At 33.8% G+C, this 115,343-nt stretch carries 103 protein-coding genes (2 of these 103 cut by a window edge); 67 read left to right on the top strand and 36 right to left on the bottom strand.

What is annotated here, in order from left to right; genetic code table 11:
- The 3 genes from htpG to HGK31_RS07945 form a co-directional block, all read right to left on the bottom strand.
- On the bottom strand, window positions 1-779 hold the start of the coding sequence (htpG, locus tag HGK31_RS07955) for a molecular chaperone HtpG (protein ID WP_191859265.1). It extends 1,132 nt beyond the left edge of the window; only the first 779 of its 1,911 coding nucleotides appear in the window; it begins with the start codon at window positions 777-779; its stop codon lies off the left edge, out of view.
- A gap of 195 nt (window positions 780-974) precedes the next feature.
- Entirely contained in the window at window positions 975-1,463 is a 489-nt protein-coding gene (locus tag HGK31_RS07950) for a hypothetical protein (RefSeq protein ID WP_191859264.1), read from the bottom strand.
- Window positions 1,464-1,480: 17 nt separating this feature from the next.
- A complete protein-coding gene (locus tag HGK31_RS07945) occupies window positions 1,481-3,922 on the bottom strand; it encodes an alpha/beta hydrolase family protein (protein ID WP_191859263.1) in 2,442 nt (813 codons plus the stop codon).
- 168 nt (window positions 3,923-4,090) lie between these two features.
- Here HGK31_RS07945 and HGK31_RS07940 point away from each other — a divergent pair, with 168 nt between their 5' ends.
- Entirely contained in the window at window positions 4,091-5,101 is a 1,011-nt protein-coding gene (locus HGK31_RS07940) for a 3-oxoacyl-ACP synthase III family protein (RefSeq protein WP_191859262.1), read from the top strand.
- A 302-nt stretch (window positions 5,102-5,403) separates the two neighbouring features.
- Here HGK31_RS07940 and HGK31_RS07935 read toward each other — a convergent pair whose 3' ends face one another.
- A complete protein-coding gene (locus HGK31_RS07935) occupies window positions 5,404-7,902 on the bottom strand; it encodes a TonB-dependent receptor domain-containing protein (RefSeq protein ID WP_191859261.1) in 2,499 nt (832 codons plus the stop codon).
- A 109-nt stretch (window positions 7,903-8,011) separates the two neighbouring features.
- Here HGK31_RS07935 and HGK31_RS07930 point away from each other — a divergent pair, with 109 nt between their 5' ends.
- Window positions 8,012-8,374 (top strand): CoA-binding protein, encoded by a 363-nt coding sequence (locus tag HGK31_RS07930; RefSeq protein ID WP_191859260.1) that lies wholly within the window; start codon window positions 8,012-8,014, stop codon window positions 8,372-8,374.
- On the opposite strand, the gene HGK31_RS07925 is transcribed toward HGK31_RS07930, so the two are convergent.
- Complete coding sequence (locus tag HGK31_RS07925; protein WP_191859259.1) at window positions 8,345-9,787, bottom strand: sodium:solute symporter; 1,443 nt, start codon at window positions 9,785-9,787, stop codon at window positions 8,345-8,347. The two genes, HGK31_RS07930 and HGK31_RS07925, sit on opposite strands and share 30 nt — an antisense overlap.
- A 78-nt stretch (window positions 9,788-9,865) precedes the next feature.
- Here HGK31_RS07925 and recR point away from each other — a divergent pair, with 78 nt between their 5' ends.
- The 3 genes from recR to HGK31_RS07910 all read left to right on the top strand — a co-directional run bounded on the left by recR (window position 9,866) and on the right by HGK31_RS07910 (window position 13,003).
- Window positions 9,866-10,483 (top strand): recombination mediator RecR, encoded by a 618-nt coding sequence (gene recR, locus HGK31_RS07920; RefSeq protein WP_191859258.1) that lies wholly within the window; start codon window positions 9,866-9,868, stop codon window positions 10,481-10,483.
- Between the two features lie 10 nt (window positions 10,484-10,493).
- Window positions 10,494-11,600: a glycosyltransferase family 2 protein gene (locus HGK31_RS07915; protein ID WP_191859257.1), complete on the top strand. Its 1,107-nt coding sequence runs from the start codon at window positions 10,494-10,496 to the stop codon at window positions 11,598-11,600.
- Between the two features lie 80 nt (window positions 11,601-11,680).
- On the top strand, window positions 11,681-13,003 hold the full coding sequence (locus HGK31_RS07910) for a dihydrolipoamide acetyltransferase family protein (protein WP_191859256.1): 1,323 nt from the start codon (window positions 11,681-11,683) through the stop codon (window positions 13,001-13,003).
- Window positions 13,004-13,069: 66 nt separating this feature from the next.
- Here HGK31_RS07910 and HGK31_RS07905 read toward each other — a convergent pair whose 3' ends face one another.
- Together HGK31_RS07905 and HGK31_RS07900 are read right to left on the bottom strand one after the other, a co-directional pair.
- Window positions 13,070-15,661, bottom strand: a complete 2,592-nt coding sequence (locus HGK31_RS07905) for a DUF7619 domain-containing protein (protein ID WP_191859255.1) — start codon at window positions 15,659-15,661, stop codon at window positions 13,070-13,072.
- Window positions 15,662-15,968: 307 nt separating this feature from the next.
- On the bottom strand, window positions 15,969-17,057 hold the full coding sequence (locus HGK31_RS07900) for an NADH:flavin oxidoreductase (protein ID WP_191859254.1): 1,089 nt from the start codon (window positions 17,055-17,057) through the stop codon (window positions 15,969-15,971).
- Between the two features lie 115 nt (window positions 17,058-17,172).
- Between HGK31_RS07900 and HGK31_RS07895 the strand changes: the two genes are divergently transcribed.
- The 9 genes from HGK31_RS07895 (at window position 17,173) to rimO (ending at window position 23,443) form a co-directional block, all read left to right on the top strand.
- Window positions 17,173-17,949, top strand: coding sequence for a 3'-5' exonuclease (locus tag HGK31_RS07895; RefSeq protein ID WP_191859253.1), 777 nt, complete (start codon window positions 17,173-17,175; stop codon window positions 17,947-17,949).
- A gap of 90 nt (window positions 17,950-18,039) precedes the next feature.
- Window positions 18,040-18,651, top strand: a complete 612-nt coding sequence (locus tag HGK31_RS07890) for a fumarylacetoacetate hydrolase family protein (RefSeq protein WP_191859252.1) — start codon at window positions 18,040-18,042, stop codon at window positions 18,649-18,651.
- The gene (locus HGK31_RS07885) at window positions 18,652-18,993 is read left to right on the top strand and encodes an Hpt domain-containing protein (RefSeq protein ID WP_191859251.1); all 342 of its coding nucleotides are present in this window, start codon (window positions 18,652-18,654) and stop codon (window positions 18,991-18,993) included.
- On the top strand, window positions 18,993-20,240 hold the full coding sequence (locus tag HGK31_RS07880) for a competence/damage-inducible protein A (protein ID WP_191859250.1): 1,248 nt from the start codon (window positions 18,993-18,995) through the stop codon (window positions 20,238-20,240). The genes HGK31_RS07885 and HGK31_RS07880 overlap by 1 nt, the downstream gene beginning before the upstream one ends.
- 99 nt (window positions 20,241-20,339) lie before the next feature.
- Window positions 20,340-20,576, top strand: coding sequence for a 50S ribosomal protein L28 (gene rpmB / locus HGK31_RS07875; RefSeq protein WP_104734400.1), 237 nt, complete (start codon window positions 20,340-20,342; stop codon window positions 20,574-20,576).
- 23 nt (window positions 20,577-20,599) lie between these two features.
- Window positions 20,600-20,782, top strand: coding sequence for a 50S ribosomal protein L33 (gene rpmG / locus HGK31_RS07870; protein WP_007648529.1), 183 nt, complete (start codon window positions 20,600-20,602; stop codon window positions 20,780-20,782).
- A gap of 46 nt (window positions 20,783-20,828) precedes the next feature.
- The gene (locus HGK31_RS07865; RefSeq protein WP_104734399.1) at window positions 20,829-20,981 is read left to right on the top strand and encodes a DUF4295 domain-containing protein; all 153 of its coding nucleotides are present in this window, start codon (window positions 20,829-20,831) and stop codon (window positions 20,979-20,981) included.
- A 144-nt stretch (window positions 20,982-21,125) separates the two neighbouring features.
- Window positions 21,126-22,079 carry a signal recognition particle-docking protein FtsY gene (gene ftsY / locus HGK31_RS07860; RefSeq protein ID WP_191859249.1) on the top strand — a complete coding sequence of 318 codons (954 nt, stop codon included), beginning with the start codon at window positions 21,126-21,128 and terminating at the stop codon, window positions 22,077-22,079.
- A 59-nt stretch (window positions 22,080-22,138) separates the two neighbouring features.
- Window positions 22,139-23,443 carry a 30S ribosomal protein S12 methylthiotransferase RimO gene (gene rimO, locus HGK31_RS07855; protein ID WP_191859248.1) on the top strand — a complete coding sequence of 435 codons (1,305 nt, stop codon included), beginning with the start codon at window positions 22,139-22,141 and terminating at the stop codon, window positions 23,441-23,443.
- A 30-nt stretch (window positions 23,444-23,473) separates the two neighbouring features.
- On the opposite strand, the gene HGK31_RS07850 is transcribed toward rimO, so the two are convergent.
- From HGK31_RS07850 to HGK31_RS07830, 5 genes are all read right to left on the bottom strand, one after another.
- Window positions 23,474-24,619 (bottom strand): alpha/beta hydrolase-fold protein, encoded by a 1,146-nt coding sequence (locus HGK31_RS07850; RefSeq protein ID WP_191859247.1) that lies wholly within the window; start codon window positions 24,617-24,619, stop codon window positions 23,474-23,476.
- Between the two features lie 154 nt (window positions 24,620-24,773).
- Entirely contained in the window at window positions 24,774-24,938 is a 165-nt protein-coding gene (locus tag HGK31_RS07845; protein WP_191859246.1) for a hypothetical protein, read from the bottom strand.
- Window positions 24,939-25,109: 171 nt separating this feature from the next.
- Window positions 25,110-25,967 carry an O-methyltransferase gene (locus HGK31_RS07840; protein WP_191859245.1) on the bottom strand — a complete coding sequence of 286 codons (858 nt, stop codon included), beginning with the start codon at window positions 25,965-25,967 and terminating at the stop codon, window positions 25,110-25,112.
- A gap of 11 nt (window positions 25,968-25,978) precedes the next feature.
- The gene (locus tag HGK31_RS07835) at window positions 25,979-27,250 is read right to left on the bottom strand and encodes a carboxypeptidase-like regulatory domain-containing protein (protein WP_233451035.1); all 1,272 of its coding nucleotides are present in this window, start codon (window positions 27,248-27,250) and stop codon (window positions 25,979-25,981) included.
- Between the two features lie 25 nt (window positions 27,251-27,275).
- Window positions 27,276-28,073, bottom strand: coding sequence for a dienelactone hydrolase family protein (locus HGK31_RS07830; RefSeq protein ID WP_191859244.1), 798 nt, complete (start codon window positions 28,071-28,073; stop codon window positions 27,276-27,278).
- Window positions 28,074-28,323: 250 nt separating this feature from the next.
- Here HGK31_RS07830 and bshC point away from each other — a divergent pair, with 250 nt between their 5' ends.
- The 6 genes from bshC to HGK31_RS07800 are packed head-to-tail and all read left to right on the top strand — an operon-like array spanning window position 28,324 to window position 35,694.
- Window positions 28,324-29,928, top strand: a complete 1,605-nt coding sequence (gene bshC, locus HGK31_RS07825; protein WP_191859243.1) for a bacillithiol biosynthesis cysteine-adding enzyme BshC — start codon at window positions 28,324-28,326, stop codon at window positions 29,926-29,928.
- Window positions 29,929-29,931: 3 nt separating this feature from the next.
- Window positions 29,932-31,302, top strand: coding sequence for a pyridoxal phosphate-dependent decarboxylase family protein (locus HGK31_RS07820; RefSeq protein WP_104734392.1), 1,371 nt, complete (start codon window positions 29,932-29,934; stop codon window positions 31,300-31,302).
- A gap of 49 nt (window positions 31,303-31,351) precedes the next feature.
- Complete coding sequence (guaA, locus tag HGK31_RS07815; RefSeq protein WP_191859242.1) at window positions 31,352-32,887, top strand: glutamine-hydrolyzing GMP synthase; 1,536 nt, start codon at window positions 31,352-31,354, stop codon at window positions 32,885-32,887.
- Between the two features lie 42 nt (window positions 32,888-32,929).
- Window positions 32,930-34,873, top strand: coding sequence for a LysM peptidoglycan-binding domain-containing protein (locus HGK31_RS07810; protein ID WP_191859241.1), 1,944 nt, complete (start codon window positions 32,930-32,932; stop codon window positions 34,871-34,873).
- A 44-nt stretch (window positions 34,874-34,917) separates the two neighbouring features.
- The gene (locus HGK31_RS07805; RefSeq protein ID WP_191859240.1) at window positions 34,918-35,457 is read left to right on the top strand and encodes a DUF922 domain-containing protein; all 540 of its coding nucleotides are present in this window, start codon (window positions 34,918-34,920) and stop codon (window positions 35,455-35,457) included.
- Complete coding sequence (locus tag HGK31_RS07800; RefSeq protein WP_191859239.1) at window positions 35,458-35,694, top strand: DUF3820 family protein; 237 nt, start codon at window positions 35,458-35,460, stop codon at window positions 35,692-35,694.
- Window positions 35,695-35,879: 185 nt separating this feature from the next.
- Here HGK31_RS07800 and HGK31_RS14620 read toward each other — a convergent pair whose 3' ends face one another.
- The 10 genes from HGK31_RS14620 to HGK31_RS07750 all read right to left on the bottom strand — a co-directional run bounded on the left by HGK31_RS14620 (window position 35,880) and on the right by HGK31_RS07750 (window position 45,260).
- On the bottom strand, window positions 35,880-36,605 hold the full coding sequence (locus tag HGK31_RS14620; RefSeq protein WP_223115320.1) for a DUF6090 family protein: 726 nt from the start codon (window positions 36,603-36,605) through the stop codon (window positions 35,880-35,882).
- A gap of 57 nt (window positions 36,606-36,662) precedes the next feature.
- On the bottom strand, window positions 36,663-37,466 hold the full coding sequence (locus tag HGK31_RS07790) for a hypothetical protein (RefSeq protein WP_191859238.1): 804 nt from the start codon (window positions 37,464-37,466) through the stop codon (window positions 36,663-36,665).
- Between the two features lie 60 nt (window positions 37,467-37,526).
- The gene (locus tag HGK31_RS07785; RefSeq protein WP_191859237.1) at window positions 37,527-37,961 is read right to left on the bottom strand and encodes a hypothetical protein; all 435 of its coding nucleotides are present in this window, start codon (window positions 37,959-37,961) and stop codon (window positions 37,527-37,529) included.
- A 135-nt stretch (window positions 37,962-38,096) separates the two neighbouring features.
- The gene (locus tag HGK31_RS07780) at window positions 38,097-38,663 is read right to left on the bottom strand and encodes a hypothetical protein (protein WP_191859236.1); all 567 of its coding nucleotides are present in this window, start codon (window positions 38,661-38,663) and stop codon (window positions 38,097-38,099) included.
- A 267-nt stretch (window positions 38,664-38,930) separates the two neighbouring features.
- The gene (locus tag HGK31_RS07775; protein ID WP_191859235.1) at window positions 38,931-39,506 is read right to left on the bottom strand and encodes a helix-turn-helix domain-containing protein; all 576 of its coding nucleotides are present in this window, start codon (window positions 39,504-39,506) and stop codon (window positions 38,931-38,933) included.
- Window positions 39,499-39,984, bottom strand: a complete 486-nt coding sequence (locus tag HGK31_RS07770; RefSeq protein ID WP_191859234.1) for a hypothetical protein — start codon at window positions 39,982-39,984, stop codon at window positions 39,499-39,501. The genes HGK31_RS07775 and HGK31_RS07770 overlap by 8 nt, the downstream gene beginning before the upstream one ends.
- 248 nt (window positions 39,985-40,232) lie before the next feature.
- Window positions 40,233-41,177 carry a CPBP family intramembrane glutamic endopeptidase gene (locus HGK31_RS07765; protein WP_191859233.1) on the bottom strand — a complete coding sequence of 315 codons (945 nt, stop codon included), beginning with the start codon at window positions 41,175-41,177 and terminating at the stop codon, window positions 40,233-40,235.
- Between the two features lie 200 nt (window positions 41,178-41,377).
- Entirely contained in the window at window positions 41,378-42,322 is a 945-nt protein-coding gene (locus HGK31_RS07760) for an alpha/beta fold hydrolase (RefSeq protein WP_191859232.1), read from the bottom strand.
- Between the two features lie 172 nt (window positions 42,323-42,494).
- Window positions 42,495-43,805 (bottom strand): serine hydrolase domain-containing protein, encoded by a 1,311-nt coding sequence (locus HGK31_RS07755; protein ID WP_191859231.1) that lies wholly within the window; start codon window positions 43,803-43,805, stop codon window positions 42,495-42,497.
- Between the two features lie 141 nt (window positions 43,806-43,946).
- Window positions 43,947-45,260, bottom strand: coding sequence for an APC family permease (locus HGK31_RS07750; protein WP_191859230.1), 1,314 nt, complete (start codon window positions 45,258-45,260; stop codon window positions 43,947-43,949).
- A gap of 510 nt (window positions 45,261-45,770) precedes the next feature.
- Between HGK31_RS07750 and HGK31_RS07745 the strand changes: the two genes are divergently transcribed.
- The 5 genes from HGK31_RS07745 (at window position 45,771) to HGK31_RS07725 (ending at window position 52,779) form a co-directional block, all read left to right on the top strand.
- Complete coding sequence (locus HGK31_RS07745) at window positions 45,771-47,411, top strand: CTP synthase (protein ID WP_191859229.1); 1,641 nt, start codon at window positions 45,771-45,773, stop codon at window positions 47,409-47,411.
- A 61-nt stretch (window positions 47,412-47,472) separates the two neighbouring features.
- Window positions 47,473-49,371, top strand: a complete 1,899-nt coding sequence (gene yidC, locus HGK31_RS07740) for a membrane protein insertase YidC (protein ID WP_191859228.1) — start codon at window positions 47,473-47,475, stop codon at window positions 49,369-49,371.
- Between the two features lie 72 nt (window positions 49,372-49,443).
- Window positions 49,444-50,163 (top strand): toxin-antitoxin system YwqK family antitoxin, encoded by a 720-nt coding sequence (locus tag HGK31_RS07735; protein WP_233451034.1) that lies wholly within the window; start codon window positions 49,444-49,446, stop codon window positions 50,161-50,163.
- Window positions 50,164-50,516: 353 nt separating this feature from the next.
- Complete coding sequence (mnmA, locus tag HGK31_RS07730; protein ID WP_191859227.1) at window positions 50,517-51,713, top strand: tRNA 2-thiouridine(34) synthase MnmA; 1,197 nt, start codon at window positions 50,517-50,519, stop codon at window positions 51,711-51,713.
- Window positions 51,714-51,837: 124 nt separating this feature from the next.
- The gene (locus tag HGK31_RS07725; protein WP_191859226.1) at window positions 51,838-52,779 is read left to right on the top strand and encodes an NAD(P)H-dependent flavin oxidoreductase; all 942 of its coding nucleotides are present in this window, start codon (window positions 51,838-51,840) and stop codon (window positions 52,777-52,779) included.
- 15 nt (window positions 52,780-52,794) lie between these two features.
- On the opposite strand, the gene HGK31_RS07720 is transcribed toward HGK31_RS07725, so the two are convergent.
- Both HGK31_RS07720 and HGK31_RS07715 read right to left on the bottom strand, forming a co-directional pair.
- Window positions 52,795-55,170 (bottom strand): outer membrane beta-barrel family protein, encoded by a 2,376-nt coding sequence (locus HGK31_RS07720; RefSeq protein ID WP_191859225.1) that lies wholly within the window; start codon window positions 55,168-55,170, stop codon window positions 52,795-52,797.
- A 67-nt stretch (window positions 55,171-55,237) separates the two neighbouring features.
- Window positions 55,238-56,164, bottom strand: coding sequence for a TolB family protein (locus tag HGK31_RS07715; protein WP_191859224.1), 927 nt, complete (start codon window positions 56,162-56,164; stop codon window positions 55,238-55,240).
- 111 nt (window positions 56,165-56,275) lie between these two features.
- On the opposite strand from HGK31_RS07715, the gene HGK31_RS07710 reads away from it, so the two are divergent.
- From HGK31_RS07710 to HGK31_RS07700, 3 genes are read left to right on the top strand one after another with little or no spacing between them, the layout of a single operon-like run.
- A complete protein-coding gene (locus HGK31_RS07710; protein ID WP_191859407.1) occupies window positions 56,276-57,661 on the top strand; it encodes an MATE family efflux transporter in 1,386 nt (461 codons plus the stop codon).
- Entirely contained in the window at window positions 57,648-57,875 is a 228-nt protein-coding gene (locus HGK31_RS07705) for a hypothetical protein (protein ID WP_191859223.1), read from the top strand. Before HGK31_RS07710 ends, HGK31_RS07705 begins: the two co-directional genes overlap by 14 nt.
- A 2-nt stretch (window positions 57,876-57,877) precedes the next feature.
- The gene (locus HGK31_RS07700; RefSeq protein ID WP_191859222.1) at window positions 57,878-58,453 is read left to right on the top strand and encodes a phosphatase PAP2 family protein; all 576 of its coding nucleotides are present in this window, start codon (window positions 57,878-57,880) and stop codon (window positions 58,451-58,453) included.
- Here HGK31_RS07700 and HGK31_RS07695 read toward each other — a convergent pair.
- The 3 genes from HGK31_RS07695 to HGK31_RS07685 are packed head-to-tail and all read right to left on the bottom strand — an operon-like array spanning window position 58,450 to window position 61,407.
- On the bottom strand, window positions 58,450-60,081 hold the full coding sequence (locus HGK31_RS07695) for an ArnT family glycosyltransferase (protein ID WP_191859221.1): 1,632 nt from the start codon (window positions 60,079-60,081) through the stop codon (window positions 58,450-58,452). The two genes, HGK31_RS07700 and HGK31_RS07695, sit on opposite strands and share 4 nt — an antisense overlap.
- Window positions 60,062-60,694, bottom strand: coding sequence for a lipid-A-disaccharide synthase N-terminal domain-containing protein (locus HGK31_RS07690; protein WP_191859220.1), 633 nt, complete (start codon window positions 60,692-60,694; stop codon window positions 60,062-60,064). The genes HGK31_RS07695 and HGK31_RS07690 overlap by 20 nt, the downstream gene beginning before the upstream one ends.
- Window positions 60,691-61,407, bottom strand: coding sequence for a glycosyltransferase family 2 protein (locus HGK31_RS07685; protein ID WP_191859219.1), 717 nt, complete (start codon window positions 61,405-61,407; stop codon window positions 60,691-60,693). The genes HGK31_RS07690 and HGK31_RS07685 overlap by 4 nt, the downstream gene beginning before the upstream one ends.
- Before the next feature lie 91 nt (window positions 61,408-61,498).
- Between HGK31_RS07685 and HGK31_RS07680 the strand changes: the two genes are divergently transcribed.
- Complete coding sequence (locus tag HGK31_RS07680; protein WP_191859218.1) at window positions 61,499-62,440, top strand: NAD-dependent epimerase/dehydratase family protein; 942 nt, start codon at window positions 61,499-61,501, stop codon at window positions 62,438-62,440.
- On the opposite strand, the gene meaB is transcribed toward HGK31_RS07680, so the two are convergent.
- Window positions 62,435-63,523: a methylmalonyl Co-A mutase-associated GTPase MeaB gene (gene meaB, locus HGK31_RS07675; RefSeq protein ID WP_191859217.1), complete on the bottom strand. Its 1,089-nt coding sequence runs from the start codon at window positions 63,521-63,523 to the stop codon at window positions 62,435-62,437. The two genes, HGK31_RS07680 and meaB, sit on opposite strands and share 6 nt — an antisense overlap.
- Window positions 63,516-64,082 (bottom strand): DUF2911 domain-containing protein, encoded by a 567-nt coding sequence (locus tag HGK31_RS07670; protein WP_191859216.1) that lies wholly within the window; start codon window positions 64,080-64,082, stop codon window positions 63,516-63,518. The genes meaB and HGK31_RS07670 overlap by 8 nt, the downstream gene beginning before the upstream one ends.
- A 160-nt stretch (window positions 64,083-64,242) precedes the next feature.
- On the opposite strand from HGK31_RS07670, the gene HGK31_RS07665 reads away from it, so the two are divergent.
- The 4 genes from HGK31_RS07665 to HGK31_RS07650 are packed head-to-tail and all read left to right on the top strand — an operon-like array spanning window position 64,243 to window position 67,650.
- Entirely contained in the window at window positions 64,243-64,794 is a 552-nt protein-coding gene (locus HGK31_RS07665; RefSeq protein ID WP_191859215.1) for an RNA polymerase sigma factor, read from the top strand.
- Window positions 64,778-65,362, top strand: coding sequence for a hypothetical protein (locus HGK31_RS07660; RefSeq protein ID WP_191859214.1), 585 nt, complete (start codon window positions 64,778-64,780; stop codon window positions 65,360-65,362). Before HGK31_RS07665 ends, HGK31_RS07660 begins: the two co-directional genes overlap by 17 nt.
- 12 nt (window positions 65,363-65,374) lie before the next feature.
- Window positions 65,375-66,928 carry a YggN family protein gene (locus HGK31_RS07655; protein WP_191859213.1) on the top strand — a complete coding sequence of 518 codons (1,554 nt, stop codon included), beginning with the start codon at window positions 65,375-65,377 and terminating at the stop codon, window positions 66,926-66,928.
- Between the two features lie 29 nt (window positions 66,929-66,957).
- Window positions 66,958-67,650, top strand: coding sequence for a peptidoglycan DD-metalloendopeptidase family protein (locus HGK31_RS07650; RefSeq protein ID WP_191859212.1), 693 nt, complete (start codon window positions 66,958-66,960; stop codon window positions 67,648-67,650).
- Here the strand turns inward: HGK31_RS07650 and HGK31_RS07645 are convergent.
- From HGK31_RS07645 to HGK31_RS07615, 7 genes are all read right to left on the bottom strand, one after another.
- Entirely contained in the window at window positions 67,647-68,402 is a 756-nt protein-coding gene (locus tag HGK31_RS07645) for a T9SS type A sorting domain-containing protein (RefSeq protein ID WP_191859211.1), read from the bottom strand. The two genes, HGK31_RS07650 and HGK31_RS07645, sit on opposite strands and share 4 nt — an antisense overlap.
- A 10-nt stretch (window positions 68,403-68,412) precedes the next feature.
- On the bottom strand, window positions 68,413-72,990 hold the full coding sequence (locus tag HGK31_RS07640; protein ID WP_191859210.1) for a malectin domain-containing carbohydrate-binding protein: 4,578 nt from the start codon (window positions 72,988-72,990) through the stop codon (window positions 68,413-68,415).
- A gap of 202 nt (window positions 72,991-73,192) precedes the next feature.
- The gene (gene secA, locus HGK31_RS07635; RefSeq protein WP_191859209.1) at window positions 73,193-76,546 is read right to left on the bottom strand and encodes a preprotein translocase subunit SecA; all 3,354 of its coding nucleotides are present in this window, start codon (window positions 76,544-76,546) and stop codon (window positions 73,193-73,195) included.
- 161 nt (window positions 76,547-76,707) lie between these two features.
- A complete protein-coding gene (locus HGK31_RS07630; protein ID WP_008637498.1) occupies window positions 76,708-76,929 on the bottom strand; it encodes a DUF2795 domain-containing protein in 222 nt (73 codons plus the stop codon).
- 167 nt (window positions 76,930-77,096) lie between these two features.
- Window positions 77,097-77,669, bottom strand: coding sequence for a cob(I)yrinic acid a,c-diamide adenosyltransferase (locus tag HGK31_RS07625; protein WP_191859208.1), 573 nt, complete (start codon window positions 77,667-77,669; stop codon window positions 77,097-77,099).
- A gap of 40 nt (window positions 77,670-77,709) precedes the next feature.
- A complete protein-coding gene (locus HGK31_RS07620) occupies window positions 77,710-78,477 on the bottom strand; it encodes an O-methyltransferase (RefSeq protein WP_191859207.1) in 768 nt (255 codons plus the stop codon).
- 2 nt (window positions 78,478-78,479) lie between these two features.
- A complete protein-coding gene (locus tag HGK31_RS07615) occupies window positions 78,480-80,339 on the bottom strand; it encodes an ABC-F family ATP-binding cassette domain-containing protein (protein ID WP_191859206.1) in 1,860 nt (619 codons plus the stop codon).
- 102 nt (window positions 80,340-80,441) lie between these two features.
- Between HGK31_RS07615 and HGK31_RS07610 the strand changes: the two genes are divergently transcribed.
- The 34 genes from HGK31_RS07610 to HGK31_RS07445 all read left to right on the top strand — a co-directional run.
- Entirely contained in the window at window positions 80,442-81,236 is a 795-nt protein-coding gene (locus HGK31_RS07610) for a polysaccharide biosynthesis/export family protein (protein WP_191859205.1), read from the top strand.
- 6 nt (window positions 81,237-81,242) lie between these two features.
- On the top strand, window positions 81,243-83,723 hold the full coding sequence (locus HGK31_RS07605; protein ID WP_191859204.1) for an exopolysaccharide transport family protein: 2,481 nt from the start codon (window positions 81,243-81,245) through the stop codon (window positions 83,721-83,723).
- 38 nt (window positions 83,724-83,761) lie between these two features.
- Window positions 83,762-85,048 (top strand): nucleotide sugar dehydrogenase, encoded by a 1,287-nt coding sequence (locus tag HGK31_RS07600; RefSeq protein ID WP_191859203.1) that lies wholly within the window; start codon window positions 83,762-83,764, stop codon window positions 85,046-85,048.
- Between the two features lie 188 nt (window positions 85,049-85,236).
- Window positions 85,237-85,548, top strand: a complete 312-nt coding sequence (locus HGK31_RS07595) for a GIY-YIG nuclease family protein (RefSeq protein WP_191859202.1) — start codon at window positions 85,237-85,239, stop codon at window positions 85,546-85,548.
- 248 nt (window positions 85,549-85,796) lie between these two features.
- Entirely contained in the window at window positions 85,797-86,765 is a 969-nt protein-coding gene (locus tag HGK31_RS07590) for an SDR family oxidoreductase (RefSeq protein WP_191859201.1), read from the top strand.
- Between the two features lie 291 nt (window positions 86,766-87,056).
- Window positions 87,057-87,923 carry an ABC transporter permease gene (locus HGK31_RS07585; protein WP_191859200.1) on the top strand — a complete coding sequence of 289 codons (867 nt, stop codon included), beginning with the start codon at window positions 87,057-87,059 and terminating at the stop codon, window positions 87,921-87,923.
- 60 nt (window positions 87,924-87,983) lie between these two features.
- Window positions 87,984-89,237 (top strand): ABC transporter ATP-binding protein, encoded by a 1,254-nt coding sequence (locus HGK31_RS07580; RefSeq protein ID WP_191859199.1) that lies wholly within the window; start codon window positions 87,984-87,986, stop codon window positions 89,235-89,237.
- A 4-nt stretch (window positions 89,238-89,241) separates the two neighbouring features.
- Window positions 89,242-90,210 (top strand): sulfotransferase family protein, encoded by a 969-nt coding sequence (locus tag HGK31_RS07575; protein WP_191859198.1) that lies wholly within the window; start codon window positions 89,242-89,244, stop codon window positions 90,208-90,210.
- Between the two features lie 118 nt (window positions 90,211-90,328).
- A complete protein-coding gene (locus HGK31_RS07570) occupies window positions 90,329-90,640 on the top strand; it encodes a cupin domain-containing protein (RefSeq protein ID WP_223115319.1) in 312 nt (103 codons plus the stop codon).
- Window positions 90,637-91,749: a DegT/DnrJ/EryC1/StrS family aminotransferase gene (locus HGK31_RS07565; RefSeq protein ID WP_191859196.1), complete on the top strand. Its 1,113-nt coding sequence runs from the start codon at window positions 90,637-90,639 to the stop codon at window positions 91,747-91,749. Before HGK31_RS07570 ends, HGK31_RS07565 begins: the two co-directional genes overlap by 4 nt.
- Window positions 91,742-92,500, top strand: coding sequence for a class I SAM-dependent DNA methyltransferase (locus HGK31_RS07560; RefSeq protein ID WP_191859195.1), 759 nt, complete (start codon window positions 91,742-91,744; stop codon window positions 92,498-92,500). Before HGK31_RS07565 ends, HGK31_RS07560 begins: the two co-directional genes overlap by 8 nt.
- Window positions 92,501-93,751 carry a glycosyltransferase family 4 protein gene (locus HGK31_RS07555; RefSeq protein ID WP_191859194.1) on the top strand — a complete coding sequence of 417 codons (1,251 nt, stop codon included), beginning with the start codon at window positions 92,501-92,503 and terminating at the stop codon, window positions 93,749-93,751.
- Window positions 93,752-93,762: 11 nt separating this feature from the next.
- Entirely contained in the window at window positions 93,763-94,503 is a 741-nt protein-coding gene (locus HGK31_RS07550) for an FkbM family methyltransferase (protein WP_191859193.1), read from the top strand.
- 3 nt (window positions 94,504-94,506) lie between these two features.
- Window positions 94,507-95,415 carry a glycosyltransferase family 2 protein gene (locus HGK31_RS07545; protein ID WP_191859192.1) on the top strand — a complete coding sequence of 303 codons (909 nt, stop codon included), beginning with the start codon at window positions 94,507-94,509 and terminating at the stop codon, window positions 95,413-95,415.
- Window positions 95,412-96,539 (top strand): GDP-mannose 4,6-dehydratase, encoded by a 1,128-nt coding sequence (gene gmd, locus HGK31_RS07540; RefSeq protein WP_191859191.1) that lies wholly within the window; start codon window positions 95,412-95,414, stop codon window positions 96,537-96,539. The genes HGK31_RS07545 and gmd overlap by 4 nt, the downstream gene beginning before the upstream one ends.
- Window positions 96,532-97,458 (top strand): GDP-L-fucose synthase, encoded by a 927-nt coding sequence (gene fcl / locus HGK31_RS07535; protein ID WP_191859190.1) that lies wholly within the window; start codon window positions 96,532-96,534, stop codon window positions 97,456-97,458. Before gmd ends, fcl begins: the two co-directional genes overlap by 8 nt.
- Window positions 97,459-97,524: 66 nt before the next feature.
- On the top strand, window positions 97,525-98,331 hold the full coding sequence (locus HGK31_RS07530; protein ID WP_191859189.1) for a glycosyltransferase family 2 protein: 807 nt from the start codon (window positions 97,525-97,527) through the stop codon (window positions 98,329-98,331).
- Window positions 98,332-98,369: 38 nt separating this feature from the next.
- Window positions 98,370-99,266: a sulfotransferase gene (locus tag HGK31_RS07525; protein WP_191859188.1), complete on the top strand. Its 897-nt coding sequence runs from the start codon at window positions 98,370-98,372 to the stop codon at window positions 99,264-99,266.
- Between the two features lie 55 nt (window positions 99,267-99,321).
- On the top strand, window positions 99,322-100,296 hold the full coding sequence (locus HGK31_RS07520; RefSeq protein ID WP_223115318.1) for a glycosyltransferase family 2 protein: 975 nt from the start codon (window positions 99,322-99,324) through the stop codon (window positions 100,294-100,296).
- Between the two features lie 95 nt (window positions 100,297-100,391).
- Window positions 100,392-101,120, top strand: a complete 729-nt coding sequence (locus HGK31_RS07515) for a class I SAM-dependent methyltransferase (RefSeq protein ID WP_191859187.1) — start codon at window positions 100,392-100,394, stop codon at window positions 101,118-101,120.
- A gap of 20 nt (window positions 101,121-101,140) precedes the next feature.
- Entirely contained in the window at window positions 101,141-102,151 is a 1,011-nt protein-coding gene (locus tag HGK31_RS07510; protein ID WP_191859186.1) for an acyltransferase family protein, read from the top strand.
- The gene (locus HGK31_RS07505) at window positions 102,148-102,933 is read left to right on the top strand and encodes a sulfotransferase family 2 domain-containing protein (RefSeq protein ID WP_191859185.1); all 786 of its coding nucleotides are present in this window, start codon (window positions 102,148-102,150) and stop codon (window positions 102,931-102,933) included. The genes HGK31_RS07510 and HGK31_RS07505 overlap by 4 nt, the downstream gene beginning before the upstream one ends.
- Window positions 102,927-104,066 carry a glycosyltransferase family 4 protein gene (locus HGK31_RS07500; RefSeq protein ID WP_191859184.1) on the top strand — a complete coding sequence of 380 codons (1,140 nt, stop codon included), beginning with the start codon at window positions 102,927-102,929 and terminating at the stop codon, window positions 104,064-104,066. Before HGK31_RS07505 ends, HGK31_RS07500 begins: the two co-directional genes overlap by 7 nt.
- A gap of 17 nt (window positions 104,067-104,083) precedes the next feature.
- Window positions 104,084-105,121, top strand: coding sequence for a glycosyltransferase family 4 protein (locus HGK31_RS07495; RefSeq protein WP_191859183.1), 1,038 nt, complete (start codon window positions 104,084-104,086; stop codon window positions 105,119-105,121).
- A gap of 105 nt (window positions 105,122-105,226) precedes the next feature.
- Window positions 105,227-106,621 carry an asparagine synthase-related protein gene (locus HGK31_RS07490; protein ID WP_191859182.1) on the top strand — a complete coding sequence of 465 codons (1,395 nt, stop codon included), beginning with the start codon at window positions 105,227-105,229 and terminating at the stop codon, window positions 106,619-106,621.
- A complete protein-coding gene (locus HGK31_RS07485; RefSeq protein WP_191859181.1) occupies window positions 106,618-107,640 on the top strand; it encodes a glycosyltransferase family 2 protein in 1,023 nt (340 codons plus the stop codon). The genes HGK31_RS07490 and HGK31_RS07485 overlap by 4 nt, the downstream gene beginning before the upstream one ends.
- A complete protein-coding gene (locus HGK31_RS07480) occupies window positions 107,624-108,196 on the top strand; it encodes a serine acetyltransferase (protein WP_223115317.1) in 573 nt (190 codons plus the stop codon). The genes HGK31_RS07485 and HGK31_RS07480 overlap by 17 nt, the downstream gene beginning before the upstream one ends.
- The gene (locus tag HGK31_RS07475; RefSeq protein ID WP_191859180.1) at window positions 108,193-109,302 is read left to right on the top strand and encodes a glycosyltransferase; all 1,110 of its coding nucleotides are present in this window, start codon (window positions 108,193-108,195) and stop codon (window positions 109,300-109,302) included. The genes HGK31_RS07480 and HGK31_RS07475 overlap by 4 nt, the downstream gene beginning before the upstream one ends.
- 128 nt (window positions 109,303-109,430) lie before the next feature.
- Window positions 109,431-110,753, top strand: a complete 1,323-nt coding sequence (locus HGK31_RS07470) for an MBOAT family O-acyltransferase (RefSeq protein ID WP_317169722.1) — start codon at window positions 109,431-109,433, stop codon at window positions 110,751-110,753.
- 2 nt (window positions 110,754-110,755) lie between these two features.
- Complete coding sequence (locus HGK31_RS07465; RefSeq protein ID WP_191859178.1) at window positions 110,756-111,658, top strand: hypothetical protein; 903 nt, start codon at window positions 110,756-110,758, stop codon at window positions 111,656-111,658.
- A gap of 5 nt (window positions 111,659-111,663) precedes the next feature.
- The gene (locus HGK31_RS07460; protein ID WP_191859177.1) at window positions 111,664-112,833 is read left to right on the top strand and encodes a glycosyltransferase family 4 protein; all 1,170 of its coding nucleotides are present in this window, start codon (window positions 111,664-111,666) and stop codon (window positions 112,831-112,833) included.
- Between the two features lie 8 nt (window positions 112,834-112,841).
- Complete coding sequence (locus HGK31_RS07455; protein WP_191859176.1) at window positions 112,842-114,062, top strand: glycosyltransferase family 4 protein; 1,221 nt, start codon at window positions 112,842-112,844, stop codon at window positions 114,060-114,062.
- 109 nt (window positions 114,063-114,171) lie between these two features.
- The gene (locus HGK31_RS07450; protein ID WP_191859175.1) at window positions 114,172-115,005 is read left to right on the top strand and encodes an FkbM family methyltransferase; all 834 of its coding nucleotides are present in this window, start codon (window positions 114,172-114,174) and stop codon (window positions 115,003-115,005) included.
- A gap of 47 nt (window positions 115,006-115,052) precedes the next feature.
- Window positions 115,053-115,343: the start of a glycosyltransferase family 2 protein gene (locus HGK31_RS07445; RefSeq protein ID WP_233451033.1), read on the top strand. Its footprint extends 990 nt past the window's final position; only the first 291 of its 1,281 coding nucleotides appear in the window; it begins with the start codon at window positions 115,053-115,055; the stop codon falls past the right edge of the window.

Genomic DNA, 115,343 nt, shown 5'->3' with positions numbered 1-115,343 from the left:
TCATTATAATCTTGATCCTTTAAATCTGCTGGTTGTTTTGTCCAGGCAGGATTCGGGTTGTTGATGATATTGTCAACCGTAATCTGTTTGTGAGGTTCGGTTGTTTCTTTGCCGTCTTTGTCTTTTGTGGTTTTTGGCGTGAAGTCTGGATCATTTACTTCTTTAGTTCCAAATTTAATTGGCACTGGCATAAACTTATTATACTTAACCAACAACTCACGAATTCTTGATTCCTCTAAAAACTCCTTGTCATCATCTGTTATATGAAGAATGATTTCGGTTCCTCGGTCTTTTTTATCAGCTGGTTCTAGTGTGAATTCTGGTGAACCATCACAAGTCCAGTGAGCAGCAGGTTCATCTTTGTAAGATTTAGTAATGATTTCTACCTTATTTGCTACCATAAAAGCAGAATAGAATCCTAATCCAAAATGACCAATAATTCCAGAATCTTTAGCTGCATCTTTATACTTATCTAAAAATTCTTCAGCACCAGAAAAAGCCACCTGATTGATGTATTTTTCAACTTCTTCGGCTGTCATACCAATACCTTGGTCAATAATGTGAAGTCTCTTGCCTTTTTTGTCTATTTTAACTTCAATCTGTGGGTTGCCATATTCTACATTGGCTTCACCAATACTGGTTAAATGCTTCAGCTTTAGTGTAGCATCTGTTGCATTACTTATTAACTCACGTAAAAATATTTCGTGGTCACTATACAAGAATTTTTTAATGAGTGGGAAAATGTTTTCAACCGAAACATTAATATTTCCTTTTGTCATGATTTGTTATTTTATTTTGTCACCTCGAGCGCAGTCGAGAGGTCTTTTAGTTCTCGACTGTACTCGAACAGACAGATTAATTAAATATTTGTTCTGCAAACAGAATAGACAAAAAAAGTACCAAGAAATAAAATGTGACAAACTGACATTTCGAATACAAAATATGCCATTCAATTGAATGGCATATTGAAGATTTTAAATTATTGACTTTAAATTTTCTTTAAATTTAGAAACTTGTTTTTCAGTATAATGACCATTAAATTGCAAATAGTCACCATTTTTATTTAAGACTAGAACTCCATAACAGCTTTCTTTTCGACTGAAAAAATTATCATATAGAAAATTAGCCTTATCATAAAAAAGAGTTTTATCTCTGTTGTGTTTTTCAGAACACACGAAAATATTTGAACAATCTTTTATGTCGATTTTCTCATAGAAATCTTTCCACCATTTAGTATATCCTGTTTTATGAATATGATTATCAAAATGACAATCTGAACGTGGTTGAGAGAAATTAATAATTAATATTTCTTTAGAATCCCAATTGTAATAATTGTTCATAAATTTCATTTGACCTTCATTAAGCTTTCCCGTGAAATCATATTCAATGGTTTGCTTGTCATTTTGAGTAAAACAAGAGTATGTGAAATGAAAACATAAGAATAAAAAAAATAGCTTTTTCATGTAATACTTCTTGAATATTAATCTTTCATTGATTCTTCAGGTGCTTTTACTTCAGCTTTGTTTTTAACATGTTGCTCTAGCCATTGATCTTGTTCCCAAAGCATGTGCATTATGGACTCTTTTGCAGCGTAACCATGACTTTCTTTAGGCAACATAACCAAACGCACTGGAGCGCCTAGACCTTTTAAAGCATTAAAGTAACGTTCACTTTGTAATGGATAGGTTCCTGAATTATTATCGGCTTCACCATGAATTAATAATAACGGTGTTTTCATAGTATCGGCATGCATAAACGGTGACATGTTATAATATATTTCTGGAGCTTCCCAATAATTCCGTTCTTCGCTTTGGAAACCAAAAGGCGTCAATGTTCTGTTGTATGCACCACTTCTGGCAATACCTGCCGCAAACAAGTTAGAGTGTGATAGCAAATTGGCTGTCATAAAGGCACCATAACTATGACCACCAACCGCAACACGATCTCGGTCAATATAACCCATATCATCTACAGCATCAATAGCAGCTTTGCCGTTTGCAACTAATTGTTTAATGAAACTGTCATTTGGTTCTTCGTCACCTTCGCCAACAATAGGGAATGCCGCATCATCTAAAACCACATAACCACGTGTTACCCAATAAATTGGTGAACCATAATACGGATAGGTAAACTCATTTGAACTAGAGGTATTTTGACCTGCGCTATTTTTGTCTTTATACTCACGTGGATAAGCCCACATAATCATAGGATATTTTTTACCAGCTTCATAATCGGTAGGTAAATAGAGTGTGGCACTTAAATCTAAACCATCATCACGTTTGTAATTTATAACTTGCTTTTCAACATCTTGAATACTTTTGAACGGATTTTCAAATTGCGTTAATGGAATTAATCCGATACGTTTTTTAATGTTTCGGATATAATAGTTAGGATATTCATTTTTTGATTCTATTCTAACTACAAATTCACCCTTTTTAGCATCTAAAGCACTTGAGATATCTTCAACTTTATCAGTAAGTTGCGACTGATACAACCGATTGGTTTTTTTTGTTTCTAAATTTAATTCATCAACAAAAGGAAACTTACCTTCATTACTGTATCCATCACCAATGAGGTAAGCAGAATTATTGTCAAGATCTAAAACGTACTCATTAAATTCATTTTTAGTAGTTACAAAACTTCCAGGATCATTATATCTATCTTGATAATTCCTGTCAAACAAAATTTTTACATCATTCGGTTTAGATGGGTTAAAAACGTAGGTTCTGGAATTTCTGGTATTCCACCAATAATCGTATGCTACAGCAATGTTGTCATTTCCCCAAATAATTCCGCTAAACCTATCCTTGGTTTTTAAAATGGATTTTGCTGGGCCATCAAATGGCGCTTCTTGTTGGAATACTTCATCGCGATAAGGAACTTCATTGGCAGGATCACCACCATCCAGCACTTCGGCCCAAACCAATGTGGCTGGTTTGTCATTTCTCCAAGTAAAGTCTCTTTTACCTTTACGCTCAGCCATAAAGCCTTTTGGTAAATCTTCAATCAAAGGAACCTCTAGAACAGTCTTAACTTTATCACCATTACTTTTATAAATAGTTGAAGCCGATGGAAATCTATAATAAGGAACTAAATATGAAAATGGCTTGTTGATAGTGGTTATCATAATATATTTTCCATTAGGAGAAAATGATAAACCTCGATACATATCGCTTGTTTTCCATAATGTTTTTGATCCATCAAGATTAATCTTATAGATTTCAGACTTGGCTAATTGTTCAAAATTATGTTCGTCATTTTTATTTTTTAGCAAATCTTGGTAAGTTCTGTTTTGAGCTTTAACACCAGCTTCGCTAACAGAAACGGTTGGACCTGTTGGGATTGCTTCTTTTGTGTTAATTAAAGGTTCTCGGTCTTTTGGAAGCATTTTAACTAGCATTGATTCACTGTCCTTAAACCAAGTAACAGGATCACCCATATTAGCATTTAAATTGGCATTAGTAATTTTTTTAGTCGAAGCATTTAAAACATCTAACAACCACAGTTCCGCACCATTGGAAACTGTATTGGTAAACGTCATATACTTTTGATCTGGCGACCAAGAGAAGTTTGCATATCGCCCGTTTTCTGGCAGCCCTGTTATGGTTTGTGGTTCACTGCCTTTACCATTTTTAACTTTTATATCAGTGTAATAGCGTGTTCTACTGCCAATATTAGTCACAGGGTTTATTCGTAAACCGCCGAGACGTAATTCGGTTTCTGAAAGCTCTTCTATGGTTTTATAGTTGCTACGGAATAAAAATACAATGTTGTCACCTTTACTATCCATACGGATACTTGGTGCCAGAGGCGCTTCGGCTAATTCAAGAATATTTTGATGAGGTTTTTGATAAGTAAGATTTTCTTGTGAAAAACTGTAAGAAATGCATAAAAATAGGCATAATGTAAAAATACGCTTCATGACAACTGGTTTTAATTAGAGCCTTAAAGATACTTAAAAAGAATACTGTTAAAAAGTTAATAAATCTTAAACTTTATTTGTTATGCATGCATAACGATTACAATTGACAATTCAAATCTATTAGGGTGTAAATGGTTAAATTGCGTGACATATTTAAACCTAGAAGGCATGTACAATTCAAAGATAATTGGCTTAGGACATTATGTTCCTGAAAATGTAGTAACTAATGACGATCTGTCTAAAATGATGGATACTAATGATGAATGGATTCAAGAACGAACCGGAATCAAAGAACGTCGTTGGGCTGTAAAGGAAACGGGTGATACTACTGCAACAATGGGTGTAAAAGCTGCTAAAGTAGCTATAGAACGTGCCGGAATTGATAAAGATGATATTGACTTTATAATATTTGCCACCTTAAGTCCGGATATGTATTTTCCTGGACCTGGTGTACAAGTACAACATGCATTAGATATTAAAACGGTTGGTGCTCTAGATGTAAGAAACCAATGTTCAGGTTTTGTTTATGCACTTTCTGTTGCTGATAATTTTATAAAAACAGGCATGTATAAAAATGTGCTTGTTATTGGTAGTGAATTGCATTCTCATGGATTAGATAAAACAACACGAGGACGAGGTGTGACTGTTATATTTGGTGATGGAGCAGGAGCAGCCGTTTTGACTCGTGAAGAAGATAATTCTAAAGGTATTTTATCGACGCATTTACATTCACAAGGTGAGCATGCTGAAGAGTTAGTTTTGGTAGCACCAGGTATGGGTAAGCGCTGGGTAAATGATATTTTAGAAGAAAATGATCCAAATGATGAAAGTTACTATCCGTATATGAATGGGCAATTTGTCTTTAAAAATGCAGTAGTACGGTTTAGCGAAGTGATTATGGAAGGCTTAAAGAAAAATAATTTACAAGTTGATGATATTGATATGCTAATTCCACATCAAGCGAATTTACGGATCGCTCAATTTATCCAGAAAAAATTCAAATTGAATGATGACCAAGTATTCAATAATATTCAAAAATATGGAAATACAACAGCAGCTTCAATTCCTATTGCTTTAACCGAAGCTTGGGAACAAGGCAATATAAAAGAAGGCGATACGGTTGTGTTGGCTGCCTTTGGAAGCGGTTTTACTTGGGGAAGTGTGATTATTAGGTGGTAAGCTTCTTTAATAATAGAAATGGGTAAATAAAAAAACCCGAGGCAAGATTGCTTCGGGTTTTTTCGCTATTAACCAATTTTAACTAACACTAACCGTAAGAAGTTTTACAGTTATATTACTTAAAAACTTATCACTTATCTATATAGACGTAAAAAGTCTGTTTTTATTTCATTGATAACAGATTTTAACTATCATTTAACATCCTTAATTCAAAAACCCAAGGCAGTGACACCTTGGGTTTTCTTATTTAATAGCCAAACAATAACACTAACCATCAACTATTATGAAGGCTACCAAATATATTATATAAATCCACCACTTCCTGATTTCTCATTGTCATCGCGGTTTTTACGTTGTAATGCTCTGTACTTATTTCCTCCAAAACGATAAGAAAGATTAATATTCCACGTATTACTTTCCCAATAGAATCCGCCTATAGAAGGCACAGGATTTTCACCGTCAAATTCAAAAGCCATGGTATTAAAAATATCGTTGTAGTTAAAACTTACTGTAGCTCTGTTGTCTTCCAAGAAGCTATATCTGATTCCTGTATTTACAAAATACATAGGTTTTCTTGTAAACTGAATGCCTTCTTCTTCACCACGGTATAAAGCAAAAAGCGACAAATCTAAATTTTTAACCAGTTTAAAATTATTAAAAACTCTGAAGTTCCATATAATATTATCCGCTGTTACTTCTTCAGTAATGATGTCATCTTCTGTTGGCTCTTGACCTGGAGGTGCAATAACACGTTCGGTGAATCCTTTTTGTTGTCTTGAATACATATCAAAACTAGCATTAAAACTCCACCATTTTGTCGGTCTGTAATTACTAGATAGTTCGATACCATAGGCTGATGTGTTGTCAAAATTCTCAAAGGTCAGGATGTACTTGTTATAATCTAAACGGTCTACAAAAACAGCACGATTAATTTCGTCTTCAATAAGTCTGTAAAAAACACCAGCAGTTACCGAACCTTTTTCAAAATTTCGAATATAATTTGCTTCTATCGAGTTTGTAAACTGTGGTTCCAATTCTGGATTACCAACGTTGGATAGTAGTGGCGTGCTCCATTCACGAATAGGATTAACCTGTCCAACACCAGGCCTATCAACACGTCTGCTATAACTTACTTGATAAGTGTTTTTTTCACTAGGTGTGTAGGTTAAAAACGCCGAAGGGTAAAGCTGAAAATAATCATTTTCAAATGGATTTACTTCAGATGCGTTTTCTAAAAAGTTGGTTGCAACAGCATCAACGGTTACGGTTTCAGCTCTAACACCAAATTGATAGCTCCATTTTTCTAATGATTTCCCATAAGTAATATAGGCCGAATAGATGTCCCGTTTATAATCATAAAATGTTGAAGGTGTTGGTATAAATTCGTCACCATTATCAATAATGTCATCTTGATTTGGATTTGTGGATAGTCCAGAAGAATCATAATTAACTTCGGTATCATACAAACGTGCTTCTAGACCTGCTTCTAACTTGGCTTCATCGCTTAAAGGATTTACATAATCAACATTTACAATAGCTTGCGCCCGATTAGTATCAACATAATCTTCATAATTTGGTGGAAAAGCAATATTTACAAAATCGAAATTGGCATTTTCTTCTTGATTAAAATCACTGTAATCGACTTCAACATCTAATTTTTCACCTTCTTTTTTAAAGTTGTGTTTATAGGCCAAATTGTATTGCGACGAAATATTGTCTATAGTGTTGTTGAATAATTGACTTTCGGTAGGTCTATTTTCATATTCTACATCAGTTGTACTATCTGTTTTACCATCAAAAACATTTTGATTAGTAAAGAAGGATATGGTATTGGCTTCGTTTAAATAATAATCTAAACCTACTTTGAATAGATGGGAGCTACCAGTTCTATCAGTATCAAATATTTGATTAGATAGGTTGTCTGTTCTGTATATATTCCCATAGCTAGCATTAGTTCCAACATTATTACCGTAATTGCCATACAAATTGAATTTCCCGTTACGGTAATTCATATCTATAGATCCATTGAATCTGGCATTTATCTCTTTAGTTAGACCTAGATTAATATTACCGTTAAATCCAATATTAGTATTTTTATAAAGAATGATATTAATGAGACCGCTCATACCTTCAGGATTGTATTTTGCTGAAGGGTTTGTAATTAATTCTATTTGTTTAATAGATGTTGAAGGAATCTGTCTTAAGAGTTGAGCAATAGGAACATTTGATAATGTGCCGTCTATCATAACACGAACATTCTCGTTCCCTCGTAGGCTGATATTTCCAGTTTGCTGATCGACGCTAACCGATGGAATATTATTCATAATGTCAGAAGCGGTAGCGCCAGCAGTAGTTAAATCTTTACCAATATTAACCACCTTACGATCTACTTTTTGTTCAATAGTAGATACTTCAGCAATAATTGTTACTTCATCCAAACCTGTCGCTTCTTCTTGTAAGGGTAAAGTTCCTAAATTAATATCCTTATTATCTCTATTGATTTCTATTGGTTTGTCTATGCTTTTATAACCAATAAACTGAATAGTTACTATATATTTTCCTCCTGGAACTTTTTGTAAAACAAACTTACCGTTGTCATCAGTTATAGTACCATTAATGGTTTCCCCTGATTCACTTTTTAAAATAATAGTTACATATGGTAAGGGTTGTTGTAATGTTTCGTCTATTACGGTTCCTGTAATAGTTCCACTAATAAGAGTCGGAATATTATTTACAGAAGTTTGAGCTTGTGAGAATAGAGTTAATAATAACAACAAGCATATTGCTAATAGCTTTTTCATCTGATTGGTTGTCTTTTGATTGATGTTTTATTTTTTGTTATTATTATTACAGACGTCTATTTTTACAGCTTGTTACTGTTTTTAACATTACTTAACAACACTTTAACACATGAGCAAAAAAACATTAGTATTTGGTGCATCTTTAAAACCTAATAGATATTCTAATTATGCCATTCAACGTTTGGTAGCAAATAAGCATGAAGTTGCTGCTTTTGGAATGAAATCAGGAGAGGTTTCTGAAGTAGCCATTGATACGGAATTGGTTGACTATAATGATATTGACACAGTTACATTATATTTGAATCCCAATCGTCAAGAAGCATATTACGATTACATAATTAGCTTGAAGCCAAAACGTGTTATTTTCAATCCCGGAACTGAAAACCCCAAATTTTATAAATTATTGCAAGACAATAATATTGAATTTGAAGTGGCTTGTACTTTAGTATTGTTGTCTACGAATCAATATTAAGCCTAAAAAAGTTAAGAATCCGTTTAAAATCAAGATAAAGAACCCAAACTCAAAACCAAACCATTTGGTACTATTTACGCTAATAATATAAGAAAAGATAGGCGATAGTATGGCAATAACAGGAACCCATTTATCTTTCACCTGCCATTTTGTAAATAAGCCATAAGCATATAATCCCAGCAATGGTCCATAAGTATAACCTGCAAACACAAAAAGTTTAGCAATTACACTCGCATCTTTAATAATGTACTTAAATGCGATAATTACTAAAATTAGTACTAAAGAGATAAGCACATGAATCCGCTTTCTAATACGTACTTGTTTTTCGGTATTGTGTTTCTTTTCAATATCTAAAATATCAATACTAAACGATGTGGTTAAAGAGGTTAATGCGGAATCAGCACTACTGTATGCTGCAGCAATTAATCCCAATAGGAAAAATACAAAAACACCAATTCCTAAATGGTTTTTGGCCAGAATAGGGAACAAGTCATCTTTATGGGCGTCAATTCCATTTTGTTGTGCATATACCGTTAATAGTAAGCCTAAACTTAAAAAAACAAAATTCACTATTGTTAAAACAATTGTAAACCAAAACATGTTTTTTTGTGCATCTTTAAGCGTTCTGCACGTCAAGTTTTTTTGCATCATATCTTGATCCAAACCGGTCATAACTATAGCTATAAATGCTCCAGAAATAAATTGTTTCCAAAAATAATTACCAGATTTAAAATCATCAAAAAAGAAGGTTTTACTCAAATCGCTATCTAAAACAAAACTAAAAATATTACTACCGCTTAAACCTAATTCATCACCAACAAAATAAATGGTAACACCAACAGCAATAAGCATAAAAAGAGTTTGTAAGGTATCGGTCCAAACAATGGTTTTGATACCTGATTTAAACGTGTATAGCCAAATTAAAAGTACTGTAATAGTAACTGTTTGCCAGAATTCAATTCCTAATTCATCAAACAGTATAATTTGTAACACATTGGCAACTAAATACAGTCTGAAACTGGCTCCAATTACACGCGATATTAGAAAAAAGGAAGCGCCAGTTTTATACGAGTAATTTCCAAATCGTGTTTCTAAATAGGTGTAAATGGATGTTAAATTTAATCTGTAATACAAAGGCAAAAGTACCAAGCCAATAACAAGATAGCCTACAATATACCCCAAAACCACCTGCATGTAACTAAACTGCGAAGCTTCAATCCAACCTGGAACAGAAATAAAGGTAACACCAGATAATGAGGCTCCTATCATGCCAAAGGCTACTACATACCAAGGGGATTGTCGGTTGCCCTTAAAAAAGGCATCATTTCCAGATTTTTTTCCAGTGAAATATGAAATCAAAATAAGCAAGCTAAAATATGCTGCAATAAGTAGAATAATCTGCGTAGGATTCATATAAAAATATTGTTTAGCCAAAATACAAATTACGTTTGTATATACAATTCTTAAATGTAAAATCGTAAATTCGCAGCTATGGAATTTTCATCAAAGCTACTTGAACGTGCTGTAAACGAAATGTCGCAATTGCCAGGTATTGGTAAACGTTCGGCATTGCGTTTGGTTTTGCATTTATTGGGACAGCCTGAAAATCAAACCAATCAGTTATCTGATGCTTTAAAAACCATGCGCTCTGAAATTAACTTTTGCAAAAGTTGTCATAATATAAGTGATAATGCCGTGTGCGAAATATGCTCAAATCCACATCGTACGGAAGAAATTATTTGCGTAGTTGAAGATATTCGTGATGTAATGGCTATAGAAAATACGAGTTCTTTTAGAGGTTTGTATCATGTTTTGGGAGGAAAAATTTCACCAATGGATGGTATTGGTCCAAGTGATTTAAACATTGAAACTCTTGTTGAAAAGGTAAAAACTGGTAAGGTTAAAGAACTTATTTTTGCTTTAGGCTCTACCATGGAAGGTGATACCACAAACTTTTATATCTACCGACAAATTCAAGACTATAATGTGGTAACGTCAACTATTGCCAGAGGAATTTCGGTTGGGAACGAATTGGAATATACAGATGAGGTGACATTAGGTAGAAGCATTATTAACCGTATTCCATTTGAAGCATCCCTAAAATCTTAAATTCAATTATTTGAAACTTTCCGTTGTCATATTAAATTATAACGTGCGTTACTTTTTGGAGTTATGTTTAAAAAGTGTAGAAGCTGCTATATCAGATTTGGATGCCGAAATAATAGTAGTTGATAATAATTCGCCAGATGACAGTTGTCAAATGGTAAAAGCACAGTTTCCGGGTGTTATTTTAATTGAAAACAAAAACAATGATGGTTTTTCAAAAGGAAATAATTTAGGCGTCGCTCATGCCAAGGGTGAATATATCTGTATCTTGAATCCAGATACTGTTGTTAGCGAAGATACATTTTCCAAATTATTACAATTTATCAAACAACAAGAAAATCCGGGTATTGTAGGTTGTCGCTTAATAGATGGAACTGGTCACTTCTTACCTGAAAGTAAGCGTAATATCCCCAAACCTAAGGTAGCTCTAAAAAAATTGTTAGGTAATCCGTATGACTATTATTCCAATCAAGTTGATGAATTTGGTATTGGAGAAGTTCCTGTTTTTGTAGGTGCGTTTATGCTAATGGAAAAGAGCGTTTATAATGAAGTTGGCGGATTTGACGAAGACTATTTTATGTATGGTGAAGATGTGGATACTTCCTATAAAGTTTTAAAAGCAGGCTATAAAAATTACTATAATGGAGGAACCAGTGTTATCCATTATAAAGGTGAAAGCACGCTAAAGGATGTTAAGTACGCCAAGCGGTTTTATGGGGCTATGCAGATTTTCTATAAAAAACATTTTAAAAGTAATTGGTTATTCAATACCATAGTTTGGTTTGGAATAAAAGCAGCTTACCTGCTGCGTTCAGAGCCCAAGCAACAAGCAAAACGTGTTGACACTTACTTGGTTTTGTCAAAACGGTCTTGCGATTTTATTAAACCGTTTTTCGAAAAACCTATAGAAGTGGTTTCGGAGTTACCAGAGTTAAAACCATACACCGAAATTATTTTTGATGCGCATACCTTTAGTTACAAATCCATTATAGAATTAATTGATAATTATAAGACGCAACGGACTATTTCCTTTAAAATATTACCTAATAATGCACATTTTATGGTAGGTAGTAATAGTTCGAAGAGTAGAGGCGAAATCGTGTTGTTTGAAAAGAATTAATTAACAAAACTGCAATCAATTCGATGATTTTTCATTAATTTTGCAGTCGTAATTTAAAAAAACAGTGTTCCATTACAGATATGGCAAAATTTGAATTAAAACTCCCGAAAATGGGAGAGAGTGTCGCAGAAGCAACTATCACCTCTTGGTTAAAAGAAGTAGGTGAAACTATTGAAGCTGATGAAGCGGTTTTAGAAATAGCAACCGATAAAGTAGATAGTGAAGTGCCCAGTGAAGTTGAAGGTGTTTTAGTTGAAAAACTTTTTGATGTTGATGATGTGGTTCAAGTAGGGCAAACTATTGCGGTTATAGAAACCGAAGGAGAGGCTAGTGCATCGGCTTCACAACCAGAGCCTGCAAAAACTGAAACTGCTCCAGAAACTCCAGCTGTTGCTGAAGTTCAAAATACTGTTGTAGCAGCTCAAGAAAGCGTTGCGCCAATAGTATCTTCAGGAGATCGCTTTTATTCGCCTTTAGTTAGAAATATTGCCAAAAAAGAAGGCATTTCTCAAAGCGAATTAGACGCCATGCCAGGAACAGGTAAAGATGGACGTGTTACTAAAAATGACATATTAGCATATATCGAAAATAGAGGTAATCAAGCAACTGTATCTTCGAGCGCAGTCGAGAAGTCTCAACCAACTCAAGAAAAATCACAGCCAAAAGAAAAAGCAGCACCTGTGGTAGCTTCAGGTGATGACGAAATTATTGAAATGACTAGAATGGGCAAATTGATTGCACACCACATGGTAGAGTCAGTTCAAACGTCCGCACATGTTCAAAGCTTTATTGAAGCTGATGTAACGAAAATATGGAACTGGCGTAACAAAGTTAAAAAGGAGTTCGCTACAAGAGAAGGTGAAAATTTAACCTTTACACCAATATTCATGGAAGCCGTAGCAAAAGCTTTACGAGATTTTCCAATGATGAATATTTCAGTGCAAGGTGATAACATAATTAAGAAAAAGCATATCAATTTAGGAATGGCAGCTGCCTTACCAGATGGTAATTTAATTGTACCAGTTATCAAAGATGCTGACCAATTAAACTTGGTTGGGATGACGAAAAAAGTGAACGATTTGGCCGGAAGAGCTAGAGAGAATAAATTAAAGCCAGATGATATACAAGGCGGAACATACACAGTTACCAATGTTGGAACATTTGGTAGCATTATGGGAACACCAATTATCAATCAGCCACAAGTAGGCATTTTGGCTTTAGGAGCTATTAGAAAAGTACCTGCTGTTGTAGAAACACCTGAAGGCGATTTCATAGGTATCCGTTACCGTATGTTTATGTCGCACTCCTATGACCATCGCGTGGTAAACGGTGCTTTAGGTGGTCAGTTTGTAAAAGCGGTTAAAGATTATTTAGAAGCTTGGGATCCTAATAGGGAAATTTAAGAAGACCCCTAATAAAATAACAAAAAGCACCACAATTTGTGGTGCTTTTTGTTTAGTAAGACAAAACTAAATCTTAATTAATTTCTTAATGGTTTCAGATTTGGTTGCTCTAATTTTTACAAAATAAATACCTGAAGCAATTTCTTCAATACTATATTTTTCAGAAACTTTAAACTGTTTTATTGTTTTACCTGAAAGGTCAATTAAATCAATTGATTCAATGCCTAGGTTGTTTTGGGTATAAATTTCAAAATAATCATTAGTAGGATTTGGGAACACATTTAAAGAGTTATTAGCGTTATATTCATGAATACTTAAACTTTCTTGAATAATGGTCGTTTCATTATTGGTGATTATTGGATAGTTAAAATCAAAATAAATTTGTGCTTCATTACTAAAAGTATCACCTACAACTAACGAAGGGAGTGTTTTTATTTTAAATACAACATAGCCGTCATTATTGGCATCATCAAAAGGTAGTTGAATATTTTCAAAAATAAACTCGACTTCACTTTCATTTCGAATTTTAGTATAAAAATCATGACTTGCATATAAGGGAACTAATGAATTTAAATCATATTTTAATGTATCAATAACATCTTTAACAACTACATTGACAGCATTAGCCGTTCCCGTATTCTCAAACCGTATAACATAGTGTACATATTTACCAACTTGCTCTGGAGTTACGACGGCACCTTGTAAACATGTTTTGTCATTTGGATCATAAGAATTAACAACAACCTGATTTAAAATCATATTGTTGTCTTCAGGTGTTTCATCTATTCCTGAAGGATTTATGGTGGCATCAAATTCTAAAACGTCATCTCCATTAAGGGGGAATTCTGAATCCGTTGGAGTGTTTAATGACATGGTCACTAATATTTCCCTTGTTTCAAATGGTAACAAGTCGCTGTATTCCCATGATAAATTTCCTATTGTTTGAGTGTCACCAATAGGAGATGTATTTAACAAATCCATATAATCATCGTCGTAATTAAAATCAACACTACCGGTTAATGTTGTGGTTCCTTTGTTTTTGTATATTATCTTGTATTCTGCTTCAAAACCAGGACGAGCAACTACAAGTGGAACAATACTGATTTCTAAATCGTTAAAATCACCATTGGGAGTTAAGCAAAAGTCTTGAATAAAAGGACTAGCATCTGAAGGAAAACTAACATTAAAGTCTGAAGGATTAATAGAAAAATATGTTGGGTTTTCTAATAACGGAGTTATTGTATGGTTTCCAGTTGGAACTGGCATAAAATATGTACCTGAATCATTTGTGAAAAATGCACCTGATTCAGTACTGTTGGATATTTGTAAATTAAGATTAGGTAAAAATACATCGCTAGCTCCACAGCCATTTGTGTCCAAATCAATATTTGCTTGTCCTTCAATAATATAGTACTCCCCTCCAGGAATAAAAGAACAATATTCAGTGATATTAGGGCTGGAGGGTAGTTGAGAATAATAATCCCAAATATTTGAATTCATATTATCAACACAAATAGCTTCTAGATTATCTAGACCTTGAGTGACGTAAGTTGAAGCTAAATTCTCATTATTACCATTTTTAATATTCACATAAGTTAGTGGGTTAAATACAAATTCAACATTTCTCAAACTTGAATTATTGCTTAAGTCTAAAGTTGCTAATTCGTTGGAGTTGCATTGTAAGTATTCAAGATTTAAATTTTGACTCAAATCTAAACTTGTTAATGAGTTATTATTACAAATTAATTCATTAAGATTTATATTGTTACTTAAATCAAGTTCTGATAATCCCATATTAGAACATCTTAACTCTTCTAAATTAGTATTGTTTGTTAAGTCTAATAGGATTTGTTGGCTTCCACTAATAATAAATTGAAGGAGATTTATATTGTTACTTAAATCAAGATTGGAAATATCAGAATTATAAAGTGCTAAATGTGTTAAATTAATATTATTACTTAAGTCCAACGAAGATAATGGAACATTACCACTTATAGTCAAACTAATAATTTCAGTATTACTGCTCAAGTCAATGGTGCTTAAAGGATTGTCTCCTATTACAAGAGAAGTCAAAAGAGCATTTGATGAAGTATCAATATCTGTAAGTGGGTTTTCATAACAAGTTAAATCTCGTAAACTTAAATTGCTTGATATATTTAGTGAATTGAGCTGATTATTATAACAATATAGAAATTCTAAATTAGGAACAGATTCTAAATCTAAATATGTGAGCGAATTGTTGCTACAATCTATTCCTATTAGATTTGTATTGCTACCAAAATTTATTATTTGCAATTGAGGGTTATTAGCACAGATTATTTCTGTTAAATTAATATTAGAGCTAAAATCCACAGTTTGAATAGGATTATTTCTAATACTTATTGATAAAAGATTTGTGAAGCTTTCGATTCCAATCATATTATTAATATCAAAGTTGTCTGAAATTCTTAAGTGTTCAACGGATTGTGCCTCGGATAGTTGTATTTCACCGTCATTATTTAAGTCAACATCTATAATTGAAGGAAAATTGTAGTCAAAACTAACACAGTTAGAATTAATTAAAGCATTCTTAAAGTTTTCATCAGGAATATCGACAATTTGAGATTGAGTTGAAATGGAAAATAAAACTGTAAAAAGGAATAAGTAAAAGTGTTTCATGCTAGAAAAATTTTTCTCCACTAATATCCCATTATTATTTCAGATTTCCTACATATTGTTGATAAGGGATTTTTAATTAATTGGAAAAAGGTGCAATCAAAGGGTTGTGCCTTTTTTGCTTTAAAGAATGGCGTTTTGAATTGGCCATTGGTTTTGCTTGTGTTGAGCAATTCTGCATGGGGCTTGTCGAAATGTTCTCGAAATGAAGGCAAGAAATCGAAGATTCAAAAAGGCTAATCCCCTATATAACAAAAAGCACAACTTTTAAGTTGTGCTTTTTTAGTCATTGACTTTTTATTTACACATTCTACTTGTTTATTTCCTCCACAAATCCATCCCATCGTCTCATATAATCAATAAACGTGTCACTTAAGCCTTCAGATTTTAAATAGGCTTCCGAAACTGGATTGTTAATAGGTTTAAAGTCTGAGTTTTTCATCACACGTTTTGGGAAATCGTGATGTAGAATTCCTGATCGACCAATAGTCACAAAATCTACTCTAGAATCTAATACCTTTTGCACATCCTCACCAGTTCTAATATTACCAGCAACGGTTAGTTTGACATTTTTAAAATCTAATTCTGCTATATGTTGTAACAATGTTTTATCAGAATCTGGATACTCTTCAGGCTTTTTAAAACAATCCCAAAGAGATAAATCTAAAAAGTCAATGTTATAGTTGTCAATTAATTGTTGACTTATCGATTTTATTTCAGACAATTTCATGCCAAAACGTTCCGGTGATAATCGAACACCTAACAGAAATGCTTTGCCACAAGTTGCTCGAATGCCCTCAACAATTTCAAATAATAATCTAGAACGATTGTCGAGTGATCCACCATAGTGGTCTTGACGTTTATTGATGTCACTGCTCAAAAACTGCGTTAAAATATAACCATGAGCACCATGAACTTCAACACCATCATAACCACATGTTTGAGCGCGAATAGCAGCTTGAATAAAATCGTCTTTAAGTTGATGTACTTCGTCTAAAGTCAAGGCTCTAGCGCTATGTTTATCACTATCAGAAGGACAAACAGCTTTTTGCTTAATCACTTCAAAAGGTGAACGCATACCAGCATGATGCAACTGTATAACAGCTAAACTACAATAACTCTTAATTTTTGACGCTAGCTTTTTATGCCCTTCAATTAAATCGTCTGAAAAAACCCCTAATTGTCCTGGAAACCCTTTACCAATTTCTTGAACGTGGGAGGCACAGGTCATTACCAATCCAAAACCACCTTTGGCACGCATAGTAAGCCAATTAAACTCATCATCAGATAATTCACCATTTTCATGACTTTGTTGGTTGGTAAGTGGTGCTAACATAAAGCGGTTTTTTATTTGGAGTCCGCAGGAAAAGGAAATGGAGTCGGAAAGGTTTTTATTCATAACAATTAACCGTTTTTATTTTAGTAAATTTCGTTTATTCAAATAACAATTCAAATTATTAGAATCCATTTATAGTTTTAGTAATTCTAACTACCTTTGCCAAAACAACTTTTTAATGAATCTTAACTTATCAAAACCCATCTGTTTTTTCGATTTAGAAACTACAGGTGTTAATATTACATCCGACCGTATTGTCGAAATTGCCATCCTTAAAGTCTATCCAGATGGTAAAGAAGAATCCAAACGTTGGTTGGTAAATCCAGAGCGACCGATACCAAAAGAGGTAACCGCAATTCATGGTATTTCTGATGCTGATGTTGCTAACGAGCCGACTTTTAAGGAATTGGCAAAAGAGATTCATAACATGATAAAAGATTCGGATTTAGGAGGTTTTAATTCTAATAGATTTGATATTCCTTTATTGGCAGAAGAAATGTTACGTGCTGAAGTGGATTTTGATATGAAAAATAGGTTGTCAATAGATGTACAAACCATTTTTCATAAAATGGAGCAACGTACCTTAAGTGCAGCTTATAAGTTTTATTGCGATAAAACTTTGGAAGATGCGCATACAGCTGAAGCCGATACAAATGCAACGTATGAAGTGTTAAAGGCACAAATAGCCAAATACGATGAACTTGAAAATGACTCCAAATTTTTGGCCGAGTTTAGTTCACGTAAACGGTTTGCCGATTTTGCTGGATTTATAACTTATAATAAAAAAGGTGAAGAGTGTTTTTCATTTGGAAAGCATAAAGGCAAACGCGTTGAAGATATTTTAAATGACGAGCCAGGCTATTTCGGATGGCTGCTTAATGCCGATTTTCCACTGTACACTAAAAAAGTATTGACAGCCATTAAATTACGGGCGTTTAATAATAAATTGACATAGAACCAAGAACCAAGAGTCAAGACATTACTGCCAATTACATAAGTCTTGAGTCTAAAAGCAAAGCGGTCTTGATTCTTTAATCTTAAAAAAATGAAATTAATCTGCATAGGTCGTAATTACACCAAGCACATAGAAGAATTGGAAAATGAAAAGCCAACAGATCCTGTTGTATTTTTAAAACCGGATACAGCCATTCTATTAAAAAAACAACCGTTTTTTATTCCGGATTTCTCTAATGACGTCCATCATGAAGTAGAAATTTTGGTTAAAATTAATCGTGTTGGTAAGCATATTGACAAAAAGTTTGCTCATAAATATTATAATGAAATAGGTTTGGGTATTGATTTTACAGCACGTGATCTTCAGGCACAACTCAAGGAGAAAGGATTGCCTTGGGAAAAAGCTAAAGCTTTTGATGGAGCCGCTGTAATCGGAAAGTGGTTGCCCAAAGAACAGTTTTCAGATTTAAACAATTTGTCTTTTTCATTACAGAAGAATGATGAGGTTGTTCAAGATGGTAACACGAGTCATATGTTATGGAAAATTGACGAATTAATAGAATATGTCTCTAAATATTTTACTTTAAAGATTGGAGATATTATATTTACCGGAACACCTGCAGGAGTTGGCAAGGTAGTTGCAAACGATAGATTAAAAGGATATATAGAAGACAACGAAATGTTTTCAATAACAGTAAAATAAATGGAACAATATTACAAATTATACAGAGTACGCGAAATGGCAGATAATGACGAAGATTTTGTGGCTGCTTTAGCAGCTGCATTTTTAGAAGAAGTGCCAGAAGACTTGGAACGATTAAAAACGGCTGTTGCCAACACAGATTATTATTCGGCTTATCAAGCCGCTCATAAAATGAAACCTACAGTCGATTTATTTGAGTTAGGCGTACTTCAAGACCTAATTGAAGTTCAGGATTGGGGAAAGTTTGAAAAAACGGATATGGATCCTACTGAAAAATTACAAATTGTTACTGTGGCTGTTGAAAATGCTGTTGCCGAAATAAAAACAGATTTTGGATTGTAATGCAAGCTGAAATCATAACCATTGGAGATGAAATTCTAATTGGTCAGATTGTTGACACCAATTCAGCCTTTATAAGCAAAGAACTTAATAGAATAGGTGTTTCGGTATATCAAATTACATCGGTTCAAGATGATAAGGAGCACATACTTAAATCTCTGTATGAAGCCGAAGAGAATGCTGACATTATTGTCATTACAGGTGGATTAGGCCCAACTAAAGATGATATTACCAAAAGGACATTAGCTGAATATTTTAATGATACGTTAGTGCAAAGCGAAGCTGTACTGAAAAATATTGAGCATTTATGGGAAACATACATTAAAAAGCCATTAGCACAAGTAAACATTGATCAAGCATTGGTGCCTTCAAAATGTCAAGTGCTTATGAACAGGTTTGGCAGTGCTCCAGGCATGTGGTTAGAAAAAAATGACAAAGTATTTATATCCTTACCTGGAGTGCCATATGAAATGAAAGCACTCATGGAAAATGAGGTGATACCAAAATTGCGCAAAGCTTATAAGTTCCCTTTTATTAAACATATCACTTTATTGACTTATGGTTTAGGAGAAAGTTCTTTGGCTGAACGCATTGAAGCATGGGAAGATAATTTACCCAATTTCATGAAGCTGGCTTATTTGCCAGGTTTGGGTAGAGTGCGATTGCGTTTATCAGCTAAATCAATGGATAAAGATTTGGTTGAAACCGAAATGCAAAAACAAATTGAAGTGTTGCTGCCACAAATTGAAGATATTTTTGCTGGTTATGATACGGACGATTCTTTGGAAGCATTATTAGGTAAACAATTAACTTATTTAGGCAAAACATTAGCTACTGCCGAAAGTTGCACAGGTGGAAAAATTGCAGAAAGTTTTACAGCAATTCCAGGTGCTTCTAAATATTTTAAAGGAAGTGTGGTAAGTTATGCTACTGAAGCCAAGATTGAAGTCTTAAAAATTCCAAGGGCTGTTATCGATGAGCATTCGGTTGTTTCAAAAGAAGTAGCTGAATCCATGGCACAAAGTGCCCGTGATTTATTCAAAACAGATTATGCCATTGCAACTACTGGAAATGCAGGACCTGACAAAGGTGATTCGGATGCAGAAGTTGGTACTGTCTTTATAGCAATAGCTACAAAAAATACGGTTTACTCCGAAGAATTCAATTTTGGAAACCACCGAAAAAAAGTGGTTAGAAAGGCGGTAAACAAAGCTTTTGAAATGCTACAAAAAGAAATTTTAAAAAAGTAGTTATTTAAGTTTGTTGATATTCCAAAGTTTTACTAAATTTGCACCCTGTTTTGAAAGAATCGTCAATTCAGAACACAATAACATTTAAAGGTTAGAACAATGTCAAGAGTTTGTGAACTTACAGGAAAGAAGGCTATGGTTGGAAACAACGTGTCTCATGCAATGAATAAAACAAAACGTAAATTCAATGCGAATTTAGTTAAAAAACGTTTTTACATCCCTGAAGAAGATAAGTGGGTTACTTTAAAAGTAGCTGCGTCAACATTAAAGACTATTAACAAAATTGGAATTTCTGCTGCTTTAAAACAAGCAAAAGTAAAAGGTTTCATTAAGTAATAGCTACATAAAAAGTTAGTAAAATGGCAAAGAAAGGTAACAGAATACAAGTAATATTAGAGTGTACGGAGCACAAAGAGTCTGGACAACCAGGAACATCTAGATATATTACAACTAAAAATAAAAAGAACACGCCAGACAGAATGGAGATTAAGAAATTTAATCCTATTCTTAAGAGAATGACGGTTCATAAAGAGATTAAGTAATAAAGAGATTTTCATTAAGTGAAAATGTCCTAAAACATATTTAGACATGGCAAAGAAATCAGTAGCATCGTTACAAACAGGATCTAAAAGATTAACAAAAGCTATTAAAATGGTAAAATCTCCAAAAACGGGATCTTACATGTTTGTAGAATCTGTTATGGCTCCAGAGTTAGTAAACGATTGGTTAAACAAACAATAAGAGTTTATTCTTATGATATATAAGCTGCTTTCGGTTTTCGAAAGCAGCTTTTTGTTTTATATTTACGCACGAATGACAAAAGTGCAGATATAATTTACGAGGCAAGAATTTTGCTAGAGTAATATTCAGTTATAAACAGTTACTATGAGTTTTTTTAAAAAAATATTTTCTTCAGAAAAAAAAGAAACACTCGATAAGGGATTAGAAAAATCCAATACATCGTTTTTAAATAAATTAAGTAAGGCAGTTGCGGGGAAATCTAAAGTTGATGATGATGTTCTAGATAATTTAGAAGAAGTTTTGGTTTCCAGTGATGTAGGTGTCAATACCACTTTAAAAGTTATTGAACGAATAGAAGCACGTGTTGCTAAAGATAAATATTTAGGAACTGAAGAACTTAATAAAATACTACGTGAAGAAATAGCAGGTTTATTAAGTGAGACCAATTCTGGTGAAGAAACAGAGTACACGGTTCCTACCGATAAAAAACCATATGTATTGATGGTTGTTGGTGTGAATGGTGTTGGAAAAACCACTACTATTGGAAAATTAGCTTACCAGTTTAAAAAGAAAGGACTCAAAGTGGTTTTAGGTGCAGCCGATACATTTAGAGCTGCTGCGATAGATCAATTACAAGTTTGGGCAGATCGTGTAGATGTACCTATGGTACGTCAAGATATGGGAAGCGACCCAGCTTCTGTTGCCTTTGATGCCTTGCAATCAGGTGTCAACCAAGATGCCGATGTTATCATTATTGATACAGCAGGACGTTTACATAATAAAGTGAACTTAATGAACGAGCTTACCAAAGTAAAACGCGTTATGCAAAAAGTAGTTGGAGACGCACCTCATGATGTGCTTTTGGTGCTAGATGGCTCTACAGGTCAAAATGCGTTTGAGCAAGCTAAGCAATTTACAGCTGCAACCGAAGTCACGTCATTGGCAGTTACCAAATTAGATGGTACAGCCAAAGGTGGTGTGGTTATTGGTATTTCTGATCAATTTCAAATTCCTGTAAAATATATAGGTGTCGGGGAAGGTATCGAAGATTTACAAGTATTTAATAAATACGAGTTTGTAGACTCGTTCTTCAAATAGAAATAAATGCTCATCCTGATCTTGTTGAAAGATCATTATAATTTAATCACTTACGTTTCATGCGAACAAAATCACTAAAGAAGAATAAGATTAATGTGGTCACGCTTGGTTGTAGTAAAAATGTTTACGACAGCGAAGTATTAATGGGTCAGCTAAAGGCTAATGGCAAAGACGTGGCTCATGAGGAAGAAGGGAATGTTGTTGTGATTAATACCTGTGGATTTATCAATAATGCGAAAGAAGAAAGTGTGAACACTATTTTAGAATTCATGCAGAAAAAGGAAGCAGGAGATGTCGATAAGGTTTTTGTTACAGGCTGTTTAAGCGAGCGTTATAAACCCGATTTGCAAAAGGAAATTCCTGATGTAGATGCCTATTTTGGAACAACAGAATTACCACATTTGTTAAAAGCACTTGGTGCCGATTATAAGCATGAGTTGATAGGTGAACGATTAACAACCACGCCTAAAAATTATGCCTATTTAAAAATTGCCGAAGGCTGTGATAGACCTTGTAGTTTTTGCGCTATTCCTTTAATGCGTGGCAAACATAAAAGTACATCTATTGAAGAATTGGTAACCGAAGCTGAAAAATTGGCTGCCAATGGTGTAAAAGAATTGATTCTTATTGCGCAGGATTTAACCTATTACGGACTTGATTTATACAAAAAGCGTAATCTGGCTGAATTATTAGAAGCTTTGGTGAAAGTTGATGGTATTGAGTGGATTCGTTTGCATTATGCGTTTCCAACAGGTTTTCCGTTAGATGTGTTAGATGTCATGAAACGTGAACCTAAAGTTTGTAATTATCTGGATATACCATTACAGCATATTTCGGATGATATTTTAAAAAGTATGCGTCGTGGTACAACAAAAGAAAAAACCACCAAACTCATAAAACAGTTTCGGGAAGCAGTTCCTGAAATGACTATTCGTACGACTTTGATTGTGGGTTATCCCGGAGAAACCGAAGAAAATTTTCAAGAGTTAAAGCAATGGGTACAAGATATGCGTTTTGAACGTTTAGGTTGTTTCACATATTCTCATGAAGAAAACACCCATGCGTATAATTTAGAAGATGATGTGCCTGAAGAGGTCAAGCAAGAACGCGCCAATGAAATTATGGAAATACAATCGCAAATTTCTTGGGAGCTGAATCAAGCTAAAATTGGACAAGAATTCAAGGTGGTTATTGATAGAAAAGAAGGTAACTATTTTGTGGGACGTACCGAGTATGATTCTCCAGATGTAGATAATGAAGTGTTAATTGATGCTTCAAAAACCTATTTAAAAACGGGCGAATATACCCAAGTTAAAATCACAGATGCCGCTGATTTTGACCTTTATGGTGAGGTGATTAATTAAGTTTTGCTTAAATAATATCGGTTTTTTGCATTATTGCCTACCGTTTTTTATTTTTTTAGCTTGTATTTCTTTAATAATTTCAAGTTTTCCTTCCCAGTTGTTTTCTACTGTTTTTAAAAGAAGTTCTGCTCTTTCTAAATATTTCCTTGATGTTTCTTTGTCATTATCTAGCGTTAACTCATAAAGGGAGAGATAAAAGTCATAATAATTGGGATAATATTTCACTCCAAGTTCATAAATGTTAGCCGCATATTCTTCTAGTTCATTGTTCCAATAACGAGATGCTATTCCATTAATGTCAGATATTTCAGGTGGATAATCATAATTTCCAATTTTTGAAGCAACTCTTATTTTATTCAACTCTTCAGATATTGAACCCGGTTTATTTATTAGTTTATATTCCATATCAACTTGAGCAATTTCAAAGAAGCGATTTCTATAATCTTCAAATACTTTTGTAAGTAAAGTTGGAACTGCTACTATTGGAACAGCATTATGAGTCGAGTAATTAGCTTCAAATGTATAAATGGACTCAAAAAATGAAGGGAATTGAGCTTTTAGATTGTCGTATTTCTTTCTATGTGCGATATCCTTAACGCTACTGCCAATAGAAATCGAAATTTTTGACTTATCAATAACTTCCGATTGTTCAAATCCTTCAACAAGCATTTCCATTTGGTCATACGGTGAATTCGCAATTACAGAGGTATAATAGTTTGGATGATTGTAAAATGAATAAAGCGCAAAAGATGCTGTAAAAGAATGTCCTATAATTACTTTTATTTCACTTGGGTTATATGTTATTAATTCTTTGTCAAGTTCTCTGGTTATGAATTTATCTAACGATAGTTCGGTTTTTAAATCTACAATAGCACATTCTTTAATTCTATCTTTTAAAGGAATAACAACTATTAAGGCACTTGGAATTTCTTTTGTAAATCGTAAATAATGAATATCAGAAATGATTGGTTTGGCAAACCATTCGTGTTGTCCATCGAGTAGATAAATTACAGGAAGTTTTACGGAATCTGATTTGTATTTGTAGAATTCGGGTTTGTATATGTAAACAGTTCTTTCATCCCCATATGCTTTCGAGTAAAACGAAAGTGTATCTATTTCCTGTCCATATGCTATGGCTGAAACAATAAATAGAAATATAAAATTTATGTTTTTCATTTGCGATATTCTCCTAATAGCTTGTAATTTCAAGATATGTTTAATTTAATTGACTATATAGGTCGATAACGAAGTTCGGTTATTTTTTTTACAAATTCAATAAAAAAGGGAAGCCTCAAGCTTACCTTATAATTAACCATAAAATAGTTTAGGTTTAATCCCATTGTTTTTGGGTAGTACTTAAGCCTTGATATAAAAATGTAGCATTACTTGTGCTAGCTTCAGTATCAAGCGTGTTGCTATCTCCATTAGCATACCAACAGCCACTATTTCCTGAAATGTTCCTATAACCTATAGAGACCGATTCGTAAATTGCCAAATGACCTGTTGTACTAATAGCATTGTTAGTGCCTTTGTAAACAAAGTAATTGTATTCAGAATCATGTTCTGGAAGCGCACCTTCTATGCTTTCATAAGGGTCGCTAATCGAATTGATTACATACTTAAAATAAGATTATTTTTTAGATTATTTTCGAGAACTCATTAAGACTTAAGTTCTCACCAATAAAGCCAAACTTGTAATATTAGTACCTAGTTTAGTAGGCCACGGTAAATCTCCAAGAGGTATAACTTTAATGTTGGCGCCTTCTTGAATTAATCTTTCGGTTGCCAGATAAGGTCCTTCAACCAAAGAACCATTAGACCAAAGTGGTTTCATTTCTGGAAAAAAATCATGTAGTAATATAACACCATTAGGATTCAAAATATTTAATGCAGCGGGAATTTCTTGGTAAACGGTTCCACCAGAATGATCGCCATCTAAAAAAATAAAGTCAAATGTTTCAGAAGTTGTTTTTATTAAATCAAGAGACATGCCTGCTTTAAAAGTCGTAAAGCTGTCATAGCCAAATTTGGTAATCATTTCCAAAGGAGAATATTTAGTGCCATAGTCGAGCCAAGGTTTATTTTGCTTGCAATTAACATCCCGAATATCTACCGTTTTAAAATCAACTTCAAGACCATGGTTAACCTGACTCATAAAAAGAGCAGAGGCAATATGAAGTGTTGAGGCACCTATATGTGTACCCACTTCTAAAACAGACTTTGGCTTAAAATGACACAATAAATAATAAAGTGCTCTTCGGTCTCCGGGATTGACTCCTCCTGTACCATCAGGAATTATAAATTGATCTATTTCTTGCTTGGATTGATTCCAAAATTCACCAATAGTTTTTGAGTTTAAAATTTCTGAAAGGTTGACGTCATTTTCATGAATTAGATTTTTTGAATCAAGCTGTTCTGTTGATAGTTTGTGAAAAGCAGCCATTTCTTTGGCTTTTCTGGAAGCATGTATTTTCTTGATTACAAATCCTGGTGTTATGCTTTTTACTAGTTGTTTCAAACTCATAAATAACTGAATTAAGATTCTGATTTTTCCAACTGTTTGTTGATTTTTTTAATCGCTGATTCAATAGATTTTTCAGGTTCAATGATATTATACTCTCCCCAAAAATCAGGATCAGAAAAACCAGTAGCTTCATCTATAAGAATGCTTGTTGGTTTTAAAATAAGATTCTTGTCTATTGGTTTAGAAAACTTTTCTGAAGCATTTTCCCAATTAGTGACTGCCATTTCACTATTTAGAGAATAATAACTATTAAATAAACGCCCTTTCCAATTGACTTTAAAAGATAAAAGAATATTACTATAGCTGTAATACCATTTGCCTTCATGTACTCGGTAATTTACACGGTAGTTGGCCTCTGTGGGATATACGCGTACTTTATTGGGTTTTTTACGAATAAATAACTCACTTGCCAATACTTTATTATCTAAATTTAAGCTATAAATAGCACTTGTAAGTGCTAGGTTCTTGGAGTCAATAAATAATTTACCATAATAGAGCGGTATTTTTAATTCTGGTTTTTGTTTAAAATTGACGACATAAACTAACCTATCATTAATTTGAGTTGACTTGTCAAACGTAAAGATGTACTGCGATAGATTGTCTTCAGTAAAAATATATTGCGGATACTTAATGATGTCTGCATACAAATTACTAAAAGGACCACCTTGAAGTTTAAGGGCTAAAGTATCGAGTTTAGAGTAATTGGTGTTTTTTCTGACTTTAACAATATTGATTGCATCTCTTTTGTTATTGGCATAAGCCTGTTTCTGAATTTCAATAACTGCTTCTGATAAAGATACATTCTGCCTTCTTTTTTTTATAGTCTCCCTATAGAAAGCAGTCATGGTTGTCTTGTTAGAAAAATAATTTTCACCACTTCTTTTCAGCATGGATTTAATTAATGCTTCAGCATTTTTGGGTCTGGTGATATTAACTTCTTCTAACTGTGTGAAAGATGGCTTTAAAAGTATATTACTCTTTTTTAATAAATCAGAGACTGACATATCGGTATCAGCATACCCTAAATACTGTATCTTTACGGTTGCATTAACTATATTTTTTGGCACCTTTAACAGAAACTCACCTTCGGTATTTGTTATTGTGGCTATGTTGGTGTTGGTTACTATGAGATCAGCAAAAACAAGAGGTTCTTCATTATTAGCGTCGATTACTGAACCTCTTATTTCAATGAAATCTGTTGGGTTTTGAGCATTTAAGCTGATGGCTGAAAGCAATAATAATATAGCAATAATCTTAAATTGTAATTTAGGCAGCTGCATCATAATTATGTTTCATTATGTTTTGCTTTTAATTCCATACATGGTTTTGAAGCCAATCTGATGCATTTTGTAAATAAGGCACATATTCACAAGGTTCAGTATGTGTTAAACCTGATGCTATGTCTAGTGTTACGTCACTTCCTACACCATTGGTTTCATCAATCCAACTCTCAATATCCTCTAAAGGGAATAGCTCATCATTTTCTCCGTGAATTACATACATAGGTACTGGCATAACTCTAGGTGTGCCATTTTGGTTATAAGATCCATAGGCGCTTGCCATAGGTATAGCGGCTCCAAAGAAATTTGATCGTGTCTCACCTAAATACCAACTACCATTTCCGCCATCACTATAACCATTTATAACAATTTTAGATTCATCAACAGGTAAAAATTCTTTTGCTAAATCCACTAGTGACAATACCTGCTCAACATTATAGGCATTAAACCAAGACAATTGGTCTGCATTTGGACTAATAATTATAGCATCAAGAGAAGCAAAGCCAGGCACTGCATAGCAATCGGTATAAGTATGTGCGTCAGGGTCATTTATAGAAACTCCGCCATGAAGTGTAACAATCAGTGGTCGGTTATTATTTGTAAAATCTACATCTGGCATAATAACTCTAAAATTCCATATAAAATTAAAATGGTTTAACAGGGCAATGTCGTTATTTCCGGTTGAAAATTCAATCTCGCTGAAATCTTGTCTGACATCATTAAAAGTTCGATTTGGTGGACTAGGATCACTATCATCTGAATTGCTACAACTGAATGATAGAAAAAGTACACATAAACATAAAAAGGTTGGTTTTAAATTTTTCATAATAATGGTTTATTCTTTTTAATTAGCAATAATTAAGATTTTTCATTTATAAATTTAAAAATAAATTAGATACAAAACCTCTTTAATTGAGTAAACTATATGTTTAGATTAGTGAAACACCACTTTTGTTGAGATAAATGTCCGTAATTGTAATGAGCTAAAGTATGGCTTGTTAAAAAAAAGCTAAAAACCGAAATTCTGAATATTATCTTCAAAAGATGGTATCTTTACAAAAAAATGAAGTCACTATATGCCATCAAGTTATATTCCGTTTAAGAAAACAGGTTATTTTTCGGACTTAATTTGTGATTATCTAGATCAATCACACAGATTGCAACCATTTTATAATAAGTTCCCTGAACTTAATAATTTTAAACTTCAAATTGAAGAAAAACAAGCGTCATTCAATAAAGAAAGTAGAGAGATTCTTATAAAAGTGCTTCAGTCTCAAAATGAAAGCATTTCAGTTTCAAGCAAAACAAGTAAGAATATTTCTGCTCTAAAAGATTCAAATACGTTTACTGTTACTACGGGGCATCAATTAAATTTATTTACCGGACCGCTTTATTTTTTCTATAAAATTGTTTCTACTATTAATCTTTGTAGTGAATTAAAAAAAGAATACCCTAACTATAACTTTGTTCCAATTTACTGGATGGCTAGTGAAGATCATGATTTTGATGAAATAAATTTTTTTAATCATAACGGAAAAAAAGTTCAATGGTCTAAACAAGTTTCGGGCCCTGTAGGAGAGTTAAATTTAAGTGGATTGGATGCAGTATATGAGGCGTTTTCCGTAGAAATTGGTTTGGGAAATAATGCTGATACTTTAAAAACAGTATTCAAAGAAGCTTATCTAAAACATGATACACTAGCAGAAGCTACGCGATATTTGGTCAATACGTTTTTTTCAGAATTAGGTTTAGTGATTTTAGATGGTAATGATAAAAGCTTGAAGCAATTATTTATACCAAATATAAAGGATGAGTTGTTAAATAAAACAACGTTTCAAAAAGTGTCTGAAACCAATAAAAATCTGAATAAACTTGAAGCTGATTATAAAGTTCAAGTTAATCCTAGAGAGATAAATTTGTTTTATATAAGTGATGGTTTGCGGGAGCGAATTGTTGAAAATGAGGGAATTTACCAAGTATTGGACACGGATATCAAATGGGATGTTGAAACTATTATAGATGAAGTTGAAAATAATCCCGAACGTTTTAGTCCCAATGTAATTACTAGACCTTTATACCAAGAAGTAATCTTGCCTAATCTTTGTTATATTGGGGGAGGTGGAGAGCTCGCCTACTGGTTTCAGTTGAAATCAAGTTTTGAAGCTCATCAAGTACCTTTTCCAATTTTGTTGTTAAGAAATTCGGTGCTACTTATTTCAAAAAAACAACGAGAAAAATTAGAAAAGTTGGATATTGACATTTCAGAAATGTTTTTAAAGCAAGATGATTTAATAACAAAAGTCACTAGACAATTTTCTCAAATTGATATTGATTTTACAGCTCAAAAAAATCAACTAAATAAGCAATTTGAAGACCTCTACGAATTGGCTGAAAAAACAGATAAATCATTTCTCGGAGCTGTAGCTGCTCAAGAACGAAAACAAGTAAAAGGATTGGAGCATCTTGAAAAACGTTTGTTAAAAGCCCAAAAGCGTAAACTAAAAGAGGTTATTGGTCGTGTTACCAACATCCAAGATACGCTATTCCCAAACCAAAGCTTACAAGAGCGTCAAGCTAATTTTTCTGACTTTTATTTAGAGTATGGAGACCAATTAATTCAGCAGTTAGTGTTAAATTTGCAACCACTTAAAGGCGAATTTACAATACTAAATTTAGACTAATTCATGCATAAAATAGATATTGAGCTTATTGAAATGACTTTGGATGTCATGAAATATGCCATTGGTAGAATATCAGCTACTGAACATCATATTGGTAAACCCAAAAAAGCTGAAGAACTAAAAGCTTTGGTTGGTGATACGATTACCGAAAAAGGGATTGGTGGAGAGTATGCATTCAATTTATGGAAAGAGCACTTGTCCAAAGCCAATGTGCCAGTTGATCACCCAAGAAATCTTGCTTTTGTACCTGCATCACCAACGCGTGCTGCAGTTATGTTTGATTTGGTGACTTCTGCTTCAAGTATTCATGGTGCTTATTGGATGGAAGGAGCAGGTGGTATATTTTGTGAAAATGAAGCCATGCAATGGATTGTTTCACTTACTGGAATGCCAGAAGGCGCATTTGGTGTTTTTACAAGTGGAGGTACCGCTGCCAATCTATCTGCCATAGTTACCGCAAGAGAATATTGGCGTAGAGATGATACTTATAAGCGTGAAAAAGGATTAATTATTACATCAATTGGTGCACATTCCTCGATTAAGGCCATGGCAAAAGTGGCTGACGTCGATATACTTTTAGTAGATACAGAAGAAAAACTAACAGGTATTGCACTTCAAGAAACAATTGAAAACCTAACTTTTCACCAACGCAAGCGTTTGTTTGCCGTTGTAGCAACTGGTGGAACTACCAATGCTGGAATAATTGATGATTTAGAAGGAATAGCCAAAGTATGCAAAGCAGAACGATTGTGGTTTCATGTAGATGCTGCTTATGGTGGTGGTGCTTTAGCAGCAGATTCTGTTAGGCCGTTATTTAAAGGTATTGAAAAAGCTGATAGTATAACAATTGATCCGCATAAATGGATGTTTTCACCATATGATTGTGGAGCAGTAATTTATAAAGAGCCAGAGCTAGCAAAAGAGGCACATTCTCAACAGGGCTCTTATCTAGATATTTTTAAAGACGAGGGTGCTCACGGTTTTAACCCTACAGATTATCAAATACAACTAACGCGTCGTGTTCGAGGATTACCATTATGGTTTTCTTTAGCCACACACGGAACGGATAGATATAAGGAGTCGGTTGAGCGCGGTATTGAATTGGCTCAAATAGCTGGTCGTATGATTGAGGCTGATCCTAATTTGGAGTTGGTAAGAGAGCCAAGTTTATCATGTGTTCTGTATAGAAGAAAAGGATGGAAGCCGGAAGACTACACCCATTGGACTTATGAAAATCATAACAAAGGATTTGCTTTAGTAACACCAACCAAATGGAAAAATGGTGAAGTGTATGAAACCGTCTCAAGATTTTGCTTTATCAATCCAGATACAACGGAAAAAGATATTCAATTGATTTTAAATTCCATGGTATAATTTTTTAATTATATAAATACATTTTTAGTATTAAATATTACTTTTGCGCATGCAACACAACAACGTACTTATATTAGATTTCGGCTCGCAATACACACAACTTATTGCTCGTCGCGTGAGAGAATTAAACATTTATTGTGAAATTCATCCATTCAACAAGATTCCAAATAATATTGAAGATTTTAAAGCGGTTATTCTTTCGGGAAGCCCTAACTCTGTTAGAGGTGAAGCTGTTTTACATCCAGATTTAGCAGAAATTCGCGGAAAAAAATCATTATTGGCTGTTTGTTATGGAGCGCAGTATTTAGCACATTTTTCTGGAGGTGAGGTAGCACCTTCAAATACCCGTGAATACGGTCGTGCAAACTTGTCGTTTGTTAAGGATCAGGAACCTTTTTTTAATAATATAAAAACAGGTAGCCAAGTATGGATGAGTCATAGTGATACTATAAAGCAATTACCTGAAAATGGCATGTTGCTGGCAAGCACGCATGATGTGGAAAATGCAGCGTATAAAATTGAAGGCGAACAAACTTATGCCATTCAATTTCACCCAGAGGTATATCATACAACAGATGGTAAGCAGTTACTAGAAAATTTTTTAGTGCACATTGCAGGTGTTAATCAAGACTGGACGCCTCAATCATTTGTTGAAGAAACCGTTGATGAGTTAAAAGAAAAATTAGGGAATGATAAAGTTGTTCTAGGACTTTCAGGTGGTGTGGATTCTTCAGTAGCCGCCATGTTATTGCATAAAGCCATAGGTAAAAACCTCTATTGTATTTTTGTAAACAACGGCTTACTGCGCAAAAATGAATTTCATGATGTATTAGAGCAATACAAAGGAATGGGATTGAATGTAAAAGGTGTGGATGCTTCGGCACGCTTTTTGGATGCATTAGCTGGGTTGAGTGATCCCGAGCAAAAGCGAAAGGCTATTGGTCGCGTGTTTATTGAGGTGTTTGATGATGAAGCCCATGAAATAACTGATGTGAAATGGCTAGCACAAGGCACCATTTATCCAGATGTAATTGAGAGTGTTTCGGCCACAGGCGGTCCTAGTGCTACTATTAAAAGTCATCACAATGTTGGCGGATTGCCAGATTTTATGAAGCTAAAAGTTGTAGAACCATTAAAGGCTTTGTTTAAGGATGAAGTTCGAAGAGTAGGAGCCTCTATGGATATGGATAAAATGCTATTAGGGCGTCATCCATTTCCTGGTCCTGGATTGGCTATTCGGATTTTAGGTGATATCACAGCCGAAAAAGTTCGTATATTACAAGAGGTTGATGCCATATTTATAGGTAACCTTAAAAAGTATAATTTGTATGATAGTGTTTGGCAAGCAGGAGCAATCTTACTGCCTGTAAATAGTGTAGGAGTCATGGGTGATGAACGCACATACGAAAAATGTGTGGCATTGAGAGCTGTAGAAAGCACTGATGGTATGACGGCAGATTGGGTGAATTTACCTTATGAATTTTTGCAAAAAACGTCCAACGAAATAATAAATAAAGTTAAAGGCGTTAATAGAGTAGTGTATGACATTAGTTCAAAACCACCTGCAACAATTGAATGGGAATAGTCCATTTTAAACATTGAAGCGTATATTAATAAAGTATCATAAATGAAACAGTTTTTTTATCTCCTATCCTTTCTATTAATTTTTGGTTGTGTTGCAACCAACGCTCAAAATTATAAAACTCATAAAGTCAAAGAAGGAGAGACTATTGAAGGTATTGCAAAAGTATATAACGTAACACCATTTGATATTTACAGCCTCAATCCAGATGCCAAAAAAGGCATAAAACGAAATACGGTATTAATTATTCCAAAATCAAAGTTAAGCCCTTCACCTCAAGCATCAATAACAAAAGAATTAGTTGGTTTTAAAGACCATAAAGTAAAACGTAAAGAAACATTATATAGTTTATCTAAAAAGTATGATGTTGAAGAGGATGATATCAAAAAGCACAATACGTTTTTATATGCTAATAATTTAAGAAAGGGAGACCGATTAAAAATTCCTGTTTTTAAGCGTGTATTAGAAGTGGTAGAAGTCAAAGAGCCTTCAAAGCAATACACGGTATTGCCAAAAGAAGGCAAATGGCGTATAGCTTATAAATATGGGATAACGGTTGATGAGTTAGAAGCTTTAAACCCAGGTATGGCAGAGGTGCTTAATCCAGGTGATAAAATAAATGTTCCTAATATTGAATTGGCCGAAGAGAAAAAAGTTGATAATCAGTATTCATATTATGAAGTTTTACCAAAAGAAGGTTTTTACAGATTGAAACTGAAGTTAGGTTTAGATCAAGCTGAATTAGAAGCATTGAATCCGGAATTAAAAGATAGCGGATTAAAAGTAGGTATGGTATTGAAGATTCCTTATACTCAAAAAGTCGTGAATACATCAAGTGCTTTAGAGCCAGTAGATTTATCAAGTGGCATTGATAGACGCAAAACAAAACACGTCGCTATAATGTTACCTTTTAAATTAAACAAGGTAGATATTGATTCTGTGGCCGATACAAAAGCACAAATGAAAAAAGACCCCTTCTTAAAAATGTCATTGGATTTTTATTCGGGCGTTGTTGTGGCTTTAGATTCTCTTGACAAAATGGGAGTTTCATTAAAAGTTGATGTGTATGATACCAAAAACTTAACTAGTGAAGTTTCAAAAATTCTAAATGAAAATAATTTTGAGAATGTAGATGTTGTTATAGGACCCTTTATGCCCAATAATATTCAGAAAGTAGCTTCACAATTACGAACGGATAGCATACCTGTTGTATCTCCAATTACAAAAAATGTAACGCTTACTGATAATGTTTTTCAATCTAGACCATCAGAAGATTTATTGTATGATAAAATTGTAAACTACGTAAAGCAAGACACTTCAATTAACCAAATTATTATTATTGCTGATAATGACCATACCAAAGTAAGTAATGATTTAAAACGCGAATTTGCTTTTGCACCACAAGTTTATTCAAGAAAGAATAAAGAAGGACAGGATGCTTATTATATATTGGATGACGATATTATTCCTAAACTGAAACCAGGAAAAAATCTCGTTTTTCTTGAGACCTCAAATCCTGGATTGGTATCTAATGTTTCAAGTAAGTTAAATGCTTTTATTACAAAAGACCGCCAAATTATTTTGGCAACTTCAAATATGAGTGCTGCTTTTGAAGATGACGAAGTTTCTAATTACCATCTATCAAATTTACAGTTTCTATTTCCTACCATTGCCAAAACCTATAATGAGGATGAAAGTAACAGTTTTTCCAAAAATTATATAAACAGATTTGGCGTCACGCCAAATAAAGTTGCTGTAAGAGGGTTTGATGTAACAATGGATGTTATTTTAAGGGTCTTGAATTATGAAGATTTGTATGAATCGGTCAATATGGCACCATTAACATCTTATGTTGAGAATAAATTCGCGTACAAAAAGCAACTATTGGGTGGATATTACAATACCACGGTGTATTTGGTAAAATATCAAGATTTAAAAATTGTTGAGGTCACTCCAAATTCAGATGTCTCAGATCAGTTTAAGCAATAATTTTGCATGAATCAGCGTTTTATTAAGTGCTTTACGCCTTAAAAATGAACAAAATATTCTTTGCCTTTTATTGTGTTATTTGCCTTCTTATAGTAGAAAAGGAAATGGCATGGTCACCTGACTACAAATTACAATGGTCAGATTTTCAAGGTACACCTAATAATAATTCTGATGCTGCCGCCACTACAGCTTCCGGAATTACCTTTGGTTATAGATTAAGTGAGACTGATGGTAATATTACAGATTTTACCGCTGATGTAACAGCACATTTTTATCCTGATAAATCTTGGTACAAACCAGAAGAAGTTAGCAACCATATTTTGGAGCATGAACAGTTGCATTTTGATATTACTGAGCTCCACGCACGTAAATTACGACAGCAAATAAGTGAGTTATCTATATCCAATTCTGTTGGTAGTAAATTAGATGCATTACACTTACAGATATTACAGGATTTGAGCACTATGCAAAACAACTATGATAACGCTTCTGATTTCTCAAGAAATAAAGAACAACAAAAACTTTGGAAGGATAGTATTACTGAACAGTTGAATGCTTTAAATAGTTTTATAAAAGCGGAATAAATGGCGCTACAACCCGATAAGGATTTCTTAATAAAATTGGCACATACCAAAATGCCTTATGGTAAATACAAAGACCGTTATTTAATAGACTTACCAGAATACTATGTGGTTTGGTACCACACAAAAGGGTTCCCAAAAGGCAAATTAGGAGAATACTTACAAACAGTTTATGAACTAAAAGTAAACGGATTGGAAGAGTTAATCAGAAACATTAAGACCAACTTTCCAAAGAAATAAAACCTGTCTTTTATTTTAAAAAGGGTAGCTGAAAACGAGCAATAGTATTAAGAAATTTTGTATTATTCGTTTTATTCTTTAATTCCATAAATATTTCAGAAACTAAAAGCAGTAAAAACCCTTAAGATACAAGAACAGCAAATAGGCGACGGTTATGAGCTGTACACGTTGTAATGGGTTACTTTTTATTTATCGTTTTTATAGAATTCTAAATTTTCAATAAGCCTATCAATAGAAGGAATAGTCGTTTCAAATTTAGAAGTCAACCGAATAACTCCACTTTTAAATAATTCAAGGAAAACAATAAAGTCCTCATCATTTTCTGCTACTATTCGCTGCAGATTTAATGTGCTTTCATTTAGATTTAACAGATGATTTGGTGCGAGAAAGTTTAATTTACCATTTAAGGCATATTCGCTTTGTTTTGCAAATGCTGACTTGATTAACCCGAACTGTATTCTGTACATATTATCAATTTGTCTATTTAAGCTATCTGGTAATTGTTTCCATAATTCAGAACCCGCAATAGTTGCATAAACGGGTGAATTTTCATTAAAAAACCATTCGTCTTCAGCTAAATATTTTAGTAGGTATTTTAAATTTAAAGTATCTATGTCACTACTTTTTTTCCAATAATTAATTGATACATCAGAATTACGAATTATTGATTTTCCTATGGCTAAATCAGATGTGAATTCAGCTTTTTTTGATTGTAAGTCAGTAATTAAAACGTCAATTAGCTGGTCTTCTTTATTACGTTCTTTTCTTTTTTCATTCCAATTGTTTATTTGAAGCGCGATCAAAATCCCAATAACCACAAGAATGATTTCACCAATTGCATATTTCAAATATTTTTCAGTTTTGCCTTCAGAAAGCAAGTTTTGTCTAATTTTTCTAAAGAATTTTATCATTAGTTAGTGGTTTCTAAAATGGTAGGATAATTAAAGCGACTCGATGTTGTAATTTGGTTATTTAGTATTTTTTAAATTTTCAATCTCATTAGCAATATCTATTGAATCTTTCTCCATAGTTTTTATGTAGGGTTCTTTTACAGACAAAACTGTTTCAGATGTAATTTTTGTATCAAGAATTTTTAGTATTTCTGTTGCCAAATTTTTTCGGTGTATAGATCTTTTAATTAAGAATAATGAATTCCCAGATACATAATCAAGTACAATTTTAAATTCCGTAGATTTTTTTAATTTTTCAAAATCATTTGGTTTGGCTTTCCTGCCATATCTATATCTATCAAAGTAATTTGGATAAATTTTTTCCTTTAATAGTTTTGTTTCTTCATGACCGATATCCTCTAAATTTTTTGAATCTTCATAATAATGAACAATTTCATTTATTAAATCTTTGTCATCAATAATGTCAATTCCAATATTTAAGAGCCTATCAAATATTTTATAATCGGCTCTTTTTATTTTTGCCAATTCAATTAATGCCAAAGAAGAATCTAAAGATTCTGTATATGGTAAATCGTCATTAATGATATTAATTAATAGATTGGCATTAGTATAAGCCGATTTCAAGTCTTTTCTTTCATTTTTAAGAACAATAGTATCAGACATTATACTTGATCGAAGTTCAATTAAAAGTTCTTGCCTCAATTTTTCTTTTTTCCAATCCTCATTGGCGTTATTTAATTGTAGTGCTATTAAGATGCCAATCACGACAAGCACAATTTCGCCAATCGCATACTTTAAATACTTTCCAGTTTTTCCTTCTGAAAGTAAATTTTGTCTAATTTTTCTAAAGAACTTAATCATTAGTCTGCGGTTTCTGTTAAGGTAGGATAATTAAATATACACATTGTTTCTTAGCACACATTATATGTAATTAAAGAAAAGCTCAATAAAAACACCAAGTACAACACTTAATATGGCTGCCAAATGAGATAAACGTTTTAATTTAAATGGGTTTGAAAATGCCAACCATAAACATAACACTGCACAAATCGCTAAAATTATTGTACCATATAAAGGCACGATACTATTGAAAAGCCCAATTTGATTAAAAAAGGGATCTAACAATGCTGTAAAACCAAAAAGAGCCAAAGTGAAATTAGTCTTTTTATGCCCAATAAATAGATAATAGCTTGCAAATAACAATTCAACACTTATTGCTAATGGACCATATTGGTTATAGTATGCTCTTTTAAAATATAACTCGAACCCTTGAGGAAATTCAATCTTCATGATAAAGGCTATACTCAAAGCAAGTCCGATAATCAAAAGTAATAATGCTATTGTTCTTTTTTTCATGAGTTTTACGTAATGTTTGGCAAACGGTTTAGTCTATGGCTAGTGACATGTTTAAGCAACTAATTTAGCAAACAAAAACGAACGCGAGAAAATTACGAAGGAATTTTCCAAATAAGCTACGACCAAAGCAATTAATTATACACGGTGTTTTAGCATGGTTTTTATGTCTTTGCCAAAAAGTATAATTCCGAATGCAATAAGCGTAAATGAATATCCAAAAATTAACCTATGAGGAGTAGGAATAACATGCCATAAAATCAATGTTGCGAGAATTAAAATTCCGACACCCAACTTTTCAGTTTTCCAATAGTTCAAACTTAATGTTAACAATCCTAGATTAAATACTTTCGAGCTTGGTCCAATAGTCATAAACGTTTTCCAGATCGATGGGACTTGAGTTATGTGGTTCGTAAAATCATCACGTAATTGATCATTTGTGAAACTCCAAAAAATAAAATCAATTACACACATGCCGATTATACAGGTTATTCCGATGATAGTTAGAGGTATACCTATGTAACTAAAAGGTTTCTTGGGAAATGAGATTACTTGAGGAATTAGCAGGACAACGCCAACAAGTAAAGACCAATGAGCAAAATCAATTGGTTCGAGGCTGTAGACAAACGCATTACCTTTTGAAAGAATTATTTGTCCAATTAAAAGGAAGCTAATTCCCATTATAAATAAAATTCTGTAGAACATATTCTGTTGATTAGTTTTTTTTAGCTACTTATACAAGACAAGAATGTTTTATGAATGTTACAGTTTAAAAAAAGAGATTTTCGATATCAGTTTTGAAAATGTGCTAACGGTCTTGGCTATGAGTAGATAAGTGATTTAACGTTTAACTTTGCAAGTACTCACCAAACTGAAAATCCGCGAGACACGAGCGTAGCGAACTGGCGTTAGCAATTTTCGTAAGTAGGCGGGTATTAGCAATGAATTATACACCTTGTTGTAGGCTAGATTTTATCTTAAAAATTTAAATTTGGGATTGTAAATTATATCATTTCCATTACTAATTCTTAATGTATTTAGTAATATGAAAATTAAATTTATGAAGTACATAACCCCAATAATAATGAATATCCTTTTTAGAGTAAAACTTTCTAATATTCCAATTTTTGAAAAGAGAAACCATAAAAAAGGAATAAAAAATAGAAGTAATGTCCAGGTTATCTCAAAATTGACTAGGTCTTTTCCTAATTTATTGATGTTTTTGATTTTTCCTTTTCGTGATGTCCATAGTATGAATGGTATTAAAATTCCAAGTAGAGGAAAGAATAGAAAAGTTAGGGCTGAAAGATTTAGAAACGTCAAATATCTTTTGTCTTCTTTTATAGACCAATCAATTAATTCATCAGGATTTACATTCAATGCATTTGATAATCGTTTGAGAGATTCACCAGTTGGATTTGTCTCTCCATTTTCAATTCGTTGAATAGTTCTTAAACTTAGTCCTGATTCATCGGATAGAAACTCTTGAGACATCCCTTTTTGTTTTCTTAATTCTTTTATTCTTAGTCCTAAAAGATTCTTATTCATCTTCTAAAGTATTAGTTTTTTGTATCTCATTTTTTCTATTACTCATAAATGCAATTGTTATTGAGCCTAATATAAATCCAGGTATTATTTGTACCAGAGATCCATAACCTATATGATTTAATAGAGCTTGTCCAAAATTATTAAAATATAATCCATAATGTGTGCCTATTTCCCAATTTGTGTCAATCCACCAAAACAACGCAACTGGAAACCTTGAAATTGGTGAATAAATTAGCAAACTCAACAATAGTAAAAGATAGGCATGTTTTGTATTATATAACTTTGTTCCCCAATAAATTGCAAATGCTAATGTTAGCCAAAGCAATCCAATAATAAAAATAGCACTATTAGGTAATCCAATTAGTTCAAGTAAGAAGCGAATAGGTGTTAAAATTAATGCAATTATTATTGGAATTTTGGCGAGTTGAAAAGCTCGATAAACTGTTGATTTTTGATTGATATCTAATTCTGTTTCCATTAATATAACTACGATTAAATGTTTGAAACAAAATTAAAACAGTAGTGTGGACATTGATGTCGTCATGTTTACGACATTATTACGTCATCTATGTTTAATATGAGAAGAATCAATAAAACAGAATTTATTTTCAAGCTTGCGTACAACGTGATAGTGTATGATTTGTGCAATTGAAGGTCCTTAGGATTTCAATTATAGCAAATCAGTTGTCTAAATATAAGATTTTAAATTGGAGTAGAAGGTGAGCATTAATTATACAAGGCGTTGGCAATTACTTTTTTAATATTTGGATAATTCTTTTTAGAATACCATTTCATAACTAATAATGTCAATATCAAGATTGGTATTATGAATACACTTCCTTCAGGTCCAAACTCTCCTCCAGTTAGATAATGTCGGTCAGATAAAAAAGAATGTTGTAGTAGAGTTGCTTTTTTATGCCCGCTCGCTGCAAAACCAAATATTGGACCTTGAAAAAAATTCCAACCAATATGCATTCCCATAGATAACCAAAGCATTTGTGTACTTAAATAGCCATATAATCTTAAGAAACCAAAACCTATAATGATTATAGAAGATAAAATTGTTGCATTAGGATTTGCATAGTGAATTAATCCATATAAGAGACAAGAAACTATAATTGCAATTTTTATGCCCAAACCTTCTACAATATTTTGAAAAATATAGCCTCTAAAAACTAATTCCTCCCAATAACCAACCAAAATGTGTTCGAGCAGCATTAGTCCCATAGAGCCAACAGTCACAACGCTCATAAAGTGTACAAAATTAAATGAATTACTTAAACTTGATTCTTGAAAATTAAAACCATTGAATTCTAATAGTCCAAATAAAAGTAACAGTAGAAAAAATACAGCAGCCATTAAGCCACTCAAAATAAATCCAAAAACCAAGTCTTTTATGGTCTGTTTATTCCATTCCAAACCTAAAGAAATAAAAGTCTTTTTGTCCCAAAATTTTCTTGACAAATAAACAGATACCGTTGCTCCAAAGGCTAAAATTGAAACTATTATTAAACTGTAATCCTCTAAAAACGCTCTTTTTGTTATGGCACCAAATAGAGGTTTAACTATGAAAATAAGACTTGAAAATGTAAAAAAGATTAATAGAAATAAAAGGATACGCCACCCAGCTTTTAATCTTTTCACTTTGGCGTTTACTAAAATGTTTTTCATAATATCATTGATTGGTATATATGAAATTGACGAATAAGGAAGTTTTTTGTTACCGTCAAAGTTATTGCCAACGGTTTTATGTATGAGTAGTAGCGGATTTTTACTCACTAACTTTTTAGTTTTGAACTGACGTTTTTTTTATGTTTTGTTTTCGTTTTATGACTTAAACCGCTATTACTTATACACAATATTGTGGCAAGTTATTTCTTTAAACTATTTAAGAAGTTTTGTATAGGTTCAATAATTAATTCAGGTTTTCTTTCAAATTCATAACCAGTAATGAATGGTATAGGTAAATTTACAATTTGAAGCGAAGGAAAAGATTCAACCCACATCTTTGAATCTTGGATTAAGTTTGGTTTAACAACATCTTTGTCAAATTGTTCAACTTGTTTTATTAGTAAAGAATCAGAAGCTATTTTTTTAAAAAAAACCTTTGGCTCTTGATATGGAATATTATCAGCCCTTTGAGCATAAATTAAGATGACATTCATATTCTCAATACCTCTGGTATTATTGCTATTTAAAAATCCAAGTGCAGGAACATTAGGTATAGTATATCCTTCTTGAGCGTAATTTGGACTAAAGGATGTATTAAATTTGACAGTCTCATTAGCGTAGTCTTCACCAGCTTGTGCCCAAAACATCATTTTATGAGCATTCAATGTATCTTTTGCAATAATGTTTTTAAAGGTTGCACCTGGATTACCTGCCAAATAAATTTGCCCGATACATTTTTTAGGATAGTTTTCGGCTAAATGTGTCATCAAAAAACCAGCATATGAATTTCCAATAAATACGGCTTTGTCAATTTCTAAATAGGCCATTAGCTGCAATAAATCATTGGCATCTGCTTGTAAACCTTTTTCCTGATTTTTTGCTTTACTATTACCATAGCCTCTTCTTCCATAACCAATTATTCGGTTGGATTCTTCGAAATTCAGTATAAACTCATCGTATTGACTAATGTCTCTGCTATCTCCGTGAATAAATATTAAAGGAACTTCTTCTCCACCTAAATCATAATATTCAAGTGATGCATCTTTTAATTCTGCCATTTTTTTGTCCTGTCCATATGAAACCGAGACGAAAAAGAAGAGTGAAAACGTTAACAAGGTTAAAAAATTGAATTCTGATTTTTTCATAATTATCTTGGTTTAATTTGCCACAACGGTTGGGCTATGGTTTCGTTGCGGGAAATTAGCTATGATTTTCCGCCGTAACCGAAAGATAGCAAATTGCAATGACACGAGCATAGCGAACTGGCGAAGCAATTCCGATTAGGAGTTCAACCGCAATAAGCCATCTTTGTTGTAGCTAGTTTTTCTTTATAAACATATTCATGACATTAAAGCCAAGTATTTTTCCGTTTTTGTCTTTTTTGAACATTAAATTAGGATAACCCATTTGAGCTACATCTAATACTCCAGTTGTTTCACTACAAAGAACTATATTAACAGGTTGGGGGAAAATAGGGCCTTTTATTTTTAAGTTTTTTCCGTCTATAACAATTTCCAGATTCATTGGTTGACCTTCAACAGAGTTGTCAGTATAACTTCCGGTAAATACATTTAGGTCTATATTTTTATCAGCGTTAATTGCTTTATTCTCGCCTTCAATTAATTTAATTATAAATCTTTCGTATTCTGGTATTTGAGTACTACGTTGATAAACTGCTTTAGTTTTATGGGCAATAACCATATCTAATTCTGGAATAACAGTAATATATTGTCCGTAAGCACCAGCAGCAGTATAAGCACCTTTGAGTAATTTATAATCGGAATCAATATGCAACCACCACATATAACTGTAACCCTTAAAAAGGCTGTAACTAGTTTTGCTAACCTCTGTTGTTGTTTTATCAATCCAGTTTTCTGGAATGATTTGTTTTCCATTCCAATTACCTTTTCTTAACATAAGATATCCAAGTCTTGCCATGTCCCTTGTGGAAAGATAAAAATGATACGCAGGGTGCTTTGAAACTTTATCATTACTATACTTTCTTTGATTCTCTAATTTAAAATCTTGAAATCCCAAAGGAATGGCAAAATCCTCTTCAAAAGCTTTGTAAATATTTTTTCCAGTCTTGTGCTCAAAAATGGTTCCTGCTACATTGAAATCCCAGTTATTATAATAAAAATGCTCTCCAGGTCTGTATTGACCTCGTTCGGGCATATCAGGACCGGATCCTGCATTAGCAGCTGGAAGATAAACTCCAGATCTTGCATTTATAATTTGGTCTACTGTAGCTAGCTTTTCTTCTTCTGTTAGTGGGTTAACATCATTAATTCCTAATTCTTCAAGAGTGCTATTGAGATTAATAACACCGTTGTCAACATACTTCCCATACATCATGCTCAATATACTTTTTCTAGCAGATGCTAAATAACTTATTTCCTCCGTATCACCATACTCCAAGACAATTTTCCCGCCTTTAATAATTAATAATCCTGTTGTATTTAAGCTGTCAATTGCATAACGTTTTAGCAGATTTATTGGACTACATGGTGACTTTTTAGAAATGTAATCCCATTCATTACCTGGATATATGTAACTATCTTGTGCTATTATTTTTTCTAAAAAAAGAAAGACCAATAATAACGTAAAATATAAACTTGTTTTTTTCATAATGATTGGTTTAAATTAGCCACAACGGTTTCGTGTATGATTTGTGCGGAATCAGACGTAGTCAGATTCAGCTGCAAATCAGATGTTTTAAAGTTAGTAATTAAAATTGGAGTAGCGAAGCAGCATGGATTATACACGTTGTTATGCCCTGTTTTTTTCGTTAGATGAAAACTTCCAAGCACCAAAAGCAAGTAAAATATATAGGATAATTATCACTAACATTTGTTGCCAATTATTTGTCAATTCATAATAAAGAATTAAAATTCCACCAATGCTTAATCCAATTATTGAAAGTATAGTCAGAAATGACGATGAATTAGTTTTATCTCTTATTTTAAAATTCGCTAATGCCATTAATAGTGATACTAAAAGAAAAGTAACACTTCCAAATTCAAGAATTAATTCTAATCCACCAATTAAGATTAGAATACTAGAAATTATTGCCATTGCTAAAATTGCATTTTGAGGACTGTTATTTTTTCTAATGGATAAGATATGAGGAAAAAAACCATCTTTTGCAATGACAGACATTTGACGTGAAGAGCCAAAGACAGTTCCGCTAATTGCACTACTTGTTGCTAAAATCGCACCTAAAATAACAAGATTTGTCCCTAATTTTCCTAAAATATTCCCTGCTCCAGATGCAAGTGCAAATTCTTTATTTTTAATAATTTCCTCTGTTGGAATTGCGAACAACGCTCCCATTGATATAACAACATAAATTAGTACAGCTAATGAAATAGCGCTATAAATTGCTCTTGGTATATTTTTTTCAGGATTAGTCATTTCATTTACTGCGTTAATGACCAATTGAAAACCTTCATATGCGACAAAGGTGAGAGAAGCAACAATTAAGATAGAAAAGACACTTGATTCTTGTAAATCTAAAGTCATATTCTTAACAAAGGAACCGAAGTCAGTTGTTCCGTGACTTATTAAAACAATTGAAATAATAGTTAAAACAATAAGTTTGGTATAAACCATTAAGTCCTCAATCTTACCCATTCCATTAACACTCCAAATGTTTATAAAAGTGAATACTCCAATAACTCCTATTGCTATTCCTTTTCTAATCCAAACGTTATCAGCAAATTCAGTACTACTTATGGCGTAAGATGAAAATGTATAAGCATATAATGCTAAAGTACTTATGTAACCAAAAATGATAAACCAACCAATTGCAGAAGCTGAAAAATTAGAATTCGGATAAGTTCGTTTAAAGAAGGAATATGTTGCTCCTTCATCTTTATAATAAAGTCCTAATTTTACATAAGAATAAGCAGCTAACGATGCAATCAGTCCGCCAATAATTATAGCAATTGGTGTAAGGTTTCCGATTAATGAAACTGAAATTCCAAGTATTGTAAAAATTCCACCACCAACCATTCCTCCAAGAGCAATGGCAATTAGTTCAGCCAAACCCAAATTTTTATTTCTTTTTCTGTGCTGTGTCATTTCCTCAAATTGGGCATAACGTATGTATAACACTTATGTATTATATATATACCAAAAAAGTGTGCTTTTGCACCCAAATAAGGCATATATGTTTACTAGTGAGTTTATACCGCTACCCAAATCTAATCATTTTTACCCACTTAAACCATACGTACTTATACGTAGATGTCAGGGGCAAATTTTGGTCAATTTTCCTTAAGGTCTTCGTCAGGTTTTATTCAGGTCTCCTTAAGGTCTCCTTCAGGTCAAGCTGTGAAAATTCCTACAAAAACACATTTTAAAGCGCTTTCCCTTGGTGCTCCTTGCGGTCTCCTTCGGGTTTACTTCGGGTCTCCTTCGGGTTTACTTCGGGTAAGCCATCGAAAATTCTTACAATTTTAAAGTCAATCCCGTTTCCAACCCATAAAAACCCTCAAAATCAAGCCTAAAAAAAATCACGTTTTTAACCCGCATCACATGCCTAAATACCTAATTTAATTTTGTAAATTTGCCTGCGTTTAACAACGCAACATGACAACGACTACTAAATACATCTTTGTAACTGGGGGCGTAACCTCCTCATTAGGAAAAGGTATTATTGCTGCCTCTCTGGCCAAACTCCTGCAAGCTCAAGGATATCGCACTACCATTCAAAAACTGGACCCCTACATCAATGTAGACCCAGGTACCCTTAATCCCTATGAACATGGCGAATGCTACGTCACCGATGATGGTGCCGAAACAGACCTGGACCTTGGTCATTACGAACGTTTTTTAAACGTGCCAACAAGCCAAGCTAATAACGTAACCACTGGACGCATATACCAAAGCGTTATTGAAAAAGAGCGTCGTGGTGAGTTTCTCGGGAAAACCGTACAAGTTATACCTCACATCACAGATGAAATTAAAGAACGCGTACAAATACTAGGTAAGTCTGGCGAGTTCGATATCGTCATTACCGAAATAGGTGGAACCGTAGGTGATATTGAGTCACTACCATACATTGAAGCCGTACGTCAGTTAAAATGGGATTTAGGAGAACACAATGCCATAGTCATTCACCTAACCTTAATACCATACCTATCAGCAGCTGGCGAACTTAAAACAAAACCAACCCAACACAGTGTAAAAACCTTAATGGAAAGCGGTGTACAAGCCGATGTGTTAGTTTGCCGTACAGAACATGAGCTGCCAGAAGACTTACGTAGCAAGTTAGCGCTTTTCTGTAATGTACGCGAAGAAGCCGTTATACAATCTATTGATGCATCAACCATTTACGATGTGCCAAACCTCATGTTAAAACAAGGTTTAGATAAAGTAGTCCTTAAAAAATTAGGACTAGAAAGTGCCACACCAGACCTCACGCAGTGGAATCAGTTTTTAAAGCGCCATAAAAATCCCGTAACCGAAGTAACCATTGGACTAATCGGGAAGTATGTTGAGCTACAAGATTCCTACAAATCTATTTTAGAAGCCTTCATTCATGCCGGTGCAGAAAATGAAGTAAAAGTGAACGTAGAACCCATTCATTCAGAATATTTGAATGAGGATAATATAGCCGTCAAGCTATCACACCTCAATGGTATTTTAGTAGCTCCAGGTTTTGGAGAGCGTGGTATAGAAGGTAAAATAGATGCGGTAAAGTATGTGCGTGAAAACAATATGCCTTTCTTTGGAATCTGTTTAGGCATGCAAATGGCAGTTATTGAATATGCCAGAAATGTATTAAACCTAAAAGATGCCAACTCAACCGAAATGGAAGCCAAGGCAGCCAATCCGGTTATAGACTTAATGGCATCACAAAAAGATATTACAGACAAAGGCGGGACTATGAGACTAGGAGCGTGGTCTTGCGATTTAAAACCAAATAGTATTGTACACAAAGTCTATCAGGCCAATACCATTATGGAGCGTCACAGACATCGCTACGAATTCAATAATAAATACAAATCAGATATTGAACAAGCAGGTATGATTGCTACAGGAGTAAACCCGGAAACAGACCTGGTTGAAATAGTTGAAATACCTAGTCATCCGTGGTTTGTAGGCGTACAGTATCACCCAGAATATAAAAGTACCGTTTCCAGTCCACATCCGTTATTTGTGGCATTCGTCAAGGCAGCTTTAAAACATAAAAACAAGCAAAAAGGTGTCAGTATGGCACAAAAATAATATTGGAAAGCTTTTTGTAAACCCAACGTAGCTCCAAAACCAATTGGAGAAATATAGAAATATGGAAGAAAAGAAATTTGATTTAAATTCGATTATTGGATTCGTTCTTATTTTCGGAATATTAGTGTACATGATGTATACTAATCAACCAACTCCTGAAGAACTGGCTGAACAAGAAAAAGCCAAACAAGAGCAAGTAGAAGCAGAAAAGAAAGCAGCAGAACAAAAAGACACTAAAGTCACCACTACTGAAGACTATTCGGCTGCAGCCGTTCAAGACTCGGCTCAAATGGTGGCTCTAAATAATAAATTAGGAGCCTTTGCTTATTCCGCATCATTACCATCAGCCAGAGCCAATGAAACATTAGTTGAAACCGATCTGTTGGCTATAAAATTCAGTAATAAGGGTGGTTATATTTCTGAAATTAAACTAAAAGAGTTTGTAGATTATAACGAAGCTCCAATCTATATCATCCAAGATGGTAACGCGCAATTTAATATCAATTTTGGCACAACAGATAGCCGCATTCTAAACACTCAAGATCTATATTTTGAGCCTACTATAACCAAAAATGGAGACAACACGGTCGTTTCCATGAAATTAAAAGTGTCTCCTCAACAATATTTAGAATATCGTTATGAGTTGAAGCCTGACGATTATATGATGGACTTCACCATACGCTCGCAAGGCTTAAGTGATGTTTTCAATAGCTCACAAGAGGTTAACTTAAACTGGGACTTAAAAGCCATACGTCATGCCAAGAGTATTTCGTATGAAAACAGATACACCGAAGTGGTTTTTGAATACGAAGGTGGTAAAGACGATTATCTGGGGCAACAAGAACTAACAGATGATACCGCTTCTGATGTGACGTATGTGGCATACAAGCAACATTTTTTCACCTCAATCCTTCTAGCCGATTCGCCCTTTAAAACCGCTAGTCTGGAATCTAGAAACTTGGTTCAAGACGAAGAAATTGATACCGTTTATACCAAAGCATTTGCCACAAAAATGCCTCTGGAATTGCAAGGAGGCGAAATTAATAAGAGCATGAATTGGTATTATGGCCCTAGTGATTATAAAATACTAAATGGTTATGACAGAAACCTGGACGAAGTCGTTCCATTAGGATGGGGAATCTTTGGATGGATTAACCGTTATGTGTTTATTCCATTGTTTGGTTTTTTAAGTGGCTTCTTGCCATATGGTATTGCCATTATAGTCATGACTATTTTGGTACGTATAGTTATGTCGCCAGTAACCTATAAGTCTTATGTGTCTCAAGCAAAAATGAAGGTGTTAAAACCTGAAATAGCCGAAATCAATGCCAAGTACAAGGATAACGCTATGAAGAAACAGCAGGAAACCATGGCGTTGTATAGCAAAGCTGGTGCCAGTCCAATGGCTGGTTGTTTACCAGCACTTATGCAGCTTCCGGTTTTCTATGCACTGTTTCAGTTTTTTCCATCAGCATTTGATTTAAGACAAAAAAGTTTCCTTTGGGCCGAAGATTTATCATCATATGATACCATTGCCAAACTACCGTTCAATATTCCGTTTTATGGTGACCACGTGAGTTTGTTTCCAATATTGGCATCATTGGCCATATTCTTTTACATGCGCATGACCACAGGACAACAAATGGCCTCACAGCCAACGCAAGAAGGCATGCCTGATATGGGTAAAATGATGAAGTATATGATTTACTTTTCGCCAATCATGATGTTGTTTTTCTTTAATAATTATGCATCTGGATTAAGTTTGTATTACTTTGTTTCTAACCTTATTACCATTGGAATCATGTTAGTAATTAAAAACTACATCATTGATGAAGATAAGATTCATGCTAGGATTCAAGAAAATAAAAAGAAACCTAAAAAGCAGAATAAGTTTCAAAAGAAAATGGCAGAAATGATGGAGCAGGCAGAGCAGCAAAAAAAGAATCAACAACGAAAATAAAAAATAAGCTGCCAGTTTTGGCAGCTTTTTTGTTATAACAAATCGTGAATAAATTCGTTACACAAGTATAAAATGAAAATAGATTATATGAAACAGTTTGTGTTATGCGTAATGGTTTTACTATCCGGAACCTTAATGAGTCAATCTTTGAATCAGTTTGATAGCGATGGTAATCGTCATGGTAAGTGGAAAAAAAACTTTGAAGGGACACAAGTCGTTAGATATGAAGGTGAATTTTCACATGGCAAAGAAGTCGGACTTTTTAAGTTTTATAAAAATATAAAAGGCGTACCAGTATTAACCGCAACTAGACAGTTCAATAATACCGATGATTTAGCCGAAGTGACCTTCTATGCATCAGATAAACAAGTTATTAGTGAAGGTTTAATGCGTGGGAAAACCTATGTAGGTCCATGGAAATATTATCATAATAAATCGAAGCAGTTAATGACTTTAGAGCATTATAATAATAATGGTCAACTAGATGGCGATAAATTCATTTACTATCCAAACGGACAAATAGCGGAACAATCATTTTATAAAGATGGCAAATTAGATGGTGAAGCCTTATGGTATACAGAAGATGGTGTACTAATAAAAAAGTATCGCTATGTTATGGGTGAATTACATGGTGAAGCCAAGTTTTATGATAAAGCAGGCGTTTTAGTTGCCGAAGGCATTTATAGAAAAGATAAAAAACATGGTATTTGGAAATACTATGAAGATGGTGAACTAAAAGAGGAGAAGGACTTTACGGTTAAGAGTAAAAATCCGTATAAAAAGAAGAAGTAAAGGCAGTAGTATGACTAATAAAAAACGAAAGCTCCTTAATTTCTTAAGGAGCTTTTCTTATTTAGGTATAAACATTTTAATGTTGTGAGCTATTAATCAATCAAAATGGAGAGTTACCTAAACATAAGTGAGGTCAATATATATATTAATATCAATATTTCAAAATTGTTTAAAGTAAAACTTTCTTTATAAGCTTTAAAATATTGATTATCAGGATGTAAATAATCATATAGTTTTATTACATGATTTAAATTAACGCAATAATTAATGGAATTTATCATCATGTGGTCTTAAAGATCACAGACTAAATTGAATTTAATATTCGGCTAATTGCCGTATATTTGCATGCAATTATGAAGACGCAAAAACGAGTTATAGTAGGCCTTTCTGGAGGTGTAGATTCTAGCGTAGCCGCATATCTTTTAAAAGAACAAGGGTATGAGGTTATAGGGCTATTTATGAAGAATTGGCATGATGATTCAGTTACTATTTCTGATGAATGTCCTTGGTTAGACGATAGTAACGATGCCATGTTAGTAGCCGATAAATTGGGTATTCCTTTTCAAACTGTAGATTTGAGTGAACAGTACAAAGAGCGTATTGTAGACTATATGTTTAAAGAATACGAAAGCGGGAGAACTCCAAATCCTGATGTGCTTTGTAATCGCGAAATCAAGTTTGATGTCTTTATGAAAATCGCCCTTGATCTTGGTGCAGATTATGTAGCAACGGGGCATTATTGTAGAAAAGGTGTCATTGAGAAAAATGGGGAATCCATTTATCAATTGCTATCAGGAGTTGATACCAATAAGGATCAGTCGTATTTTCTATGTCAGTTGTCACAACAACAATTAGCAAAAGCACTGTTCCCAATTGGCGAGTTGACAAAACCTGAAGTACGGGAAATAGCTGCTAAATTAGACTTGGTCACGGCAGATAAAAAAGATTCACAAGGACTTTGTTTTATTGGAAAAGTTAGGCTGCCTGATTTCTTACAGCAACAACTTAAGCCAAAAGAGGGTGTTATTGTTGAGGTACCTGAAACAAATGTCAATTATAATGAACAGATCAATAATTTCGATTCTAAAGTAAAGGAATTGGAGTTTAAATCTCGAAAATTAAAGTATGCTATGACTGATGGCAAAGTTGTAGGCAAGCATCAAGGTGCACATTTCTATACTAAAGGTCAACGCAAAGGACTGGCGGTAGGAGGTACGGTCGAGCCATTATTTGTAATAGATACGGACGTGAAAGAAAATGTTATTTATACCGGTCAAGGAAAATCACATCCTGGATTGTATAAATCAGCACTGTTTATTTCAAATAACGAACTACATTGGATACGTGAAGATTTGGCTTTACAAGCCGGTGAAACCATGTCTGTTCAAGCACGAATACGATACAGACAGCCCTTGCAACAAGCCATATTGCATAAAGTGGAAAGTGGTCTTTATGTAGAATTTAATGAGCCGCAATCGGCTATAACTGAAGGGCAATTTGCTGCTTGGTACCAAGACGACGAACTAATTGGGTCGGGTGTCATTTCTTAAATTTTGTCATTCCTGCGAAGGCAGGAATCTAAATTCATTTTCTTACTTTTGAACATGTCAATTCGAGCGTGGTCATTAAGGCAACTCGAAGTGTAGTCGAGAAATCTTCCATAAAATCAATAATATGCAAAATAGAATAACCGAACTCTTCAATATACAATATCCAATCATTCAAGCTGGTATGATATGGAATTCAGGCTGGCGCTTGGCTTCGGCGGCTAGTAACGCAGGTGCTTTAGGTTTAATTGGTGCTGGAAGTATGTATCCAGATGTCTTGCGAGAACATATTCAAAAATGTAAGCAAGCTACCAATAAACCATTTGGTGTGAATGTACCCATGCTGTATCCAAATATTCAGGAAATCATGGGTATTATTGTTGAAGAAGATGTGAAAATAGTCTTCACGTCTGCCGGTAATCCAAAAACATGGACCACATGGTTACAAGAAAAGGGTATTATAGTTGTGCATGTTGTTAGTAGTGTGAAGTTTGCTTTAAAAGCACAAGAAGCCGGTGTTAATGCAGTTGTGGCTGAAGGTTTTGAAGCAGGTGGGCATAATGGTCGTGATGAAACAACAACATTGACTTTAATACCTATGGTAAAAGAACAATTAGAAATTCCTTTAATAGCAGCTGGAGGAATAGCGACAGGACAAGCTATGTTGGCAGCTATGGTATTGGGAGCCGATGCTGTTCAGGCTGGAAGTCGATTTGTGGCAAGCCAAGAGAGTTCAGCGCATCAAGCATTTAAGCAAGTGGTTGTAAATGCCAAAGAAGGCGATACCCAATTGACATTAAAAGAATTAGCTCCAGTTAGATTGGTCAAAAATAAATTCTTTAATGAGGTTCAAGAATTGTATAAAACGGCTCCTTCAATTGAGCAATTAAAAGAGTTATTAGGTAGAGCACGAGCAAAAAGGGGAATGTTTGAAGGTGATTTAGACGATGGTGAATTAGAAATTGGTCAAATAGCTGGATTAATTCACGACATTAAACCAGCAGCTCAAATTATAGAAGACATGATGCTGGAATTTGAGATGGCCAAGCAATACGTCAATAAGCTCTGAAAAATTATATAGGCATCAACGTCTTCTGCCTGAATAAGTCATAGCCTCACCTTTACCAAAGCCATAACTGATGCCAAAAGTAACAAAGCGTCCGCGCAAACTGTAGTTATAAGTTTCAAAAGTCGGTTGTGTTACAAATCGTTCATCAATTCGAGAGGCAAAAAGATCTCTTATACCTAAATTTGCTACAATTTTTCCTTTAAATATTTTTTTACGAAGTCCTAAATCCAGAAAAGCGTAACCACTTTGTTCACCTTGTACGGTTTCAAATCCCGATTGATAATTTCCTGTTAATTCTAAATCAATATCTGCTGGAAACCCTATTTTAGAACCCAATCGGGTTGACCACTGATTACCGGTAAAATCAAAAATTTGGTCTTCAAATGTTCCCTTTCGGTCAAAATAATTGAAGTTAAAATCACCAGTTAAGGTCAACCATTTTGTGGGACTATATTTTCCGTTGGTTTCAAAACCAATAGTGGCGTTTGTTCCAATATTTTCAGGCCGTGTTATCACGACGTTATCTTCAGAATACGAAACACGCTCAACAACATCTGTTGTGTATCTATGGTATAGACTGGAACTTAATGAGGCTTTACCAATTTTGTATATACTGGTTAACTCATAAGAATCCGTGAATTCTGGCTGTAGGTTTGGATTACCTACTCTTACATTAAAATTGTTTCTAATGTTAAAAAACGGATTTAGGTCCCATAATCGTGGTCTAAAAATACGTCTGGAATAACCGGCTTGAAGCGAAAAACCTTCACTCACTTTATACGAGGTATGAAACGAAGGGAACAAATTGGTGAAGTTTTGCGCATTGGCTTCATTGGTATTAGTGAGTAACGTGTTGAGGTCTGTATTTTCAATACGCAGACCTAGTTTTAAACCCCAAGTGTCATTTTCATAAGCACCTGTTGCATAAACACCTAATACTTTTTGATTCCATTCAAAATTATTAGTTAAGTTTTCATTGATGACATAAGAGCCATTTATTAAATCTTCAACTTCAAAATCGTTACCTACATCATTGATAACATATTGTAAACCGGTTTCTATAGTGAATAGTTCATTAATTGGATTTACGTAATCTGCTTTAAACGTATAATCCGCTTGTTGAAATTCGGTAGCGGTACGCTGATTGCTATTTTGGTCTTCGCCTTCAATAGTTGTGTCTGTAAATAGTGACGATTGGTCTTTCCCAAAAAAGCTTCCCAAAGCACTTAACTGAAACGAATGGTCTTCATTGTTCTGAAAGGTTTTTTTCCAGTTAAATTCGTATTGCCATTTCGGGTTTGTGGCTTCGGTAGTCTCTTCACGCACCCAGCGGGAAATTAAATTATTACCCTCAAAAAAACTAAAATTAGTTTCAGAGGGCTGGTCTTCAATTTCATAGGCAAAATTCCCGGATAGTGTAAATACATTGTATTCATTTAAATGATAATCGGTCCCTAGTGTGATATTGAAAAAGGTTTCATTTCTAAATTCTTCTCCATTGCTAAATACCGTTTCATCATTAATAAGATTATAGTTAATGGCTTCATTGTCTCTTGGCAGGGAGCGATATCCTGCACCAAATTGTGTAAATAGGTTGAATTTTTCAGTCCTACGATTGATACTGCCACCAATACTGTGATTGTCAGGTATTCCGGTATTGGCAGATATTGAACCATTCCAGCCTTGCTTTTCTTCCTTTTTTAAGATGATATTGAGTATTCCAGAAGTACCCGAAGCTTCATATTTTGCTGATGGATTAGTAATAACTTCAATGCTTTCAATCATATCGGCTGTTATAGTGCCAAGTGCATTCCCTGATTGATCAGCCAATATAGACGGTTTACCATTAATTAAAATTTGTACACCACCACTGCCACGCAGACTAACTTCGCCTTCAATACTCACATTAACCGAAGGTACATTGTTTAAAACCTCAAGGGCACTAACACCAGTACTACTTATGTCTTTTCCAACATTAAACACACGTTTATCTAATTTAAAAACTGTTTTTGAAACTTCACCAGTTAACACCACTTCATCAAGTGCTTGACTATCTGGAGCCAATGTTATTGTCCCTAAATTCGCAGTGCCATCTGCAACCGAAAATGTAGAAATGGTTTTGGTTTCGTAACCCATAAAACTAATTTCAAAATACACGTCTTTATTAGGGATTGTAGTTTCGAATTTACCAAAGTCATCTGTTGTAGTTCCTGATATAATGGACTTTGAGGATGCGTTATAAATAGCAACGGTAGCATAGGGCATGGGTTGATTACTTTCTTCTTCAACCAATGAACCCCTAACCACAATTTCTTGGTTCTGTGCAAAACTAAAACTACAGTTTAGGATCAATAAAATGGTGAAAAGCGTATAATTGAAATATGTATTCATATAGCTGGAACAGGTAAAAACAATAATAAATAGGTGATATTAAATAAATAAACAGACCATGCTGTTTTTATTCGGCAAAAGTAACTGTTTTTATTTTAAATAATCGGCTAGAGCCATTATCAGCTTTATTGAATTCCCTTAATAATGTTTCTAAATTTAAAGGTTGTTTGTGATCAACTTTCGTGTGGTCACGCTTACTTGTAAAATAAAGCGTGTTATCTTTTACAAATGGACAATAATCCATTTTATCTGAATTAATATTAGGGCCTAAATTTTCGGCTTGCTCCCATCCATTTTTGGTTAGTCTGCTGATGTAAATATCACCACTTCCCAATCCGTCTTTTCTATTGTAGCCGCCAAAAAGTAAATACGATTCATCTGGTGCAATAAAAGCATTGTACTCATAACTTTCTGTATTAATGGTTTCAGGTAAAGCTTCCGGTTCTTGATATGTACCATTTAATAATTTACTGACGTAAATATCATCCTTTCGGTTTTTAGTCGTGTCATCTCTCGTAAAATAAAAGTTACCATTATTTGCTATTGAAGGGTAGAATTCCCCATGTTCAGTATTTATGGGACTTCCCAAATTTTTTGGTGTAGACCAAGGCGCTTTGAGATTTGCACGTTCAACATACCAAATATCAAAATCTTTGGGTTGTGTTTCGATTTGATTAAGTGGTCGAGTGGAAACAAAATAAAGTTTTAAACCATCATGCGAAAAGAATGGCTCTAAATCAAAATGCATTCCTGAAAATGACGCTACTTGAGGCTTGTTCCAAATATTATTTTCTTTTGTTACCGATATTATAACCGATAAGTTTCCCATGACACTTTGTGCCGTAAACATCATTTCATTACCATTTGGTGAAATAGCAATATCACGAACATTTGGAAATTCAGAGGTTATATCAGATGCAAACGGTATAGGCATTTCTTGAGAATTGCCAAATAAACAGAACAAACAGAAAATAGAGAAATAAATATGTTTCATAGTAGAACTTTTAAACAAGATAATAATTACTGATAATCACCTGTCTTAAGACTTTGTTAATCTGTAAAATTTTACGGTATAAAACCAAAAGTAATGCACTACTTTTGCCTCATGGTTTTGAGCAACTATACCAAAGAGTTTAAATATAATTGGCAATTAGCTTCACCAGTCATGCTCGGCATGCTAGGTCATACCTTTGTGAGTTTTGTTGATAATATTATGGTAGGTCAATTAGGTACAGCTGAATTGGCAGCCGTATCCCTTGGTAATAGTTTTATGTTTATAGCTATGTCATTGGGTATTGGTTTTTCAACAGCCATTACACCTTTGGTTGCGGAAGCAGATGCAGAAAATAATTTTGCGTCTGGAAAATCAGCATTTAAACATGGCTTGTTTCTCTGTACTATTTTAGGAATTCTATTATTTCTAATGGTGTTTTTTGCAAAGCCGTTAATGTACCTCATGAAACAACCTGATGAAGTTGTGAAACTGGCCATTCCATATTTAGATTTAGTAGCTTTTTCATTAATTCCTTTGGTAGTTTTTCAGGCTTTTAAGCAGTTTAGTGATGGCTTATCGATGACGCGCTACCCTATGTATGCAACCTTGATTGCCAATATTGTTAATGTGGTATTAAACTATGTTTTGATTTTTGGAAAACTAGGTTTCCCGCAATTAGGAATCGTTGGTGCTGCCTATGGTACTTTAATTTCAAGGTTTGTAATGGTCGCCTTTTTATGGTGGCTTTTAAAAGGTCATGAGAAGTCTAAAGCCTTTGTAACACATATTAAATTCTTTGTATTGAATTCAAGCATGATTAAAAAACTAATGAATTTAGGATCTCCAAGTGCCATGCAAATGTTTTTTGAGGTAGCTATTTTTACCGCAGCCATTTGGTTAAGTGGCTTATTGGGTAAGAATGCTCAAGCGGCTAATCAAATTGCTTTAAACTTATCTTCCATGACGTTTATGGTGGCAATGGGTTTAAGTGTTGCATCTATGATTAGGGTTGGTAATCAAAAGGGATTACAAAATTATTTTGAATTAAGGCGTATTGCGTTTTCACTGTTTTTAATGGGAACCTTATTTGCTATTTTATTCGGATTATTGTTTTTTGCATTTCATAATGAATTACCAAAATTATATTTGGATCAAAACGATTTATTGAATGCTGTTGATAATACTGAAGTAATGGCTATAGCCTCTAAATTGTTAATTGCTGCCGCAATATTTCAAATAAGTGATAGTATTCAAGTTGTTGTATTAGGAGCACTACGTGGTTTACAAGATGTGAAAATACCAACAATAATTACGTTTATTTCGTATTGGATTATTGGGTTTCCAATCAGTATTTATTTTGGGAAAGCTGATAGTTTGGGTAGTTTTGGAATCTGGCTTGGATTGTTAGCTGGTTTGACTACTGCTGCTATTTTATTGTATATTAGATTTAATTATTTAACTAAAAAGTTAATTGATGCAAAACATGGAACTTCCTAAATTTATTTTAGGCGATAATACCGATTATCCAGACGCTATTTATGTGATACATACCGAATTTCCAAGATTTATTATTAATCTTGAAAATGATGAAGTGGAATGGCTTGAAGATTTCGATCAACACGATCAACGTGAACTGGAAACAGAAGCTGAAAATTTAATTGAACAAGCCAATAAATTCTACGATAGGGAAGTAGAACGCTACGAAGAATAGTTATGCTAGAACAATTAGTACAATTAGATACAGATCTTTTTTTATATCTCAATAATTTAGGAACAACTACTTGGGATGGATTCTGGATGTTTTATACCACTAAATTTTACTGGATTCCATTGTATGCCATTTTGTTGTTTTTGATATACAAAATGCCAAATCCTAAAATATTTATTTTAACCGTTATCATCATTGCTTTAATGATAACCTTTACTGACCAAATTGCTAATTTGTTTAAAAAGGTATTGGTACTTCGTTTGAGACCTTGCCATGAACCAGCTCTAGAAGGGTTGTTTAGATTAGTGAAACCATATTGTGGTGGTCAGTTTGGATATTTTTCAGGGCATTCATCAAACTCTATGGCAGTTGCTATATTTGCTGGGTTTATGTTGCGTTATAGGTTTAAATATTTACTATATATTTTAATTGTATGGGCAATTGGTATGGGATTTAGCCGTATTTATATTGGCGTGCATTATCCTCTTGATGTTTTGAGTGGATGGATATTTGGAGGGCTTTCAGGCTATGCGTTTTATCGTTTGGATAAATTCCTTCAAAACCGATTTAGAATGCGTTAATGTCGTTTTGTGAGAATGTAGTAATTAGCTTGTAAGCGTTCTTTGTACTGCCTTGAATTTGAACTAACTTGGTTTAAATCAAAAGTCTCTTGTTCTTCTATTTGATATAAGGATTGTAGATATTCTGCATCCTTAGGACTAATACCAATAGCTAATAAACCAAATGTATCTTCTTTTGGGAATTCAATAGAGCCATCTTTTAATTTTATTGGAGGAATCTTATCACCATATTGCCAAATCACTTCTGGCGCTATATAATTAAACTGATATAAGTTCAAGTCACTTTGTTGTTTTAACTCTGAAATAGGTTTGTAAGTATCACTTATTAGAGCATTTTTAAGTGGTAATGCAGTAATAAGTAAAGTTGCAAATAAACCAAAGGTTAAGTAAAAGACATTTAACAGTTCTTTTTTTCTTAAATTCTTAAAAATTAAAATCCCAATTCCAAAAAGGATTAATCCAGAAATTATAAAATACAAAAAGTAGCCTTCCATAGAATCTTTCAAAAGCCAACCAACTATAAATGCATAGATGATTCCAATTAGACCAATCAAACCAAAATTAAAATACACAGGAAGTGTTTCGCGTTTGTCCTGTAGAGTTTTAAATTCTGTAATTAGATAATTTATGTAAAAGCTAATATTAATGGATAGCGGAATTAAAACAGGCATCAAGTAGCGTGATTTTTTTTCTGGAATTAGCGACAATAATATAACCGCTAGTAATGTCCATAGTAAACTGAACTGATAAGCCTTTAGGTTTTTAACTCTACTCTTTAAATAAGGATATATTAAGCTAATAAATGCAGGAATGGTCCATATACCACTTTGCGTAAAGAAACTCCAATAATAATAAAATGGTCTCACGTTGTAACTGCTCCAATTTCCCGTTTCTTTTTCTGTAATAGCAGCAAAGGTTTCAGGATCATAGGCCCGAACATATAGATACCACCAACCTCCAATTAGAATACTAATTACTAAAATACTAACAATAGCAATGAGTTTTTTGGGTAAAGGTTTATACTTAAAAGTAAAACCATACGCTAACAAAAATGGTAAGAGTAAAGCATATAATGAAACAGGACCTTTACTTAAAAATGAACATCCTATAAATAAGCTTGCTAAAAACGCATATTTCACATGGAATTTCTTTTGCTCTAAAAATTGAAATAGAAAGTAAATTGCAACACACATAAAACCATGAGTAAAAATATCCCAAGGTGCTTCAATAATAATTCCTATGATGTAAAATGATGAACCAGCTATCAGAGCATTTCTAAATGCAAAAGTGTTATTTTGGGTTAGCCCTCGTGAAATTTTAAATACAAAAACAACTAGTAAAATCACAAATAAAGCAGCAGGAAGACGCATAGCGAATACGCTTTTTACACCAAAGAATGCTGCTGAAATAGCTGTAAGCCAGGTTGGTAGTGGTGGTTTTTCGTATCGTGCTTCTCCATTCATAGTTGTTAAAAGCCAATTGTTATCCGTTAACATCTCACGAGCTGTAATAAAATTACGAGCCTCCATAATTGTCACATCTAGCACTTCCAAATTAGGAAGTAAAATTAGGAGGAATATTAGGCAGAGCGTTAAAACAGGATATGAATCAACTAGTTTCTTTAGCATATCTGTAAATTAAAAAAAGATTTCTAACATAAATGGTAGCACCTAAAATATGACCGATAAATAAAACAGGATCTTTTCTGAAAAAGGCATAGGTTAAAATTAGCATTGAACCTATCAAACTTAATGACCAAAAGCCCATAGGTAGAGAGGACTCTTTTTGTTTTTCGGAATACAACCATTGATAGACAAAACGCAATGTAAATACAATTTGCGAAATAACTCCTAAAATTAATAGCCACAAAGGTATGGCATCATTTCTAAATAATTTTTCTACATCAATACTGTTATTATTAAAATAATAAATAATAATAAAAGAAGGCACTAATAAAATAAACCATTGCAACCATTTTGGCATTTGATCCCATTTGTTTTGTAGCTGAAGATTTCTAATATAGATGAAATAGGTAAGGCCTTGACCGAGCATTATGGCGAAATCATCCCGTAAATAGCCATAAACAAATAATAAAAATGATGCAATTAGACTTAAAGTCCAGAAAATAGTTGGTGTAATGACGCGACCTTGCTTTTCAGAATAAATCCATTGAATGATGAGTCGTGAGGAAAATAATATTTGAGCCAGAAACCCAATGCTATATATTATCCAATTACTCATTCGCTCTTTTTTGCAACGGAATAGTTAATATATTTTTTTTTCATCCATAAATAGGCAAAGCAATCCATTAAGGGCCCAATTAGCCTATTCCAAACACCAAATTTAGCCTGACCAGCAACACGCGGAAAATGCTGTACGGGAACTTGAATGATTTTCCCATTTTGTAATAATATCATAGCAGGTAAAAACCTATGTAAACCTTTGAACATAGGAATGCGTTTAGCATAATCTGTTTTTATGACTTTTAGAGGGCAACCTGTATCATCCATACCATCTTTTGTAAAGGCTCTGCGAATACCATTGGCAATAGTTGATGACATGTTCTTTACAAACGAATCTTTTCTATTTGCTCTTACCCCAGTTACCAAATCGTATTCACCAATGTGCTCTAACAATAAATTAAAATCTTCAGGTGCTGTTTGTAAGTCAGAATCAATATAACCAACTAATTCAGTATTAGCATGATCAAAACCAGCTTTTATGGCAGCGCTCAAGCCTCTGTTTTCAGCAAAACTGATAAAAGTGAAATTATCATGTCTGTTAGAAATGTCTTCAATAAGGTCTTGACTGGCATCTTTTGACCCATCATTTACAAAAAGAATTTTAGTTTTCTTTTTGGCTATTTCGCTATATTTAAGGAGTTCTTTTTCAACGCGAAGGAGGTTGTCTTCTTCATTATATACAGGTACAATAATAGTAAATTCGTAATCCATATTTAATGGGTTGGTTTTACAAATGTATTCTTTTTTATAGAATTCTAATCTTACAGAAAAAAAATGTTTCTTTGTACAAGATATTAGATTTATGAAAATATTAGTTACAGGTGCTGTTGGTTTTATAGGTTCTCATACTGCTGAACGATTGAAACATTTAGGGCATGATGTGGTAGGTCTTGATAATTTTTCTCCTTATTACAGTGAATCATTAAAGAAATTGAATGAACGTGATTTAGAAAAAATTGGTATTCAGGTTATAAAAAAAGATTTACGGGATACTGACCTTAAGGAGAGTTTGCCTTTAGATATTGAATACATATTCCATTTCGCAGCCCAGCCAGGAATATCGTCGTCTTCAAGTTTTGAAGATTATTTTTCCAATAACATTATTGCCACTAAAAACTTAATAGACTATGCTTTAAAACTGCCAAATTTAAAGCTTTTTGTTAATATTGGTACATCATCAATTTATGGATTGGAAGCGACATTTCCAGAGGATATAGCGCCTAAGCCAGCTTCTCATTATGGTGTTACAAAATTGGCTGCTGAACAATTGGTTCTTCAAAAATCTAGAGAAAAACAATTAAAGGCATGCTCACTACGTTTGTATTCGGTTTTTGGACCTCGTGAACGTCCTGAAAAGATGTACACAAAATTAATTGCTTGCGGTTTTAACCAAGAAGAATTTCCGCTTTTTGATGGAAGTGCCAAGCATCTACGTAGTTTTACTTACGTTGATGACATTGTAGATGGTGTGGTGAGTGTGATCGGTAAGGAAAATTTGGTTGATGGTGAAGTTATTAATTTAGGTACTGAAATAGAACATACCACCCAAGACGGTATTGATGCTGTTGAAAAAATCATGGATATGACTATTAAAATAAACCATGTTGAAGCTAGAGCAGGTGATCAGTGGCGAACAAAAGCCAATATAGATAAAGCGAGAAAGTTGTTGAATTATAATCCGGAAACTACATTGCTGGAAGGAGTGGAGAAGCAGGTCGCTTGGTATAAAGAAAACTTTCTATAATTCCTTTTTTAAGTTCAGCAAGTAGTTTGCTGCTGCAAAAGGTGTTGTTTGGTTTTTTTCAATTAAAAGTAACTGCTCTTTTAATGCTTTTTTTATAACAGTATTTTCAAAAAAGTCAGTATGGAGCTTATCTTTGATACTTTGCAATAGCCAGAACTTATTTTGATCTTGACGTCTTTTGGAAAAATAATTATTTGCTTTAGTTAGAGTTAGGTAATCAGAAATAGCATTCCAAATACTGTCAATTCCATCATTTTTCAAGGCACTACATAATAATACTTTTGGTTGCCATTCAGATTCCTTTTTAGGGTAAAGATGGAGTGCTCTATTAAATTCCACTTTAGCTAATTTAGAAGCTTTTAAATTGGAGCCATCTGCTTTGTTTATTGCGATAAGATCTGCCATTTCAATAATACCACGTTTTATACCTTGCAACTCATCACCAGCACCTGCCAATTTTAAGAGTAAAAAGAAATCAACCATGTCATTCACCGCAGTTTCGCTTTGACCAACACCAACGGTTTCAATAATAATGGTGTCAAAACCTGCTGCTTCACATAATATGATGGTTTCACGAGTTTTTCTAGCTACACCTCCCAACGTGTCGCCAGAAGGGGATGGTCTGATAAAAACATTGTTGTCTTTTACCAAATCTTCCATACGGGTTTTGTCACCTAGAATGCTTCCTTTGGAAATAGAACTACTTGGGTCAATAGCCAAAACCGCAATTTTATTTCCTTTTTGAGAAAGATATTTTCCAAAACTCTCAATGAATGTGCTTTTTCCTACACCAGGAACTCCTGTTATCCCTACGCGAATTGACTTATTGGCATAAGGGAGGCAGGCTTTAATTATGTCACTGGCAGTTTTATAATGGCTTGGATTTTTACTCTCAATAAGTGTAATAGCACGACTTAAAGATGAAATATTTCCTTTTAAAATTTCTTGTACTAATTCAACAACAGACGGCTGTTTTTGCCGTTTCAATTTTAATTTGTCTAAAGCAGCTTCGTTGGTGATTTCTGAATCAGAAACACCATGTTGCTCACTTAAAGCAGAAATATGTGGTTTTTTTTTAGTCAAAAGTTTCTATAGGTACCTCAATTTTGGTTTTGTCCCATGCCATTGTTAATGCAATGGCGTCTAACGTGTTATCAAATCCTATGGTAAACTGTTCAACAGTTTTATTAATATGTTGCACAGGTACAGCCAAACTAATAATATCAAATTCAGGTTCGCGCATAGGTTTCATTTCTTTATCTACTCCCCAAGCATATTGTTTTGTGTTAAACATAATTTGCCATGTGGAATCATTTGGAATGGTCCATAACGTGTATTTTCCTGCTGGAAGTGAATCGTTATTTATTTTTAAGGGCTTGTTTGTTTTAAACGTAGTCGCCTCATTGGCACCTGTTCGCCATACTTCTTTATACGGAACTAAACCACCAAAAATTTCCCTGCCACGTTTTGATGGTCTATTATAAACCACATCAAGCTGTAAGTCATTTTCTACTAGTGTCACAGTATCAATCGGACTTTTGCGAGGGACTAATAAGCTATCATCTATAAAATATGAGTAACAAAAAAGACCAATAGCAACGATTAATAAAAAACCAAAAAACCATTTAAATAGTTTATTCATTGATGTTTGAGATTAATTAAGATAAAGATAATTCAATTCTAAATGCTACTAAAATAGTAAGCAATATATTTTTATTATAGAAAAATAAATATCTTTTTGCAACATTCATATTTTTATGTCGTCTTTAAGATGAACTAATCAAAAAACCAAAAAGTAAAGCATGTTTCAGACTGATATCATTGAAAAATGCAAAGCAAATGATCGTAAAGCACAAATGCAGTTATACAGCCAGTACTGCAATGGTATGTATATAGTTGCCAAACGATTTATTAAGAATGATGCTCAAGCTGAAGATGTTGTTCAGGATGCCTTCATTAAGGCATTCACAAAACTACATCAATATCATGCTGAAGTTACTTTTGGGGCTTGGTTAAAACGTATTGTTATAAACACCAGTATTGACACGCTTAAAGCCAATAAACAACGTCTGGTTGAATTGGAGGAGGTGCACCTGAAAGTGGTTGATACTAGTGATGATGACAAATGGTTGGTTGACGATGCTGTGACTATTGAAGAAATAAAAGAAGCCATCAATTCATTATCTGAAAAGTATAGATATGTTGTGATGCTTTACCTGATAGAAGGTTATGATCATCAGGAGATATCTGAAATACTAGATATTACTGAAGTTGCTTCAAGAACACAGCTTTACAGAGGAAAATTAAAATTGCAAGAACTGTTAAAACACATAAAGGATGGCACAAGATATTAGAGATGTAATTAAAAACGATAAAACACCAGTGCATACTAAAATGCAAGAAGGTCATGAGGCACGTTTTCTTAAAAAACTGGATGAACAATTCCCAGAAGAAAAATTGAAATCTTGGTCTTGGTTACGTATTGCTGCCAGTGTAGTTATAGCTTTAGGTTTAGGTTATGGTGCCTATAACTATTTTAAAATAGACGGCCCTAATGTTATTGAACCAAAAGTAGTTGATGCCAATACTCAAGAAGCCACAATGAAATCCTTGGGTGACATTTCACCAGATCTTAAAAAAGTGGAAGACTATTATTTGGCAAATATCAATTTAGAATTGTCAAAAGTGAAGCTAACACCTGAGAACAAAGAGCTTATTGATGGTTATCTAAATCAGTTGGGGGAACTTAACAAAGAATATAAAAAACTTTCAGTTGAACTTACTAATTCAGGTCCTAATGAACTAACAGTTAATGCATTGATTACCAATTTAAAGTTGCGTTTAAATCTTATGTATCGTCTAAAAGAACAATTAAAAACATTGAGTAATTCACAATCAAATCAAAAACGAACAACAGCTTAAATTAATTTAAAAATGAAAAAAATATATATAGTAACGTTGCTTTTATGCTTTTGCTTGAGTGTTTCAGCACAGCAAAAGTTGGATAAAGTTTCACAATCTATCAATGTCAATGATAATGTAAAGATTGATTTAAATACCAGTTATACCAATATTGAAATAGATACTTGGAACAAAGACATTATTGAGGTTGAAGCCTACATTGAAAGTAGTGTATTGAGTAAGGAGGAGTTGCAAAAACATTTAGAAAACTGGAAGATAGATGTTGATGCCTCAAAAGATAGAGTGATTATTTCCTCTGATTTAGGAGGTTTGTCGTGGTCTGATAATTCTAGTCTTTTCGAATTACAATCATTGGATGCGCTTCAGGACCTTGAAGTTGAACTGGCTAATATTCCAGTTATGCCTATGGTTGAAGGCTTATTGGAGTCTATGGATTTAGCCAATATGCCAAAAATGCCGAAAATGCCAAAGATGCCTGATTTACCAGATCTTCCTGATGGTATGAGTAATATCAATTTTGATTATGAGCGCTACCAAGAAGAAGGTGAAGCTTATATGGAAAAATGGAGTAGAGAGTATGGCGATAAATATGGAGAAGCCTATGCTAAAAAAATGGAAAAGTGGGCTAAAGAAGTGGATTCTGAAGCACTAGCTAAATATGAAAAGGATATGGAAGCTTGGGGCGAGAAGTTTGGTGAAAAGTTCGGTGCTAAATTCGAAAAAGATATGGAGAAATGGGGTGATGAATTCGGAGAAAAATTTGGTAAGAGCATGGAGAAATGGGGCGAAGAATTTGGTGAAGAGTTTGGGAAAAGTATGGAGAAATGGGGTGAAGAATTTGGCAAGCAAATGGAGGAGCAAGCAAAGGTTTGGGAAGAGCAAGCAAAAGTTTGGGAAGAACAAGCCGGTATTCGTGAGGAGCGTTCTAAAGAGAATGAAGAGGCCTATCGTACATTATTTGAATCTCGATCATCCAAAAATTTAAATATTAAAAAGGTTATAAAAATAAAAATCCCTAAAAAAGCAAAATTGAATTTAAACGTGAGGCATGGTGAATTGAAAGTATCGTCATTAATCAACAACGTGAAGGCTGATTTGAATCATGCCACTTTTTTAGCTAACAGCATTGATGGAGAAAAAACCTCCATCAATGCTTCTTATGGCTCTGTTTTGATTAAAAGTTGGGAATTAGGCACTCTTAAGTTAAATTTTGTTGAAAATGCTATTTTACAAGATGTCAATGGCTTGGTGTTAAATTCCAATTCTTCAAATATTGGTATAGACAGACTAGCTGGTAATGCTATTTTAACAGGTAGTTTTGGAGATTTAGTTATTCATAATATAGCTCAAGACTTCAATAATATTAATATAACACTTGATAATAGTAATGCGGCTGTTAAGCTTCCTAAAGTGGATTTTAACCTACAATATCAAGGTAAAAACTCACGATTACATCATCCCAAAAACAAGAATGATAATGCGGTGTCGTCATTTAAATTAGGAAGTTTGAACAATAATAAAACCATAGCAATAAATGCTAGGTACAGTAAAGTAGTCATGGAATAGTTTATTATATTTGAATTATATTCAATTTAATGAACACCATTACATTTACCTCATTTCTAAATTCACTTAATCCACAACCAATACCTGTTTTAGATAAGCGTATTCCACATCATAAATTCGTTTTCATAGACTTATCTGATTCCAATCAAGACTTACAAACTTTTGATATTAATTCATCAACCCAATGGGAGCAATATATACGTAGCTATTGCGAAAACCATCAAGCTAGTGTGGCTTATGGAGGCTATTTAGAGAAGCGAAATATATATAAACGCAGTTCTTATTTCAATCAAAATAATCCAGACTCCGAAAGAAACATACATTTAGGATTAGACTTATGGACTTCAGCTGGAAGTAACATTTACACACCCTTGGACGGAACAGTTCATAGTTTTGCTAATAACACTAATTATGGTGATTATGGTCCAACACTCATTTTAGAACATCAAATGGGTGAAATCAACTTTTTTACATTGTATGGTCATTTGAGTTTGGAGTCAATCAAGGACTTGAAAGTTGGTCAATTTTTTAAAGCTCAAGAATGTATAGCCACATTGGGTGATGCCACAGTTAATGGAGACTACGCACCACATTTGCATTTTCAAATTGTAAGAGACATGTCAGCTTATAAAGGTGATTATCCAGGCGTGTGCAGTTTAAACGATTTAGAGTTTTTTTCTAATAATTGCCCAGATCCAAATACATTATTGAAATTGGGTTAATGAGATACCAAAACCTTAAAAGTTTTTTTATAATCGTTTTGATCAATAACGTCCATAAAGTATAAGGCGTTTTTTAAAGATGATACATCCACAATAATATTCTCATTATTTGAATCTTGATTGGAAATTGATTGTTTCATAATCATCTTACCCTCTAACGTGTATAGTGTAATGCTTTTAATTTGAGAAGGTTCACTTTTAATTATTGAAATCTGATTACTAGCAGGATTAGGATAAATAGTGAGCGACTCAAAATTGTTATGGCTGATACTTAAGGTTTCCAAAAGTATGTCATTAGCTGTTCCCAAAATATTATTCCCGCCGCTATTAACAACAACAGTTCCGTCGGCAGCATCATAGCTATGAGCAATAGAAATAGCTTGATTGTTATCAAGCACTTCAAATTCAATATTAAAAATAACTTCATCAGTAGTAATGTTACCCGATAGACTAGCGGCTTCATATTTTACAAGACCTGGAGTACTCGTATCATTCACAGGAGTAAAGCCAAAAGCATAAACAGGTGTTAGACTATTAATTTGGATAACACTTGGGTTGTATTCTAATTTTATACGTAAAGCATTGTAGGGGCTTCCTGTTGACATAATGGAATAGTTAAATGTTTGGCCATTAGTAAACGGTGGCATTTGATCAGCAGAGGCAATCAAATCAACAGATTGTGCTGAAATAAACCCAGACGAAAGCAAAAGGCAAATAGTAAAAAACGAAATAATCTTATTAAATAAATTCATAGTCTTCTTTTTAATCATTTTGTGTCTCTCCTGACAATTGATAATTTCCAGAAAAAATTCCTAAATCAAAAATGTTGATTGTAGCATTATTATCAAAATCAGCTCGTGAGTCAAACCCAGAATCTCCAGAACTCAAATTGTAAGTGCCAGAGAAAATACCTAAATCAAATATATTGATCACATTATCATTGTTAACATCACCTGCTAATAGTACATCATTAAATGTTTCAATACTGTTGGCTGTTAGGTTTATGGTTTTTAAACGCTGTAAATACATAGGATGCTTTACAATAATTTTATATTCGCCTTGACTAATGGTTGATGGTAAACTGATTTCTCCTAAAGCATTTCCAAATTCAGTAAAAGTATATAACGGAGTTACTAAATCATTTATATGGAAAAGTTGTATGTCAAAATTACCACTATAGTCTGTTCGCCCTTGTAAAGAGACATTCAGTTGAAGACTGTATTCAGGGATTTCCACAGTAATTATTTGCTCACAAGAATCTGATACGTTACCAGATGCATCCGTAGCAATCCAAGTTATAGTGGTATCTCCTAAAGGAAAAGCATCTGTGAGTTCCAAGCCATCAGAGCGGCTAGCTTCAATATTAATATCACTATCACAATTATCAGTAATAAACGGTTCTGTAATGGTAATGTTTGCTTCAGTTGTACCAACCGATACAGCTTCAATTAGATCATCTGGACAGCTTATTTCTGGAGCTTCAATATCATTAATTACCGTCCAAATAAAATTAGTGGAAACATCTAAACTACCTGGTTTGCTTACTGTAATAGTCACTTCATAAACACCATCACTATTTGGTCCACCAGTAACTGCTGTTTCATCAATGACGCCAAATATTAATCCATTTGTAGGCTCAATATCTATACCCAAAGGCTGTCCGTTAATGGAATACACCAAATTGTCTGCTGGATTACCGCCAGAACCTTCAGCTTGAAAATCAGATAATTCCAGCTCACAGTCTGATCTATCAGCAATAGGTTCAATATTGAGAGGCGGATAGCTTATACCTAAAACCTCAATAGCATTAATTATTGGATTCTGTAGTTCAAATAGAAACTGTATGTCCATAACACCATCAGTGATTTCAATATTATTTTGAATCATACCTGCTATGCGATGTCCAAATTCTTTTGAAGGATCCAGTTTTTCAATGACTCTTATGTCTTCGATATTGACGTTAAAAATACGTTCATTAGGTTCTGATGTGCCATTATAAAGGTTAGCAAAATAGAGATTTACAATATAGGAACCATTTGGAAGGCTAATTGAATAAGTAACAGGGAAATCGAGGTCATTAGTGCTTAATTCAGAACGCATAATCTCTTCATACTCGGCTTGACTTATGTAGTCTGGAATAGAAACATCTCGATTTTCATAAATGATTTCGTCAATTGTAAATGGTGATCCAGAAGATACTACGTATGAATCTCCTGTTGTTGAGGTGTTGGCTTCCCATTCTGGGCCACCATCTGAAGCAAGTACCATAATACCACCTGAATTAATTCTAACAACTGGTGAATATATATCCGTTAATTCTCCAGTTAATGAAATGGTTGTGGGTGTGTTGGTGCCGTTGTGAACAACTTCTAACGAAGCTGTTTTTTCTCCCAAAATTTCGTCGGAACTGAAATCTACTGGAACTTTAACAGATGCGCCAGGACTTAAATTGAAAGGTAATTGAAAATCGCTTGAGAATAAATTAGAATTTGTTCCAATGAAATTTAAAGCAGTTATGGTTATCGAACTATCGGTAGGCCCACCCTCATTGTTAAGCGTAATATATTTTGTGCGTTGTGAATTGTTTACTGGAGTCAATCCAAAATTTAATGGTGCTGGATTGATAGAGAGTACACCATCAAGATTTTCATAAACTTCTATAAAATCCCAAGTCGCTGTAAAGGGATTTGGACTGGTATCACTCCTTGAAGTAGAAATAAGCCCTATTGCTAATCCTTTGTTATCAGAATCATCTAAAAAACTTGTTGGTAGAACAATAGGCGATCCTAATAAATTTAATGTTTCCCCATCATCAATAGAATAAAATGGTTGAGCCAGATTACTGACTGGATCAACAGAAATATATAAATTAATAGCACTTGAGTTTAATATATTAGGAATGTTATAGCTTTCGTTAACTGTAACGATGCCATTATCTTCTAAAACTACTTGTAGTCCATTTAAAGCATCAGCATTTAAAGTCCCATTCATAAAAACCAATTTCAAATAATTGTCTTGGTCACCAGTACCTAATTGAACACCATAAGATTGATAATCTATTGGAGCGTTTTGTGAGCCACCTGAACCAAAGTAAGGTGATTCAATTTTTGAGTGAACAGTAAAAGGATTTGAGTTTGAATCTACATTTACACCAAATTGAAAACCATAATCTTGATTGTTAAGTGCTTCAAATGCATCACCTCCAGTTACATTATCAACAGTGGCCTTTCCAGCAGCACCTCCAAACGATATGCTTTCTTCGTCAAATTGTGTTAGATAATCTGTTGTGCCATTTGGGTCTAACATAAGACCAGTAAAACCGAGTCCAAAGAAGCCTGTGCCTGGATCGTTATTCCAAAATGGGTAATCTATAGGCAAATTAGTTGTTGTACCATTATTAGGGTCTAATGCAAAAACATCATTCACGTCTAAAATAGTATCGTTATCATCATCGGGATCATTTAAATCAGAAATAAAATCACCATCATTATCTTTAGGTTTACTACTTTGTGAGCATGGGTTTGTGTTGTTATCTATTTCATCTTGATTGGTGTAACCATCACCATCATTGTCTGCATTTGGATCATAGCCTGCATCGCCTGGCAACAAACAATTAATATCTGTAGGTTCAAAAATAGTTACACTATTGGATCCATAAGTTGCAGCCCAAACTGTCCCAGGAAAAATATCATCATCACCTTGTGCGGTAACATCCAATGGTAAACTACCAAAACCATTAAAAGTGGTTTCAGATTCTAGTACTTCATCTCCAGATGCATTGAGGACGTATCGATTGATATTACCATTAAAAGATGCAGTTAAGATATTCCCTTGCATGTTACCACCAAAATTGGAAGCAGTATATTCTGTAATGCCATTAGTAGATGAATTGACTCGCGCTAGAATATTATTTCTTGGGCTGGCAATAGGTTCATCCGCTAAAAACTCACCAAGTTCTGGACGATCGGGAAAGTCCGTAATGGTAAAACTGGAGTTGAAATAACCAGATGTTCCGCTTATTAAAGTTTCTAAATCATAAGAATTTGTAGCAACCCAAGAGCCATCAACTTTTTCATAGGTGTAAATTCCAGCTCTTGATGGAAATGCCAATATAGGAATAGGGTGTCCGCCATAGTATGTTTCATTGGCATCATTAATAGTCCCTACGTAATGTAATGGATCATTAATAATTGTACTACCATTTTCGTTCAGCTCATTTTTAATATAATGGTTATTTGGGTCATAGACCATCGTGCTTTCATCACCTAAAAACGTATCAGTAGCGCTATCATAAATTCTAGGTAAACCACCCCAAAGGGAATTGGCACCATTATCTGAAGTATATATTTTCCCATTTTCAGCTATAACAACATCATAGGCATTTCTAAATCCTGCAGAAAAAATTTGAATAGGACCTCCAACTTCCGGGAAGGCCTGATTTAAACTATTATTTCCTCCAAACGGATCACCAATATCGATAGTCGCATTATACATGGGATGTCCTACTGGATAAGGGAATTCAGGATGTGTATTGTCAATATCTAAACGAGTTGGATCATTTAAAGTGGGTAAGTCATATACATAATTACTGCCATTTCTTGGGTCAGTATAAACTGGCATGCTCTCCAAATCTGTTAAATTCACAATTAACATGGAGCCTGAAAAGAAAAATTCTGGTGTACCAGCAAAATTGTTACTTGGAGCACCTTTATTAGTTTGTCCTCCTTGAACAATCAATAAAAAAGTGTCTCCGTTTCGTTCAAACATATCCAATCCATTCACAGCATGGTTTTCTTCACAGCGTGGTAATCCACGAATTAAATCGGTTTTTTCCCAAACACCATTAATTTTTTCGAGTCTGGATAACATACTGGAATTAGTATCTAGATTAGTATCATTACCGCCAGCACCACCACCTAACAAATAGTCAGAAGAAGTTACATATAAAACAGGGTTTTCGGCGGTTCCAGCCGTCATGATTCCTGTAATGAGTCGTTGCTGACTTGGATTGAAAACGCCTTCATCATTATGATTGGGAATACCAAATCGGATATTAGTTATTTCTTCGCTGTTAATAACGGTATAAGTACCATCACCAGCTACAGCATTATCACGTTCTATAGTATAAGCCCATATGATGCCATTCTGTTGAGCAACATATAATCTATCGTCTGGACCAAATTCTAAAGATGTTGGGTTTAAAACATTTTCATTCTGAAGCCCTGTTGAACCAAAGCTTATGGTTTGTGCAACTAAACTTGATGACATAAATGCCATGAGTAATAAAGTTGTGGTCAAGCAACCAAAACCAAACTTAAACGCGTTATTAATAAAGGTCATTCTTTTTAATTTTCAATTACTGCTATTAACCGAAAAATCTTTTTGGAAAGAGAATTATGATATAAATTTAAGTATATATACTTAAGCAAATGAGTAATTTATGGATTATTCGATGTAATGGAAAAATATTAGTTATGCTGAAAAATTAAATAAAAGAAGCCCTGAATCACAGGGCTTTTTATATTGCTTAATATGTGTTAAACTATTCTACTAAAACCCAATCACCTTTATTGATTAATGGTTCAGCTTGTTTATACTTTAAAGTCTTGTTTTCTCCACTCATAACGTGCTTTATTGTCACGCGATCATTTCGTCCAATTTTAGGTCTATCGCGTACAATGGTTTCAACAACCTCTTGTTGACGTTGTGTATTACCAGCTGCTCTGCTTTGAGCAGCACGTTCATCCATATTTGGAATTTCTTCTTTAGAAGTTTCTAGTTTTTCCTTCTTTCGGGTTTGACGAGCTTCCTGAATAGTATTTTGTGTTTCTGTTGGTAATTCACCTTTGAATAAAAATGAGATAACATCTTTATTCACATGGTCAATCATACTTTTAAACAACTCAAAAGCTTCAAACTTATAAATAAGTAGCGGATCTTTTTGCTCATGCACTGCCAATTGAACAGACTGTTTTAACTCATCCATTTTACGTAAATGTGTTTTCCAAGAATCATCAACTATGGCCAAGGTGATGTTCTTTTCAAAATCATTGATAAGTTGTTTACCATTGGTTTCATAAGCTTTTTCTAAATCTGTTACTACCTGCAGGTTTTTCACGCCATCAGTAAAAGGCACTACAATACGCTTAAACTTGTCGCGTTGCGTTTCATACACATTTTTAATAACAGGGAAAGCCATTTCAGCGTTACGCTCCATTTTTTCACGGTAATGCTCAAACGCAGCTTTGTATATTTTGCCTGCTAATTCCTGTGCTCCTAGTTTCCCAAATTCAGCTTCGGTAACTGGTGAGCTCATAGAGAAATAACGAATTAATTCAAATTCAAAATTCTTGTAATCATTGGCTTCCTTGTTAGATTCAGCAATACCTTCAGACGTATCATATATCATGTTGGCTAAATCTACACGTAAACGCTCACCATGTAAGGCATGACGACGACGCTTATAAACGACCTCACGTTGCGCATTCATCACATCATCATACTCCAATAATCTTTTACGAACTCCAAAGTTATTCTCTTCCACTTTTTTCTGAGCACGCTCAATAGATTTTGAAATCATGGAATGCTGAATAACCTCGCCTTCTTCCAAGCCCATTCTATCCATCATTTTGGCAATACGCTCACTACCAAATAATCGCATTAAATTATCTTCTAAAGACACGTAGAACTGTGAACTTCCTGGATCTCCTTGACGTCCAGCACGACCACGTAACTGTCTATCTACACGACGGGAATCATGACGTTCTGTACCAACTATAGCTAGACCACCTGCTGCTTTTACTTCGTCAGACAATTTAATATCGGTACCACGACCAGCCATGTTTGTTGCTATAGTTACTTGACCTTTTCGTCCAGCTTCATCTACAATTTCAGCTTCTTTTTTATGTTGCTTGGCATTTAAGACGTTATGAGGAATCTTTCGAATACTTAACATCTTACCCAATAATTCTGAAATCTCAACTGACGTTGTACCAATTAAAACCGGTCTTCCAGCTTGTGATAATTTAGTAACTTCATCAATTACGGCGTTGTATTTTTCACGTTTAGTTTTGTAAACTAAATCTTCACGGTCGTCACGCGCAATAGGTTTGTTAGTTGGAATTTCAACGACATCTAGCTTGTAAATTTCCCAGAATTCACCAGCTTCAGTTACGGCTGTACCAGTCATACCAGATAGCTTACGATACATTCTAAAGTAATTCTGTAACGTTACTGTTGCAAAAGTTTGGGTGGCGTCCTCGATTTTTACATTCTCTTTAGCCTCAATAGCCTGGTGTAAGCCGTCGCTATAACGGCGACCATCCATGATACGACCCGTTTGCTCATCAACAATCATTACCTTATTGTCCATGACCACGTATTGCGTGTCTTTTTCAAATAAAGCATATGCTTTAAGTAATTGATTTAAAGTATGAATGCGTTCTGATTTTACACCAAAGTCTCTAAATAAGTCTTCTTTAAGATTAGCTTCTTCTTCAGATGATAAGCCTTGTGACTCAATTTTTGCAATCTCGATACCAATTTCTGGCATGACGAAAAAGTTAGGATCATCTTTTCCTGAAAGAAATTCAATACCCTTATCCGTTAATTCAATTTGATTGTTTTTTTCCTCTATAACGTAGTATAATTCCGCATCAATTTTTGGCATTTCACGGTTATTATCTTGCATGTAGAAGTTTTCAGTTTTTTGAAGCAATTGCTTAATACCTTCTTCGCTTAAAAACTTAATTAGGGCTTTGTTTTTAGGCATACCACGATACACGCGTAATAATTGAAAACCACCTTCTTTTGTATCACCTTCAGTGATTAATTTTTTAGCTTCAGCTAAAACTCCAGTTAAATATTTTCGTTGAACTGAAACGATGTCATCAACTTTTGGTTTCAATTCAATGAACTCATGGCGATCACCTTGAGGAATTGGTCCAGAAATTATTAACGGTGTACGTGCATCATCAATTAATACTGAATCCACCTCATCTACAATGGCATAATGGTGTGGTCGTTGTACTAAATCGTCTGGCGAATGCGCCATATTATCACGCAAGTAATCAAAACCAAATTCATTGTTAGTTCCGTAAGTAATATCGGCACGATAAGCTTTTTTACGAGCAGCTGAATTGGGTTGATGATAATCAATACAATCGACACTTAAACCATGAAATTCAAATATAGGAGCCATCCAAGCACTATCACGTTTGGCCAAATAATCGTTTACAGTTACTAAATGAACACCACGACCAGCTAAAGCGTTTAAGTAAACCGGTAAGGTAGCTACCAATGTTTTACCTTCACCCGTTTGCATTTCAGCAATTTTACCTTGGTGCATGGCAATACCACCTATTAATTGCACGTCATAATGCACCATGTCCCAGGTGATGGGTTTCCCTGCTGCATCCCAGGAGTTTGCCCAGATTGCTTTATCATTGTCAAGTGTTACATAATCTTTTTCACCAGAAACTTCACGGTCAAATGTATTGGCTGTGACCTCAATTTCAGTATTATCAACAAAGCGTTTTGCTGTTTCTTTTACCACTGCGAAAGCTTCAGGTAAAATATCATTGAGAACACCTTCGGTTATGTCGTAAATTTCATCTTTTATTTTGTCTATTTCAAGATAGATATCTTCACGCTCATCAATATCTTCCGTATTTTCAGCTTGTTCTAATAAAGATTCTATTTTTTCATTCAGCGGTTTACGCGCTTCTTCAATTTTCTCCTTAAAAAAGCTGGTTTTAGCACGTAATTCGTCATGTGATAATTGCGCTAAAGCAGATTCAAATGTTTTTATTTGTTTAACTATAGGCATGATGGCTTTGACGTCTTGTTTTGATTTGTCGCCAACAAATACCTTTAGTACAGAATTTAAAAAACTCATGTTTGTATGTTTTAGTTTAACTAGCATGTATGCTAGTTTTGAAATATGTTTTACACTTTAAGATTTTAGGCTCTCAAAGATATGGTTGATTTGGTCAATTTTATAATTATCAGACACAAAAAAAGTCTCTGACGAGACTTTTTTATAAGCTTTTATAAATATTAATATTCATCCTCATTCCAGAGGTAATCTTCGTCAGTTGGATAATCTGGCCAGATTTCCTGAATAGATTCGTAAGAGTCTCCTTCATCTTCAATAGATTGTAAGTTTTCAACAACTTCTAAAGGTGCTCCAGTCCTAATTGAATAATCAATTAGTTCATCTTTTGTTGCTGGCCAAGGTGCATCACTTAAATAAGATGCTAATTCTAATGTCCAATACATTTGTAATGTGTTTTAATTTTTTTGCAAAAATAAATTTTTAGTTTAAATAGGCAAGAAAAAAAACAATTAATTACTCAATAATGATAAGAACGTGTTTTTTGCTGTACCCTTAACATAAAAACCCATGTTATTTTTACAGTAATAATAGTTTTAATCAAGAAGATGAATTAGTGTTTTTCAGGAATCCATTTAATTTCATCTGCTTGCAGGTCATAGGACAATTTCCGTGCCAATACAAAAAGATAGTCTGAGAGTCGGTTTAAATACTTTAAAGCCATAGGGTCTATAGGTTCTAAATCGTTTAGGGCAGAGGCTAAACGTTCCGCTCTACGGCACACACAACGCGCAATGTGACAGAATGACACGGTTTGGTGACCACCTGGTAATACAAAATGTGTCATTTGAGGTAACTCCGTATTCATGGTGTCCATTTCGGTTTCAAGTAGCGAGATATTTTTTTCTGAAATTTTTGGAATGTTCAGACGTTCTTTGCCACTTTTTAAAATAGCTTTTTCTGGATCAGTGGCTAATATGGCGCCAACTGTAAACAGCCTATCTTGAACGTGGGTAATAATATCTTTATAATGTTGTTTGATGTTTTGGTCACGAATAAGTCCTAAATGCGAGTTTAATTCATCAACAGTTCCGTAGCTGTCAATACGAATGTGGTGTTTGGGGACTCGTGTTCCTCCAAATAATGCTGTGGTTCCCTTATCGCCTGTTTTGGTGTAAATTTTCATGAGAACAAAGTTAAAGGTTAAATATTATTGAACAATGGCTTTATAGGCGAATTTTGAAGTGTTCTTTAACCTGTTCTTTTCTAAAAAACACGAAACCCCAGAAATAAGTGTCTATTGTGACTGTTACCTGCGGATATTTTTTAATCTGTTCCCAAGCTTCTGTCATGCCTTTTGACCAATAAATGTCATCGAAAACAAAAACACTATCATTGTTGGTTGTAGGTAACAATTGATTAAAATAATTGATTGTAGCTTCCTTGGTATGGTTACCATCAAAAAAAATCAAATCAAACGATTGGGACTTTAATTTTTGAAGATACGCATTAAAATCACCTGTAAGGATTGTTGTGTTTGTATGGTTTTTAAGTTGCTGTTTTGTGAATGTCGCTATGTTAGGGCAGCCCTCAATACTGATTATTTTCGATTTAGGATTCCCTAAAGCCAGTGCGTTAGTTGCTATGCCTAATGATGTGCCTAACTCTAACATGTTTTGAGGATTTAGATACTGTGTTAGTCTAAATAAGAGTTTACTCCGTTTTAATGTAGTTCCTGAAGTTTTAGCGATGTCAGAAATTTGACGTGTTTCTGATTTATGTTTTTTGGAGCCTGGTCCTAAATCGGTTATTTTAATCAGACTATCATTTCGTAATAAATGGGTTCTGTAGTGACTTAATTTTGAATAAGCAGTATATACGGTTTGGTCATAAAAGCATTTTGTAACCAAATCATAAATATAAGGCGAATGCACACCGTGTTGATTGGTAGATGATATGATAAATTTTAAATAGGATAGAATTGAATACCACATGGTTATTGTTCCATTTTTTCCATAAGTTCTAACCAGCGCATTTCTTTTTCTTCAATAGTATCTAAAATTACTTGTAATTGATTGGATAAATCTTGAATGGCATCGGTTGTTAAATCAGGATTAAGAAATTGACTTTCCAATTCTTTTTTGTTAAACTCCAATGATTTTAATTTACTTTCAATATTCTTAAACTCTTTTTGCTCGTTATAGGATAGGGTATTATTACTGTCTTTTTTCCATTGCTTTTTATCCTTTTTCGAATTGTCAGTAGTTTCAGGTTCTTGACTGTCTTCATAAATTCTAAAGTCAGAATAATTTCCTGGGAAATCTTCAATAACACCATCACCTCGGAATACAAATAAATGGTCAACAATTTTATCCATAAAATACCGGTCATGCGAAACTACAATGAGGCAGCCAGGAAAATCCAATAAGAAATTTTCGAGTACATTGAGCGTCACAATGTCTAAATCGTTGGTTGGTTCATCTAAAATTAAAAAATTAGGGTTTTGAATTAAGACTGTACATAAATATAGGCGTTTGCGTTCACCACCACTTAACTTTTCAACGAAATCATATTGCTTTTTTCTGTCGAAGAGAAATCGTTCCAACAGTTGTTGGGCACTAATTTGTCGTCCTTTTTTTAAAGGGATATAATCACCAAATTCTTTTATAACATCAATTACTTTTTGTTCTTGTTTAATAGGTATTCCGGATTGCGTGTAGTAACCAAATTTTACGGTTTCACCAATTACAACTTTTCCAGAATCTGGTACGACGGATTGTGTAATGATATTTAAGAAAGTTGATTTGCCAGTACCATTTTTTCCAATAATCCCAATACGTTCGCCTTTTTTAAAGGTGTATTCAAATTTGTTAAGTATGGTTTTGTCTTTATAGCTTTTCGAAATATTATGTAATTCCAATATTTTGCTACCCAACCGTTCCATGTTTAATTCCAATTGCACTTCATGGTCTTTTCTACGTTGATGCGCACGATGTTTAATGTCATGGAAATCATCAATACGTGATTTGGATTTTGTAGTACGTGCTTTGGGTTGCCTGCGCATCCAGTCCAATTCCTTTTTAAAGAGTTGTTTTGCTTTTCCCGTTTCAATAGCTTCACGCTCTATACGGGCTTCACGTTTTTCTAAATAGTAAGAGTAATTGCCTTTATAAGTATATAATTCGCCATGGTCTAGTTCAATAATTTCATTACACACACGCTCCAAGAAATAACGATCATGAGTAACCATAAATAAAGTGATTTGCTCCTTTGCAAAAAAAGATTCTAACCATTCAATCATTTCCAAATCCAAATGGTTGGTTGGCTCATCTAGAATTAAAAGGTCTGGTTTTTTCAGCAAGGCATTTGCTAAAGCTAGACGTTTTTTTTGTCCACCTGATAAGGTGCTTATCTTTTGGTTGAGGTTATCTAGCTTCAATTGAAACAGTATTTGCTTGTATTGTGTTTCAAAATCCCATGCATTGTGCCTATCCATATTGTCAAACGCTTTTTGATAAGCTTCCGTGTCGTCTGGATTTTTTATGGCAGTTTCGTACTGTTTTATAATATCTAGAATAGGATTTTTTGTATCAAAAATAGCCTGCTCCACAGTCAGGTTGCTATCTAATTTGGGGTCTTGCGATAAAAAAGCTGTAACAATATCTTTTCTGTATATAATTTGTCCAGAGTCTGGTTGGTCTCTTCCGGAAAGCATATTTAATATTGACGTTTTGCCTGTGCCATTTTTAGCCACAAAAGCTATTTTCTGATCTTTATGGATGCTAAAGGACAGATTTTCAAACAGCTTTAATTCGCCATAAGATTTCGAAATATTTTCAACAGTAAGGTAGTTCAACGGGTCTTTTTTGCAAATAACGTAAAAAAACCAAAATTTAAACGATTAGTTTTGATATTCCTAGTGAAAGGCTATATTTGTGAACAAACTTGTGCCCTCGATATGAAGCAATTGCATATTCTAGTTATACTTATTTTTTCAAGCGTTCTATCTTCTTGTATTCCTAATAAGGAATTGGTGTATCTACAAAATAGAGAAGGAGCTGTTGATAGTACACTTGCTATCACTGAGAAGCAAAAGCCTTACCGTATTCAGATAAATGATATTCTAAATATTCGTGTCAAGGCACTAGATCAAGAAAATGTTCAAATATTTAATCCGGTTGGTGAGCAGGAACTGAATATGGATACGGATCAACGGGCCTTTTTTGATGGCTTTACGGTTGATTTGCATGGTAACATTCGTGTGCCGGTTCTCGGAGAGATTAATGTGCTCGGTTATACAACAGAAGAGATAGAAAACATGTTGGAAAAAAAATTATTGGAGGAAGAATTTAAAGAAACCGCGAATATTTTTGTTTCTGTAAAATTAACCGGCTTACGATTTACAGTTAATGGGGAGGTTGGTTCCACAGGGACTCAAACGCTTTACCAACCCCGCGTTAATATTTTTGAGGCACTGGCTAATGCAGGCGATATTCAAGTAACTGGAAACCGAGAGGATGTCATGATTATCAGGCAGTATCCTCAAGGTCAAAAAATTCACCATTTAAATTTGCTGGATGTAGCCGTTATGGAATCACCCTACTATTATATTCAACCTAACGATATTATTTACGTTAAACCTTTAAAACAAAAATCTTGGGGGTTTGGTGTTACAGGACGCGAGTCCATAACAACTATAATAGCAGCTATGTCACTTATTACCACCACTATTTTATTGATTAATAGAATCTAAACTGTTATGAGTAACGAGCATTTGGACTTAGACCACCAGGAACGGAATCAAATAGCATTTGATTTTAAAGGCTATTTGTTTAAAGTCCTCAATCTGTGGAAATTTGTGCTTTTGTGCATTGGATTTGCATTGCTTATTGCTTATTTAATAAATGTTAGAAAACAGAATGTTTATAAATTAAGCTCCTTGATTTCTGTAGAAAATGATCAAAATCCATTTTTTACGGCAAACACCAGTATATCGTTTAATTGGGGAGGCGTATCGAATAAAGTAGGTAAAACCATTACAACTTTAAAGACGCGAACCCATAATGAAAAAGTAGTCGATTCTCTTCAATACTTTATGGATTACTTGGTTGAGGGAAAATATCGTAAGGTTGATATTTATAAAACATCTCCGTTTGTTATCGATTTAAATTTGTCTGGTAACCAAGTGCTTAATTACCCCATAGGCATTCGGTTTTTAGATCAGTCACATTTTGAGGTATTTACACAATTTGAATCTAGTAGTAGGCTGTCACAACGTTACGATTCTAAAGACATGGTTCCTATTGATGTTCCGATAGGTGAATTTAAGAAAAAATTCAAGATTGGAGATAGTATAGCACTTCCTTTTTTAAGTGGTCGATTATTTTTAAGAGAAGAAGTTAAAACGGTTAAGCCACTTTCAGAATATTATATCCAATTCAACAGTTTTGATGCTATAGTAAACCACTACCAAGCTAGAATAATAGCACAAACTTTTAATGCTAATGCTTCATCTGTTTTACAATTATCATTGGCTGGACATAACAAATCTAAAATAGTTGATTATTTAAATACTACGGCCGCCATTTTGAGCCGAACAGAATTGGAACGAAAAAACTTGTATGCTTCCAATACCATCAAGTTTATTGATAGCTCTCTTAAAGCAGTAAATGCTGATTTGAAAGATGTTAATAATGAGATGAATGTTTTTAGAAAACAAAATAAAGTTTTTAATATTGATGCCGAGATGGCTGAAGTATCATCTAAACTAAAAGAGCTAGAAAGACAAAAGGAAGAGGAACGTGTTAAATTAGACTATTTAAGTTTACTTGAGACCTACCTCAACACTAAAACTGATTATACCAATATTGCTGCGCCGACATCGGTTGGTATTGATGAACCAAATATATTAAGTAGTGTTAGGACTATTACATCTTTGGCTATTGAGCGCCAAAACATGGAATATACGACTCGGGAAGGGTCTGATTTGTTTAAAGATCTAGACAGACGTATTGAAGCTGAAAAGCAGGTTCTGTTGGAAACCATTAGTTCTACAAAAAATACTATTAATACACTTATAAACTCCATAAATAGAAATATAGCGAATTTTGAAAGTAAATTAAGTGGCTTGCCAGAGGATCAGCAACAATACCTGCGTATTCAGCGTAAACTAGATATTAGTCAAGAGGCCTATAATCTTTATTTAGCCAAACGTGGTGAAGCGGCCATAGTGAAAGCGGCTAATATTTCAGATATTACCATTGTGGATGAAGCCAAAGATATTGGAGGCGGTAAAATAGGTCCTAATAAATCCTTGAATTATATGATGGGGCTAATGATGGGATTTTTTATACCCATGTTCCTGATTTTTATTGTGTTCTTATTGGATACAACTATCCATGGTTCCGATGAAATAGAGCAGTTATCTAGTATTCCAATATTAGGACTTATTGGTAAGTATCGTTATCACAACAATTTGGTGGTTTTTGAAAAACCTAAGTCTGCCGTTGCAGAATCGTTTCGTTCTATTCGTTCAAGTCTGCAATTTATTTTAAATAAAACACCAAAACCAGGTGGTCGCACCATTATGGTAACTTCTTCGGTTAGTGGAGAGGGAAAGACATTTACTTCCATAAATATTGCTACCGTTTATGCATTATCTGGCAAAAAAACAATTTTATTAGGTTTAGACTTGCGTAAACCTAAAATATTTGATGATTTTGAATTGACGAATGATTATGGGATGGTTAATTATTTTATTGATGATTTGAACTTTGATGATGTTGTTAATAAAACACACATTGAAAATTTATCTGTTGTTCCGGCTGGTCCGATACCTCCCAATCCCTCAGAGTTGTTAATGAGTGATAGAATGGAAATACTCGTTTCTAATTTACGAGAAACCTATGATATCATTATTTTAGACACACCACCTTTAGGCCTGGTCACAGACGCTTTGGAACTCGTGAAATATGCAGACACCACCATTTTTATGGTGCGTTTGGATTATACCAAAAAGGGGATGTTGCAATTAATTAACGCTAAATATCGAGGCGGCGAGATTAAAAATATTAGTTTTGTACTCAATTTTTACAAGCATAAAACCAATCACAATTATGGTTATGGCTACGGATATGGCTATGGCTATGGATACGGCTACGGTGTTTATGGTAATGCTTATCATGAGGATGGTAAACGTAGTACCTGGAAAAAAGTAACAGATTTTATTAAACGCATTTAAACCACAACCTCTTAAATTTAAATTTCCCCCATTTAAACATGAAAAAACAGAATATTACAATCGTTGGACTTGGTTATGTTGGACTGCCTCTGGCTGTTGAATTTGCCAAAAAATTCCCAGTGATTGGTTTTGACATTAACAGTAAACGTGTAGCGGAATTGCAAAATGGCATCGATAGAACGCTTGAAGTAACAGAACCTGAATTGAAGTCCGTTTTAACCCAAGAACCTCATGCTGTTGGATTACGCATTACGGATTTGGTGTCAGATACTGATACATCAAACATTTACATTATAACGGTGCCAACGCCAACCGATGACTTAAATAAACCTGTTTTTACCCCTTTAATTAAAGCCAGTGAAACCATAGGTAGGGTTTTGAAAAAGGATGATATTGTTATTTACGAATCAACAGTTTACCCAGGAGTCACAGAAGATATTTGTGTGCCTATATTAGAATCTGTTTCTGGATTAACTTTCAATTCAGATTTTTACGCTGGTTATTCACCTGAACGCATTAATCCGGGCGATAAAAAGCATACGGTTACTAAAATTTTAAAGGTAACATCGGGTTCTACACCCGAAATAGCTGATGTTGTGGATGATTTGTATAAGTCCATCATTACTGCAGGTACGCACAAAGCACCTTCAATTAAAGTTGCCGAGGCTGCCAAAGTTATAGAAAACTCTCAGCGCGATATTAACATTGCTTTTGTTAATGAGCTTTCTAAAATTTTTAGATTATTGGATATAGATACACAAGCGGTTTTAGAAGCTGCCGGTACGAAATGGAATTTCATCAAGTTCACACCTGGTTTGGTTGGTGGTCATTGTATAGGGGTTGACCCTTATTATTTGGCACAGAAGGCTATTGAGAGTGGTTATAATCCTGAAATTATTTTAGCAGGTCGGAAAATGAATGATAGTATGGGGAGCTATGTCGCGACAGAAACTGTGAAGTTGATGATAAAAAAAGGTGCTACCATTAAGGGGTCCAAAGTTTTGGTTTTGGGTATTACTTTTAAAGAAAACTGCCCTGACATCAGAAACTCTAGAGCCATTGATATTATTAGAGAATTTGAAGCTTACCATGTTGATGTAGATGTTTACGATCCATGGGCTTCTAAAGAAGAAGTGCGCGACGAGTATGGTTTTGAGCTATTGACCAATGCTTCTGAATTGGCGGATGCATATGAGGCTATTGTGCTAGCTGTGAGCCATCAAGAATTTTTAGAATTAGATATTAATCAATTAAAATCAGAACACGGTGTTGTGTTTGATGTTAAATCGCTATTACCAAAGCATTTAGTGGATGCACGGTTGTAGGGTGATTGGTAGTAGGTAGTTGTGAGGGATTAGTTTGTAGTTGCAGTTGTCAGTTTCGTTTAGAAAGCGAACAAAGAAAAGAGACTAGATTGAATTTCGAGAGAAACAACAACTGGATGTCATTACGAGGAGCGTAGCGACGCGGCAATCTCAAAAGAATAATCTTAATAGTATTATAATGCAATGTCATGAAACCAGGGTTTGTATATATTTTAACCAACACAAATAATACAACATTATATGTTGGTGTGACTTCAGATATCATAATTAGGATTAAGCAACATAAGGAAAAACATAATCCAAAATCATTTACTTCAAAGTATAACTTGCATAAGCTTGTTTATTTTGAAGCTTTTCAAATGATAGGTGATGCGATTGATAGAGAAAAGCAATTAAAGGCAGGAAGTAGATTGAAAAAGGAGGCGTTGATTAATAATTTAAACCCAAACTGGAAGGATTTGTTTGAACAAGTAAAAAAGGACTTTGAAGATTTTGAGTAATAATAAGAACGCAAAAATGTATAAATACGTGGTCTTTTTGTGTCATTATCAAGGAGGTACTACTGAAGTAATTTGTTAATTCAATCTATCGAATATGAGATTGCTTCGCTCTGCTCGCAATGACACTTACATTTTAATACCGTTACCCGATTAGGCTTATCGGTTTGTCTAATTAGCTCATTATTTCGTTTGTAATCCTATAATTAGTTTTATTTTTACATCATAACCTGAACTTTATTTACGAAAGCATGTATCATTCAACCGACTTATCTAGACTTAATTTTTTAGTAACCGGAGGCGGAGGCTTTATCGGAAGCAATCTAGTTGGCTATCTTTTGCAACATGGTGCGCAAAAAGTCCGTGTGCTTGATGATTTTTCTAATGGCTATCGTGAAAACCTTACCGAGTTTATGAATAATCCTTCATTTGAACTGCTAGAAGGCGATATACGTGATTTGAATACCTGTCATGAAGCTATGGATGGTATGAACTATGTTTCGCACCAAGCTGCACTGGGTTCTGTTCCACGCTCCATAAATGATCCAGTTACTACCAATGCTGTTAATATATCTGGGTTTTTAAATATGATGATAGCGTTAAAGGATTCAAAGTCTGTTAAACGTATGGTTTATGCTGCTTCCAGTTCTACTTATGGCGATAGTAAAAACCTGCCCAAAATAGAAGATACCATTGGTAAGCCTTTGTCTCCATATGCTGTTACCAAATATGTTAATGAATTGTATGCTGATGTATTTGGTAAAACCTATGGGACAGATGTTATTGGATTACGCTATTTCAATGTGTTTGGCCCTAAGCAGAGTCCCAATGGTGCTTATGCTGCAGTTATACCTTTATTTATGCAAGCGTTAAAAGACAACCAGTCGCCTAAAATTAATGGTGATGGTGAGCAAACACGTGATTTTACCTATGTTGACAATGCTGTACAAGCTAATATAAAAGGCTTTTTTGCTGATGATAAAGCTCGCAATCAGGTTTTTAATGTGGCCTGTGGTGAACGTATTTCAGTTAATTATTTGTGGGAATCTTTACAGTTAGCTGCCCATTCTGATTTAAAAGCTACCTATGGACCGCCACGCCAAGGTGATGTTCGTGATAGTTTGGCTGATATCTCTAAAGCCCATGACCTGTTGGGTTATGAGCCACAAATTTCGGTTCGTGAGGGTTTGAAATTGACTTGGGATTTTTTTAATAAGTAGTTATTAGTGAGTCGCAGTAAGGAGATGGTTTTTTTGTCATAGTATGTATTTTGGAATTGTTTCTCGATACTATTTGCTGTTACTAATGAATCAGCAAATCACTTGAAGTGACGCATTGGGTTTGCGAAACAGATGTTGACGAGCTCAATACAAGAGTTTAGTATGAAAATGGATTGCCATCTAGTTTATAGCTCGCAATTACAGAGGCGTTTTTAAATATTAGTTCTTTATTATGCTTTGTTGTTAAAATGGCATTCTTTATATTAGCCCTAACCAAAAACACCCGTTAATTTGAGTACTCCAGATAACGATCAATGGCTATATACCATTTCCTCAAAACGTAAGCTTATAGACTTAAATTTTAAGGAAATTTGGCGTTATCGTGATTTGTTAATTTTGTTTGTAAAGCGTGATATTGTTACGGTTTACAAACAAACGGTATTGGGACCATTATGGTATGTTATACAACCCTTATTTACTTCGGTAATTTTCACTCTTGTTTTTAATAGCCTTGGGAATATACAAACAGGAAGTGTTCCACCGTTTTTATTTAATCTTGCTGGTATTACGGCTTGGAATTATTTTAGGGAATGTTTGACTAAAACTTCAAGTACGTTTACAGTAAACGCTAATATTTTTGGGAAGGTTTATTTTCCAAGAGTTATTATGCCCATGTCTGTTACCATTTCTAATCTATTGAAATTTGGAATACAGCTAGTTATTTTTATTGGGTTTTTAATTTATTATTGTTTTAATGGTTTCGTTTTGACTATTAATACAAGCTTACTTTTGTTTCCTATTTATGTTATAATGATGGCTTTGTTAGGGCTTGGTCTTGGGATGATTATCTCATCTATGACTACTAAATATCGAGATTTAAATGTTTTGGTTGGTTTTGGGGTTCAGTTATTAATGTATATGTCTGCTGTACCTTATCCTGTTTCAGAAGCTCAAAGTAAGTTTCCAGAGATTGTGGCTCAATTTGTTATTTATAATCCAGTGACACAAATTGTTGAAGGGTTTAGATATATGCTACTAGGAATGGGGTATTTTAGCTGGGTTGGATTTATTTACACCTTAATAATAAGCGTTATAGTATTTTTGTTTGGGCTGATTATTTTTAATAGAACAGAGAAAATATTTGTGGATACCGTTTAGTAGTTAGTGGAGAGTAAGAAAAAATTGAATTGCAAATAAAAAATAGAACAAAGCGTATTTATGGTTATTCTCAAAGCTGAACATATTAGTAAGCAATACCGTCTTGGATTGGTGGGTACAGGTACTATAAGCCATGATTTAAACCGTTGGTGGTATCGGGTGCGCGGAAAGGAAGATCCTTATTTGAAAGTAGGTTCTGTAAATGATAGAAGTGCCAAAGCTGATAGTGATTATGTTTGGGCGCTGCAGGACATTAATTTTGAGGTGCATAAGGGGGAGGTGCTTGGAATTATTGGCAAAAATGGCGCAGGTAAGAGTACCTTGTTAAAAATACTATCACGAGTTACAAGTCCTACCACAGGCGACATAAAAACTAAAGGTCGTATTGCCAGTTTACTGGAAGTTGGGACGGGGTTTCACCCAGAATTAACTGGCAGGGAAAACATATATTTGAACGGCGCTATTTTGGGGATGACTAAATCTGAAATTAAGGCAAAAGAAAGTGAAATCATTGCCTTTAGTGGTTGTGAGCGTTATGTAGATACACCTGTGAAGCGATATAGTTCTGGGATGCGTGTACGATTGGCTTTTGCGGTTGCGGCGCATTTGGAGCCCGATATTTTGGTGGTTGATGAGGTACTGGCTGTAGGGGATGCCGAATTCCAAAAAAAAGCCGTGGGTAAAATGCAGGACATCAGCAAAGGAGATGGGCGTACGGTATTGTTTGTAAGTCATAATATGGCAGCGGTAAAAAGTTTGTGTACACGGGCTATGGTATTAGAGCATGGAACAACAGTTTTTGAGGGTAATACTGATGAGGCTGTGGATTATTATTTACAGATTAATTCACAAAATAATTCTTATCAATTTATAAATGATAATCAAATTAAAGAGTCAGACATTTTAGAAATAGTTGTGAAAAAAGAAGGTATTCCAAGTAATGTTTTTTCTTTTTCTGATGCTATTGACATTGAATTTAAACTAAAAGTTGCTTCAAATGACTTAAAAGCGAGGTTAGGTTTTAAAGTAATTGACAAATCTGAAAGAATCGTTTTTTCAACGAATATTAATTTAATTGATTATATTGATTCTGAAGGGGTGTACGTTTTCAAGGTTACTATACCTAGTTTGTTACTTTCTCCTAACAATTATAACATTACAGTAGGATATCATGTATTTAAAAAATATATTATTAGGAAATTAGATAATATTGTAAACTTCTCAATTGAAGAAACAGGAACAAAATTTCAAAATCATTTTAATGATGATATTGGTTGTGTCATAATTGATTGTGACTGGAGATTAATTAACTAGATTTATGCAAGAAAATCAATTATTGTTTTTAATATCTCAACCACGTTCTGGGTCATCATTGCTTCAACAATTGTTACTTAATAGTGAGCAAATTTTTTCGGTACCTGAACCTTGGATGATGCTTTCATTAATTCATACCTATAAAAGTACATCTATTTCTTCTAGTTATAATCCTAATTTTGCTGCTTCCAATTTCACCTCATTTTTGGAATTGACTGACAATGGTTTAAAAGATTTTAAAAGTCAAATAAAAGAACTTGCTTTAGAAACTTATAATATTAGGAAGCCGTTTAAAGGCTATTTTTTAGATAAAACACCTAGATATTACCACATATTGGAAGATTTAAATGAATTATTCCCAAATGCCAAATACGTATTTTTAGTTAGAAACCCCTTATCTGTTTTTGCTTCTATGCTCGATTATAACTTTAAAGGAAAATACTTTAAGTTTTTATCATCATCAGACAGAACGGATGATTTGTTTTTAGCTCCAAAAAACATAAGCAATTTTGCTAATAAACACAATAAACATATTTTAATTGAGTATGAGAAATTGGTTAAGAATCCTGAGCTTGAGCTAAAAAAAATTTTCAATTACTTGTCTTTGGAAGTTCCTAAAAATATGTTGACCTATAATCTTGAAGAGACATTTAGTGAAACAAAATCTATAGATACCAAAAGCTTAAAAAAGCATCAACAAGCTACAGATAATTATATTGATAGTTGGAAAAAAATAATTGACACAAGTCAAAAGAAAGAACTAGCTTTGGGTTATTTAAAAGAGCTGCAGAAAAGTAATCCTGATTATTTTGAATACGATTTAAATACAATTATTACAAATTTAAAAAAACATAAGCCTAAAAAAAGTTATATATTTAATTCTAGTTTTGAGCTTTTAACAAAAAAGGATGAGGAATTGAGTTTGGGAAGACTTATTAAGAAACGTTTGATTTTAAAACTTCAAAGAGAATAAAATGATTGAAGAAATAAAGTATAATAATCAACTATTGGGAATACTTGTTAAATCATCATATGAAAAGGAGGGCATCTCTTTTTTTACTCCAAATGATTTTTCTCAACAGCTGGGTTACATGAAACGTGAAAAAGATTACTTTATTGAACCCCATGTACATAATCCGGTTGAAAGACAGGTTGTATGGACACAAGAAGTTCTTTTTATTAAGTCAGGTAGGGTACGTGTTGACTTTTATAATGATGATAAAGTATATTTAGAAAGTAGAATAGTTAAAAAAGGTGATGTTATTTTATTGGCATCAGGAGGTCATGGATTTTGCATGCTAGAGACAAGTGAGATAATTGAAGTCAAACAAGGACCTTATTCGGGAGATAAAGATAAAACTAGATTTACTCCGGTAAGTAAAGAAAATATCAAATACAAATGATTCCAGTAAATACGCCACTACTTAAAGGGAATGAAAAAAAATATCTTAATGAGTGTATAGATTCTGGTTGGATATCTTCTGAAGGACCATTTGTTAAGCGGTTTGAAGATGACTTTTCAAAGTATATTGGTATGAGTCATGGTATTGCTGTAAGTAATGGTTCGGCCGCCTTGGACATAGCAGTGCGCGCCCTAAATTTAGAAGAAGGGTCCGAAGTTATAGTTCCTACTTTTACTATTATTTCTCCTATTCAATCTATATATAACGAAAAATTAGTTCCAGTATTAATTGATTCTGACCCAAACACTTGGAACATGCATGTAAACCAAATAGAGCCCAAAATAACCGCTAAAACCAAGGCTATATTAATAGTCCATATTTATGGATTACCTGTAGATGTTCAACCAATTTTAGACCTTGCAAAGAAATATAACTTAAAAATTATTGAAGATGCAGCTGAAATGCACGGTCAAACTTATAATGGAAAGAAGTGTGGTAGCTTTGGTGATATTAGTATTTTTAGTTTTTACCCCAATAAGCACATTACGACTGGTGAAGGAGGTATGGTTTTGACAAATAATAATGAATTAGCAGAACGTTGTAGGCAATTAAGAAACTTATGTTTTATAGCAGAGCGTCGGTTTGTTCATAGAGAGATTGGTTGGAATTATAGGATGACCAATATGCAAGCGGCTCTAGGTGTGGCTCAATTAGAACAAATTGATTATATAATTGAAAGGAAGCGACATATAGGCCATAGGTATCAAGATAACTTGAAGTATATTAAAGGTCTTCAATTACCTTTGGATTCTACGCTGTATTCTGAAAATATCTATTGGGTTTTTGGTATGGTTGCAGAAAGTGAGGATTTGTCTTTGACCATTCAAAAAAGATTAAATTCACATAAAATAGGAACTCGTCCATTTTTTTGGTGTATGCATGAGCAACCAGTTTTTAACTCAAAAGGTTTGTTTTTGGGAGAATCCTACCCAAATGCTGAAAGAATGGCAAGAAACGGTTTTTATATTCCTTCAGGTTTAGGATTAAGTGATTCAGAAATTGATGAAGTTTCAGAGCATTTATTAAAAGCGGCTGATAACAATGGATAGATTTAATCTTTATGCAGCATATTATAACCTTTTATACGAAGACAAAGATTATCAATCTGAAGTCAACTATATTCTCCAGCTGTTTGAACGTCATAGTCTTTCTCCCTTAAAAAATGTATTGGATTTAGGATGTGGAACGGGTATTCATGCTAATTTGTTATCCAAATTAGGTTGTAATGTGGATGGGGTAGATGCTTCGACAAGGATGATTGAACAGGCTGAAAATACTTTTGGAAATAATCAACTACTTAACTTTTATGTTGATGATATAATTGAATTTAACTCAAATAAGACTTATGATTTAGTGACATCATTATTTCATGTAATAAGTTATCAGAATACCAATATTGAATTATTAAAATCTTTTGAAACGGCTTATAATCATTTAGAAAATCAAGGCTTGTTTATTTTTGATTTTTGGTATGGCCCTGGCGTATTGACTGAACGTCCTGAAATGCGAATTAAGGAGTTAGAAAATAATAAGATTGTGGTAAAGCGAAAGGCTTTGCCAAGACTCTTTATAAATGAGAATGTTGTAGATGTGAATTATGAAATTGACATATTGGATAAATATTCAGGTTCATCAGAAAGTATAAAAGAAAAACACTCAATGCGCTATTTTTTTATTAAAGAATTAGCATTTTATTTGGAAAGTTCAGGCTTTAAAATGGCAGATTTTTTTGAATGGATGACTTTTGATAAACCTAATGACTCTTGCTGGAATGCAGTTGTCATAGCAAAAAAAATCTAGATGAAAGTAGCAGTTTGGCTCAATGAAGATATAGATAAACAAGTTGGAGGAGGTTTCTCCTACTCTGATAGATTGGTTGAACTTATTGATGAGAAAGAGTTCTCAAAAGATTTAGAATTAATTTTTTTGGCCAGAAAACCTTTAAAGGCGAAGTATAAAAAACCAGTTTTAATTCTAAACTCACGATCAGAATTAAAAATGCCATTTTTTCATAAAATACTTATTGGTTTTTTTAGTAAAATCAATATTTTCAATAATATTTCTGTCAGACTCAAAAATAAACATAAAAAAAAGGTTAATGCAGCCGAAATAAATGAATTACAGATTAACCATGTTCATGTTATATATTATTTGTTTCAAACTATGCAGAGTGTGCAAAACTTTCCTTTTATAACTACCAATTGGGATTTAGGTCATTTGAGTATGTATGCATTCCCGGAAGTGAGCAATGATGCAAGTTTTGCTAAAAGAGAAAAATGGTATCATACTACATTTAAAAAAGCATTAGCTATTTTTGTTGAATCTGAATCTGGAAAAAGAGAAGTAACAAATTACTTGAATGTTAATGAAGCCAGAATATTTGTAACACCCATTTTTCCTGGTAAAGTTATTCATCTTGATTTAAGTTTTGATATTCAGACCAAGATACTTTCTAAACTTGGTTTAAAATCTCAAAAATACTTTTTTTACCCTGCTCAATTTTGGGCACACAAAAACCATTATAATTTAATTCAAGGTTTTAAGCTTTTTTCTTCAATAGAAAAGGATGTGAAATTAGTTTTGACTGGGAGTGATAAAGGAAACTTAAACTATATTTTAAGTTTAATAGAAAAAGAGGAGCTAACGAACTCAGTTAAATATTTAGGATTTGTTGAACTAGATGATATGAATACTTTGTACAGAAATGCTTTAGCATTAGTTATGCCAACATGTTTAGGGCCTACTAATATGCCTTTGTTAGAAGCTAGAGCTTTAGATTGCCCAGTACTTTGTTCTGATATTGAAGGCCATAAAGAGCAAATGGGAGATGGGGCACTATACTTCAACCCATTATTATCTGATGACATTTATAGTGCTATGATTAAAATTACAGATGCGGATTATAGAAACGCGTTACTGGCAAGAGCTCATTTAGAGCTTTCTTCAAGTGTTTTTGAGGAAAAAAAATCAATGAATATATTAGATGAAAATTTATTAGAAATCAGTAATTATAGAAATTGTTGGAACTATATAGATGAAATAGAGTATTAACATGTTGATGAATGATTAAGAATGTTTTAAACAAATTATTGGCTCAATTTGGGCTGGAGTTAAGGCGGAGGTCTCTTAAGACTGGCAACGTTAATGTCAATAAATCATTTACCATGGCAGGTGGTTTACAGCGCTGTTTAGCGCGAGGTTTATCAGTTAAAACCGTAATAGATGTTGGAGCGTCTGATGGTAGGTGGTCTAAACTTTGTGCCCAAAGCTATCCTGATGCCCATTATTTACTAGTAGAAGCCCAACAGGAACACCAAAATAAGTTGGAAGTTTATTGTAAGAGTCGTCCACATGCAGTTTACACCATAGCTGCTGCAGGACCTGAAGATGGTACCGTGTATTTTGATAATGCCGATTTATTTGGTGGTTTAGCTTCTATAGACCCGTTAAATAATAACCATGAAGTCGCAGCTATATCACTTGATAATGAAGTTGTGCGTCGCGGATTGGAACCCCCTTATTTGTTAAAACTGGACACCCATGGTTTTGAAGTTCCAATATTGGAAGGAGCTACAGCTATATTGCAAGAAGCGTCGTTGGTTATTATAGAAACCTATAACTATCAGCTAACCTCTAATAGCTTGCGGTATTATGAGATGTGTCAGTATATGGAAACCTTGGGTTTTTATCCTATTGAAATGGTTGATTTTACCTTAAGAACTTATGACCACTCTTTTTGGCAAATGGACACATTTTTTGTTAAAAAGACTGATAAGGCTTTTACACATCATTCATACCAATAAAGTTTGTATAACAGTTATCCAAAAATATCACTTGTCACACCTGTATATAATCAGGTGGATTATATTGAAGCTACAATACAATCAGTTATTACGCAAGATTATCCCAATTTAGAGTATATCATTATTGATGGTGGTAGTACGGATGGCACATTGGAAATTATAAAAGCCTATGAAGAACACTTAAGCACTTACGTAAGTGAACCCGATGAAGGGATGTACGATGCTTTGAACAAAGGCTTTGAACACGCAACAGGAGATATTATGGGCTGGATAAATAGTGATGATATTTTGTTGCCAAAAGCCTTGTTGACCCTTTCAAAATTATTTACCGATTTACCCCAGGTAAATTGGTTGCAGGGCTTGAATACTGTAATTGATTTGAAGGGATATATTATAAGTACTCAATTTCCCAAGCGATTTAGTCTGATAACTTTACTAAATGGCGATTATAGATGGATACAACAAGAATCGACCTTTTGGCGTCGTAGTCTTTGGGAAGCTTCAGGTGCCAAAATAAATACTAATCTAAAATTAGCAGGCGATTTTGAACTGTGGTTTCGATTTTTTCAACATGCCAGATTGTATTATGTGGCTATTCCTTTAGGTGCTTTCAGGAAACGGCCAGGGCAGTTATCCGCATTGCACTATGACACTTATAATGAGGAAGTATTTGATATTGTGGTTTCGTATTCACAAAATCAAGCTGAAAAGTTGGCTTTAAAAAAAATACGTTGGATTAGTTTTTTTATTAGATTATTGAGTAAGTTGCGACTATTTAACCTCAATTATTTAGAGAGTAAGCGTTATAAACTGCTGAATATAGAAGGTTTAGATATTCGCTATTTGCATGATAAGCAGCAATATAGTTTGCGAGACAATAGATTATTACAAAAAGAAAGAACAGAGCAATGAAAATAGCATTGATAACAGGAATAACTGGTCAAGATGGTGCCTATCTGGCTGAATTTTTATTGGCTAAAGGTTATATAGTACACGGTGTAAAACGCCGCGCTTCATTATTGAATACAGACCGGATAGACCATTTGTACCAAGACCCACATGAGGATCATATTCGGTTTACATTACATTATGGTGATTTGAGTGACTCTATGAATTTAACACGAATTATTCAAGAAGTTCAACCCGATGAGATTTATAATTTGGGTGCCATGAGTCATGTAAAAGTGAGTTTTGATATGCCTGAATATACAGCTAATGTAGATGGATTGGGAACCTTACGTATTTTAGAAGCGGTTCGTTTATTAGGGCTCGTTGAAAAAACCAAAATTTATCAGGCTTCAACGTCTGAGTTATATGGTTTGGTGCAAGAAACCCCTCAAAGCGAAACCACGCCATTTTACCCACGTTCACCATATGGTGTTGCCAAGCTTTATGCCTATTGGATAACGGTAAATTACAGGGAGGCCTATAACATGTTTGCATGTAATGGTATCTTATTTAATCATGAATCGCCCTTACGAGGGGAAACCTTTGTGTCGCGTAAAATCACCCGTGCCGCCAGCAGGATAGCTTTAAAACAACAAGATGTTCTGTATTTAGGTAATTTGGATGCTAAACGTGATTGGGGTCATGCCAAGGATTATGTTGAAGCTATGTGGCTCATGCTACAACAAGACGAACCTCGTGATTATGTGATTGCGACAGGTGTTACGACTACCGTTCGTGAGTTTGTAATAAAGGCTTTTAAAGAGGTAGGTGTAAGTCTCATATTTAAAGGTGAAGGAGCAGAAGAAGTAGCTGTTGTTGATAATTGTGATCATCCAGATTATCAATTAAATACTGGTGATATTGTAGTAAGAGTTGATCCTAATTATTACCGACCTACAGAAGTTGATTTGTTGGTAGGTGATGCCAGTAAATGTCATAATCTTTTAAAATGGCAGCCAAAATATAATTTACAACAATTAATAACCGAAATGATGGCTTGTGACTTGGAACACTGTAAACGCCATTCCCATTTAAGTGCAGGTGGTTTTGATAGTGAGGACAAAAAATCGGCGTTTAAGTATGAATAAAACAGCTAAAATATATATTGCTGGACATACAGGTATGGTTGGGTCTGCGATTTTAAGACAGCTTCAGGCAGATGGCTTTAAAAATATCGTAGTTAGAAACTCAAAAGAATTAAACCTAATACATCAAGAAGCTGTTCGGGATTTTTTTGAAGTCGAAAAGCCTGACTATGTTTTTTTGGCAGCTGCAAAAGTAGGTGGGATTCAAGCTAACAATACTTTTAGGGCTGAATTTTTATATGATAATCTTATGATGGCTTCAAATGTTATTCATGCGAGTTATGAGTACAATGTTACAAAACTTTTGTTTTTGGGTTCATCATGTATTTATCCAAAGTTTGCCAATCAGCCCATTGAGGAATCCAGTATGCTTACAGGGGCTTTAGAACCTACCAACGAACCCTATGCCATTGCCAAAATAGCTGGCGTGAAGTTATGCGAAAACTATAGAAGACAGTACGGTTGTGATTTTATTTCGGTGATGCCCACAAACTTATATGGTCCCAATGATAATTTTGATTTAAAGACTTCACATGTGCTACCTGCATTATTGCGGAAGTTTCACGAAGCCAAAGAGGCTGATTCACCCACTGTAGAGGTTTGGGGTACTGGGACTCCTAAACGCGAGTTTTTGCATGTTGATGATTTGGCTTCGGCTTGTTGTTTTTTAATGGAACAGTATTCTGATGGCGCACCAATTAATGTAGGCACAGGAACTGATTTATCTATTAAGGAATTAGCTGAAATTATCAAGGAAATTGTTGGTTTCAAGGGTTCTATTGTATGGAATAGCAACAAACCAGATGGCACTCCCAGAAAATTATTGGACGTCAGTAAGATTCATGATCTGGGATGGCGACACCAAATTGAGCTTGTTTCGGGTATTGAATCGGTTTATAAAACAAGGTTTATACCTACTTAATACTTTTGTTTGGTTATGAATCTTATATTTGTTACAATCTTATAGTATTTATTTTCATACCAACAGTTGAAAAAACCGGTATTTTCCATAATAATCCCTACCTATAATTCTGAAGCTACTTTGGCAAGGGCGCTTGAAAGTATTTTAGAGCAGTCATTTGAAAATTATGAAATTTTAATAATGGATGGTCTATCAACCGATAGCACGTGTGCTATTGTTGAAGCTTTTAAAGTAAAAAATCCTTCTGTCAGCCTGGTTTCAGAACCCGATTCAGGGATTTATGATGCCATGAATAAGGGTATTGTTTTAGCAAAAGGGGAATGGTTGTACTTTTTAGGTAGTGATGATTATTTATTTGATAATCAAGTATTGGAATCTGTTCATAGCTTTATTGTTAATACTTCTTATGAAGTTGTTTATGGTCAAGTGCAGTCAGATGGTTTTAACGGTCTTTATGATGGGGAATTTGATTGTTTAAAACTGACACGTAAAAACATTTGTCACCAAGCCATATTTGTAAAGAAACATGTTTTTGATAAAATAGGCAATTTTGATACCAGTTATACGTCTGTTGCCGATTGGCACCATAATATTAGATGGTTTTATAACCGCAAGATACCACATCAATACATTGAAGTAACCATTGCAGAATATGCTGACGATGGCTATAGTACACATAATAGAGATGAGAAGTTTTTGGATTTAAAAAATGAAATATTGTTTAAGTATGGTATGTTTAGCATACCTGTAAATAATTTAATCCCTATTGTATCAAAGATTGTTAAGCAAAGTTATGCCAAAAAACGGATTGATAAGGTTCTATTTTATGGAATTGTATGGTGCTGTTTAAAATTAAAAAGCAAATTTTTATAATGTATATTGTTGAACTCGCATTAAGACTCCTTTAAAAGATGAAAAATAAACCTATACTCATTACAGGAATCCACAGGTCTGGATCTACTTGGATAGGTAAAATATTAAGTGTTTCTAAAGAGCTTCAGTACATTCATGAGCCGTTTAATAAAGCCAAATATAGAACGTCTCCCATTGACCATTGGTTTCAATATGTCAATTCAGAAACATCAAACATTGAACAAGAAAGTATAAAGAATTATTTGATGTCTTTTACAAACTTTAGTGGCTCACGTTTATTCAAAGCATTATGTAATGTAAAATTCAAATGGCAAATAAAACAGGCATTGCTTTATGAATTAAATTGTTTTTTATGTAGGCCTTTATTTAAAGACCCAATAGCTGTAATGTCAGCAGAATGGCTTTACAAGGAATTAGATACCCAAGTTTTAGTTTCTATTAGACATCCTGCGGCTTTTGTTGCCAGCATTAAAATTGCAAATTGGCATTTTGATTTTAATAATTTTCTAGAGCAACAGGCATTGATGGATGATCATTTGGATGAATTTAAAATTGAAATTGAGAAGGAGCTTTCCAAAAAAGATTTGATTACTACGGGTATTTTATTATGGAATTGTATTTATTCTTATGTTAATAAATTACAGAAAACCTACTACAATAATTCAGATTGGATTTTTATTAAACATGAAGATCTTTCTAAAGATCCCATTGCTAAATATCAAGAGATTTTCACTCAATTTGGTTTAAAATTCAACCAAGAAGTTAAAGATGAAATATTAAAAACAACAACATCGAAGAATAAAGGTGATTTTTCCAGAGATGCTAAAAAAAATATCTATACGTGGAAAGAGCGATTAACTGATAGTGAGATAGCATTAATAAAAAAAGAAACAAAAAAGATTTGGTTAAATTTTTATACAGACCAAGATTGGTAAACAAATTTAAAAACGTCATTTGAATTCTGCTAAACACATAAAGGTTTCCATAATTTTGCCCAATTATAACCATTGTGCTTACCTTCAGGAACGATTGGATAGTATTTTTAATCAGTCATATCAGAATTTTGAAGTAATTATTTTGGATGATTTCTCTTCAGATAAGAGTTTAAATGTTTTGGAACCGTATAGGAGTCACCCGAAAGTATCTCAATTTGTTGCAAACAATCGGAACTCTGGCTCTGTTTTTAAACAATGGATTACTGGTATAACATTGGCTAAAGGCAAATATATTTGGATAGCTGAAAGTGATGATTATGCTGATTTTAAGTTTTTGGAAGAAACCGTAGCTTTTCTAGAAAGCAACACCAAATACGGTATGGTTTTTTCTGATTCATTTAAGGTTAATGATGGTGGGCATATTACAGGCCAGGTATCTAAAAGTAAGCCACTATTGCAGGCATTGGGTCAGCAGAGTCGTGAGATAACAAGTGATAACTGTGCTGCTTATTTACTGGAGCATTTGGTTATTGTAAACGCGAGTAGTGTTTTGTTTAGAAAAGAATCCCTTTTTGAGTTGAATTTTGAAGTTTTAAGTCAGATGCACAATGCTGGTGACGTGTTTGTTTATTTAGGTTTGGCATTAAAAAGCCCAATTTATTATTTGCCTAAACCCCTAAACTATATGCGGTTGCATAATCAAAACGCAACTAAAATGAATAAAAGGACTGGATTGTTATACGTAGATCAAATAAAACTATTAGCGCATTATTTTAACTCTGTTTTTACGCCTCAAAACAAACCACATATTATCAATTTTATACTGGGTTTTTATTTTTTGAGTATTGATTATGGGTATTACCAACAATTAAAGGAATTACTAAAAAAAATTTATCAATCCGGATTATTTAATAAACGATTCAGTACAGTAAGTGAATTCATATCTTTTTTTTACAGAACTGTTTTATATAAAGGACGCCCTTATTTTATGAGAGCGCGACTAAAGCTATTATTAAAAAAAGCTATGTAACTCATAAGGTAGATTGGGTGTGAGTGTGGTATTAAACCAAATAATTAGTACGGTTACTTTATAAAATTATTTATATTGCAAGCAAAGCGAGTGTTATGTTAGAATCATTTAAGCAATTGGTCCCTTTGAGCCTTAAGAGGCGCTATTGGCGTTTTCTTAAAAATAGAGCACGTGCCCAAAAAAAGCGCATTCGGTTTGATGGAAAAACAGCCAAGGATACTTTTACCTATATCTATAATACAAATTATTGGAATGGTGAAGAGAGTATTTCGGGCGGAGGATCGGATTTGGTTCATACCAAAGTTGTTGTTGAAGAAATTGGAGCGCTTATAAAGCAAATGAACATCCATTCGGTTTTAGATATTCCCTGTGGTGACTTTGCTTGGATGCAGTATGCTAACCTACATGGAGCAAGTTATATAGGTGGTGATATTGTAGATGATTTGATTGTTACTAATACCAAAGCATTTAGTCATAATCCTGCGTTGCAATTTAAAGTGTTGGATTTAACTAGTGACCCACTTCCAAAATCAGATATTTTAATTAACAGAGATTGTCTGGTACACCTTTCAAATCATGATATTTTTAAGGCTTTGCAAAACATCAAAAACTCCGGATGCACGTATTTACTGACCACGACGTTTCCAGAGCATACGGTAAATACAGACATTAGTACTGGTCACTGGCGTGCCTTAAACCTTGAAAAACCGCCTTTTAACTTTTGCCAGCCACTACACCTTATAAGCGAGCAATACAATAACCCCAAGTATAGTGATAAATCCCTCGGGCTTTGGAGAGTAGATGATTTAAACCTTTTTGAATAGTAAACAATATTCATTAATTAATGTTTGGAACCTTAAGAACGCTATTAGCCATAAATGTAATATTGTTGCATATTTTTAATATTCCAACTTTAGGAAACTATTCTGTTTCTTTCTTTTTTATACTTTCAGGTTTTTTAATGACTTATATAATGCATAATACCTATGGATATAAAGTAAGTGGCTTTAAGGTTTTTTGGTTGAATAGGGCTTTAAGACTTTATCCGGTTTATATAGTAATTATGATTTTCACTATGATTACTTTGTATTTTTTTAATGATATTATTAGACATAAAGCAATTTTCTACCCAAACAATTTATTGGAATGGGTGTATAATATTACAATGTATTATCCTAAAATCATACCACATCAAGTAGAACCTAGGCTTGTCCCTCCCTCTTGGGCATTAACAAATGAACTGACGTTTTACTTATTAATTTCAATTGGAATTTCAAAATCCAAAAAAAGGACATTAATTTGGTTGTTTTTAAGTGTGTTATATTTTGTAGCGACTTATTTATTTTATGATATCCCAACATATAGATATAGTGCAATTCCAGCTTCTTCGTTACCGTTTGCATTAGGTGCCAGTCTTTATTGGTATAAAGATAGATTAAAGTTTAAGGCTTATATCTATTACCCAATAATTCTTTATTTAATATTTATATTAAATGGGCTTTACAGTAACGAATTGAATTTAATTGTAAATGATATCTCCATATATCTTAATATGTTTTTATCATTGTTGATAATATATTTACTTTTTAATTTAAAGCCAAAAAACAAAAAAAAGTTCAACTACGATTCGTATTTAGGTCAGTACAGCTATCCGTTATACTTATCACATTTTTTTGTTGCAATTTTATATTCTGGAATTATAGGCATTGGAGTTTTTGATAATAGTTTTAAGATCAATTTTATTGGATTACCTTTATATTTTATTTTACTGTTCGTATTCAATTTTATAATAGTTCATTTAGTTGATTCTAGGGTAAATAAAATTAAAGAGAAAATAAAAAAAACACTGACTTGATTTTCTTTATTCACATACCCAAAACGGCAGGAACTACATTTTATGAAGTGGTTAAAAAGAACCATGCTAGTTTTTTAAAACCAAAGTTGAATAATTTATCAGAACTTGATTTAAACATGTTGCCCCATCAATCAGCCATTAGGCTACCAGGTGGGTATTATTCAGCACCACAAACTTTAAATATGATGCTGGATAGTTCAAGTTTAGATAAGCCTGCTTTTATTGGAGGGCATGTAGGGTATGGGTTTCATCATGCTTATGATACAACGGTTCGTTACATTTCATTTGTTAGAGAACCTAAAGAACGTTTGATTTCTGATTATAATGAACATTGTAAACCAGGTAGATTCTTTTACGATCAGCTTCGTGAGAAACAGTTTGATATTAATTATTATTTAGAATTGGTTTTGAATGACCATCTTGATAATATTATGACACGACAAATTGCTGGACCTTATGATTTTTATTTACATGAACGCACAGAAGTATCAAATAAACTGTATCAAAGAGCTTTAGGAAATATGCCTAATATTACGTTTTTTAGTCAAGAAAACTTTGATAAAGCTTTAATGTATATGTTTAAAGAATTCAAATGGAGTCAATTAGGTTATGAACGAAAAAATGTTGCTAAACCCTATGGTACAGTTACAAAAAACTTAAATGAGAGTTTGTTAGAAGAGGTTATTCAATACGATTTAAAGTTGTTTAATGAAATAACAGTGGTCAATAATTCAAAACTTTCCAAAATAGAGAAGGTATTATTTAAATTAAAAACTTGGTAGCTAGAACCATACGATTGCTTCACCCTTTTTCGGCACAGGCCATTGGCTTGAAGCCCACTGATTTATATTATTACCATAGTAAACCGCATGAAAACGCTCTGCGAAGCATTGGTGACAGTACTGGTTATCATATACGAATAGATTATTTTACTGGAAGGTTTTTGCCTTATACCAAGACAATTGCCAACATTAAAAAATGTTTTTGGCCTATAACATATCCTATACTACGTCAACGTCATGGTTGGCGTAAACAACATTCTCAAATTCATTATCTAGCCACTAGCATGCAGCCTCCTGATTTGACTATAATTAATATGTCTGGTCATGGAAGTCCCTATGTATTTAAGCTAGCTAAACTGTTGGTAAGGCAATCTAAACCTTATATTGCTATGATTGGTGGTATGAATTTAGATTATCATAGCAACACAGTCCTGTATTACAAGAATGCGCAATGTATCATTGTGCATACACAGTTACAGAAACAGGCATTACAAAAAACAGATGTTTTTAGAAATTTAAATATTTACGTTTTGCCATTGGGTGTGGATACCAACTTGTTTAAACCATTACGTTTTAATTCAAATACTAATCAGCTTTTGTACGTTGGCAGAATATCGCGTTTAAAGCAACTAGAAAAAAGCATTGAATCTTTACATCATATTGTTAATGTTAAAGGTGAATCGGCAACACTGAACATAATTGGTCCCATAAGTGACCCAGCGTATTTAGGAGAACTAAAGACATTAATACATAGCTTTAAACTGGAGAAGTTTGTTACTTTTTTGGGTTCTTTAAGTCAAACAGATTTAATTCCTTATTATCAGCGTGCAACTATATTATTATTACCAAGTAAACATGAGTCTTTTGGGATGGTCATGGTTGAGGCAATGGCTTGTGGTACTCCTGTTGTAGCTTTAAAGGGTTCTGGTGGTCCCGATGAAATTGTTGTTGATGGTGTAACTGGTAAATTATGTGTCCCAGCTAGCTTTAATGATACCGTTTATAATCTTTTAAACTCGCCAGAGACCGTAGCAACATTAGCCAAAAATAGTGTTATGTTAGTTCAGGAAAAGTGGAGTTTGACCTATACTACCCAATGCTTAAAAGAAATAATAGCCAGTGCTTTTAATTAATTTTTAAATATTTTAATTTGAATACATTTTTTGTACATCATAGGTCAAAACACCACGCACAAAACTCTGGTTATGCACGATTGATGGATCATTATGATCAGGCACACTGTATTGATGGTAAACCAGCTATACCTTACAAGCTTGCCAAGTTATTGGCTAACATGACTAATGACATGTATGGTATTTATAATTCAGATAGTGTTTTGAAAGAGTTTGAACTTTATAAAAAGTTACGTGCTCATTCACAATCTAAAAATGTAGTTCATTATTTAAACGCAGAGCGCGATATAAGGTATATCATGACTTTTAAAAAGCAGTTTAAACAAACTGTTTTTTGTGGTACGTTTCACAAACCACCTACCGTTTTAAATAAACAAATTAAAAATACAAAGTTTATAAAGCAACTTCATGGTGCCGTGACTGTAGGTTCTAATCAAGTTGACTATATTAAAGAACGTTTTGATATAGACCAAGTTGTTTATATCCCTCATGGAGTTAATACCCATTTTTTTAGACCAAACACATCTTTAAGGAAACCCAATAGATTGTTGTTTGTTGGGCAACATTTGCGTGATTTTGATGCTTTTAACCACTGTGTAATTCGTTTGGCGGAATTGGTTAAAGATTTATCAGTTCATGTGGTAATTCATCCGGCCTACCAAAAGAAAATTGTATCACATTCATGTGTTCAGATACTTACAGATATTGATGATTGCTTACTTCTAAAGGAATATCAAGAAGCTAGTATCTTGTTCATTCCATTATTGGATAGTACAGCCTGTAATTCTATTTTAGAGGGGCTGGCGTGTGGATTACCTGTAATAACTACAGATGTAGGTGGCAATGCTACATATTTAGATGGGACAAAAAGTATGCTGGCCCCAAGTGGAGACTATGATTGTATGATTACTGAAATTATAAGGCTTTTAGATGATTTCAATGTACTACAGGAGCTGTCTGGTTTGGCCAGATTAAAAGCCCTTGGTTATGATTGGACGATTGTTTCTGAACAAGTGCGGAAATTCCATAGTTCTATTACGAGTAGGGTTTCCTAACTTAAATTATTTAAAATACCAGTTTTGTTTGTCTTGTTTTTCGGTAATATATTATTTTTTTGTATTTGGGTACTAATCGGATTTACTATATTAGAGCCTTAAACCATGAGTCAGACTATTACAACACAAATATTACCTACACAACAACAGTTTGCTAAAATAAAAGAGGCTCATGCCTTGCATCATGAAGCTATTTGTGTGTTTTTGGCAACTGGTTTTTTTTTGGATCAAGATACTTTTTGGAAAGATGAGGTTTGTCTTTTGCCTGCGCATATTCATAAATTTGATGATGAGGGATTTTTAACTAGTAGTAGTCCTTGGTTTGAATGGCATTATTCACCCCGAGCGATTACATTTGAAACGGCTTTGGAAGAATATGTTGCTTTGTTGACGAAGGTAATGAATGACCAGGTTGCCGACAGATCAGTTATATTGCCTATTTCAGGTGGCTTGGATAGTAGGAGTCAGGCCAAGGTGTTAAAAGATTTAGGTGTTTCTGTTCAGGCATATAGCTATAGTTTTTCAGGTGGTTATCCAGAGCATCAAATAGCCAAGCAGATTGCTGAAACTTGTAATTTCTCATTTCAACATTTTTTAATAAAGGAAGGCTATTTATGGGATTGTATTGATGATTTAGCACTAATAAACGGATGCCATTCTGAATTTACCCATCCAAGGCAAATGGCCATCTTGCAGGATTACAAAAATATGCAAGGTGTTTTCTCTCTTGGTCATTGGGGTGATGTCCTGTTTGACCGGGGTGTTCCAGCTGGTACTTCTGAAACAGACGTTGTACCTATGTTATATAAGAAAATGGTAAAGCCTAAAGGATTTGAACTTGCAGAAAAATTATGGGGAGTTTGGGGGCTAACTGGTAACTTTAAAGATTATTTGGTTGGTCGTATTGAGAATTCTTTAAACACTATTTCCATAGATAATTTAAGCGCAAAAGTACGTGCCTTCAAAACCAGTCAGTGGGCTCACCGATGGACAACAACTAATTTAAGCATTTTCGAATCTGTTCATCCTATTACATTGCCTTATTATGATAATAGAATGCTAGAGTTTATTTGTACTATTCCCGAAGTATTTCTTGCCGATAGAAAGTTGCAAATTGCTCATCTTAAGCAAGATACCGCATTGGCGCATATAACTTGGCAAGACCACAAGCCGTATAATTTAACTAATTATCATAAAAATAAGTTGCCTAATAATTTATTATATCGTGTAAAAAGTAAATTAAAAAGAGAACTTCAGGGGTTATTAGGAAGACCCTATGTTCAAAGAAACTGGGAATTACAATTTGAAGGTAAGGTAAATAAAAAAGAGTTAGAACATTATCTATTTGATGCTGATTTTAACAGTTGGATACCCAAAACGCTCATTGCAGAAGTTTACTCCAATTTTAAGACTATTGATCGTGTAGGGTATTCGCATGCTGTAAGTATGTTGTTAACTTTATCACTGTGGCATAAACACTTTAACAACAATGGTATATGAAACTCTCTGTTGTTATTCCGGTTTATAACGGTGCTGAATTCATACTTAAATCGTATCACTCAATTTTGAGTCAAGATATTGATGATTTTGAGTTGCTATATGTGGATAATAATTCAGCTGACAATTCAATTGAAATAATAAAGAAACTTCAGCTTGAAGATCAACGCGTAATATTGCTCGATCAAACAAAACAAGGTGCTTCAGCTGCTAGAAATAAGGGTATAGCTTCTGCTAAAGGGGACTATGTTTATATATTTGATGTTGATGATGAGATTTATCCAGGTGCATTACAAAAGATGATTACTGTGTTGGATGCTTCACCTAGTTTGGATGCAGTATTTGGTAAAATGGTTAAATCGCAAAAGAGTATTTTAAAAACAGTTAAACCAGATAATGAAACCCATGAAGTCATAATTAAAGAAAAACCATTTTGGGGTTTGTATTGGTTTTCAAGTTTGGCCAATGTGGTTGGACCACCTGCCTTTTTGTATAGAAAAGATGTTTTTAAGTCAATAGGGCTCTATAATGAATCTTTATTGATAGGTGAAGACACAGCATTTGATATTAAGTTGGGAATGCTTTGTAATGTAGCCTTTTTAGACATGTATATTTATTTGTATTTTAGGCATGTAAGCTCCACAAATCAAAGTGCAAAAATTAATAATGAAATGGTTTTTCACACATGGAAACGTTTTACCTTGGAGCATTTGCCATTTTATTTTAATCATAAAGTTCCTAGAGAATATACCAAAATATTATTTTTGGAACTTTATCGTATGATGGGCAAAATTATTTGTCGTACACAGGGCTTCACAAACCGGAAAATAAGATTACAAAACTTAAAAGCTGAAGTGTCACCACTTAAACTTCCTTTTTTAATTCATACTTATTTGGTTATTTTGGTATTTTTACCAATGACAATTCTTTTAAAATTTTATGTGTATTATTTGTCAGACTGGTATTCAGATAAGCATTTGAAAAATGAAGTAAAATTAAATGACCATGAGGCGACTTTTTAAGCATTTGATCAGGAAATTATTTCTTTTCTTTTTATATCGTAAATATGTATTGGGGAACGTTGTTATTCAAGAGGATGTCCAACAGAATATATTGATAAGAGGTAGCAATTTGATTGATAAGCCCATAAAAAAACAATTTAGTCATTTAATGCATTATTATCCAGAATATGCTTTTCTGTTTTTTTGGCGCTTGAAGGGACAAGCTCATTTGTTTAAGCGCTTTTTTACAAAAGATTTTCATTGTAAGATATTTAAAAGTACGCAAATAGATGGGGGCTTGAGTTGTTATCATCCATTTGCCAGTGTAATTAATGCAAAATCTATTGGTAGAAATTTTCAGTTTAGAAATGGACTAACCATTGGAAATAAGCGTAATGACAATAGTTTAATTCCCAGTATAGGTCATGACGTAACGGTAGGTGCTCAAGTGGTTATTATTGGTAATATCACCATTGGTAATAACGTGATAATTGGGGCTGGTTCAGTAGTTGTAAAAGACGTTCCATCTAATTGCGTGATAGCAGGTAATCCAGCAAAAATAATTAAGAAATTATGAAACATAAAAAACGCATTCGTGTTTTATATACTATTCCTAACTTTAATACAGCTGGAAGTGGTCGATCAGTGTATGATTTGGTAAAGGGACTCGACAAGACCATTTTCGAACCTGAAATATGTTGTTTTCATAATAAAGGTACCTTTTTCAAAGAAGTTGAATCATTAGGAGTTCCCATACATTTGTTTCCTTTTACGACTGCTTACAGGCCTTGGACTACTTTTTTTTTTAGAACACAACGCATTAAACAGTTTTTTAAAAGACAGGCGTATGATGTTATCCATTCGTGGCACTGGAGCTCTGATTTTTCAGAGGCTTTAGCAGCTAAAATGGCCGGAATTCCTTATGTGTATACAAAAAAAGCTATGGGTTGGGAGAGTCGTTTTTGGAAATGGAAGTCCTTTTTAAGTAGTAGCGTTATTGTAGTCAATCAGGATATGATGGTTAAGTACTTTTCAAAAATGCACGACAAAGCAGTTAAATTTCCTTTAGCCATTGACACCAAAACATTTGTACCTATGCCTGCATCTGTACCTTTGAGAAATCAACTTGGTATTGAGGCAGATGATTTTGTAATAGTTTCTGTAGCCAATTTGGTTCCAGTTAAGGGGATAGAGGACTTAATAGAAGCTGCACTAATACTTAATGAAAGCCGTATAAAAGTATTAATAGTTGGTGACCATAATAATGATTATGGTTTAAAGCTTAAGGCTCGATACCAGAAAGACGAGGCCATTACATTTATTGGGAAACAATTGGACGTTAAGCCTTACTTGGCGTTAGCAAATTTATTTGTTATTCCAACAAAAGATGAAGGTAGGCGTGAGGGTATTCCTAATGCACCTTTAGAGGCCATGGCCATGGAACGCATAGTATTGGGGTCAGATGTATCTGGTATCCATGATATTTTGGAACCATTTCCTAGTTGTTTGTTTCAAGCAGGAGATGTTAAAGCTCTATCCTATAAAATACAAGCTATTAAAGGGATGTCTCAAGAGGACAAAGTTGATTTGGCTCAAAAAATGCGGCTTCGTGTCGTTGATGTGTTCTCTATTGAAGATTTCTTAAACAACCATCAATCACTTTATTTAAAACTGGTTGGTTAATAAAGCTGAATGTTAGAATATATATGTTATTTAACTCAATAAGCTTCGCAATATTTCTCCCAATAGTATTTCTAGTCTATTGGTATTTATTAAACAGATATTTAAGGCTACAAAACTTATTTATATTGTTGGCAAGTTATATTTTTTATGCTTGGTGGGATTGGCGTTTTTTAGGATTAATAGCATTTAGTACTTTGGTGGATTTTATTGTGGGTAGGCAGCTACATAAAGTTAGCAATATTAATAATCGGAAAGTCCTACTGATATTGAGTTTAACCTGCAATTTGGGACTTTTGGGCTTCTTTAAGTATTACAATTTTTTTATTGAAAGCTGGATGGATGCTTGGGCACTATTTGGGATTTCAATGGATGTGGATACCCTGAAAATTATCTTGCCAGTAGGTATCTCTTTTTATACGTTTCAAACCTTGAGTTACACCATAGATGTTTATAGAAATAAACTTGAGCCTACGTCAGATTTTATTCAATTTGCTGCTTACGTCTCCTTCTTCCCACAATTGGTAGCTGGACCAATAGAACGCGCGAAAAATTTATTACCACAATTTAATAAGTCTAGAGTTTTTGATAGCCAATTTGCTTTAAGTGGTTTTTATTTGATAATCTGGGGCTTGTTTAAGAAAGTAGTCGTGGCTGATAATTGTGCTTTTTTTGTAAACCAAATATTTGACGGTGCAGGCAGTTATTCTTCTATGGAGTTGTTTATGGGTGCCTTGTTATTCGGATTTCAAATTTATGGTGATTTTTCAGGTTATTCGGACATTGCCATTGGTGTGGCACGCTTATTTGGTTTTTCTTTGAAGGTTAATTTTGCTTTCCCATATTTCTCTAGAGATATAGCTGAATTTTGGCGACGCTGGCATATATCACTTTCAACCTGGTTTCGGGATTATTTGTATATCCCATTAGGAGGCTCGCGAGGGAGTTTACTGTCGCAATTAAGAAACGTTGCTATTGTTTTTTTGGTTAGTGGACTTTGGCATGGAGCCAATTGGACCTTTATTATATGGGGTGGCATTCATTCCTTGTTGTTTTTACCTTTATTGATGACTAAAACCAATAGAATATTTGTTGATGATAACCGATTACATTTTAGGCAGCTTTTTAAGATAATGATAACATTTGTATTGGTGAGTTTGGCGTGGATTTATTTTCGAGCCGATACCGTTTTGAATGCCAATAATATGATTGTTGATATTTTTAGTTTTAACAGTTGTTCCTTGTCGCTTTTTCACACAACTTCAAAATCATTGTTGTTTAGTATGATTATTGGTGTTAGTTTAATTGTACTTTTATTATTTGAGTATAATGCAATTCAAAAAAATCATAAAGAAGTCAGGTTGTCGTCTTATTCGGCTATATTTATAGCTTTGTTAATAGCTTTTATGGGAGTGTTTAAAAACCCTGCGGACTTTATATATTTTCAGTTTTAGGTATGTTAGTGTTTCTTAAAAAAATAGGATTTATATTATCGGGCTTTTTACTGCTGTCCTTCTTGATTAGTTATGGCAGTTTGTGGTTATTGCGACAGTCTCATTTTTATAAGCCTGCTTATTTAGCTAATGGCGTAGTTCAGAAGCAATTTGACTATATTGTTTTAGGAGCTAGTACGGGTTTGACCACTATAGATACAGAGTTGATAGACTCTGAATTAGATGTTAAAGGGATAAATCTTGCGGTAGATGATACATCATTACCAAGCCAATATTTAATGTTACAACATTTTTTGGCTGAAGGTAAACAGACCGATTACTGTATTTTGGCACCGAATCCAACAAATTATACTACTAAACATGACGATATTAGTGATAATGACTATAGGTTTTTAATGTATATAGATAGGCCCTATGTCTATGATCATTTTAAGAATTTTACCGGTTTTAGAGCTCATGCACTAACACTTTCTAGATGGTTGCCTACTATTGGTGTTTCGTATTATAATGCTGAAGTATTTTATCCTTCGTTGTTAAGTGTTTTATCTCCAGAAAGACGCAATCGGTTTGATATAAATGGAAACTATACTTATCCAAACTATAAAACCCCATCAAGACCTATAGAAAACTTTGAGAATTTTCCGATAGATTTTACTAATAATTATCTAAAAAAAATTAAAGCATTATGTCAGTTACATGATATAACTCTTATTTGTTATATATCTCCTATGGAAGGAAAGAAAGCTGCCTTTGATGATACAGAATATTTAATCATAGACCATAGTGATGTACTTAAGGATAGTCGTTATTTTCATGATATGATACATGTTAATACACTGGGACGCGATAAAGCTAGTAGGCAACTGACAATAGATTTCAATAAATATATTATAACGGAACAATAGTTAATTTGAAAAAAAGACTTAAAATAGCTATCTATTCTGGAGAGATACCCAGCACTACTTTTATTGAGCGGCTTATCACTGGTTTGTCTGAGACAGGTTTGTGCGATATATTCCTATTTGGAATCAAGGCTAGACGTGTTACTTATAGTAATAAGGTTCGGGTTCTTGGCTATACAAATAGTAAGTTGCATAAAGCCTTTTATTTGTTGACGTATTCGCTATTACTTTTTTTCTTAAGAAGAAATGATAAGAAAAAGTTAGACACTCTTTTATTGTCACAATCCAAAAACACATTAAACAATAAGGTAAAATGCTATCCCGTTTTATGGCATAAACCTGATATTTTTCATTTACAATGGGCTAAAGGTATTGGAGATTGGATTTGGGTTCAGGAATTTGGAATGAAACTCGTGGTAAGCTTACGTGGTGCTCATATTAATTACTCACCTATTGCAGATAAAAAACTGGCAAGTGTGTATTGCCGCAATTTCCCGAAGGTCGATGGGTTTCATGCCGTATCAAAAGCCATTGCTGTTGAGGCACAGAAATATGGCGCAACACAAGATAAAATAAAAGTAGTTTATAGTGGTCTAGAGCTCACTGGCTCAAAGCCTGATGTTGTTAGAAAAACACCAGCGGTTTTTCAAGTCTTATCAGTTGGTAGACCGCACTGGAAGAAAGGTTATACTTATGCTTTAGATGCCTGTAAATTACTAAAGGATCAAGGTTTTTTGTTTCAGTATTCTATTGTAGGTGGTTGTGATGATATTGAATTACTCTATCACATACATGATCTAGGGCTCGCTGATGTAGTTGAATTAACTGATAAGTTACCAAATGAGCGTGTAATGACACGTATGCAAAATACTGATTTATTACTCTTGCCTAGTGTTGAAGAAGGTGTAGCGAATGTGGTCTTGGAAGCCATGTCATTAGGGACATTGATTTTAACTACTGATTGTGGTGGTATGGAAGAAGTTATTATTGATGGCATTACGGGGTTTGTTGTACCCAAAAGAGATTCAAAACTCATCGCTGAGACCATTACTTCAATAAGTAAACTATCTGAGAATAAAAGAAATTATATTGCAACTAATGCTTACCAGAAACTATTGGAACAACATACAAAATCGGAAATGATAACACGCATGTATGACTTTTATAAACACATCTAGATTTCAATTTGAATAGTCAAAAGAACATAATACAAACTATAGGAATTGTACTCCCTACTTTACCTGGTTATTCTGAAACCTTTTTTAGAAATAAAATCATGGGTTTAGTCAATAAAGGTTATAATGTTATTTTGTTTGTTGGTAAAGAAGAGGGAATTAGTAATACACTTCCTTGTACCGTGCAAATTTTGAAAAGCTTTAATTCAGGTTTTTTGAAAAACAGTTATCATGCATTAACAGCTTTTTTTAAGGCAGTTTTGATAAATCCTCGGCGCAGCTATAAACTTTTGTTGTTGGAAAGAAATAATGGGGTTACAATGAAACGTAGCTTAAAGAATATTTTGATTAACCAACCATTACTTTCAGAAAATCTTGATTGGTTGCATTTTGGATATGCCACACTAGTTGTAAATAGAGAGTATGTTTCTAAAGCAATGGATGCACAAATGGCTGTGAGTTTTAGAGGGTTTGATATGTATTTATCGCCACTAAAACATAATAATTGTTATGAAAGCCTGTATAAGCAACCAGTAAAATATCATGTGCTATCTGACGAAATGAAGCGTTTATTAGTGAGTAATAATGTGGCGAGTTCTCAAATTCATGTCATATCTCCGGCAATTGATATCAAGAAATTTAATAGAGGAGACCGTATTCATAATTCAAGCACTTTGCATATCCTTACAGTGGCTAGGTTACATTGGGTAAAAGGATTAGATTATACTTTAGAGGCCTTATATCATTTAAAGAAACTTGGTATTCCATTTAAGTATACTTTAATTGGTTCTGGAGAAGAGAGGGAACGTTTAATTTTTTCTGCTTATCAATTAGGTATCATTGACCAAATTGAATTACTAGGTAAACAACCTCATGAAATGGTCAAGGAAGTCATGATGCAAGCAGATATATACATGCAATACAGTATTCAAGAGGGTTTTTGTAACGCTGTTTTAGAGGCTCAAGCTATGGGTTTGCTTACTATTGTTTCAGATAGTGGAGGACTGAAAGAAAATGTTTTAGATAATGAAACGGGTTGGGTTGTAGCGAAAAGATCTCCGATATTATTAGCAAATAAGATTAAAGAAGTTGTTGATATGCCTGAAATTGAAAAAACTAAAATACGAAGCCAGGCTAAACAGCGCGTATCGAGTCAGTTTAATTTAAAGCAACAGCAGGAGAAATTTATTGAATTCTATAAACAACCTGTAGCTAAATCAAAAAGACTTTAATATAGGGTTTATTGAGTTTTGTGACTATATAATCTTGTGTTCTTGTATTGTGAAATTATTTTATTGTTTAAATTAGCCATAAAGAAAGTTAACGGCCAAAATAATTTGCATGCGTTTAAAAAATTCACTTAAATCACTATACTATAAAATAGGCTTACATGAGCATAAGTTTGAATCTGTGACGTTTTGTGGTTGTAATCTGCGTGTGTTAAAAGGGACTATCAGGCAACAGGTTGACCAAGACGATGCTTGGTGGTTTTATTTGGTAAAACATCACCATATAATTTTTGATATTGGTTGTAATGTAGGTTATACGGCTTTACTAGCATTAATTCAAGATCCACATAAACAATTGATTTTGGTTGATCCTAACCCGATAGCTTTGCAAAAGGCAGCTCAAAATATTATTATGAATGGGGTTGGTAATCACGTGAATTACGTGTCGGCCTTTGTTGGTAATTCAGTGGATGATACTATTAAGTTTTATACCATAGGTTCAGGTGCAGCGGGCAGTATGTATGCTTCTCACGCCCAAACGGCTTCAGCACTTAAGACTTCAATGGATGTGAAAACAGTGACTTTGGATTATTTATATGATTATTATAATAAAGCTCCTGATTTAGTCAAGATTGATGTGGAGGGTGCGGAAACACTGGTAATGCAAGCTTCTAAAAAACTTGCCAGAGAAACGCAATGTGCTTTTTTTATTGAAATGCACAATGTCCAAAATTTAGGAATGAAAGCTGCAGGACAACTGATGTTAGATTGGTGTGAAGAGATGGATTACAAAGCCTGGTATCTTAAAACGGGTGAGGTATTAATTGATGCAGATACCATCAAGAGTCGGGGTAAATGCCATTTATTACTGTTACCTAAAAGCAAAAGCTATCCAGAATACTTAAAGGGAATCCGACAAAACGCAGCACTACCTAACACCATTTGATGCCATTTTTATTTCTTAAATACTTACAACCCACACATTATTTTCGATTGCATACGAAAAAGGGGCGAACCGTTTTTCCTAGAATCGACTTGTTGCCAGAAAAGATTGTCAAATATTTAAAACGTGATAGCAGCTATCAGTCAGAACATGCGCAAGATTATGATCTATCTTGGCAAGCCATACAACTTGGTTATGTAGGAGATGCTGGTGTTTATCAGCATTTTGAGACTGTCTCTGTTTATGATAATTATAGGTTTGTACGTCGTTATTTTCATGGTGCCTGGGTTTTATATGTTTTATTCATCCGTTTACTATCCTTTAAAAACCCCGTTAAAGAA

This window comes from Hanstruepera ponticola, assembly GCF_012931685.1.
Classification (GTDB): Bacteria; Bacteroidota; Bacteroidia; order Flavobacteriales; family Flavobacteriaceae; genus Hanstruepera; species Hanstruepera ponticola.
The sequence above is the reverse complement of the archived record's forward strand: the minus strand, read 5'-3'. Positions and strand labels throughout refer to the sequence as shown.

What these genes read in the sequence shown, in the direction of transcription:
- guaA (WP_191859242.1), top strand. Translation starts at nt 31,352, where the DNA reads ATGCAACACAACAACGTACTTATATTAGATTTCGGCTCGCAATACACA.
- yidC (WP_191859228.1), top strand. Translation starts at nt 47,473, where the DNA reads ATGGAAGAAAAGAAATTTGATTTAAATTCGATTATTGGATTCGTTCTT.
- HGK31_RS07895 (WP_191859253.1), top strand. Translation starts at nt 17,173, where the DNA reads ATGAATCTTAACTTATCAAAACCCATCTGTTTTTTCGATTTAGAAACT.
- HGK31_RS07720 (WP_191859225.1), bottom strand. Translation starts at nt 55,170, where the DNA reads ATGAATACATATTTCAATTATACGCTTTTCACCATTTTATTGATCCTA.
- HGK31_RS07565 (WP_191859196.1), top strand. Translation starts at nt 90,637, where the DNA reads ATGATTCCAGTAAATACGCCACTACTTAAAGGGAATGAAAAAAAATAT.
- HGK31_RS07885 (WP_191859251.1), top strand. Translation starts at nt 18,652, where the DNA reads ATGGAACAATATTACAAATTATACAGAGTACGCGAAATGGCAGATAAT.
- bshC (WP_191859243.1), top strand. Translation starts at nt 28,324, where the DNA reads ATGCCATCAAGTTATATTCCGTTTAAGAAAACAGGTTATTTTTCGGAC.
- HGK31_RS07620 (WP_191859207.1), bottom strand. Translation starts at nt 78,477, where the DNA reads ATGTGGTATTCAATTCTATCCTATTTAAAATTTATCATATCATCTACC.
- HGK31_RS07810 (WP_191859241.1), top strand. Translation starts at nt 32,930, where the DNA reads ATGAAACAGTTTTTTTATCTCCTATCCTTTCTATTAATTTTTGGTTGT.
- HGK31_RS07935 (WP_191859261.1), bottom strand. Translation starts at nt 7,902, where the DNA reads ATGAAAAAGCTATTAGCAATATGCTTGTTGTTATTATTAACTCTATTC.
- HGK31_RS07560 (WP_191859195.1), top strand. Translation starts at nt 91,742, where the DNA reads ATGGATAGATTTAATCTTTATGCAGCATATTATAACCTTTTATACGAA.
- HGK31_RS07510 (WP_191859186.1), top strand. Translation starts at nt 101,141, where the DNA reads ATGTTTGGAACCTTAAGAACGCTATTAGCCATAAATGTAATATTGTTG.
- HGK31_RS07605 (WP_191859204.1), top strand. Translation starts at nt 81,243, where the DNA reads ATGAGTAACGAGCATTTGGACTTAGACCACCAGGAACGGAATCAAATA.
- HGK31_RS07765 (WP_191859233.1), bottom strand. Translation starts at nt 41,177, where the DNA reads ATGAAAAACATTTTAGTAAACGCCAAAGTGAAAAGATTAAAAGCTGGG.
- HGK31_RS07715 (WP_191859224.1), bottom strand. Translation starts at nt 56,164, where the DNA reads ATGAAACATATTTATTTCTCTATTTTCTGTTTGTTCTGTTTATTTGGC.
- HGK31_RS07570 (WP_223115319.1), top strand. Translation starts at nt 90,329, where the DNA reads ATGAAACGTGAAAAAGATTACTTTATTGAACCCCATGTACATAATCCG.
- HGK31_RS07670 (WP_191859216.1), bottom strand. Translation starts at nt 64,082, where the DNA reads ATGAATAAACTATTTAAATGGTTTTTTGGTTTTTTATTAATCGTTGCT.
- HGK31_RS07770 (WP_191859234.1), bottom strand. Translation starts at nt 39,984, where the DNA reads ATGGAAACAGAATTAGATATCAATCAAAAATCAACAGTTTATCGAGCT.
- HGK31_RS14620 (WP_223115320.1), bottom strand. Translation starts at nt 36,605, where the DNA reads ATGATAAAATTCTTTAGAAAAATTAGACAAAACTTGCTTTCTGAAGGC.
- HGK31_RS07685 (WP_191859219.1), bottom strand. Translation starts at nt 61,407, where the DNA reads ATGGATTACGAATTTACTATTATTGTACCTGTATATAATGAAGAAGAC.
- recR (WP_191859258.1), top strand. Translation starts at nt 9,866, where the DNA reads ATGGAATTTTCATCAAAGCTACTTGAACGTGCTGTAAACGAAATGTCG.
- HGK31_RS07805 (WP_191859240.1), top strand. Translation starts at nt 34,918, where the DNA reads ATGAACAAAATATTCTTTGCCTTTTATTGTGTTATTTGCCTTCTTATA.
- HGK31_RS07925 (WP_191859259.1), bottom strand. Translation starts at nt 9,787, where the DNA reads ATGAATCCTACGCAGATTATTCTACTTATTGCAGCATATTTTAGCTTG.
- HGK31_RS07900 (WP_191859254.1), bottom strand. Translation starts at nt 17,057, where the DNA reads ATGAATAAAAACCTTTCCGACTCCATTTCCTTTTCCTGCGGACTCCAA.
- HGK31_RS07525 (WP_191859188.1), top strand. Translation starts at nt 98,370, where the DNA reads ATGAAAAATAAACCTATACTCATTACAGGAATCCACAGGTCTGGATCT.
- HGK31_RS07945 (WP_191859263.1), bottom strand. Translation starts at nt 3,922, where the DNA reads ATGAAGCGTATTTTTACATTATGCCTATTTTTATGCATTTCTTACAGT.
- HGK31_RS07610 (WP_191859205.1), top strand. Translation starts at nt 80,442, where the DNA reads ATGAAGCAATTGCATATTCTAGTTATACTTATTTTTTCAAGCGTTCTA.
- rpmG (WP_007648529.1), top strand. Translation starts at nt 20,600, where the DNA reads ATGGCAAAGAAAGGTAACAGAATACAAGTAATATTAGAGTGTACGGAG.
- HGK31_RS07480 (WP_223115317.1), top strand. Translation starts at nt 107,624, where the DNA reads ATGAGGCGACTTTTTAAGCATTTGATCAGGAAATTATTTCTTTTCTTT.
- HGK31_RS07485 (WP_191859181.1), top strand. Translation starts at nt 106,618, where the DNA reads ATGAAACTCTCTGTTGTTATTCCGGTTTATAACGGTGCTGAATTCATA.
- HGK31_RS07695 (WP_191859221.1), bottom strand. Translation starts at nt 60,081, where the DNA reads ATGCTAAAGAAACTAGTTGATTCATATCCTGTTTTAACGCTCTGCCTA.
- ftsY (WP_191859249.1), top strand. Translation starts at nt 21,126, where the DNA reads ATGAGTTTTTTTAAAAAAATATTTTCTTCAGAAAAAAAAGAAACACTC.
- HGK31_RS07820 (WP_104734392.1), top strand. Translation starts at nt 29,932, where the DNA reads ATGCATAAAATAGATATTGAGCTTATTGAAATGACTTTGGATGTCATG.
- HGK31_RS07600 (WP_191859203.1), top strand. Translation starts at nt 83,762, where the DNA reads ATGAAAAAACAGAATATTACAATCGTTGGACTTGGTTATGTTGGACTG.
- HGK31_RS07660 (WP_191859214.1), top strand. Translation starts at nt 64,778, where the DNA reads ATGGCACAAGATATTAGAGATGTAATTAAAAACGATAAAACACCAGTG.
- HGK31_RS07880 (WP_191859250.1), top strand. Translation starts at nt 18,993, where the DNA reads ATGCAAGCTGAAATCATAACCATTGGAGATGAAATTCTAATTGGTCAG.
- fcl (WP_191859190.1), top strand. Translation starts at nt 96,532, where the DNA reads ATGAATAAAACAGCTAAAATATATATTGCTGGACATACAGGTATGGTT.
- HGK31_RS07650 (WP_191859212.1), top strand. Translation starts at nt 66,958, where the DNA reads ATGAACACCATTACATTTACCTCATTTCTAAATTCACTTAATCCACAA.
- HGK31_RS07680 (WP_191859218.1), top strand. Translation starts at nt 61,499, where the DNA reads ATGAAAATATTAGTTACAGGTGCTGTTGGTTTTATAGGTTCTCATACT.
- HGK31_RS07865 (WP_104734399.1), top strand. Translation starts at nt 20,829, where the DNA reads ATGGCAAAGAAATCAGTAGCATCGTTACAAACAGGATCTAAAAGATTA.
- HGK31_RS07705 (WP_191859223.1), top strand. Translation starts at nt 57,648, where the DNA reads ATGGAACTTCCTAAATTTATTTTAGGCGATAATACCGATTATCCAGAC.
- HGK31_RS07595 (WP_191859202.1), top strand. Translation starts at nt 85,237, where the DNA reads ATGAAACCAGGGTTTGTATATATTTTAACCAACACAAATAATACAACA.
- HGK31_RS07890 (WP_191859252.1), top strand. Translation starts at nt 18,040, where the DNA reads ATGAAATTAATCTGCATAGGTCGTAATTACACCAAGCACATAGAAGAA.
- HGK31_RS07630 (WP_008637498.1), bottom strand. Translation starts at nt 76,929, where the DNA reads ATGTATTGGACATTAGAATTAGCATCTTATTTAAGTGATGCACCTTGG.
- HGK31_RS07930 (WP_191859260.1), top strand. Translation starts at nt 8,012, where the DNA reads ATGAGCAAAAAAACATTAGTATTTGGTGCATCTTTAAAACCTAATAGA.
- HGK31_RS07575 (WP_191859198.1), top strand. Translation starts at nt 89,242, where the DNA reads ATGCAAGAAAATCAATTATTGTTTTTAATATCTCAACCACGTTCTGGG.
- HGK31_RS07910 (WP_191859256.1), top strand. Translation starts at nt 11,681, where the DNA reads ATGGCAAAATTTGAATTAAAACTCCCGAAAATGGGAGAGAGTGTCGCA.
- HGK31_RS07580 (WP_191859199.1), top strand. Translation starts at nt 87,984, where the DNA reads ATGGTTATTCTCAAAGCTGAACATATTAGTAAGCAATACCGTCTTGGA.
- HGK31_RS07710 (WP_191859407.1), top strand. Translation starts at nt 56,276, where the DNA reads ATGGTTTTGAGCAACTATACCAAAGAGTTTAAATATAATTGGCAATTA.
- HGK31_RS07550 (WP_191859193.1), top strand. Translation starts at nt 93,763, where the DNA reads ATGATTAAGAATGTTTTAAACAAATTATTGGCTCAATTTGGGCTGGAG.
- HGK31_RS07640 (WP_191859210.1), bottom strand. Translation starts at nt 72,990, where the DNA reads ATGACCTTTATTAATAACGCGTTTAAGTTTGGTTTTGGTTGCTTGACC.
- mnmA (WP_191859227.1), top strand. Translation starts at nt 50,517, where the DNA reads ATGAAGACGCAAAAACGAGTTATAGTAGGCCTTTCTGGAGGTGTAGAT.
- HGK31_RS07690 (WP_191859220.1), bottom strand. Translation starts at nt 60,694, where the DNA reads ATGAGTAATTGGATAATATATAGCATTGGGTTTCTGGCTCAAATATTA.
- HGK31_RS07490 (WP_191859182.1), top strand. Translation starts at nt 105,227, where the DNA reads ATGAGTCAGACTATTACAACACAAATATTACCTACACAACAACAGTTT.
- HGK31_RS07780 (WP_191859236.1), bottom strand. Translation starts at nt 38,663, where the DNA reads ATGTTCTACAGAATTTTATTTATAATGGGAATTAGCTTCCTTTTAATT.
- HGK31_RS07750 (WP_191859230.1), bottom strand. Translation starts at nt 45,260, where the DNA reads ATGACACAGCACAGAAAAAGAAATAAAAATTTGGGTTTGGCTGAACTA.
- HGK31_RS07790 (WP_191859238.1), bottom strand. Translation starts at nt 37,466, where the DNA reads ATGATTAAGTTCTTTAGAAAAATTAGACAAAATTTACTTTCAGAAGGA.
- secA (WP_191859209.1), bottom strand. Translation starts at nt 76,546, where the DNA reads ATGAGTTTTTTAAATTCTGTACTAAAGGTATTTGTTGGCGACAAATCA.
- HGK31_RS07835 (WP_233451035.1), bottom strand. Translation starts at nt 27,250, where the DNA reads ATGATGCAGCTGCCTAAATTACAATTTAAGATTATTGCTATATTATTA.
- HGK31_RS07950 (WP_191859264.1), bottom strand. Translation starts at nt 1,463, where the DNA reads ATGAAAAAGCTATTTTTTTTATTCTTATGTTTTCATTTCACATACTCT.
- HGK31_RS07700 (WP_191859222.1), top strand. Translation starts at nt 57,878, where the DNA reads ATGCTAGAACAATTAGTACAATTAGATACAGATCTTTTTTTATATCTC.
- HGK31_RS07840 (WP_191859245.1), bottom strand. Translation starts at nt 25,967, where the DNA reads ATGAGTTTGAAACAACTAGTAAAAAGCATAACACCAGGATTTGTAATC.
- HGK31_RS07590 (WP_191859201.1), top strand. Translation starts at nt 85,797, where the DNA reads ATGTATCATTCAACCGACTTATCTAGACTTAATTTTTTAGTAACCGGA.
- HGK31_RS07465 (WP_191859178.1), top strand. Translation starts at nt 110,756, where the DNA reads ATGTTAGTGTTTCTTAAAAAAATAGGATTTATATTATCGGGCTTTTTA.
- rpmB (WP_104734400.1), top strand. Translation starts at nt 20,340, where the DNA reads ATGTCAAGAGTTTGTGAACTTACAGGAAAGAAGGCTATGGTTGGAAAC.
- HGK31_RS07940 (WP_191859262.1), top strand. Translation starts at nt 4,091, where the DNA reads ATGTACAATTCAAAGATAATTGGCTTAGGACATTATGTTCCTGAAAAT.
- rimO (WP_191859248.1), top strand. Translation starts at nt 22,139, where the DNA reads ATGCGAACAAAATCACTAAAGAAGAATAAGATTAATGTGGTCACGCTT.
- HGK31_RS07665 (WP_191859215.1), top strand. Translation starts at nt 64,243, where the DNA reads ATGTTTCAGACTGATATCATTGAAAAATGCAAAGCAAATGATCGTAAA.
- HGK31_RS07800 (WP_191859239.1), top strand. Translation starts at nt 35,458, where the DNA reads ATGGCGCTACAACCCGATAAGGATTTCTTAATAAAATTGGCACATACC.
- HGK31_RS07475 (WP_191859180.1), top strand. Translation starts at nt 108,193, where the DNA reads ATGAAACATAAAAAACGCATTCGTGTTTTATATACTATTCCTAACTTT.
- HGK31_RS07850 (WP_191859247.1), bottom strand. Translation starts at nt 24,619, where the DNA reads ATGAAAAACATAAATTTTATATTTCTATTTATTGTTTCAGCCATAGCA.
- HGK31_RS07735 (WP_233451034.1), top strand. Translation starts at nt 49,444, where the DNA reads ATGAAAATAGATTATATGAAACAGTTTGTGTTATGCGTAATGGTTTTA.
- HGK31_RS07625 (WP_191859208.1), bottom strand. Translation starts at nt 77,669, where the DNA reads ATGAAAATTTACACCAAAACAGGCGATAAGGGAACCACAGCATTATTT.
- HGK31_RS07555 (WP_191859194.1), top strand. Translation starts at nt 92,501, where the DNA reads ATGAAAGTAGCAGTTTGGCTCAATGAAGATATAGATAAACAAGTTGGA.
- HGK31_RS07830 (WP_191859244.1), bottom strand. Translation starts at nt 28,073, where the DNA reads ATGAAAAATTTAAAACCAACCTTTTTATGTTTATGTGTACTTTTTCTA.
- gmd (WP_191859191.1), top strand. Translation starts at nt 95,412, where the DNA reads ATGAAAATAGCATTGATAACAGGAATAACTGGTCAAGATGGTGCCTAT.
- HGK31_RS07515 (WP_191859187.1), top strand. Translation starts at nt 100,392, where the DNA reads ATGTTAGAATCATTTAAGCAATTGGTCCCTTTGAGCCTTAAGAGGCGC.
- HGK31_RS07645 (WP_191859211.1), bottom strand. Translation starts at nt 68,402, where the DNA reads ATGAATTTATTTAATAAGATTATTTCGTTTTTTACTATTTGCCTTTTG.
- HGK31_RS07725 (WP_191859226.1), top strand. Translation starts at nt 51,838, where the DNA reads ATGCAAAATAGAATAACCGAACTCTTCAATATACAATATCCAATCATT.
- HGK31_RS07775 (WP_191859235.1), bottom strand. Translation starts at nt 39,506, where the DNA reads ATGAATAAGAATCTTTTAGGACTAAGAATAAAAGAATTAAGAAAACAA.
- HGK31_RS07905 (WP_191859255.1), bottom strand. Translation starts at nt 15,661, where the DNA reads ATGAAACACTTTTACTTATTCCTTTTTACAGTTTTATTTTCCATTTCA.
- HGK31_RS07745 (WP_191859229.1), top strand. Translation starts at nt 45,771, where the DNA reads ATGACAACGACTACTAAATACATCTTTGTAACTGGGGGCGTAACCTCC.
- HGK31_RS07655 (WP_191859213.1), top strand. Translation starts at nt 65,375, where the DNA reads ATGAAAAAAATATATATAGTAACGTTGCTTTTATGCTTTTGCTTGAGT.
- HGK31_RS07760 (WP_191859232.1), bottom strand. Translation starts at nt 42,322, where the DNA reads ATGAAAAAATCAGAATTCAATTTTTTAACCTTGTTAACGTTTTCACTC.
- HGK31_RS07755 (WP_191859231.1), bottom strand. Translation starts at nt 43,805, where the DNA reads ATGAAAAAAACAAGTTTATATTTTACGTTATTATTGGTCTTTCTTTTT.
- HGK31_RS07785 (WP_191859237.1), bottom strand. Translation starts at nt 37,961, where the DNA reads ATGAAAAAAAGAACAATAGCATTATTACTTTTGATTATCGGACTTGCT.
- HGK31_RS07450 (WP_191859175.1), top strand. Translation starts at nt 114,172, where the DNA reads ATGCGTTTAAAAAATTCACTTAAATCACTATACTATAAAATAGGCTTA.